Here is a 106551-nt window from a genome sequence, read left to right on the forward strand (position 1 = left end):
CGAGTAGCCGAGCATGACCTCGAGCCGACGGCCGGTCGCGGCGAGGCGTCGCTGGAAGGCCTCGGTGCGGACGGCCTCGTCGAGGATGTCGACGCTGGCGTGCAGGTCGGCGAAGGTCTCGAACAGCGGGATGACGTCGAGCACCGGCGCGGCCTCGGCCGACCCGAGCGCGGCGACCGCGAGTTCGTGCACGTTCGCCAGGTCCGCCGGGGACTGCGTGAACGACACGATGTACCGGTTCGCCGCGCGGACGCCGTAGCGGGACTGCAGCCCGGCTATCGTGCGGAACACGGCGAGGACCTCTTCGGTGGTCTCGCTCAGTTCGCCACCGGCGCGGATCTCGGCCAGGGCCGTGCGGTGGACCTGGGAGTGCTGGCGGACCTCGAGCTCGGCCAGGTGGAACCCGAAGGTCTCGACCTGCCAGATCAGGTTCTGCAGCTCGCCGTTGGCCGGGCGGATCGCGCCGGCGGCGACGAGCGACGCCTGGATCGTGCGGAGGTCGGCCAGCAGCGCCTCGGGACCGTCGTAGGCCAGTGGGGTGGTGCCGGTCCGGGTGGCGTCGATGCGTGCTGCGACGAACAGGAGCGCGCGACGGTGGGTCTCGTTCGGTGCGCGGACGCCGATGCGCTCGGCGATGCCCGGGTCCAGGGACTCCTGCGCGGCGACGAGGGCGGTGAGGCCGGCGTCGGCGGGGGTGTCGCTCGCGTCGAGCGTCAGGGCGCTGCCGATGCGGGTGGTCGCGCGGGCGAGGCCGAGCAGGATGTGCTCCGCCGCGATCTCGGCGGCCTGGCGGGTGACGTCGGCCGTGACGTGCGGGTTGCCGTCGCGGTCGCCGCCGATCCAGGTGCCGAACCGCACGAACGCGGGGGCGATCACGGATGCACGGCCGGCGTCGTCGCCCTGCAGCCGGTCGTCGAGCAGGCGGTAGACCTGCGGGACGATCTCGAACAGGGTCTGGTCGAACACGCTCATCGCGGTGCGGACCTCGTCGAGCGGGGTCGGCCGGGTGGTGCGGAGCGGCGAGGTGCGCAGGAGGGTCGTGATCTCCTCGAGCAGGCGGCGCTCGTTCTCGGCGCGGGCCGTCGCGTTGCGGGCACGGTCGCGCTCGTCGATGAGGTCCGTGATGCGGCGGACACCCGTGGTGACCGCGCGGCGGCGGGCCTCGGTCGGGTGGGCCGTCAGCACCGGGTGGAACCGCAGGGTGCGGAGGCGCTCGGCGGCCTCGGCCTCGCCGACCTCGGCGACGAGCTCGGCGTAGGTGGCGGGGAACGAGTCGCCGGCCACGCCACCGTCGTCACCGCGCTGCCGGAGGACCCGCACGCGGTGGTGCTCCTCGGCCAGGTTGGTGAGGTGGAAGTAGGTGGTGAACGCCTGTGCCACGGCCTCGGCGCGTTCTGCCGACATGCCCGAGACGATCGCCTGGGCCCGCGCTGCACCCTCGGCGTGGTCGCCCTCGTAGGCGTCGATCACGGCGGCGCGCAACGACTCCACGTCGTGGAGCAGTTCGTCGCCCCCGTTCTCCCGCAGCACCCGGCCGAGGAGGTTGCCGAGGTACCGGACGTCGGCGCGCAGGTCACTGTCGACCGCACCGCTGACGTCGTCCCGCGCGCGCTCGTGGCGTGCAGATCCGTCGATCGCCGTCATGGAGTCCTTTCCGGGTCGTCCGGGAGGCTGGTCCCGGGTCCCAGCAGCGTATCGGCACCCTGGGGCGCATGACGTCGACCGTCCGGACGGACGCGGGGGAGGGTCCGGGTCCGGACGGACGCGGGGCCGGGTCCGGACGGACGCGGGGCCGGGTCCGAGCTGGCCTGCTCGGCGACCGCCGCTGTGCGGTCAGGCCGTGACGGCGGCGACCGTCGTGTCCCCCGGCTCCTGACGGAACGGCGAACGGCGGGCATCGAGGCCGGCGAGCAGCCCACGGTTCAGCTCGTAGGCGAGCTCGACCTCGGCGATCACCCGCTCCTGTTCCTCTGCCGTCCAGGGCGCGGCGTCGAGCTGGGCCCGGTAGGTGTGCTCGAAGTCGCTCGGGTCGGCGACCTGGTCGAAGATGTAGAAGAGGACACCGTTCGTGTCGAACCCGAACCGCTCGGCCAGCACCTGCCCGATCACGTGCCCGCCGGACACGTCGCCGAGGTACCGCGTGTAGTGGTGTGCGACGAAGCCGCCGGGCCACTCCGCCGCGACCTCGTTGAGGCGTCGCACGTACGCGGTCGTCGCGGGCAGCGGGCACACCAGTTCGGACCAGTCCGGGCCGATCAGGTACTCGAGGTCGGCACGGATTGCCGGCATCCGGGTGAGTTGCGCGGTGACGAACGGCGCCGCAACGGGGTGGTCGGCCATGCGTTCCGCCGCCCGCTCGAGCGCGTCGTACACGAAGGCGTACTGTCCGAGCAGGTCCGCGTAGTCGGCGACGTCGCAGTCGCCACCGAGGAGGTCCTGCATGAAGCCGCTCGTGGCCGAGGCACCGTGCGAGCGCCGCGTGCGTCGGCGCAGCAGCTCGGAGAACGGGATGACGGTCGAGTCCATGAGGTAAGGCTAACCTTAGTGATGCGCGCGTCAAGCAGGGATCACCCAGGTGGCGCCGAACCCGCGAGAGGAAGCTCCCCCACGATGAGCTCGAAACCCAAACGCCCCCAGCACGTCTTCGTCGTCGACCGCACCGAACGGCTCTCGCCCCACATGGTGCGCGTGCACCTGGGCGGCTCGGCCTTCGAGGACTTCGTCGCCCAGGCCGACCCCGACAGACTCGGCTCGACCGACAAGTACGTCAAGCTCCTGCTCGCGAAGCCGTCGCTCGGACTCGTGCCGCCGTACGACCTCGAGGCCCTGCGCGAGACCCTGCCGAAGCACGACCGCCCGGCCCGCCGCACCTACACGGTGCGGGCGGTCGACCACACCACGCGGACCATCGCGATCGACTTCGTCGTGCACGGCGACGAGGGCCTCGCCGGGCCCTGGGCAGCGTCCGCGCAGCCGGGTGATCGGCTCGCCCTGTCCGGGCCCGGTGGTGGCTACGCGCCGAGTACCGACCCGGCGGTCACGCACGTGCTGCTCGGTGACGACAGCGCCCTGCCCGCGATCGGCGCCGCACTCGAGTCGATGCCAGACTCCGCCACCGGGGTCGCCCTGGTCGAGGTGGCCGGGCCCGCCGACGAGCAGGACATCCGGCACCCGGCCGGGGTCGACCTGCGGTGGCTGCACCGGGACGCCACCGGCGCCCAGCCGGGCACGCTCCTGCTGGAGACGGCCCGCGGGCTGCCGCGTGCCTCCAGGCCGGTCCAGGTCTTCGCGCACGGCGAGCGGACCGCGATGAAGGCGATCCGTCGGCTGTTGCAGGACGACTGGGGGCTGGAGAAGCGCGAGATGTCGTTGTCGGCGTACTGGGCGCTCGGTCGTGGTGAGGACGAGTTCCAGGAGGAGAAGCGCGAGCCCGTCGGGGTGATCTTCACCGACTGACTGCGGCCTGCGTGCCCGATCCTTCCCATGGCGGGCGCGATGGCTGGTGGAAACGGGCGTACCTGGTCGGAAGAACGGACCAGGTACGCCCGATTCGGCCCAGTACGCGCGCTATTGGTCGGTACGCCCGGTTCCCGCAGGTACGCCCGTTCTTTCCCAGAACAGTCGCGATGGCTGATGGGAACGGGCGTACCTGGTCGGAAGAACGGACCAGGTACGCCCGATTCGACCCAGTACGCCTGTTCTTGGTCGGTACGCCCGGATCGGCGAACGTCCGGGGTGCCCGGTTCCCGCAGGTACGCCCGTTCCTTCCCATGGCGGGCGCGATGGCTGGTGGGAACGGGCATGCCTGGTCGGAAGAACGGACCAGGTACGCCCGATCCGACCAGGCACGCCCGGCACGCCCGTTCTCGGTCGGTATGCCCGGACCGGCGGACGTTCGGGGCGCCGAGTTCCCGCAGGTACGCCCGATCTTTCCCAGAACGGGCGCGATGGCTGGTGGGAACGGGCATGCCTGGTCAGAAGGACCGACCAGGGACGCCCGATTCGACCAGGGACGCCCGGTACGTCCGGCGCGCGCAGCGGCCGGGAGGCCCGGGGCACGTCGGTGGGTCGGGCTAGCGTTCCGCGCATGGTCACCTCCTCGTGCTGCGTGCCGGGTTGCGCAGGCGTGCTCGCGGACGGACTCGCGGGCGTCCCCCTGTGCGGCGCGCACATCGCGTTCGTCGCCGACCTCGCGGCCGAACACCCCGGCATCGAGGACGCCCTGCCCGGCCCATGCCAGGCGTGCGGGTCACGGATCGGGGTGCGGTACCCCTCGGGTGCGGTGTGCGCCCGGTGCGAGTGGCGGTGGGGCGACGTGCCGGACGGCGACCTGGCTCCCCCGCGGGTCGACGTCGTCTACTACCTGCGGATGCGCGACGACTTCGGCGACCGCATCAAGATCGGCACGACGATGAACCCCCGGCACCGGCTCGCGGCGATCCCGCACCAGGACCTGCTGGCGTTCGAACGCGGTGATCGGACCCTCGAACGCCGACGGCACGCCGCCTTCGCCGCCAGCCGGTACCCGGGTACCGAGTGGTTCCGGGTGACGCCGGAACTCCTGGCCCACGTGGACGCCGTCGCCGCCGGGGTCGACGACCCGTGGGACCTGCACGCCCGGTGGACGAGCGAGGCGCTCGCGCTGCGGGGCTGAGCCCCGACCGGGCAGTCGGGGCTCCTGCTCAGGCGGCCTGCAGCATGCGGTCGGCGGTGCGGAGCGAGAGCGCCATGATCGTCAGCGCCGGGTTGGCGATGACCGCGCTCGGGAACACCGAGTTGTCGGCGATCCACAGGTTCGGGACGTCCCACGAGCGGCCGTCCTGGTCGACGACGGAGGTCTCGCGGTCCGTGCCCATCCGCGCGGTGCCGATGGTGTGCGCCGTGCGTTCGAGCACCCGGACGTCGTGCCCACCGGCAGCCTCGACGATGGTCGTCATCGTGCGGACCGCGTGGCGGCGGATCGCTTCCTCGTTCGACCCGGGGGTGAAGGACACCCGAGCACGCGGGACACCGTGCTCGTCGAGTTCGTCGGTCAGCTCGAGGCGGTTGTCGTCGTACGGCAGGCACTCGGCGTTGATGCCGACGCCGGCCGAGAACGGGTAGTCCTGCAGGGCCCGGACGAGCTCGGCACCGCGGAGTCCGCCGCCCCGGACCAGCGAGGTCGCGAAGGTCTGCGGCTGCACGCCCAGGCTCTGGATGAGGTAGCCGCCCGCGAAGTCGGCGTCCGCCGGTCGGACGAAGTCCTCGGTGATGATCGACGACGGGTACCCGCGGTACGAGCGCATCGACTCGTCGAACCGCGCCCACACCTGGGTGGCTCCGTGTGCGGTGAAGTTCCGGCCGACCTGTCCGCTGCCGTTCGCGACACCGGTGTGCAGCAGCAGTCGCGGCGTCTCGACACCGCCCGCGGCGAGGACGAGTGTCCGGCAGCGCTGACGGTGCTCGCGGCCGTCGGCGGTGTACAGGACCGCCTCGACCCGTCCCGCCGCGTCGAGCTCGATGCCGTGCACGAAGGACTCCGGACGGATCTCGGCACCGAACGCCACGGCGGCCGGCAGGTAGGTCGTGTCCATCGACACCTTCGAGCCGTTGCGGCAGCCCTGGTGGCACGAGCCGCAGGACACGCAGGCCTGGCGCAGCCCGTGGTGCTCCTGGTGCCGGTCCTCGGTGGTCAGGCCGACCGGGGCGTCGGTCGCGGTGATCCCGGCGGCCGCGGTGCCGCGCATCATCATGTCCGATGAGGCGTTCCGGGCCGGCGGGCGCATCCGGTACCGGCGGGAGGGGTCCCACGGGTAGTGCTCGGGGCCGGCGACGCCGACGTCGTGCTCGACCTGCTCGATCCAGCCGGTGAGTTCCGCGTGGCTGATCGGCCAGTCCTGCCCCGCGCCGCTCTCGGTCCGCAGCCGCAGGTCGTGCTCGCTCGGCCGCGGGGTGAACGCGCCCCAGTGCAGCGTCGACCCGCCGACGCCCGTGCCGCTGTTGTTGGGGCCGAAGGCCGTGGGGGCTCCGCCGCCGCTCAGCCGCTCGTCCATCCAGTTGATGTCACCGGGGGCGGCGACCTCGTCCGGCACGTGGTCGCCCGGCTCGGTGTTTCGGCCGGCCTCGAGCGCGACGACCGTCAGGCCACGGCGGGCCAGCGATGCGAGGAGCGGTGCTCCCCCGGCCCCGGTGCCGACCACCACCACGTCGACGACGTCGTCCGTGCCGTACGTGCGTTGTCCGTCGAGTCTCATCGTGCAGCTCCGGTCGTCGGTGCGGTGTCGATCGTGGTGGCGGTGCCGGCGGGGGCCTCGGGTTCCCAGGCCTCGCGCTCGCCCGCCGCGAGCAGCTGGAAGCCCTGCTTGCGGACGCCGTCGCCGCCGTTCGCGTAGCCGTCGAAGTCGATGGCGGCCATGGTGGCGGGGTGTGCGAGCCAGTGCTTCACGAGGTCGACGCTGGCGTCCTCGAACCACGCGCGCAGCTGCTCGGCGTCGAGGTCGCCGTCGGCGCGGTACCGCCCGACAGCCACGGACTCGAGGGCTTGGTCGAGCACGCCGTCGCGGGCGGGTGCAGCGAGGACGTCGAGCGCGGCACGGTAGGCCTCGGCGTCCACCGGCAGGCCGTCCGGCCGCCAACCGTCGCCGAGCCCGGCGGCGAGCTGCGCGTCGACCCGCAGTGCCAGGTCGACCTGGTCGGTGCCGGGCTGCGGGACGACGATCCGGGCGACGGCGCGCAGGGTGTCCAACTGTGTCGGCGTCAGCGCGTGGGGTGCGGCGGCCGGGTCGTCGGGCAGGGCGCGCTGGGCCAGCAGGCCCCGGGTGCGGGCGCTGACCCGCGGCGAGGCGATCACGCGGGCGTGCTCCACGGGGACGACCGGCGACCCCGTGACCCGGCGCTGCCAGAAGTCGCGGATGCGCTCGGCCACGGCCTCGGGCTGTTCCCAGGGCAGCAGGTGGGCGGCGCCTTCGACGACGTGGAGCTCGCTGTTCGGCCAGTGCGGCAGGGTCAGGCGGCGCTGGGCGTCGGCATCGAGGTCGCCGTCCTCGGCACCGGCGAGCACCAGGGCCGGCACGGGATTCGGGGCTGCGTCCGACCAGTCCTCGCGGCTGCCGCGGGACAACCAGTCCGTCCAGGCGGCGGGGTCGGTCCGCTCGACGTCCTGCACCGCCGCGATGTGCCGCGCAGGCGCCAGGGGCGACGCGGTGTTGGCGGCGACGAACTCCTCGGCGTCCTCGGCACCGATCGGGCCACCGGCAGCCCACGAGAGCATCGTCCAGCGGCGGTCGTCGTCCATCGGCTCCGGAGCGAGCGGGGACGCGGCGAGGAGCACCACGGCCCGCAGCCCGAACAGGCCGTTCGCGCCGGAGATCGTGCGGTCGGCCACCACCGTGGCGACCTTGCCGCCCATCGAGTGTCCGAGGAGTATCCACTCCGTCGAGCCGCTCGCCCCGATCGCGCGCTCCACCAGGACGGCCATCTCCTCGACGGTGGTGCCGGACGACGCCGGGCTGCGGCCGAAGCCGGGCAGGTCGATGCCGATCAGGTCGAGGTCACCGAGGAGCTCGGCGCGCAGCAGCGCGAACTCCTCGGAACTCGCGCCGAGGGCGTGGAGACAGAAGACGGTGATCACCATGTATACCTACCCGTCGCTCGCGACCGCTCCCAGCCGGGCCGTACCCCGGCGGGTCGTGCGTGTACCCCGATCGTCGGCGTCACCGGGCGTACGCGTCGACGAACAGCGCGCCCCGGAGCTCGCGCAGGGTGTCCGCCAGCCGGTCGACGGTCCGGCCGGAGATCCCCGAGACCTGGAGGTCGTACGGGCCGAGCGCGGGGAGCCGCCCGGTGCGGATGCGGACGACCTCCCACCCCACGGCGCGGACGGCGCGGTCCTTCTTCCGGTCGGTCTCCTGCCGCGGGCCGACGTGCTCGAGGCCGTGCCGACCGGTGGAGTCGTACTCGATGGCGACGCGGAGCTCGGGCAGGATGATGTCCGGCCAGGCCTCGACGTGGTCGAAGAACGGGCGGTCGAGTCGGATGGCGGAGTGGTCGTAGGTGAACGCGAACCGCTCGGACAGCATGCCCCGGAGTTCGGCCTCGACCGCCGAGGCCGTCGCCGGGGCGCAGACGCTCGTGAACGACTCACCCGACGGCAGCCGCGGGGTCTTCGGGCAGATCGTGCGGGGAACGGACTGGGCGCTCCGCCGTGGTGCACCACGGGCCGCCCCTGCCGAGCCGGCCGCGCTGGCGGAGCCGGCGACGGGCCGACGGGACCGGGAACGGCTCGACGCGACGGCTCCGGCCGGGACCCCGCGCACCGGAGCCGCCGGCAGCGTCTGTCGTCCGGCACTCCGGACGACCCGCTGCGGCACCGGCACGGCCTGCGGCCAGTCCGACGGCAGCACCGGCCACCGCTGCGGCTGGGCCTGCACCGCGCACTCGGGGCACCACACGGAGCGGCGGCGTTCACGGCCCGGGCGGGACCGCTGTTCTGACGGGGTCGCGACGAAGACGTGCCCGACGTCGCACTCCCAGGTGAGCAGGACCTCGGCCGCCGGGGGGACCTGGGTCAGGACGACGCCGTGGTTCCAGTCGGGGTGGTACTGCCGGATGAGCACGGGGTACGGCGCCCAGTCGGCGCGGAACTGTCCGACGGCGTACGGCACCGCTTCGCCGCGCGACCACTGTCGGCGGCGCCACCACGCATCGACGGGTTCGGCCACGCCCCCACGCTAGGAACGACCACCGACACCCGCCGCACCACGCGGCGCGACCGACACCGCCGCACCACGCACCGCGACCGACACCGCCGCGGCACCACACCACGCAAAACCGCTCAGGAGGCCAGCGCGTGCTTCACGTAGGCGACCAGGGCGTTCGCGTGCCCGTGCCCGAGGCCGTGCTCGGCCTTGAGCCACCCGACGACCTCCATGTGCGGGTGGTCGTCGAGCCGGTCGGCGACCAGGTCGAGCCACTCCTGCACCGGGCGCCCGTACGTCGCCTCGATGCTCGGGAAGTACGACGCCGGACCCTTCACCTTGGTGCCGTCCGCCGGGGGCACCGGGGCGGTCACACGATGCGCTGTCATGGCGCAACGGTAGCGCTCCGTCAGCCGTCACGGAACCTCACGCAGGACACCGTTTCGTGACGCCGCGTTGCGCCGGATGGCCGGGTGTTGCGTCGCGTGGCGGGGTGTTGCGCGAGGCGTTGTCGGCGTCGGCCGGCCCTCCTACGGTCGCGACATGACCGAGACCACCAGGGCCCCGCAGTGGGAGGCGACCAGCGTCGACGACGCGGGCCGGACGACCGGGGCGAGCCGCGCCTCCAGGCCGGAGACCGCGACCATCGACGCGGCCGGACACGCCGCACTCGACCGTTCCGTCGTGCCGTTGCGGCACCCGCTGCGGTGGATCGCCGCGGCCCTCGTGCTCGTCGTGCTGCTGAACTTCGGCGAGACGCTGTTCACGAACGAGCAGTGGGGTTGGCCGGCCGTCGGCAAGTGGCTGTTCAGTCCGGCGGTCCTGACCGGCTTGCAGCTGACGCTCACCGCCACCGCGCTGAGCGCCGTGATCAGCTTCGCCGGCGGGATCCTGGTGGCCGTCGCCCGGCTGTCGCACAACCCGGTGCTGTCCGGGCTGGCGTGGGGGTACGTGTGGCTGTTCCGGTCGGTGCCGCTCATCCTGGTGCTCGTCTTCCTGTACAACCTCGGGTCGCTGTACCCGACCATCGGCATCGGGATCCCCTTCGGGCCGCAGTTCGAGATGCCGACCGCGAACCTGCTCGGCGACCTGGCGATCGGGGTCATCGGGCTGAGCCTCAGTGAGATCGCCTACGCGTCCGAGATCGTCCGTGCCGGGGTGCTCGCCGTCGACCACGGCCAGCACGAGGCCGCGCAGGCGCTCGGGCTCCCCCGTCGCCGGCAGTTCGTGCGGGTGATCATGCCGCAGGCGCTGCGGTCGATCGTCCCGGCGTTCGTGAACCAGGTCGTCGGCCTGCTGAAGGCCTCGTCGCTGCTGTTCTACGTGTCGCTGCTCGACCTGTTCGGCGTGGTGCAGAACCTGTCGAGCACGTACCCGGGCGACATCATCCCGCTGCTCGTCGTCGCCACCATCTGGTACCTCGTGCTCACCAGCGCGGTCTCGATCGTGCAGTACTACGTCGAGCGCTGGACGGCTCGCGGGTCGGTCCGTGCGCTGCCTCCGACACCGTGGCAGCGGGTGCGGAGCGCGCTGCGGGGCGGCGGGACCGGACGTGGTCCGGGACGGCCTGGAGGCGCGGGTCGCCGCACACAGGCAGCCGCCGCCGAGCGCGCGGTCGCGTCCGGGTCCGCTTCCACCGTCGACGACAGGAGCATCTGATGAGCGCCGCCATCGCGATCCACGGGGCCGTCAAGGCGTTCGGGGACAGCGTCGTCATCGACGGCGTCGACCTGTCGCTGCCGTCCGGCAGCGTGACCGTCGTCCTCGGCCCCTCCGGTTCCGGCAAGTCCACGCTGCTCCGGGCGATCAACCACCTCGAACCGCTCGACCGCGGGGTCGTCACCGTCGGCGACGAGCCCATCGGGGTCCGCCTGCGCACCGGCCGCGACGGGGTCCCCCGCTGGAAGGAGCTGCCCGAGCGGCACATCCTGCGGCAGCGTGCCCGGATCGGGTTCGTGTTCCAGCACTTCAACCTGTTCCCGCACCTCACCGCGCTCGAGAACGTCGCCGAGGGGCCGATCGCCGCCGGGGTCCCCGTCGCCACGGCCCGAGCGCGGGCTCAGACCCTGCTCGATCGGGTCGGACTCGGCGACCGCGGCTCCGCCCGCCCCCGACAGCTGTCCGGCGGGCAGCAGCAGCGCGTCGCGATCGCCCGGGCCCTGGCGCTCGAGCCGTCGGTCGTCCTGCTCGACGAGCCGACCTCGGCGCTCGACCCGGAGCTCGTCGGCGAGGTGCTCGGCGTCATCCGGGGGTTGGCGGACACGGGCACCACGCTCGTGATCGTCACGCACGAGATCGCCTTCGCCCGCGAGGTCGCCGACCACGTCGTGTTCCTCGACCACGGGCGGGTCGTCGAGCAGGGGCCGCCGGCCCAGGTGCTCGACCACCCGCAGCACACCCGCACGCGCGACTTCCTGTCCCGCGTCCGCTGACCCCTGACCCCTGATCCCCGCACGCACCCCAAGGAGAACCATGTCCACGATCACCCCGTCCCGCTGGCGCAACCGCGCCGGTTTCCTCGTCCTCGCAGCCGGCGTCGTCGTCGCCCTCGCCGGGTGCTCCGCGGGCGCTTCCGCCGACACGAGCGGCGCACCCGACGGGTCCGTCACCATCGGCGCCGCCTCGAACGGTGCGGCCAAGGAGACGACCGTCGAGGTCACCGAGGACACGAAGCTGCACGACGCGCTCCCCGCCGCGGTCCGGAAGTCCGGCAAGCTCACGATCGGCGTGGGGGCCCTGCCCGCCGGGTTCCCGCCGCTCGCCTTCACCGGTGACGACCAGAAGACGATCACCGGTTCGGAGCCCGACCTCGGACGGCTCGTCGCCGCGAAGCTCGGGCTGCGCGCGGACGTGCAGAACGCCACGTGGGACAACCTGTTCGTCGGCATCGACAGCGGCAAGTACGACGCCGGCTTCTCGAACGTCACGGTCACCGAGGATCGCAAGGAGAAGTACGACTTCGCCTCGTACCGGGAGGACAACCTGGCGTTCCAGGTGCTGGCGTCGAGCTCGCTGCGCTTCGACGGCGACCCGTCCGTGCTCGCCGGGAAGACCCTGTCCGTCAGCTCCGGCACGAACCAGGAGAACATCCTGCTCGAGTGGCAGAAGGAACTCCGGGCGAAGGGCGAGGACTTCACGATCAAGTACTACCCGGACGGCAACGCGATCAAGCTCGCGCTCGACTCGGGCAAGATCGACTCCTACTTCGGCCCGAACCCGACGATCGCCTACCAGAACACGCAGAGCAAGGGCACCGCGAAGGAGACGACGACCGCGGGCACGTACTCCGGCGCCGGCTCGTCACTGCAGGGGCTCATCGCCGCGACGACGAGGCAGGGCAGCGGCATCGCGAAGCCCGTCGCGGCGGCGATCAACGAGCTGATCGAGGACGGCACCTACGCGAAGTGGCTCGCGGCCTACAACCTGTCGAACGAGGCCGTGAAGACGTCCGAGGTGAACCCCGAGGGTCTGCCGCTCGACAACAGCTGAGGTGTGCCGTGACACCCCCGTGGCCGTCGTGATCGCGGGGGTGTCGTGCGTGCGGGGCACGCACCCGATGCGTGCGCAACGAACGACGTCCCACCCGTCGAACGACAGGTGGGACGTCGGAACATGCGCACGCGGCGAGCTATCGCGCAGCCAGAGCGGACTCCCCCTCGACGACAGGCGCCGCCCACTCCGCAGCGAGCAGCTCGTAGGAGCGCACCCGGGCGTCGTGGTCGTGCGCGATCGTCGTGACGAGCAACTCGTCCGCGCCCGTGACCCGCCGGAGCGTCTCGAGCCGGTCCGCGACGTGTGCCGGGTCGCCGACGAACCTCGTCGCGAGCCGGTCCGCCACCGACGCCTCGGCCTCAGCGGGGAACCGCAGCTCCCGAGCCTGGTCCGGGGTGGGGTACTCGATCGCCCCGACGCCGGAGCGGATCGAGTGCACCCACTGGGCGTACCCGAGCCCGAGCTCGTCCGCCTCGGCCGCGGTCGGCGCAACGAGCACGTCGGCCGACACGATGACGTGCGGCGCGTCGAGCACGCCCGGGCGGAACGCGTCGCGGTAGGCCTGCACCGACGCCAGGACCGTGCCCGGGGACGTGTGGTAGTTCGCGCCGTACGGCAGGCCGAGCGCGCCGGCGATCCGGGCACTCTCGCCGCCGGTGGAGCCGTGGATCCACAGCTCGACGGGTGCGCCGGAGGCCGGGGGCGCCTCGACGACAGCATCGTCCCGCGACCACGTGCCGGCGAACAGCCCGCGGATCAGGTCGAGTTCGCCCTCGAACCGGTCGACGTCCCCGGGCACTCGGCCGAGCAGTTCACCGTGCAGCGCGAACCTGCTGCCCGGCGCGATGCGGAACTCGAACGGCGCGGGGACGAGCAGGCCGTCGACGACCCGGTCGGTCCGCGGGGCGAGCGACGGCGGCTTCGGGGCGCCCGGTGCTGGTGCTCCTGAGCGGCCGAGCCCGAGGTCGATGCGCGGCCCGTACAGCGCGGCGAGCGTGCCGAAGGTCTCGGCGATCTGGAGCCCGCGGGTGTTGCCGACCAGGGTCGCGGCGCTGCCGACCCGGATGTTCAAGGTGGCTGCGGCGACCGCACCGATGACGACGGTCGGTGCGCTGCCGGCAACACCGGGGTTGAGGTGGTGCTCGGCGAGCCAGTAGCGGGCGTACCCGGCACGTTCCGCGGCGACGGCCAGGTCGACCGTGTTCGCCAGGGCCTGGGCCGGTGTCGACCCGCTGCTCACCGGCACGAGGTCGAGGACGGAGAGCGGGACCCGGCTCATGCGAGGATCCGCTGCCGGTCGAGGACCCGTCCGGGCAGGTCGAGCGTCTGGCGGAGCGTGGCGCCCTCGTCGTACGACTGCCGGTAGACGCCGCGCTCCTGCAGCAGCGGGACGACCCGGTCGACGAACTCGTCGAGCCCGTAGGGGTTGGTGTGCGGCACGACGACGAACCCGTCGGTGGCGCGTTCCTGCACGTACCGGTCGATCTCGGCGGCGATGTGTGCGGGCGTCCCGACGAAGCCGCCACGGGTGGAGGCGCGGATGACCAGGTCACGGATCGACAGGTGTTCGGCCGCGGCGAGGTCGCGCCACGACTGCACCAATGCGGGCACGTCGCGGGTGTGGCGGACGCGGCCACGGGTGATGTCGGCGTTCTCGAGGTCCGGCTCGATCGAGGGCAACGGCCCGTCGACGTCGTACGACGACAGGTCGCGGTTCCACACCTGTTCGAGGAACGCGATCGCGGTCGCCGGACTCACCTGGGCGCGGCGGATCGCCCGGGAACGTTCCTCGGCCTCGTCCGCCGTGTCGCCGAGCACGAACGTCGCGCCGGGCAGGATCTGCAGCTCGTCCTTCGACCGGCCGACGCGTTCGAGTCGCTCGGTCACGTCGCGGTAGAACGCTTGCGCGTCGTCGAACTCGGTGTGCAGCGAGAAGACCACCTCGGCGTGCCCGGCGGCGAGGTCGCGGCCCTCGTCGGAGTCGCCGGCCTGCACGATCACCGGGTGGCGCTGGGGGCTGCGCGGGACCGGGAACGTGCCGGTCACGTCGAACTGCGGGCCGTGGTGGTCGATGTCGTGGATGCGGGAGCGGTCGGCGAAGACGCCGGTGGCCAGCGCCCCGGCGGCCAGCGCCCCGGCGGCGCCCGGCCCGGCGGCGCCCGACCCGTTCGCGACGATCGCGTCCGACTCCCACGAGTCCCAGAGCTCACGCGACAGCTCCACGAACTCCGCGGCCCGCGTGTACCGGTCGGCGTGGTCGAGGAACCCGCCGCGGCGGAAGTTCGCGCCGTGGAACGCGTCCGAGCTCGTCACGACGTTCCAGCCGGCGCGGCCGTCGGTCAGGTGGTCGAGCGTGGCGAGCTGCTTCGCGAGTTCGACGGGCTCGTTGAAGGTCGTCTGCAGCGTGCCGACGAGCCCGATGTGGTCGGTGACGCCGGCCAGCGCGGCGAGGATCGCGAGCGTGTTCGGGCGCCCGACGACGTCGAGGTCGTGGATGCGACCCTTCTGCTCGCGGAGCCGCAGCCCCTCGGCGAGGAACAGGAAGTCGAAGCGCCCCCGCTCGGCGTTCCGGGCGAAGTGCTCGAACGACGAGAACGCGATCTGGCTCTCGGCGCGGTCGTCGCTCCAGACGGTGGTGTTGTTGACGCCCGGGAAGTGGGCGGCGAGGTGGACCTGACGCTTAGCGCTCATGCTGAGACCCCCGAGGAGACGGAACCGACACCGGAACCGGTGACGGCAGGACGCGCGTACCGGCTGACCGCCGGCGCGATGCCGAGCCGCGTGCGCAGGTCGGCGGTGTGACGGGACGCCACGTCGGCGCGGAGCCCCGCGGTGACGAGCGCCGGGACGAGCTGCCGCGCGATGGCGGTCGAGTCGATCGGGATGCGCAGCGGACGGAGCCGGACGCCGCGTACCCGAGGGCCCGCAGGTCCGCGATCCGTGCCACCAGGTCCGGCACCGTCGTCGCGAGGACGGACGTGTCCGACCCGGAGCCGACGGCGTACGGAGCGCCCGCTGCCGCGTCGAGCGCGGCGAGCTCGTCGGCGGCGGCTGCCGGCGACGACCCGATGAGCACCGCGAGGTCCGCGAGGACCGGACGACGGACGTCGGACCCGGCCGCCTGCTCGGCGTCACGGACGAGTGCCAGCGTGTCCCGCGCCTCTCCCCACCAGCTCGGCCCGCCCGCCGCTTCGCGACGGTCGGGTACCGGCTGGCGTGGGCCCAGGCCGTCGAAGCCGGGCGTGACCAGCACGACGTCCGCAGCATCAACCGCGAACGCTGCCGCGTCGGAGCGGTGCGCGAGCGCGAAGACCGGCGGTCGCCCCTGCGGCGACCGCGGCACGATCGACGCGCCGTGCACCGACACGAACGAGCCGGAGAACGCCGCGTCGTGGATGCGGTCGCGGTCGATGAAGCGGCCGGTCGTGACGTCGCGGACGATCGCGTCGTCGTCCCAGCTGTCCCAGAGACGGGAGACGACCTCGGCGGCCTCGCGGGCCTCGGCGGACAGCGTGGCCGCGTCGTCGCCGCCGGGTCGGCGGCCGAACAGCGCGGCCTCGCGGGTCGTCGGGCTCACCTGGATACGCCACCCGGCTCGCCCCAGCGAGACGTGGTCGAGGGTCTGGAGGCCCGTGGCGACGTGGAACGGTTCGGTGTGCGTGACCGAGACGGTCGGCACCAGACCGATCGCGCGGGTCGCCGGGGCGACCGCGTTCGCGACCAGGAGGGCATCGAGGCGGCCGACGACGGTCGACGTGTCGAGGTCGCCGTCGGGGTCGGTGGGGCCGGCGGTGAAGGAGTCCTCGAGGGTCACGGCGTCGATTCCGAGCCGGTCCTGCTCGACGACGACGTCGCGCCAGTGCCGGAGGCTCGTGAGCCGGTGCGCTGCCGGGCCGGCGGCGCGCCAGGCGCCGGGGTGCCAGCCGGCGCCCTGCAGCGCGGTGACGAGGGTGATGCGGTCGGGCTCGGTCATGGGGCGACGCTAGGACGGTTCGGCCGGGCGCCGAAGCGGTGTTGCGGAACGTGACCGACGGTGTCGCCGTGTGACGCACCTCGCACCGTGCGAGGATCGCCGGATGGTCTCGTCGTTCCTGACCCACGCTGAAGTGGTCGTCGACCCCGCGGTGCCGATCGAGTCGTGGGGGCTCTCACCCGAGGGTCGCGTCCGGGCCGCCGCCGCACACCGGCTCGCATGGACACCGGTCTCCCGGCGGATCGTCTCGAGCACCGAGCGCAAGGCCGTCGAGACCGCCGACCTGCTCGCCAGCGCCGTCGGACTGCCGGTCGAGCACGACCCCCTGCTGGGCGAGATCGACCGGAGCGCGACCGGCTACCTGCCGCCGTCCGAGTTCGAGGCCGTCGTCGACGCGTTCTTCGCGGAGCCCGAGCAGTCGGTCCGCGGCTGGGAGCGGGCGATCGACGCCCAGGAGCGCATCGTCGCGGCCGTCCGCCGGCACTGCGCCACCGGCGACGTCACGATCGTCTCGCACGGCGCGGTCGGTGCGCTGCTCCTGGCCCACCTGCGCGGCGTCCCGATCACGCGCGCCCTCGACCAGCCCGGCATGGGCAGCGTCTTCCGCTTCGACGCGCCCGCCTGGCGGGCGACCAGCGGCTGGCGACGCGTCCCCGCGACCTGACGGGAGGCGCGGGGCGGGGCCGCCACGGGCCTCCCGTCCGCCGCCTGCGCGGCCCGACCGCCCCGCTCGTCAGACCACGCGCGTCGCGCCCGTCACGAGGCCGGGGGCGGCGTCCTCGTCGTCGGCGTCGTGCAGGGTCCGCTCGGCCTGCCCGAGCAGGTGGTGCACGGCGAGGCCGATCGAGCGGGCACCGACGACCGCGACGAGCACACTCAGCAGCGCCAGCAACGCGGTGGTGGGGATCCAGGCGGACGGCAGCGCGAGTGCCCGGAACCACTCCACCGCGGCGGTGGCGACCGCGGCGGCCGGGAACACGAACGACCAGAACCCGAGCGAGAACGCCAGGCGGACGTACCGCGGCAGCAGGGCCAGCTGCACGAGCACCATCAGGACCCCGAGCCCCACGATGGCCTGCACGGGCAGGGTCACAGCGCCGTCGGTGAGGGCGAACACCGAAAGGGTGGCGACCGCCGGCGGCGCGACCAGGATCGCCATCGTCGGCACGAGCGGCCCCGGCAGCGCCGGTCGGAACGCCAGCCGGATGAGCAGCAGGCCGGTCATGACGCCCCAGAAGAACACGCCGACGCCGAGGGCCGGCCAGGACAACCAGCCGACGCCGACCTCGTGCGTGGCCACCGAGGCGACCAGGGCCGCGGCGACGGTCGGCAGCAGGTAGCCGCCGTGCACGGACTCCAGGGCGAGCCGGCCCTCGAACCAGGTGCTCAGCAGCCAGGCGGCGAACCCGGCCGCGGTGGCCACGGCGGCGAGCACGACGACCTGCCCGGCGACGGGGGCGAACCGCGCGAGGTCGACGCCGAGCAGCATCGCGGTCGCGGGCACGAGCGCGGCGATCGGCCCCTGCGCCGGGTGGCGGAGCTGGTCGACGAGCCGTTCGCTGACGCGTGCGCCCCGGACGGCGTGCGCACCGAGCAGCCACACCCCCGCGACGGCCGCGATCGCCCAGAACACCTGCGGCACCACGGCGGGCAGGTGCAGCACGGGGGCGGCGTACGACCACGTCTCGGCGAAGCCGGCGAGGCCGAACGGGACGGCGAGGGTGTTGAGTGGGATGCGGGAGGTGGGTCGTGGCATGGCTCCCCCATTCTCGTGGACGGGCCGACTGCGCCGGTGCGCGCCCGGGGGCCGTGCGTGCTCGGCGGGACGTGCATGCCCGCGGGCCGTGTGTGCTCGGCGGGCCGTGCGTGCTCCGCGGTCAGGATGCGGGGAGTTGCTCGCCCGCCTCGATCGCCACGTCGAGCCGGTTCTCGGCGGGCGGCAGCGGGCAGGCCGCGTGCGGGGTGTACGCGCACGGCAGGTTCGTCGCCCGGTTGAAGTCGATGCGGGTGGCACCGTCGGCATCAGGTGCGGCGATGTCGAGACTCCGGTTCGCCGCGTACGTCGTGACCCCGCTCGTGCGGTCGGTGAACAGCACGTGCAGGCCGCCGGCGTGCCCGTTGAACGCCAGGAGCGACCGTGGCCCGTCGAGGTCGAACGTCAGGACGCCGGGGGCCTCGTACACGTGCAGCAGGCCGTCGACGACGCTGCCGACGGTGACCTCACGCGGGGTGTCGAACGGCTCGAAGTGCGCGTCCACGACGAAGCGCTCAGCGGGGGCGTACGCCGGGGTGCCGGGGTAGCCGACGCGGGTCGGGTTCGACGGGTGCCGCGGGCGCAGCAGGTCACTGCCGCCGCGCCGGGCGACCTCGATCACCACGGTCTCGTCGCCGTTCTGCCACACCACGTTCGTGCTCGAGCGCTCGGGCAGCGGGCCGAACCGGTGCGTCCCGGTGACCGACTGTCCGTCGACCTCGATCGTCTCGTCGTCGGCCAGTGCGACCACCGGGCCGTCCTCGTCCGTCGACCAGCTGCCCGGGGCGTCGTCGAACCGTTCCGGCGTCGCGGTGAGCCAACGGATGCTCGTGATCGCGAGGAAGCCGTGCTCGCTCGCCCGGGCCTGCTCGTGGTCGTCGTGCCACGTGGTCCACGATTCGTCGAAGGTCGGTGCGGCCGAGGTGGTCGGGGTCGTGGTGGTGTCGCTCGTCGGGGTCGTCGTGCTCATGGTTCGACCGTACGACTCGTGGCCCGGCGGCGCGACGATCGTGTCGCCGTGCGTCGGCGTGCGGGCGGCGGGCGGTGGCCGGACCGATGCGGAACGACACCGTCGACGTCGTCCGACATCGACCCTGTCGTTCCCACGCGCGTGCAACAGTCTGCGCGCGCAACAGGCGACCGAGTCGGTGTCGTACGACATCGACCCTGTCGTTCGGCGTCCGCACGCAGCCACAGTCGCGGAACGTAACGAGCCCGACGCCTCGTGGCAGAGTGGCACTGCAGCGCACCGCGAAGCCTCGCGCGCGGCCCCCGACTCCCGACAGTCCGCACCCATCGAGAGGAAGGCAGCGCATGCCCTTCGAGAACACCGACCGCATCCAGGCCACCACCGCCGGGTCGCTCCCCCGCACCCCGGAGCTCATCGCCGCGAACGCCGCACGGCCCGTGGCCGCCGACGGCTTCACGCTCGAGACCACCGACGAGGTCCGTGCCCTGACGAGCGCGGCCGTCGACGACGTCGTCGCACGGCAGACCGCGCTCGGCATCACGCAGCCCGGCGACGGCGAGTTCGGCAAGGCGATGTCGAACAGCGTCGACTACGGCGCCTGGTGGGGGTACTCGTTCCAGCGCGTCAGCGGGCTGAGCCTGACCGACGAGAACATCTTCACGCAGCAGCCGGTCCGCTCGAGCCCGGGCAACGTGCAGCTGACCAGCTTCCCGGACCGTCGCGACTGGACGATCTTCCACGACGCCTACACCGACCCCGAGTCGGGCATCGGCACCGGCAAGAACGCCACCGCGTTCCCGACCACCACCGGCCCGATCACCTACACCGGCCACGACGCCGCGGCCACCGACGCCGCCAACCTCAAGCACGCGGTCGAGGCCGCCGGCGCCGACAACGGCTTCATCACGGCGCTCTCCCCCGGCTCCGCCGCCCGCATCGCGAACGAGTACTACGCGACCGAGGAAGAACACATCTGGGCGTGGGCGGACGCCCTGCGCGAGGAGTACACGACGATCCTCGACGCCGGCCTCGTGCTGCAGATCGACGACCCATCGATCGCCGAGAACTGGGACCAGATCAACCCCGAGCCGAGCATCGAGGACTACCGTGCCTTCACCCGCATCCGTGTCGAGGCGCTCAACCACGCACTGCGGGGCCTCGACACCAGCCGCGTGCGCTTCCACCTGTGCTGGGGCTCCTGGCACGGTCCGCACACCACCGACATCGAACTCCGCCACATCGTCGACCTGATGCTCGACATCGACGCCGGCGCGTACTCGTTCGAGGCCGCGAACGCCCGCCACGAGCACGAGTGGACCGTCTGGCAGGACGTCACCCTGCCCGAGGGCAAGGTCATCGTCCCGGGTGTCGTCGGCCACGCCACGAACGTCGTCGAGCACCCTGACCTCGTCGCGCAGCGCATCGAGCGGTTCGCCTCGGTGGTCGGGCGCGAGCGCGTGATCGCCGGCACCGACTGTGGCCTCGGTGGCCGCGTGCACCCGCAGATCGCCGCGGCGAAGCTCGAGTCCCTCGGCGAGGGTGCCCGGCGCGCGAGCGCGAAGCTCTTCTAGCCGCCCGTTCCTTCCCAGAACGGCTGCGATACCCGGTGGGATCGGGCGTACCTTCCACGAAGAACACGGCAGGTACGCCCGTTTCGTGGAGGTACGCCCGATTCGGGGAGGTACGCCCGGTTCGGGCAGATACGCCCGGTTTGGGGAGGTACGCCCGATTCGGGGAGGTACGCCCGGATTCGGACGCAGGCACAGACGGACGGGAGGCACGGTGCGGGCTGGCACCGGGCCTCCCGTCCGTCAGCGGGTGCGTCTACCGACGCGAGCGGCCGAGCACGACGGCCGCGCCCGCAGCCGCGACGCCGAGCCAGACGAGGGGGCGCGTGACGCGCCGTCGCTTCGCGACCCAGCCGCCGTCCGTCGCGTTCGCGGCGTCGGCGGGGGCGTAGAGGTTCCCGTCGGTGGGGGCGCCCTTGCCACGGAGCGCGAACGTCTCCACCATCGGCTTCGTGATCTTGTGGAACAGGCCCGGGAACACGTACTGCAGCGGCACGAGCGATGCCTGGATGCGTCCGACGAAGCGGTAGCGCTTGGGGTGCGTTGCGGCCTGCACGACGGCGCGTCCGGCCCGCTCGACGGAGACGGTGGGCGGGAGCGGGTGCGAGGTCTTGCCGGTGTAGTTGGCACCGTTCTGGTAGATCGGGGTGTCGATCGTGGACGGCAGCAGCGCGGTGAACTTGATGCCGGTGCCCGCGAACTCGTCGCCGAGGACGTCGACCAGGCCGAGCGCAGCGTGCTTGCTCGTCACGTACGCCGACTGGTACGGCGCCGAGAGCAGCGACTGGATCGAGCCGACGAGCACGTAGGTGCCCTTCCCGCGCTGCTTCCAGTGCGGCAGCAGGTGGGTGATGGCGTTGAGGTGCCCGTACAGGTTCGTGTCGACGACGCGCTTGAACGCCTCGGTGGGGGTCTGCTCGAACAGGCCGTAGACGAACAGGGCCGCGTTGCCGACGAAGACGTCGATGCGCCCGAAGCGGGTCGTCACCGTGCCGATGAGGTCCTTGACCTGGTGCTCGTCGGCGACGTCCGTCGGGATCGCGATCGCCTCGGCGCCGAGCTTCCGGCACTCGGCGGCTGCGGCCTCGAGCGAGTCGTGCCCGCGTGCGGCGAGCACGAGCGTGGCGCCCTGCCGGGCGAACTCGTGTGCGGCGGCCCTCCCGATGCCGCTCGATGCTCCGGTGATGACGACGATCTTCCCGCGGTACCGATGTCCCATGTGTCCTTGGTACCCGGCCGTGGTCCGTTCCCGCACAGCCGGGTCGTACCCCTGCACGCGGTGCGAAGATGGAGCATGCGCAAGGACGACCTGACCGTCGACGAAGCCGCGGTCATCGCCGAGCACGCCCGCGCCGGTGTCCTCGACGTCGACGACCCCGAGGTGCGGAAGGTCGTCGAGCAGGCGAACCGGGTGCTGGTCCGTGCACAGATGTGGGGCGAGGAGCGGAGCCCGAAGCTGCGGCGTCGCCGACGGCTCATTGCGGTCGGCGCCCTCGTGATGGTGCTCGTCTGGGTCGCAGGCCTGCTCGTGCCGCTGGCGATGCGCTTCGGCTGACCGGTGCGTCCCGCGGACGAAGCGGGATGTGGGCCTGTTCAGCTGCGGTCTGATGGTGCATGATCCGACGACCACACCACCATCGCGCTGCAGGGAGCACGACATGGACCAGCACATCGATCGACGGCGCTTCATGACGCTCGGACTCGCCGGAGCCGCGACGACCGCCCTCGGCGCGACGGCGATCCCGGACGGCTCGGCGCAGGCCGTGACCGGAGCTGCGGCGCCGACCGCTGCGCCCGTGCTGCTCGCCGCCGACGAGTTCGACGGCCCGGCCGGCAGCGCGCCGAACCCCGGGATCTGGCGGTACGACCTGGGCCCCGGCGGCTGGGGCAACGCGGAGCTGCAGACCTACACGGACTCGCGGCGGAACGCGGCGCTCGACGGTGCCGGCAACCTCGTGATCACCGCACACCGCGAGGCCGACGGCTCGTACTCGTCGGCCCGGCTGAAGTCCGAGAGCACCTACACCGCGCAGTACGGCCGCATCGAGGCGCGGATCCGCATCCCCCGCGGCCAGGGCATCTGGCCGGCGTTCTGGATGCTCGGCGCGGACATCGGGCAGGTCGGCTGGCCGGCGTGCGGGGAGATCGACGTCATGGAGAACGTCGGGTACGAGCCGGGGATCGTGCACGGAACGGTGCACGGGCCCGGGTACTCCGGCGCGCAGGGCATCTCGGCGGCGTACACGAACCCGTCCGGAGCAGCGTTCGCCGACGACTTCCACGTGTACGGGGTCGACTGGCGCCCCGGCTCGATCACCTGGACGGTCGACGGCGTCGCGTACCGGACGGTCACCCGGGCCGACGTCGGCTCGGCGACGTGGGTGTTCGACAAGCCGTTCTTCGTGATCCTCAACGTCGCGGTCGGCGGGAACTGGCCGGGTTCGCCCGACGCCTCGACACGGTTCCCGCAGCAGATGACCGTCGACTGGCTGCGGGTCCACCAGAACGGCTAGGCGCGATCGCCGAGGCGGAAGCGCGTCAGGGACGGCGGTTCGCCCGGGCGACGAGCCACAGGTACGTGCTGTGCCCGACCAGGGCGAGTCCGAAGAACACCGCGGCGACCGCGTAGACCCGGTCGAGCTTGCCCTGCCCGATCACGAGCATCACGACGCAGAACGCGACGGCGATCGCGAGGACACCGACCTGCACGGTCGACCAGATCCGTCGGAAGCGCGGCATGCCCGTCTCGTTCACGCCACCCATTCTGCCCGATGCCGTCAGTGCTTCTCCGGGTCGTGGCCCCAGTTCATGAGCGAGTACCGCCACGGGGTGTCGTGCACGTCGCCGTCGGGCCGCTGCTCCGAGTGCCGGGCGACGTAGCCGACGACCTTCCGCATGTGCGCCAGGTCGTCGTCGGTGCGGTCGGCCTTGTGCTTCTCGAGGATGCGGATGATGTGCCGCCCGCTCTCGTGTCCGGTCGACTCGCCGCCGCCCGAGGGTTTCTGCCCGACGGACTTCGACTCGTCGGTGTCGAGCCACTTCCGCAGCTCGGTGGCGGTCATGTTCACCGCGTCGTCGAAGTCTGCTCGGGTCTGCTCGTCGTCGTGCTCGCTCATGCGGTCGAGCAAACCCGGCGGTGCTGGACGACTGCGCAGGACGGATGCCCCTCCGACCGCGCCCAGCCCCTCGCGCGTTTCGTGACCTGCGAACCCCGTACCCGAACAGGAAGAGGCATCACATGCGCGCAGTCGTGTGGCACGGCATCGGCGACATCCGGCTCGACGAGGTCCCGCAGCCGACGATCCAGGACCCGGAGGACGCGATCGTCCGGATCACCCGCAGTGCGATCTGCGGCACCGACCTGCACTTCGTCCGCGGCACCATGGCGCCGATGGTCGAGGGCACGATCCTCGGTCACGAGGCCGTCGGTGTCGTCACGGAGGTCGGGGACGCGGTGCGCGGCTTCAGCCCCGGCGACCGCGTCGTCATCAACTCCACGGTGTCCTGCGGTGCCTGCCGGTACTGCCGGATGGGCAAGACCGCCCAGTGCGACCGCTCGAACAGCAACGGACCGCAGGCGGGCACCGCGTTCTTCGGCGGCCCGGCCTCGACCGGACCGGTCGACGGCATGCAGGCGGAGTACGTCCGCGTCCCGTGGGCCCGCAACACCATGCACCCGCTCCCGGACACCGTCTCCGACGAGCAGGCGATCCTGCTGTCCGACATCTTCCCCACGGGCTGGTTCGGCGCGGAGCTCGCGGGCGTCACGCGCGGTGACGTCGTGGTGGTGTTCGGCGCCGGCATCGTCGGACAGTTCGCGGCGGCCTCGGCGTACAAGCAGGGGGCGGCCCGCGTCATCGTCGTCGACGGCGAGGAGACCCGGCTCGCTGCCGCGCTCGCCCAGCACTGCGAGGTCGTCGACTACAACGTCGAGGACCCGGTCGAGACGATCATGTCGCTGACCGACGGCATCGGCGCGGACTGCGTGATCGACGCAGTCGGCGTGGACGCCGAACGCCCGAAGCGCGGCCCGGCGGCGGTCGACCAGGACCAGGCGGCGGCGTTCGACGCCGAGGTCGCGGCGGTCGCACCCGATGCCGCGCCCGACGGCTTCGGTGCGCAGCAGCAGTGGAAGCCCGGTGACGGTCCCTCGCAGGTGGCTCGCTGGGCGGTGGCGAGCGTGGCGAAGTACGGCCGCATCGGGATCATCGGGGTGTACGGACCGACGGCCGAGCACTACCCGATCGGTGAGGCGATGCTCAAGAACCTCACCGTGCGGATGGGGAACTGCGACCACCACTCCGTCACCCCGCCGCTGATCGACATGGTGGCCGCCGGACAGTTCGACCCGACGGCGCTGATCACCGAGCACGAGCCGATCACCGACGCGATCGGTGCCTACCAGGCGTTCGACCGACGCGAACCCGGCTGGATCAAGGTCGAGCTCGGCACCTCCTGAACCGAACGCGACGACACCGGGTGGGAATGGAACAGCCCCGCCCGGTGTCGAACTCTCCACCGACCACGAAGGAGCCCACCATGAGCCTCGACCTCCACAAGAGCACCGGCGCCGGAACCGTCACCGACGAGCGCGCCTGCCTGCCGAAGCCCGTCCTGCCCAGCCTGCACGACGAGCGCACCCCGTCCTTCGGCCGCTGGCTCGGACAGATCAACCACACCGACTGACCGACCAGCGGAGCGAGTGCGCCCCCGGCCCGGCCCCGTCGCCGCGCACTGCTACCGTGCACCCATGTCCTGGGGCCGGCGGTACTACGCACTGCAAGCCGTCGGCGGAGCAGCCTGGTGGATCGCCGTCGCGACGCTGCCGTGGGTCCGCACGGCGACGCTCGGCTCGCTCGACCCGGTGCTCGTCGCCGTGTTCGACGTCCCGCTGTTCGTCGTCGGCTCGGCGCTCGCCGCCGCCGGTGTCCGAGCCGCCGCCGTGGTCACGACGGTGTGGACCGCCCTGGTGCTCGTCGCCCTGAGCGTCTGGGCGACCGTGACCGGCGAGGCCGGCTGGGGCGTGCTCGTCATGCTCGCCGCCACGATCGGCTCGGCCCTCACGCTCGCCCTCGTCCTGCTCGGACGGGTCCCGACGGAGTGGGTGACGAGCGGTCCGCTGCGGATCCGCACCGCTGACGCCGCGGCCCCGCGTTCCCGGCACGTCACCGCGACCGTGCTGCAGATCGTCGTCTTCTGGGGCCTGTTCCTCGGGGTGTTCCCCCTGCTCATCGCGTTCGCCGAGCACCGCTGGGGCCTCCACCCGCAGCTGCCGGCACCCTTCGTCACCGCCCTCACCGTCGTCGGTGTGGTCGTGCTCCTGCTGGCCTGCGCGCTCGGCATCGCGTCGGCAGCGGCGATGTCGACGAAGGGCGAGGGCACGCCGCTGCCCTCGGCCACCGCGAACCGCCTGGTGGTCGCCGGGCCGTACCGATCGGTGCGGAACCCGATGGCACTGGCCGGCATCACCCAGGGCGTCGCCGTCGGCCTGCTGCTGTCGTCGTGGCTGGTCGTCGTCTACGCGGTCGCCGGTTCCGTGGTCTGGAACTGCATAGTCCGCCCACTCGAGGAATCCGACCTGGCGGCACGGTTCGGCGACGATTTCCGCCGCTACGCCGAACAGGTCCGGTGCTGGGTGCCGCGGTGGCCGGTGCCGGCACGCGTGGGTTCGGTGCCGCTCAGCTCGTCGCGCCGCTGATGTTGACCAGCCACGACACCCCGTGGCCATCGGTCAGCATGCCGAAGGTGTCGCCCCAGGGGGCGGTGGTGAGTGGTTCGACGATCGTCGCGCCCTGGGCGAGGCCGTTCCACCACCGCGTCAGCAGTTCGTGGTCGTCGCCGCTGAGCGAGAGCGAGATGCTGCTCTCCGCGGGTGTCGGCATGCCGGAGGGCGCGTCCGAGGCCATCAGGAGCAGGCCCTGGTCGCCGTCGAGCTGGCCGTGCATCACCTTGTCGGCGTCGGCGGGGTCCTGGCTCATGCCGGCTTCACCGAACGTGCCGATGGTGAGCGTGCCGCCGAAGACCGAGTGGTAGAACTCGAGCGCTTCGCGGGCTCCGCTCCGGAACCCGAGGTAGGGGTTGAGGCGAACGGTCATGACGGTCTCCCTCGTCCTGCGCGGGCGTCGTCGTCCACGTCGTGATCATGCTGGCAGAGTGCGCGTCCCCGCGGAAGGAGACGCCGTCGTCTTCGTTCGGCGCCGCCAGGTCGTCGAGACGCCTCCACATTCGGCGGCGTCTCGACGACGGCACGGCGTCGCAGCAACACACCGGCGTGTTCGAAGCAGCACCGACGCAGGACGGGAGGCGCGTGGCGGCGCCGCCACGGGCCTCCAGGCCGTCACGCGGCGGGGTCTACCACCGGCGGTCGCGCGGACGGGGCGAGCTCACGGATCCGCTTGGCAGGGACGCCGGCGTAGACGCCGTGCGCCGCCAGGCGGCCGACGACCACGGCGCCGGCGGCGACCACGACGTCGTGCTCGATGTGGGCGCCCGGCAGGATCGTGGCGCGGCCGCCGATCCAGACGTGTTCCTCGACGACCACCGGGCGGCCGGTCGCGACGTCGCTCCACCGGCCCTCGGCGTCGATCTCGTGGTGGCTCGTCATGATGAGCACCTGCATCCCGATGGCGGTGTTCGCGCCGATGCTCACGGGGGCCACGGCCTCGACCGTCACGTTCCGGTTGCAGAAGACGCCCCGGCCGATGGTGAGGTGCTTCGGGTCGCCCGTCAGCGAGAACCCCGTGCCGACACCGGACTCGGCGCGTGCCCCGGCGGCGCGGAGCAGCAGCCGACGGACGATCCGGGGCAGCAGCGGGGATCCGAGCAGTGCGGTGAAGACGAAGTGCTCACGGGCGTAGGAGGCGTCCTCGACGAGCCGGCGGCCGAACGTCGACGGATCCGTCGTCGGCGGGACGGGTGGTGCTGCTGAGCCGGCCATGGGGTCTCCAGCCGTCGTGGCTGCGTGTCCGTGCAGCGCAAACGTAGGGCGACGGCCGTCCTCGGTCGGCGCGGACGACGGGCGGTTGCGGGATTCTTGCGGGGCCGCGCGGGTGCTCGCCTAGGCGCGGGCACCGTCGCGCGCGGTGGACGCCGTCTGCCGGGGCAGCTCGCCGAACTCCTCGCGGTAGCTCCCCGCGAACCGGCCGAGGTGTGCGAACCCGGTGGCCCGGGCGATCTCGGCGATGCTCCGCCCGTCGCCCGACTCGAGCTGTTCGCGGGCGAGCAGCAGCCGGATGCGGCGGAGGTACATGGTCGGGGTGATGCCGTGGTGTCGCTGGAACGCGGCCTGCACGCCGCGCACGCTCAGGCCGGCGGCCTCGGCGACGTCGTCGACGGTGATCTGCTCGGTCGCGTGTTCGAGCAGGAAGGTCTCGGCACGGGCGAAGCGGGCGGTGGAGGCCATGACCGGCTCGTGCTGCCCGACCGGCCAGTGCGGGATCGCGGTGAGCAGACCGCCGGCGGCGAACCGGGCGAGCTCCCGCTCGCGTTCGACCGGAACGGCGTCCGGTCCGGCCAGGACTTCTTGTGCGATGGACCGCACCATGAGCCACCAGGCAGCGAGCGGGGCGCCCTCGGGGACGTGCCGCGGACGGAACTCGATGGGCCCCGGGGCCCAGTCGCCGCGCTCCGCCGCGACCTGTTCGACGATCGAGCGGTCGATCCGCAGGACGTCCTTGTTGCAGGCGATCCAGCGGAAGCGCTGGGGGCCCTGGCGGAAGAGCGTCGGACGGCCGATCTTCACGGTGTTCTCGTCGAGCTGGGCGACCCCGGACTTCATCCAGAAGATCATCATCGCGTCGCCGGGCTCGATCGCGCCGCTCAGGACCCCGGTGCAGCGGGTCGACTCGAGGGACAGCAGTGCCGTGCCGCGGACGCGCTCCTCGAACACGAACTCGGCGTCCGTCGGTTCGACCGACAGCCCGTGGGTGATGTGCGTCCGAGCCATCGCCTCGGCCGCGACCGACGGCTCGGCGGTCTGGATCTCCCGCAGCATGCGGTGCATCGTCTCGGGCACGTGATGATCCTGACGACAAGTCGGCGTCCGCGCAACGAGCGGCGCGCCGTGTTCCTGTACGGCGACCAGCAACGGCGCTGTTGGCTGTGCAGATGGAGGCCCGGACATGAAGCAGATCCAGTACGACCGTTCCACGATCTTGACGAGCGACGACGTGGCCGATGCCGTGATCGAGTACGCCGCGGCCCTGGCCGGTGGCAACCGGGCGGACACCGTCGCGATCCCCTCGGTGGCGACGGACGGCACCATGACGACCACCAAGGTCCTCATCGGTCCGTCGAGTCAGCTCGTGGTCGAGGACGCCGAGGAGGACGAACTCGAGCGCGAGGACACGGTGTTCGTTGCACGGCTGCGGGCCGCCGCAATGACGTTCGAGCACGACGAGGTGATCCACGCGGACACCCGGACGGACCTGACCGAGGGGCCGGTGGCGTAGGGGCGCCCCTGCGGAGCGCCAGCGGGGCGTCCGCTCAGCGCCCGAAGTCCGGCGGCGACGCGTTGGTGTCGACGGCGAGCACGGCCTCGGTGCGCCGACCGATCTCGAGCAGGAACGCCTCGCCCTCGGGTTCGAGGTCGTCGTCCGGAGCCGGCTCGAGGGCGACCGGGATCGCCGGGGCCAGGAGCACCTCGACGGTGCTCGCCACCCCGAAGTCGTCCGCCGTCGGGATGGACACGACGTCGCTCAGCCGACTCTGGTGCAGTGCTGCGGCGTACCGGATCACCGCATCGGCGATCGTGTCGCTCGTCAGGACACGGACCGTGCCCGCGTAGTTCACGTACTTCAACGTTGCTCCCTGGTGAAGAGGAGCTTCCGTCGCGGTGACGGTTCCCTGATCCGGTGCCACGGTAGGCCGCCGTCGTGCCGGGTACACATCTTCGAGCACCCAACGGGGTACGCCGTGACCCTGGACAGGCGCTCAGTGGGGGTCGCAGACGATCGGGGACGTCCAGGGAAACCGACCACAGGGAGAGACATGACCGAGCAGCAGCAGCCCCCGGGGAGCGACCAGGAACTCACGCCGAAGGCCGACCACGGCGAGGAGTCGTACCGCGGCTCCGGCAAGCTCACCGGCAAGCGTGCAGTCATCACCGGCGGGGACAGCGGCATCGGGAAGGCCGTCGCGATCGCGTTCGCGCGCGAGGGCGCTGACGTCCTGATCAGCTACCTGCCGGAAGAAGAGGACGACGCGCAGGACACGAAGCGCTGGATCGAACAGGCCGGTCGGAAGGCCGTGCTGTTCCCGGGCGACGTGAGCGGTCCCGCGTACTGCCGATCGGTCATCGACCAGGCGGTCTCGGAGCTCGGCGGGCTCGACGTCCTCGTGAACAACGCCGCCTACCAGATGACCCACGAGACGATCGAGGAGATCAGCGACGAGGAGTGGGACCACACCCTCGCGACGAACCTCAGCGCCTACTTCCACCTCGTCAAGGCGGCCCTACCGCACCTCGGCCCGGGGTCGTCGATCATCGGCTCGAGCTCGGTGAACTCCGACAACCCGAAGCCGAACCTGGCGCCCTACGACGTCACCAAGGCGGGCGTCGCGAACCTGTCCGCCGCGCTCGCGCAGCTGCTCGGGGAACGCGGCATCCGCGTGAACAGCGTCGCACCCGGTCCGATCTGGACCCCGCTGATCCCGTCGACGATGCCGCCTGAGCAGGTCGAGCAGTTCGGCAAGCAGTCGCCGCTCGGCCGTCCCGGCCAGCCGGCCGAGCTCGCACCCGTCTACGTGCTGCTCGCCAGTGACGACGGCAGCTACGTCTCCGGCGCGCGGGTCGCCGTCACCGGCGGCACCCCGATCCTGTGACGGGACGGCGCTCGGCAACGGGACGCCGGTCCGGCAGGTGACCAGGTGACGGACGGGAGGCCCGGGGCACGACGTGCGCCGGGCCTCCCGTCCGTCGTCGGGGGACGCTCCTGGCTGAACCGCCGCCCACCGGGGCCGGCCTACGTTCAGGGCCATGTCCACGCGAGCGAAGACCGTCACGGCGCTGTTCGGCGCCGCCACCGTAGCCCTCCTGCTCACCGCCTGCGACCCCGGCGGAGCGCAGAACATCAACCCCGTCGGCAAGGTCCCCGGCTCCGAGGAGAAGTCCCAGTCGGCCCAGTGCGACGTGGCCGCCAGCGCCGCCGTCGACATGATCGACAAGGCGGTCGGGTCGCACGACACCACCGAGTTCGCGAACATCCAGAAGGGGGACGGCGGCTGGTACCTCGGTGCCGCGATCGTCCCCGCGGACAGCAACGACTCGAACGACGACGAGGTCACCATCTGGGCGACCACCGCCGACCCCACGGCCGACGACTTCGACGGTCCGCTGTACGCCGTGAACGACGTCGCCAAGCAGGCGGTCGCCGACGAGACGACCACCACCTCGGACGCGCCGTCGCCGTTCGCCGACGACTCGAAGGCCGCCGAGCAGGTCGAGAGCTGCGTCGTCGAGGCGTCCGACCGCTAGTCGTCGGACTCCGCGCAGTGGCCGATCAGTCCTTGGGCTGGTCGGCCACTTCCACGTCCACGTGGTAGTCGTCGCCGCCGTCGGTGCTGATCGTGGACACCGAGTCGTAGACCACGTCGTAGCCCGCCGTGTTCACGTCGCAGTGCACCTCGGCGCCGTCCTCGATCGCGATGTCGTCCGCACCGCAGTCGACCTCGGGAGTCGCGTCCGAGACGTCGGCCAACGCGTCGACGACGACGCGTTCGAAGGCGTCCGGTGTGACGGTCCGAGACGACGACGTCGACACGGTGCACCCGCTGAGCGTCACCGCCAGGGCGATCGTCGCGGTGAGCGTCGCGAGTGCGGTGATGGCGCGCTGGTGCTGCATGGTGTCCCCCGTGGTCCCCTGGCCGCTGCTCGCCCCGAGATCGGGGACCGGCGGTTCCTCGACGATAGCGGGAAGGTGCGAGGACGTCTGCCACGAGTTCGGGTCAGGAGCAGACGTCCTCGCGCTACGACGCCGTCGGGTTCGACGCGGTGGTCATGACGAGGCCAGCCCGGGAACGGGGGTCGGGCACCCGCCGGTAGGGTCCGGCGGGGTAGCTTCCGGAGACTGTACGTCGACCACGGCTCAGACGTGTCCATGTTCCGCAGGAACCGGACAGTGCCCGACCGCCCGCCGCGCGCCCGGCTGTGCGTCGGCCCGGGGAGTCGTGAAGGCCCGTTCAGCAGCGTCGCAGTTCACTAGACGATCGTCTTCTGAACGCCTACGGTTCCCAGCACCCCGTTCCGCTCCCGAACCGTGAGAGACCGCATGCGCAGCCCCCGCCAGACCACCGTGCTCGAGACCGGCCGCTGACGTGGTGGCGGCGAAGGCGACGGTCCTGCTCGTGAGCGACTTCCCCCTGTCGGCGATGCGGGGTGAACGCGCCGCGCTGGTCGAGCAGGCGAAGGCCTTCGCCGAGACCGGTCACGTCGTCTGGGTGGCGACTCCGCGCTCGAGCGAGACCGCGGAGCTGCGGAAGCACGGCGTCCGCCTGTTCGAGGTCGAGCCGTCGGTCAGCGCCCCGGAGAGCGACCTGCCGGTGGTCCGCAACTCGGTCCGTGTCCGCCGGTGCCTCGGCACCCTGATGCTCGAGGAACGGATCGACCTCGTCGTCACCCACTCGGACTTCGGCCTCGCCGCGGCGGCGCTGACCACGGCGCGATCTCTCGAGCTGCCGACGATCCACACCGTGCACGGCTCGGCGCCGGTCCGGGGCCGGACCGCGGCGGCGATGGCGCCCCTCGCACGGCACGCGCACCGTGTGGTGACCGGGATCCGGCCCACGCGGCACCGCTTCACGGGGCACCCCATGGACGACGCGCGCCGCAACATGGCCGTGGCCGTCTCCGGGGCGGCCGACGTCGTCGTCACCCCGACGACCCGGCAGGCCCGTGTCCTCCGCGAGGCCGGCGTCGGCCCGGTCCACGTCGTGCCCAACGCACTCGGCCGCCGGCCGGTCGAACCGCCGCCGGCGCCGGAACTCGGCCCGCTCCGGCTCGTCTGGGCATCGCGGTTCACCCCGGACAAGCGCCTCGACGTCCTCCTCAACGCGATCCGGCTGGTGGAGATCCGACTCGGGGCACACGCCGTGCGGGTCGACGTCGCCGGCGGGACCGTCCCCCCGACCCGCACGCCGGTGTCGGTCCGTGTCCACGGCCGCCTGTCGTCGCAGGCCGTCCACGACCTCCTGCTGTGCGGGCACGCGGCGGTGGTCTGCTCGCTCGAGCACGACGGCCAGCCGATGACCGCGCTCGAGGCGTTCCGGGACCACCGTCCGGTCATCGTGTCCGACATCCGCCTGGCGAGCGACTTCGGCTCCGCCGCCGTCCTGACCGACGACGAGACCGCGTTCGGGCTCGCCACGACGATCATTGAACTCGCCTCGGACCGGACGCTGCTGCGGCCGCACACCGCCGCCGCGATCGAGCACGCGCGGCTCGCGACGGCGGAGCGGCACACCGATCAGGTCCTCCGGCTGGTCGCCGGCAGCTGCCGGCCCTGAGTGACGGCGCCCCCGCGAGCGCGCGCCGCCCTGGGCGCACCACGGGACGGACGGGAGGCACGGTGCGGGCCCGCCCCGGGCCTCCAGTCCGCAGGCGGTCGAGCAAGGAGAACGCCCCGATGAGGAGGGGGGATCTCATCGGGGCGTTCCGTTCGTGGGGCCGCGTCAGGCGGCGAGGCGCGCAGCGAGCGCGGTGGCGCGGGACCGGAGGTCCGCGTAGGTGGCCTCGTACGCGTCCGGCGTGCCGACGCGCGAGGGGTTCGGCAGCGACCAGTGCAGGCTGTCGCCGTCGTCGATCGACTCGTGCGCGCGGTCGCAGACCGTGACGACCAGGTCGCCGTCGGCGACGAGGTCGCGGAAGGCTCGCGGGACGTGGCGGCCGAGGTCCAGGCCGTGGCGTTGCCCGACGGCGACCGCCCCGGGGGCGATGGCGGCCGCGGGACGCGTGCCGCCGGACAGCGAGCCGATCTCGCTGACCTGCGCCCAGACGCCCGCGGCCAGCGGGGAGCGCGCGGAGTTGCCGGTGCAGACGAACAGCACGCGGGACACCGGTCCCGGCACCGCCGCCGAACCGTGCGGGACACCGCTCGGTTCGAGGTGCAGGTAGCTGCGGCGCCCGTCGCCGTCGGAGCGGCGTCGCGTGACCAGACCGGCCTGCTCGAGGACGCGCAGGTGGTGCGCCAGGAGCGGCCCGGAGATCCCGAGGGCGACCCGCACCTCGCTCGGGCTGGCGTCGGACGCGGCGAGCAGGTCCACGATCGTCAGGCGGGCGACGTCGCCGAGGGCCGCGTGCTGCGCCGCACGCCGCTCGAGGTCCTGCCGCCTGGTGTTCATCGATTCAATGTTGACTGAACCATCTGCTGTCGTCAAGATGAGCGGGTGACGACGAGCCCCGAGCCACTGCGGTCGTCCGCGGCATCGGTGTTCCTGGTGTTCCTGCGGCTCGGGCTGACCTCGTTCGGCGGGCCGGTTGCACACCTCGGGTACTTCCGTGAAGCCTTCGTGGTGCGTCGCCGTTGGCTGCGGGACGACGCCTACGCCGACCTCGTCGCGCTGTGCCAGTTCCTGCCCGGACCGGCGTCGAGCCAGGTCGGGATGGCGCTCGGGCTGCAGCGCGCCGGACTGCTCGGACTCCTCGCCGCGTGGTGCGGGTTCACCCTGCCGTCCGCGGTGCTGCTCGTCGCGTTCGCCCTGCTCGTGTCCGGAACGCCCGACCTGGCCGGCGCCGGATGGCTGCTCGGGCTGCAGGCCGCCGCAGCCGCGGTGGTGGCGCAGGCGGTGCTCGGCATGGCACGCTCGCTCACACCGGACCGCCGTCGGGCGACCATCGCGGCCGCCGCCACGATCGTGGTGCTGCTCGTCCCCGGCCCGGCGGCGCAGGTCGCGGTCATCGCGGCGTGCGGTGTGGTCGGCGTGCTGTGGCTCGGTCGGGTGGTCGGCCCGGTCGAGGACGTCGGAGACACCGAGGACGCCGGCTCCCAGATCGCCGTGCGCCTCCCCCGCTGGGTCGCCGTGTCGGCGCTCGTCGCGTTCGCCGCCCTGCTCGTCGCGGCACCCGTCGCCGCGAGCGGCACCGGGGCCGTTCGCCTGTTCGGGGTCTTCGCGCAGGCGGGCTCGCTCGTCTTCGGCGGCGGCCACGTCGTCCTGCCACTGCTCGAGTCACAGACCGTGGCCACGCACCTGGTGGGCCACGCGGACTTCCTGGCCGGGTACGGCGCCGCACAGGCCGTGCCCGGGCCGCTCTTCACCTTCGCCGCCTACCTCGGCGCCGTCGCCGACGGCAGTCCGAGCGGGCTCCTCGGCGCGGCGGTGGCACTCGTCGCGATCTTCCTGCCGGCGGCACTCCTGGTCATCGGCGCGCTGCCGTTCTGGCACGTGCTCCGTGCCCTGCCGTGGGCCCGGCGCGTGCTGGCCGGCGTGAACGCGGGGGTCGTCGGGCTCCTCGCCGCGGCGCTCTGGGACCCGGTCATCACCGAGGGGGTCCGCTCGGCACCCGCACTGGCGCTGGCCGTGGCCGCCTTCACCGCCCTCACCCGCTGGTCCGCTCCCCCGTGGGCCGTCGTCATCGGAGCCGGCCTGCTCGGCGCCGTCGTCCTCTGATCGGAGCACTCCGCATGCCCACCGTCCTGTTCGTCTGCGTCCACAACGCCGGCCGTTCCCAGATGGCCGCCGGCTTCCTGCAGCAACTGGCGGGTGGCCGCGTCGACGTCCGGAGCGCCGGCTCCGAACCGGCCGACCAGCTCAACCCCGTGGTCGTCGCGGCGATGCTCGAGGAGGGCATCGACATCCGGAACGAGCAGCCCGCGCTGCTCAGCACCGACGCCGTCCGCGCCGCGGACGTCGTCATCACGATGGGGTGCGGGGACGCCTGCCCGGTGTTCCCGGGCAAGCGCTACGAGGACTGGGAGCTCACCGACCCCGCCGGGCTCGACCTGGACGCCGTCCGGCCGATCCGCGAGGACGTGCGCGCGCGGGTGCAGGACCTGCTCGCCGGGCTTGCGATCGCCTGAGCGGCGACGTGAGCCGTCCCACAGGTCCGGCCCGTCGATCACCAGCGGGAACGGGTCACCCTGGCAGCGTGCGCACAGGCCACCCTGGAGGCGCGCACCGCGACTGAGAAGCCGGTCACGGTCGCGGCGCGTGGCGGCTCCAGGGCGCCCGTGGGCTTCCAGGGTCCGGTTCCATCGTTCTGCCGTGCAGACGACATCACTTCTCCCCATCATCGCCAAGGCGTGTGCGGTGGCAGCTCCGGTCGCCATCGCCGTGTCGCTCGTGGCCGGTCCGGCCGTGGCGGCACCCCTCCACACCTCCACCTCCGCCTCCGCGCACCACACGGTGGACCGTGCGGCGCGGACGACCTCGGGTGGCACGGCGGTCTCACGGCTCGACCGTCGCGCCGAGCAGCGCAACGAGGCCACCGTCCGGCACCTGTTCCGGTGCGCGTTCCGGTCCCCGGCGTCCGCGAAGGCCCGTGCGGCTGCACGGTCCGCCGTCGCGACCGGTGCCGTCGCGCACGGTGCGACGAGCGCCTCGGGTCCGTCCGCGTTGCTCGCTGAGTTCACCGCCGACCGCTCCCGGGTGCCCGGCGCCCACGCCGTGATCAAGCACATCGCCGGTGACGCGGACCTGGTGGCCGTGCACTGGCAGATCACCGCGAAGCCGAAGGACGAACGCACCGGTGACGCCGCCGTCGACCTGTTCCGCATGCGCGACGGGCGCATCAGCGAGTGGTGGGCACTCCGCCAGACGGTGCCGACGGGGACCCCGGCCAGCGGCAACACGAACAGCATGTTCAGCGACCTGTACCCGGCCGAGAAGCGTGACCGTCACCTGACCGAGCGGCAGGAGGAGCACAACCGGGTGCTCGCCGTGACCGCGTACGACCGGCTGTTCCGCGACCACGACGTGTCCGTCCTCGACGAGAAGTTCGACCCGGCGTACCTGCAGCACAACTCGGTCGCCGCGAACGGCACGGCCGCGCTCAAGCAGTTCTTCGCCGGCAGCGCCGCACAGAGCCTGCCGAAGCAGGAGTCCGTCATCTCGCTCGCCGACGGCGACCTGGTGTGGACGTTCTCGAAGCCGGTCGGAGCGAAGGCCGACGCCCCGTTCGGCGCGGCCGACCTGTTCCGGGTCGACGACAACCTGATCCGCGAGCACTGGGACGTCGTCCCGACGAGCTGAGGCTCGGCCGACGGAGCCGCGCGTCTCAGGACGCGCGGCTCCGTCGCGCCCGCTCCTTGATCGCGGTGATGACGGCCGTCTTCGCCTCGGCGTAGGCGTTCATGTCGTCCCAGCTCCGGTCGAGCAGCTCCCGCTTCGTCCGTTCGTACAGCGCCCGGTCGTCGGCGTCGGCGCGCAGGTGGTCACGGAGGAGCAGGTACTCGTCGACCGCCGTCGCACCCCGCTCGTAGACGTGCACGTGGACGTCGCGGGCCGGCGTCCGGACCAGGCGGTGGCCCGGCTCGCGGACGCGCAGCTCGTACCCGGCGGCGAGGAGCTGGTCGAGGTACGTGGCCTCGGCGGTGACGTCGGCGACGACGACCACGATGTCGACGATGGGTTTCGCTGCCAGGCCGGGGACGGCCGTGGAGCCGATGTGCTCGACGACCGGGGCGTCCGCGCCGGAGCCGGGGAGGGCCTCCAGGATGCGTCGCCGGTGGTCGGCGAAGACCGCAGCCCACGCGGTGTCGGCGGGGTGCAGGGTCACGGTGACCGGTTCCGGGCCGCCGATGATCTCGACGGTCGTGACGTCCGGGCGGCTGTGGTCGTCGTCGTGGTGCACCCGGACATGATCGCAGTCCGTGGTCGTGGTCGCGGTCGCGGTCGCCGTCGCGGTCGCCGTCGTCGATCGCGTCAGAGCTTCGCGGGGAACGCCGATCCGCGGCCGATGACGGTGAGGAGCGCCGCGACCGCCCCGAACACGATCATCACCACGGCGAGCACCAGCCCGTCGAAGGCCGTCAGCAGGGCGGCACCGAACAGGCCGGCCGCGAAGATCGCGATGTTGAACGCGACCGGCAGGAACGCGCTCGCGACGTCGGCGTCCTCGCCGCCGGCGGTCGTCAGGGCGGCCTGCAGCTGCGTGGAGGACCCTCCGAAGCCGATGCCCCACAGGCCCGCGGCCACCAGGACCGCGACCGGCGACGTGTGCCCGACGAGCAGCACCACGCCCGCCAGGACGAACAGGCCGACGCTGCCGTGCAGCAGGGGTCGGGGGTGCCGGTCGAGCAGCGCGCCGGTCACGACGACGCCGAGGATCGCGGCGATCCCGTAGACGAGCAGCACCAGCCCGGCGCTCAGGTCGGTGCCGGTCGCCCGCAGGTACGGCGAGATGTACGTGTAGATCGTGTTGTGCGCCACCATCCACGTCGCGATCACGGCGAGGATGACCGCGATGCCGCGGATCCGGAACACCCGCACGACGGACAGCTTCGCGCCGCTCGTCTACCCCGGGGCATCCGGCACGAACAGCGCGATCAGCGCCAGGACCACCACGCCGACCAGGCTCAGCCCGATGAACGACGACCGCCAGCCCAGGGCGTTGCCGATGAAGGACCCGAGCGGGGTGCCCAGCGCGAACCCCACCGGCGCGCCCGTCGACACGATCGCGAGCGACACCCCGGCGAAGCGGGCCGGGCTGATCCGCCGGGCGTAGGTGGCGAACATGCCCCAGATCGTCCCCGACATCGCGCCGGCGACGAACCGGGTGACCAGCGCGACCGCGACGTTCGGCGCGAACGCGGTCAGGGTGTTCGCGACGAGGAGCACGGCGATGGCGGCGACGATGAGCGGCTTGCGGCGGAACCTGCGGGTCAGGGCGATCGCCGGGACCGTGGCGATGACCGTCCCCATCGCGTACGCGCTGACGAACAGACCGACCGTGCCCTCGCTCGTGCCCATCCCGTCGGCGATCGCCGGCAGCAGCCCGGCCGGCATCGTCTCCATGGCGACCAGGAGGAACCCGATCGCGGCGAGCAGGGCGAGCGGGAACCAGGGCAGTCGGCCGTCGGTCGCCCGGTCGCTCGTGGGGAGGTCGGAGGTCGTCGTGGTCACGGACCGACGGTAGGGGCTTGGTCCGGCGGACAGGGAGGTTCGGCTGGACCCCGTTTCGCCGGAGCCTCACTGGGCGGGTGGTGGTGGGGCTTCGATGGTGGTGTCCACGAACGAAGGGAGCCCCGATGCACGTCCGCACCAGACGCCGTCCCCCCGCGGGTCCGCACCTCGCACTGGGCCCGCTCGCGCTGGCTCCGGTCGTCGCGCTGGTGGTGGGGGCGCTCGCCGGGTGCAGCGGCGTCGACCGCGCGGAGCCGCCGGCGTCGGCGCCGGCGTCGGCGGCAGCGACTGCAGCTCCCACGATCACCACCCCGACGGAGGCCGACCCCGTGCACATCACCATCGAGCTCGACGGCGAGACCCTGACCGGCCGGTTGACCGACAGTGCGACGGCGCGCGCGCTGGCCGCCCGGCTGCCGGCGACGCTGACCTTCGCCGACTACGGCGGGCAGGAGCAGATCGCCCGGCTCCCCGCGCCGCTCGACACCACCGGCGCCCCGAGTACGAGCGATGCGCCGGCGGGCACCATCGCGTATTACGTGCCGGACCAGTCGATCGTCCTGTACTACACGGACGTCGGCAGCTTCTCGGGGATCGTGCCGATCGGCACCGTCGACGACTTCGGAGCGGTGCGCGACCTGCCGTCCGGCGCCGCCACCATCCGATTGCGCGGCTGACGGGCGTCCGCCCCCTTCCCCGCGTCCCTGCCTCGCCTCGCGTCCCTGCCTCGCCTCGCGTCCCTTCCACCGAACAGGAACCACACCCCATGACCGGAACCAGCACCTTCCTCATCACCGGCACGAGCCGCGGGATGGGCACCGACTTCGCCCGGACCGCCCTCGACGCCGGGCACCGGGTCGTGGCGACCGGACGCGACCCCGAGCGGGTCCGCGCCGTCCTCGGCGACCACGAGCGCCTGCTCGCCGTCGCGCTCGACGTGACCGACCCGGAGTCGGTCCGAGCCGCAGTCGACGCCGCGACCCACCGCTTCGGCGGCGTCGACGTCCTGGTGAACAACGCCGGGAGCTTCCAGGCCGGGTACTTCGAGGAGATCTCGGCCGAGCAGTTCCGCGCGCAGATGGAGACGAACTTCTTCGGGGCGCTCGCGGTGACGCGTGCCGTGCTCCCGGTCATGCGACGGCAGCGCTCCGGGCACGTCATCAGCATCAGCTCCACCGCGGGCATCGTCGCCGGCGCCGGTGGGAGCGCCTACTCGGCGTCGAAGTTCGCGCTCGAGGGCTGGATGGAGGCCCTGCACGACGAGGTGGCGCCCTTCGGCATCCACACCACCGTGGTCGAGCCCGGCTTCTTCCGCACCGACCTGCTGGCCGAGGGCGACTCGACCTTCTGGGGCGACGTCGCGATCGACGACTACGCCCCGCTCTCGGCCGGGTCGAAGGAGTTCTTCCGCGGCATGCGGGGCAACCAGTCCGGCGACCCCGCGAAGCTCGCGCAGGTGCTGCTGACGCTGATCGCGATGCCCGAGCCGCCGCTGCGGTTCGCCGCCGGCGCGGACAGCGTGGCGGGGATCGTGCAGAAGGGACAACAGCTCGTCGAGCAGGCGCAGGCGTTCCCCGAGCTGTCGACGACGCTCGACCTGGATGTGTGACGACTACCCCTTGCCACCGTCGGCTACGGGCATTAGCCTCTGAGTTACTACCCGTAGCCGAAGGAGCCACGTCATGCTCGAACACCTGGACACCGAGGGCGGCACGATCGCCTACGACCTCTCCGGAACAGGGCCGCTCGTGGTCCTCGCCCACGGCATGGGCGACAGCCGGCACGCCTACCGTTTCGTCGTACCGGAGCTCGTCGCGGCCGGCTACCGGGTGGCGAACGTCGACCTCCGCGGCTGCGGCGACTCGAGCACCGGGTGGGACGGCTACCAGCGCACCGACATCGCACGTGACCTCGTCGCCGTGGCCCGCCACCTCGGTGGCCCGGCCGTGGTCGTCGGGCAGTCCATCAGCGGGGGCGCGGCGACGATCGCCGCAGCCACCGCACCGGACCTGGTCGCGGGCATCGTCGAGCTGGCGCCGTTCACGCGCAAGCAGTCCGTCGACATGGGCGGACTCCTGCGCAACCGTCGACACCGCGCCGGCACCGTCCAGCTCGCGCGGGTCATGACGAGCGGCAGCCTGCCGGGCTGGCTCGCGTACCTCGACATCGCGGTCCCCGCCAAGCCCGCCGACTGGGCGACGGAGCGCAGCCGGATCGAGACGACCCTGCGGCGACCGGAGCGGATGGCGGTCCTCCGCGCCATGACCCGCACGTCGCCCGCCGACGCCGGCGAGCAGCTGGGTGCCGTCCGGTGCCCCGTGCTGGTCGTCGAGGGCAGCGCCGATCCGGACTGGGCCGTGCCCCGCGCCGAGGGCGAGCGGATCCTCGCCGACCTGCCGGACGGCCTCGGCGAACTCGCCGTGATCGACGGCGCCGGCCATTACCCCCACACCGAGACGCCGGCAGCACTCCTCGCCCTGCTGCTGCCGTTCCTCGCCCGCACGCTGCCCGTCGCAGGTCCCGTTGCCTAGGGCGGGGCTCGACCCGGCGACCGTCACCGAGGCCGCGGCGACGCTGGCCGACGAGATCGGCCTCGCCCAGCTGAGCATGAGCGTCGTCGCCGACCGCCTCGGGGTGAAGGCACCGTCGCTGTACAAGCACGTCGACGGACTCGGCGACCTCACCCGCAGGATCGCGATCCTCGGTGCGAACGAGCTCGGTGACGCACTCCGCGACGCCATGCAGGGCCGCAGCGGTCGGAGTGCACTCGAGGCGGCGGTGCAGACCGTGCGCCGGAGCGTCCAGGAGCACCCGGCGCGGTACCAGGCAGCCGTCGGCGTCCGGCCGACCGGTGCCGATGACCCCCTGGCGGTCGCACTCGGCCGCACCCTGGCGTCCTTCGCCGCGGCGCTCCGCGACTACCCGCTCGACCCGACCGACGAGGTCCACGCGCTCCGGGTGCTCCGCAGCGTCTTGCACGGGTTCGCCACGATCGAGGCGTCCGGCGGGTTCCAGATGGACACGGACGTCGATGCGAGTGCCGCGTGGATGGTCGACTTCCTGGATCGCGGCTTCCGTGCCGCGACGACACGGTGACCGTGTCCACGGCCGCGCGCCCGTCGAGGCCCGTCGGTCACGACCCGCTCCGTGGCGGCCTGCGGTTCCTGGCGGAGCTCGTCGCGTGGGTGGCCGTGCCCTGGGCGGTCTGGCCCCACTCGCCGGTGCTCGCGATCACCGCCGTCCTGGTCCTCGTCGTGCCGCCGGCGGTGTTCGGGACCCCTGGTGACCGCCCCGGCGGTGACCCGCCGGTCGCGGCACCGGGAGCGGTCACCATCGCGTCGGTCCTCGCGCACCTCGTGGGGGCGGTCGCGGCGGCGTGGGTCCTGTGGCCGAAAACGGTCGCGATCGCCGTCACCGCCCTGTGCGTCACCGTCGTCGTCTCGGAACAGCCGCGGTGGCGCGCGCTGGTACGGCGCGAGCGCGAGCGCGAGCGCACAGACGATCGTCTGGCGAACCGGTAGCGTGTGGGTGGCGGCGTCTGCCGCACACCGTCCACGAAGGGGCCGACCATGCCGCGGAGCACCGATCGGGTCCGGGCGTCTCCGATCGTCCTCGCCGTGGGGATCGCTGCGCTCGCCGTCGCCCTCGCCCTGCCCGCGCCGTCACCGACCACGCCGGGTACCGAGACGATCGGCCTCGGCGCATCCGGCGCACTCGGCGCCGCACTCGGGGCACCGCCCGTGACGAGTGGCGCACACCGGTTCGCGATCCGCCCACCACGGACGGTCGGCACCAGCGGAGTCGTCAGGGTGCGGTTCGCCGGACTGGGCACCCCCGGTGCCGTCGTCGTCGTCCACTACGGCAGCTCCGGGAACGAGCGCGTCGCGGAGATCGAGCCGGGCAGCAGCGCCGTCGGCCCGACCGGCCGGTTCGCCTTCACGGCGGCGCTGCCCGAGCTGCCCCGTGGAGCCGACCGGGCCTCCTGGAGCGCCCGGCTGATCGACCCCGCGTCGCTGGCCGTCCTCGGCCGCGTCGAGGGCGTTCACCTCGTCGAGCACACCGAGCGCTGACCACCGATCCACGGCCGGCACGATGAGAGGGCGCGCAGGGTGCTGGCTCCCGTCGCGTCCTGCGGTTACGTTCGCTAGACGAACGTCTGGCCAGCAGTCAGCGGCGAGACCTGACCTCGAGGAGCCCCCGTGTCGACACCCCACCGCACCCCGTCATCCCGACCCGCGTCCATCGCACTCGGGGCCGCGCTGCTCCTGACCCTCGGCCTCGCCGGCTGCTCCACCGCCGGATCCGCAGCACCCTCGCCATCACCGTCCCCCGCTGCGCAGGGCGACGCGCCCGCGACGACCGACTCGTCACCGTCGGTCGACGTGACCGTCGCCGCGACGACACTCGGCAAGGTCGTCGTCGACGGCAAGGGCATGACCGCCTACTACTTCGACGCCGACGTCAAGGACTCCGGGAAGAGCACCTGCACCGGTGGCTGCGCGACCGCGTGGCCCGCGATCGAGGCGACGACCACGACACCGAAGGTGTCCGGCATCACCGGCAAGGTCGGCACCATCACGGGCGTGGACGGTGGACGGCAGATCACGATCGACGGCCGACCGATCTACACCTTCATCGGGGACAAGAAGGCGGGTGACGTGACGGGTCAGGGCGACAAGGGCGTCTGGTACGTCGTGAACCCGGACGGCTCCGAGCAGAAGAAGTAGGCCGGGCACCCCGGCGGGGCGGCAGGGATGCCACGCCCGCCGGGGTCAGTCCTCGGGCTCGGCCGGGTGCCCGCCCACGCGCACGGGCTCCACCTGCTCGAGCAACGCGTGCACGCCCGGCAGTCCGAGCCCGGTGAAGAGCGCCGCCCACAGGTCACGGAGCTGCCCTTCGGTGTCCCGCGTCAGACGAGCACTCGTCCGGGCCCACATCACCCCGAAGGTCGACGTGAGCACGAGGTCCGCCGCACGTGCCCACTCGGGGTCGGTGGCCGGTCCGGTGCCACCGCTCGAAGCCGACAGGTGCCGACGGACGTAGTCGTCCCACGTGAAGACCCGTGGAATCACCTCCCCCGCACCGCGGAGTTCGTGACTCAGGCGGATCGCCCCGGCAGCCACCGGGCACCGTATGGCGTCGGAACAGGCGGACGTCAGCATGACGAGCAGGTGTTCGAGCCCCTCGGGCTGCCGGATCAGCGAGTCGATCGCCGCCCAGCGCGCCTGCTGCCGCTCGATGACCGCGAAGGCGAGCTCGTGCTTGGACGAGAACACGTGGTAGCCGATCGCCGACTTCGGGCGGTCCATCGCGGCGGCGACCCGCGCGAACGAGGTCCCCGCGTAGCCGTGGCTCGCGAACACCGCCGCCGCAGCCTCGATGATCTGCTCGCGGGTCCGGGTCTTCGCCTGCTGCCGCTGGTTCATCGCACTCCTCGGTCGGGTCTTGGTTCATCATACGAACGTCTGACCAGGAGTCGGCAGCGGTCGCACCGGGCGCAATGCCTCTGATCCCCTCAGCTTCAGGATTTGGCTAGACGATCGTCTAGCGCGTTGTTAGCGTTCACGCACACCGGGCCACCCCGGCCCGCACCCCCACGAACCAGAGGAGTCCCCATGCGTTCGACCCCGTCCAGCCACCGCTCCCCGTCGGTCCGCCGACTGACCGTGATCGCGACCTGCGTCACCCTCGGCGGTGCGCTCGCCGCCGGCGTCCTGGTCCCCGCGCAGGCCGGAGCCGCCACGATCTCCCACACGGCGCACGCCACACACACCTCGCCCCGGGCTGCGCCCGTGGCGTTCACCGCGAAGACCCACGGCGGCCCCGACCGGAAGAGCTTCACCGGCATCGCCTTCGCCGGAACCGGGAAGCCCGGCGCCCTGGTCATCGTCTACTACGACGCACCGGGCAAGCCGCGCGGCCTGTTCAACAAGCACATCGCCGAGGTCACCTCGGGGGACGACGTCGTCAGCGCCAGCGGCCACTACCGGTTCACCGCAGCGTTCCCGGACCTGCCGCGCGGCACCACGACGCTGAACTGGCACGCCCGTCTCGGCGACCCTGACACCCTGTCGGTGATCGGACGCGTCAACGGCACCCGCACGCTCGGCTGACCCGTGACCCACCACGCGCAACCGGCGCTCGTCCGCACCCTGGCCGTCGCCGTGTCCCTGGCGGCCGTCGTCGGGGCCACCCTCACCTGGGCTCCGTCAGCATCGGCCACCCCGAGCGACCCCGACCGGGTCGCAGCGCCGATCATCGCCGGCACCGAGGTCGGGGTCCCCGGCGGCACCTGCACGGTCGGTGCCGTGCTGTCCGCCAAGGGGTTCCGGAGCCAGCTCAAGCAGTACCAGCGAGCGACCCGGTGGGTCGTGCTCGCGAAGCACTGCGCGCCGCTGCAGGCTCCCGTGCAGCTCGACGGCGCGACCGTCGGCAACGTGGTCTGGCAGTCCGCGGAGTCGGACCTCGAACTCGCCGTCGTCCCGCCTCTGGCGTGCACCCGGGCCCGGGCGGCGACCGGCTCGTGCGACCCGTCCGTCGCAACGTGGACGCCCCGGGCATCGGGCCGTGTGTTCAACCGGGTGGACGGGGGCCTGGCACGCGCCGCCGTCACCGGCATCGGCAAGCCAGATGCCGATCCCTTCTGCACCAGCGGGGCGGCGAGCGGGCTGCACTGCTCCTGGACGGCCACACGCGTGCAGGCAGGGAGCCGTCCCGGCGTGCAGCACCTCGCCGCCGCGCGCGGCGGCGCCGGAGCCGGCATCGAGCCGGGCGACGCCGGCGGACCGGTGATGAGCGCCGCGAACCGGTTGTACGGGATCGTCTCGGGCAGTTCGACGAGGGCTGCAACGGGCACGACGAGCACGACGGGTTCGACGGTGCTGCTCTACACGCCCGCCCGGCAGGTCCTCACCGAGCTGTTCCGGTACCGGCTGGCCCCGGCGTCCTGAGGCGCTGGCCGCCGGGTGGGCGACTGAGCGCTGCCTCATGACCCGGACACGCCCCGGCAACCTCGACGCCACACCGCCGACGACCCGCGCCGCGATCCTGCGGGGAGCCGGACGCCACCACGTCCGGCTCCCCACGACCCCCGGGTCCTGATCAGATCGAGGTTGCCCCGTGTCCCCGCTCCGCCATTCCCCGCGCACCCGCTCCCCGCGCACCCATTCCCCGCGCACCACCCGCGTCGCCGCGACCGCCCTCGCCGGCCTGGCCGTCGTCGCGTCCGCCGCGTTCTCCGTCACCGCCGCCCACGCCGACGACACCCTGCAGCCGGCGTTCTCCGCCGCCGACCACGCGATCACCGACGTCCCCGGGCTGGTCAACGGCCGTGAGCTCGCCGCGGTCCACGGACGGTCCGGGCAGACCGTGAACGCCCCGCGCCTGATCCGCTCCGAGTCACTCGACAAGGTCACCGCCGCCGGGGCCACGACCCTGGCCGACGAGTACCACGTCGACCTCGTCGTCGACCTGCGCACCCCGTCCCAGATCGCCGCGAAGCCGGACGTCGCGATCCCCGGTGCGCGTCACGTCGACATCTCGATGTTCGGCGCCGACGGCGACTACAGCGACGACACGGCGATGTACCACGACCTGGTCGACAAGGGCCGGGTCGACCAGGCGACACCCGGGTCGATGATCACCGCGTACCGCCGCGTGCTGCGGATCCTCGCCACGCACACCAGCGGCACGGTCCTGATCCACTGCTCCCACGGCATGGACCGCACCGGCACCGTGGTGGACCTGCTCGACCGGGTGCTCGGCGTGGACAGCGCGGACATCCTGCACGACTACCTGCTCTCGAACACGCAGCTCGGCGTGACCTGGGCGACACCGCAGCTGCTGCAGGGCACCTTCGAGCAGGACATCGCGACCGAGTACGGCGGCATGGGCTCGTACCTGACCGACACGATCGGCGTGACCAAGCACGAGGCCGCCGCCCTGCGCGAGCGTTTCCTCGTGTCGAACGACGCCACCGTGTCCTCGATCGCGGTCGCCGGCGTGCGTGTCCACCTGCCCGCCGCTGCCTCGTCGCACGGTGCGACCGTGACCGCCCCGGTCCGGACGCTGCGCGTCGCCGACGTCCACGTGCACACCACGAACCCGAACGCGGTCGCCACAGTGCACGTGTCCGGCCGGACGGCACGCATCACGGTCACCGCCCAGGACGGCACCACGAAGGAGGAGTACCGCCTGACGGTCCGTCGCCCGGCGACGAAGCGCTGACCCGGCACCCACACCGACCGCCCGCGCGCCGCGCCGGGCGGTCGGCGTGACCAACTGTTCACCACCACCGTCGCCCGGTCCGGGCGTCCCTCCGGCTACCGTGACACTCGTGCAGTCCTCCAGACAACGGCGCCCGCGGTGACCGGACACCCCACCGTCCCGACCATCCACGACGTCGCCGCCCTGGCCGGTGTGTCGAAGTCGGTCGTCTCCCGCGCCCTCGCCGGCGCGTACGGCGTGGCTCCGTCGACGACCGAGCGGGTCAAGCGGGCGGCGCTCGACCTCGGCTACGTCGCGAACGCGAACGCCCGTGGCATGTCGGCACACCGCACGCACACGCTCGGGGTGTTCGTCCGCGATGCCTCCACCCCGTTCTACGGGCACCTGCTGACCGCGTTCCAGCTGCAGGCGGCGGCGCGCGGGTACCGCGTCGTCACTGCCACCGGTGCGGGGTCGTTCCCAGTCAGCGAGGAACGCCGGGCGCTCGAGACCTTGGTCTCGCTGCGCGTCGAGGGGCTCATCGTCTGCAGCGGGGCCCTGCCGATCGCCGACGTGCTGCCGTTCGCCCGACGCATCCCGACCGTGGTCTCCGGGCGCCCCGAGACGAACGATGCGGTGAGCAGCGCGTACTGCGACGAGCGCGGTGGCGGACGCGGCCTCGCCGACCACGTCGCCGACCTCGGACACCGTCGCGTCGCGGTGCTGACGGTCACACCGTCCGGGTCGCTGACACAGTCGGCGCGCACCGACGCGATGGTGCGTCGACTCCGTGCGCGCGGCGCCGAGGTGCTCCGGATCCGCTCCGAGGACCACGGCGCAGACCCCGAGGACCTCGACTCGTTCGTCGAGCAGGTCCTGCGGGCAGGCGGTGTGACGGCGATCATGGCACCGAGCGACCGCTGGGCCGTCGGAGTGCTCGAGTCGATGCGCCGCCGCGGCCTCCGTGCGCCGGAGGACCTGTCGGTCACGGGCTACGACGGGGTCGCCCCGCTCGCCACCGAGCTGCTCGGCATCACCTCGTGGCGACAGCCGCTCGGCCTGATCGGTCGTCTGTCCGTCGACGACGTGGTCGACCAGATCGACGGCCGCTCGACGGGCGTCACCCACAACGCGGTCGACGGCACCCTGGTACCGGGTCGGACCGCCGCCCGGGTCTGAGCGCCGAGCGGCACGGACGGACGAGAACGCCCGCCCCACGCCGCCGGCACTCATCGTTCACCGTCCCGTCACGGACCGACGGGTGAGATCCGGGCCCGTCCGGTCGATCATGGGGAACGTTCCCGACGATCGGGAACGTTCCCCAGTGACCAACCACGGACGGACCCATGCCCCAGAACGTCACCGCCAAGCTGCCGCGCGACCCGAGCGACCCGTACCGCCACGGCATCTACCTGCGCCCGGACGCCCGCACCTGCCGGGCCGTCACGGTCGTCACCGACCAGCTCCGCGCGCAGTACGGCCTGCTGTCGGCCGGTGCCTTCCCGCCGCACGCCACACTCGTCGGCAGCCAGCCGTTCGGCAGCCACGAGGACCAGGTCGTCGCGGCCGTCACGGCGCTGCTCGACAGCCGACCGGCCTTCGACGTCCACAACGCCGGCGTCCGTGAACAGGGCATCGGGTTCGTCTACGACGTCGCGACCCGACCGGACGGCTCGCACAACGACGACTTCGTCCGGCTCGCAGCCGACATCGAGGCCGTGGTCGCACCGTTCCGGCAGCCGATGCAGGTCCCGCTGGCGAACGACTACGACCCGGAGCAGTACCGCGCGCACCTCTCCCTCGCCTCGCACGACCTGTACGGCCGACCGGACCTGCACGACGAGGTCGGCGCGTACATCCGCGAGCTCGACGTCGACGTGCCGACCGGGTTCCGCGGCGACACCGTCGTGCTCTACCGCACCGCGAGCCCGGACTGGTCCGGTCGCTGGTGGCAGACGATGACGTGGGAACACGTCCACACCTGGAAGCTCGCCTGACCGTGGCCGCGACCCTCCGCGACGTCGCCGAGCGGTGCGCCATCTCGCGATCGCTCGTGTCACTCGCCCTGCGGGGCGACGACGGAGTGTCCCGGCCACGTCGGGAACTCGCGGTGCGGACGGCGGACGAGCTGGGCCTCCCGGTCGGTTCGCTCGCCAGGCGACGCGCGCAGGGCGCGCCGCTCGTACTCGGGGTGGTCGTCACCGAAGCTGCGAACCCGTTCCACGACGAAGCGCTCCGGAGCGCACGCGCGACCGCGCAGACCCTGGGGTTCGCGCTCCGGGTCGTGGACGGGTTCCGTGACCCTGCCCGGTTGGCCGACGGCCTGGAGGCCCTGCACGCCTCCCACGGATCGGCCGACGGTGTCCTCGGGGTCGCGGTCCTGAGCAGTCGGCTCGCCCCGGCACGGCTCGCTGCGGTCGCGCGCGACCTGCCGGTCGCGGTCCTCGGGTCGAGCGGGTCGGCGCTCGCCGGTCTCGGACTCGACACGGTGCGCGCCGACGAGGAGGCGGGCATGCGCGCGCTGGTGCTCCACCTCGCCGCACTCGGGCATCGACGCACGTGCTTCGTGGCGGAGTCCGACCACCCCTCGACGACCCGTCGTGCCGTCGCGCACGCCGCGGTCACCGCGCAGCTCGGTGCGCCGGGCGACCACCGCGTCGACGACGTCGAGGCCCTGGCGGCCGACCCGGAGCGGATCGCGCGACACCTCGGCGACGGGGTCACGGCGTTCGTCGCGACGAACGACGCGACCGCGGCGCGGCTCGTGGCGATCGCCGACGGCGCGGGCCTCGCGCTCCCCCGGATGGCGGCGGTGACCGGGTTCGACGGCACCGGCCTCGGCGATCGGCTCGACCTGACGAGCGTCGACCAGCCGCGCGTCCGGATGGGCGCGCGGGCGGTCGAGCTCGTGGTCGAGCGGCTCCGGGGCCGTCGCGGCGACCGGCACGAGGTGCTCCCGACACGCCTGCTGCCGCGCGGGTCCACCGCGAGGGCGGTCGCCGGGCACGCGCTCGGCTGACCGCTCGCGACGCCCGCGTCGAACCGGTCGGCGGCCCGGTCGGCGGCTCAGTCGGTGGCGGTCGTGGCCGACAGCTCCTGCACCCGGCGCACCAGTTCGGCGTGCGATCCCCCGGCGCCGGCGGCGACGTAGTCGTCGGCCAGGTGGGCGCGGTCGACGGCTTCGCCCTGACGGAAGCCCCGGAACCATCCGCCGGCGCGCTCGAGCACCAGTGCCCCGGCGGCGACGTCCCACGGGTGCGTGGCGAAGCCCATCGTCACGTCCGACCACCCGGCGGCGACGTGCACCAGGTTGAGGGCGCCGCTGCCGAGGCTGTGGTGGTGGCGGTACCGGAGCGTCAGGTCCCGGAGCAGGTCGAACGCCGCGGCCTCGCCGAGCAGGTCGAGGTCCTGCTGCACCGGGAAGCTCGTCAGGACCGTCGCGGCGTCGTCCGGCCCCGACGACGAGTGCATCGGGGCGCCGTCGAGCCAGGCGCCGTCGTCGTCCGCCGCGAACACGTGGTCGGCGACCGGGTCGAACGCCACACCCGCGACGACCTCGCCGTCGACCTCGGCCGCGATCGAGATGCACCAGTACGCGAGTCCACGGGCGAAGTTCGCGGTGCCGTCGATCGGGTCGACGATCCACCGCACCACGGGGTCCGCGGTGCTGCCGACGCCCCCGGCGGTGCCGGTGGTGTCGGTGCCGCCGGTGGTGCCGCCTTCTTCGCCGAGCACGACGGAACCCGGCACGGCGGCGGTGAGCACCGCCGTGATCGCCTCTTCCGCCGCGCGGTCGTGCAGGGTGACCACGTCGTGCGCATCGCGCTTCGTGCTGATCGTCATCGGGGCGCGGAACACGGCGAGCAGGTCGGGAGCGACGGTGCGCGCGGCCTCCTCGGCGATCGCCCGGAGTGTCTGGGGAGCAGGAACGGTTCGCATGGTCCCCGGTTCTACGACGTCGAGGCCCCTGGACGGCGAACCACGCCGGTCGACGGACCGAACCCGAGGTGAACGCGCGGCGTGCGGCGGTGAACGACGGCGCCCGTTCGGCGGAGGGGTTGAACGCGGCGTGAACGGGTGACGGCGGGTGGCCGACGTGCCTTGACCGGTCTCCGACCCCCGCCGCACAGTGGAGTCGTTCCCGGTTAGGGAACGTTCCCTACTCGGAGGAGTCCGCCCCATGACGGTCCCCGTCAGGTCCGGCCTGGTCGCCGGTCCCCCGCGTACCGCAGGGTCGCCGCGGTCGCCGCAAGCGCGGCGTCCACCCCGGGCGACCCGGACGACGCGGTCCTCGTTGCGCTCGGACCGACGGCTCGGTCTGGTGCTCCTCGCACCGGCGCTGCTCGCGTTCGCGGTCTTCGTCTTCTACCCGCTCGGCCGCGTCCTGGTCCTCAGCACCCAGGGCACCGACATCTTCGGCCAGCCGGCGGGCTCGGTGGGGCTGCAGAACTACGTCCGCACGTTCACCGACCCCGCGTTCGGACGGACGATGCTGACCACCGCGGTCTTCTGCGTCGGCGTGGTCGTCGGCCGCATCGTGTTCGGTCTGCTCGTCGTGATCCCCCTGACCGTGAAGCTCCGCGGCCTGCCGGTCTTCCGCGCACTCCTGACGGCACCCATGGTCGTGTCCGTGTCAGCGGGGTCCGTCGCGTTCGCGGCGATGCTCGCACCCGGCAACGGGCTGCTGAACACGGTGATCACCCAGTTCGGCGGCGCGCCCGTGCCGTTCCTGACGAGCACGCAGTGGGCCCTGGCGAGCGTCATCGTCGTGACGATCTGGGGGTCGCTCGGGTTCACCGTGCTGCTCCTGCTCGGAGCGTTCGGCGCCATCGACCAGGACGTCATCGAGGCGGCGCACCTGGACGGCGCCGGGCCCGTGCGGACACTCTGGTCGATCTCGTTGCCGCTGGTCACGCCGACGCTCTTCTTCGTCGTCGTGACCGGAACCGTCGAGGCACTCACGACCTTCGGGCAGATCCAGATCCTCACGGGCGGCGGTCCGGCCGACTCGTCGAAGACCCTCGTCTACGCGATCTACCAGCAGGCGTTCGGGTCCGGCAGCGCGAACTTCGGCCTCGCCGCCGCGCTCGGGGTCGTGCTGTTCCTGCTGGTCCTCGGGCTGTCGCTGGTGCAGTTCGGCGTGCTCGAGAAGCGGGTGAACTACTGATGCGCCCCGTCACCGCACGCCGGCTCCGGAGCGTCTTCGTCTACGCCTGGCTCGTCATCGCGGTCGTCGTCGTCTGCTTCCCGCTCTACTACGTGTTCGAGGGCGCGCTCACCCCGACCCGGTACCTGGACCAGGGCCTCGCCGGTCTCGTGCCGATCCACCTGACACTCGACAACATCGTCCGCGCCACGCAGGTCGTCCCGCTCGGGCAGCAGTTCCTGAACAGCGTCGTCGTCACCCTCGCCCAGACGGTGCTGCAGGTCGTCATCGGCATCATCACCGCCTACGCCCTGGTGTTCTGTCGGCTCCGGGGCACCCGTGCCCTGTTCCTCGTCCTGCTCGCCAGCATGATGATCCCCGGCGAGACGACCTTGATCGCGAACTACCTGACCGTCTCGTCGTGGCACCTCATCGACACGCTCCTGGTCGTCTTCCTGCCGTTCGTGGCCTCGGCGCTGACGATCTTCCTGTTCCGCCAGGCGTTCCTGAGCTTCCCGGACGAGCTGCGCGAAGCCGCGGTGCTCGACGGCGCCGGACACTTCCGGTTCATCCGGTCCATGCTCCTGCCGCTCACCCGCCCGACGCTCGTCTCGGTCACCCTGGTGAGCGCGACGGCCGCCTGGAACGGGTTCTTCTGGCCGCTCCTCGTCACCAACTCGCCGGAACACCGCACCGTGCAGGTCGGCATCGCCCAGCTGTCCGACGCCGAGGCCGCCGACATCGGCGTGGTCCTCGCCGGCGCCGCCATGGTGACCCTCCCCGTCCTGGTCCTCGTCCTCGTCGCCCAGCGGTTCCTCGCCGGCGGCCTCACCGCCGGGGCGCTCAAGTGACGACACGTTCGATCCCCTCCCCGACCCCCGCCCGCCCCACACCCGAAGGACGCACCATGCCCGCACGTCGTTCCACCGCCCTCACCGCACTCGCCACCGGGGCCGTCGCGGTCCTCGCCCTGACCGGGTGCTCCACGTCGAGCTCCGCATCGGACAGCTCCGGCCCCGTCACCGTCGACTTCTGGCACGCCATGTCCGGGCCGCCCGCGACCGAGCTCGACGCGCTCGTCGCCCGCTTCAACAAGGAGAACGACCAGCACATCACCGTGAAGTCGTCGTTCCAGGGCGACTACGCGGCCGTCCAGACGAAGTACACGGCGGCGGTGCAGTCCGGCTCGACGCCGGACCTGCTCATGATGAACGACGTGTCGACCGGCTTCATGATCGACTCCGGCCAGACGGTGTCCCCCGCGAAGATCAGTGGATCGACGTCGGGCACCGACACGATCGCCCCGGCCGCCGCCACGTACTACAGCGACGGCAAGGCACTCGCGGCGATGCCGTTCTCGGTCTCGATGCCCGTGCTCTACCTGAACAAGGCACTCGTCGCGAAGGCCGGCCTCGACGCCACGAAGCCGCCGAAGACGCTGGCGCAGGTCGCGACCTGGGCCGAGAAGATCCACGCCGCGACCGGTGGCTACGGCATGAGCATGAACATGGGCGACTCGTGGATGCTCGAGGAGCTCAGCGCCTCGGGCGGCCAGCCCTTCTGCACGCCGGACAACGGGCGGAAGGGCAAGCCGGTCACCGGCGTCTCGCTCACCTCGGACACCCAGGTGCAGTTCATGACCACGCTGCAGAAGCTCTACCAGGACGGCGCTGCCCTGAACCCCGGCACCGACTCGACCGTCCAGAACTCGGCGTTCTCGAGCAACAAGGTCGGGATGCTGCTGACCTCGTCCGGTGCCTACACGACGGTCGACCCGGACGGCTCGAAGTCCGTCGTCGCCCGGTTCCCCACCACGTCGGACTCCGACGACGCCGGCCAGGTCATCGGCGGCAACGCGCTGTGGATCTCCGGCAAGGGCCACTCGTCCGCCGAGCAGCAGGCGTCGTACACGTTCGCCAAGTGGCTCCAGACGCCGGACGTGCAGGCCGAGTGGGCGAAGGCGACCGGCTACGTCGCGATGAACACCGACGCCCAGGACACCACCGTGGGCAAGCGCTCCCTGTCCGACCCGAACATCGCCACGATGTACCAGCAGCTCGCCGACGACCCCACGAGCGTCGCCGCGGCCGGCTGCATCACGGGCGCGTTCCCGACGGTGCGAGCCACCGTCATCGGCGCCTTCAACCGGATCGTCGAGGGTGCCGACGTCGAGTCGACGATGCGGGACGCGGAACAGCAGGCCGGCAAGCAGATCGAGTCGTACAACGAGGCCGCCGGCAAGTGAGCACGGTCGGCGCGTGAGCGTCCCGCGAGGCTGACCAAGGGTTCATGGAGCACGACCGTCGTTCGCCATACGGTTGTCTGACGAAGCGGGCAGGCAGCCCGTGCGACGATCGGAGCCCTGTGGTGTCTGCTGCGAACGGCCGGCCCGGCTACGGGGCTCCGAAACCCCTGCGCATCGTGTTCTCGTTCCCACGGGGGCGGGGACACCTCGCGCCGATGCTGCCGCTCGCACGCGCGGCCAGCGCTGCCGGACACCGGACCGCACTGAGCGGCGCGCGCGAGGCCGTCCTCGAACAGACCGGGTTCTCGCACCGGCAGCCGCGGGACGTGGAACTGCCGGCGAGCAGGCCGGGCACCGGCACCCTGACCCCGATCGACCCGAGCACGGTGCTCACCCGCGTCCCCCAGGTGTTCCTGGGGGACGCGGCCGCCGGGGCCGTCGTCGACGTCGGACGGCTGGTCACTCGGTGGACAGCCGACCTCGTGGTCTGCGGGGAGTTCGACTTCGGCGCGATGACCGCCGCCGAACGAGCCGGGGTGCCGTGCGTGGTGGTCCTGGCCTTCGCCTCGGCCGGTGGGACCTGGCGCGACGCGGTGCGAGAGCCGCTCGAGGCGCTCCGCCGACGCGCGGGACTCGGGCCCGACCCGCAGCAGCACATGCTCGGCGGCGCGCTCACCGTCATCCCGTTCCCGGCGTCGATGCGATCCGGGCACGAGCTGCGTGGCCCGGTCATCCGGATGCGCCCGGACACCTGGTCGTCACACTCGTCGGACGCCGCGGCGTGGTTGGCCGCCGGCGACGGACCACGCGTCTACGTCACGCTCGGCACCGAGTTCAACACGAAGTCGGGCGACCTGTTCGCTCGGCTCATCAACGCCCTCGCCGCCCTGCCGGCACGGATCCTCGTGACGACCGGACCCTGGGTCGACCCAATGACCTTCCCGGTGCCGGCGGGGCCGGGAGCGATCCGGATCGAGCAGTACGTCCCGCAGGACTCGGTGCTCGGGCTCGTGGACCTCGTGGTGAACCACGGCGGGTCCGGATCGGTGACCGGGGCACTCGCGCACGGGGTGCCCCTGCTGGTCATGCCGCTCGGTGCGGACCAGTTGCCGAACGGCGGCTGCGTCGAGGCCCTGGGCGCCGGGCTCGTCCTCGACGCCGCGACGGCGACCCCGGCGGACATCCGCACCACCGCGTCGCGACTCCTGACCGAGCCGTCGTTCCGCGTCGCGGCCGGACGGATCCGGACCGAGATCGCGACGGGCGAGCCCCCGGCCGTCGTCCTCGCGGCCGTCGAACGCTTGGTCGGCTGGCCCCCGACCCGTGCTGACGAACGCTGAGCGGCGACCAGGCGACCCGAAGTCACTCAGGTCAGCGCACCAGGCAGATCGTGCTCAAGTCGACGTCCGGACCGGGCCGCGTGTACGACGAGGTGCTCTCGAGCCAGTCTGCGGTCGGCGAGATCTGGTCGGGGACCATGTCCGCCTCCGACCGTGCGTCGATGCCCTCGGACTCCCAGTACGCGCGAACGCGGTCCACGTCGCGGTTCGCACCCTCGATCAACGTGTGGTCCTCGGGCAGGAGTTCCTTGCCGTCGGCGTCCGAGTAGTTGTCCGGGTGGTACCAGTACCGCCACCTGACCCCCTGGTGCGCGTTCGACAGCTGGCACTCCTCGCTGTACGCACCACCGGCTCGCTCGCCATCGCGGTAGGCGGACTTCCGGTCGCCGCCGAGGATCCGCACCGTGCGGTCCCCGATCCGCTCGAGCGTGGCCCGGGCGTCACCGTCGGCGAAGTGCCGCTCGGCGGCGGTCGCCGGCTGCGCCCACCGCCGAGCGTCGGCGGCCACGCTCCGCACCTGCGACGTCAGGACCAAACCGTTCCACGGTACGGCGATGACCAGCACGACGATCGCCGCAACGACGGCGACCAGTGAGTGGCGCGGTTCGCGCCGGCGAGCCCGGACCTGCACGACGAGCACGACCACTGGGATCCCCACGGCGAGCACGGCGCCGATCACCAGCCGTGCCAACACGCCCCCGGCACCGAGCCGGTCGTCCATCGACCCGAAGTCGCGCGCCAAGTACGCCCCGATCTGGACCGCCCAGCTCACGACGAGCAGCACCGGCAGCACGAGTGCGATGGCGATCGCGTTCCCTCGCCCCGTCGTCGGGCCCGTCCCCTGGCCACGCCAGTCCTGCTGTTCCGTGCCCATGCCGGCCCCCGCCCCCGTGGTGTCGGGGACCATCCTGCCAGCAGAACGCGCCCCGGGTCCGCGGGCGACGCCTCCGCCCCACCCCCGAAGCGGTGGTGCCCCAGCGGCGCCTGTTGCTGCCAAGATGACCGACGTGACCACGACCACGCCTCGCGCCGATCCCGACGCCGCTGCCGACGGCTTCGAAGGCGGCTGGTTCCGCATCGACGACGACCTGGAGCACCTGGACGACGTGGTGTGGCGACCCGCCACGGACGCGGACGACACAGCGACCGCCCCTGGCCCTGCCGCCGTCATCGTCGGTGGCGAGCCGCGCGAGCACGTCGGTTCGACGCTGCCGTTGGCGCAGCTGGCGGAGATCGACGTGGCACGTCAACGCACCGTGCGGAAGCTCTGGCTCAGCCCGATCACCATCGTGGTTTGTCTGCTCGTCGTGACCGCGCTCGAGGTCTCGGGTCTGCCGTGGCGGACGGACCTCGGCAGGCAGCTCCTGGTCGGACTCGGCACGGCTCTGCCGGTCGACGCGCTCTGCACCGCGATCTGGTGGCGGATCACGCGTGACCCCTCGGGCGCCGTCGTCCGCAAGATGGGCGGACACCGGACCCGCCAGCAGTACGACCAGCAGCGCGCCGTCCTCGAACGCTGACCGCGCCGCGAGCGCGCCCCGACCCCTCAGCGAACCGGCGCCGACACCGCCGCTGCGGGCGATGGCTCCGACGACGGCCGCACCCCTCGACCAGGCCGGAGCACCGCCTCCACCCGCTCACGGTCGAGCTCGCCCTGCCACCGCGCCACCACGAGCGTCGCGACGCAGTTGCCGAGCAGGTTGACGCTCACCCGCATCGCGTCCATGATCCGGTCGGCACCGAGCAGCAGCGCGACGCCAGCGACCGGGAACAGCCCGAGGCTCGTCGCCGTCGCGGACAGCGCCAGGAACGACGAGCCCGGCACCCCGGCCATGCCCTTCGACGTCAGCAGCAGCACCCCCAGTGCGGCGACCTGCTGCTCGAGCGTCAGCGGCACCCCGAACGCCTGGGTCAGGAACAGCAGCGAGATCGACAGGTAGATCGCCGCCCCGTCGAGGTTGAACGAGTACCCCGTCGGCACGACGAGCCCGGCGACACTGCGGGAGACGCCGACCTCGGTGAGCCGGGTGATCATCCGCGGCAGCACGGCCTCGGTCGACGCGGTGCCCAGGGCCAGCCCGAACTCCGCGCGGGTGTGCCAGACGAACCGCCAGATCGGCACCCCGGACAGCAGCCGTCCGCCCACGAGCAGCGCCACGATGAACACCGCCGCCGCGCCGTAGCAGGCCGCGATCAGCAGCCCGTACGACCCCAGGGTGTCGATGCCGTACTGCCCGACCACGTACGCCATCGCCCCGAACGCGCCGAGCGGCGACAGGCGCATCACCCAGCCCAGGATGCGGTAGACGACCTCGAGGCACAGGTCGAGGCCCCGCACGAGCGGCCGCGCACGGTCACTGCCGATCGCGGCGATCGCCGCGCCGACGAACACCGCGAAGACGAGCACCTGCAGGATGTCGTTGGTCGCGAACGCGTTCACGACGCTCGACGGGATGAGGTCGAGGATGAAGGTCCCCGCGTCCGGAGCCGTGCCGCCCGCGGTCTTCGCCGCCACGGCCGAGGCGTCGAGCGACGACGGGTCGATCCGCAGGCCGGCCCCGGGGCGCACGAGATTGCCCACCAGCAGCCCGAACACGAGCGCGCACGACGACGCGAGCAGGAAGTAGATCATCGCCTTGCCGGCGATCCGGCCCACGGAGCGCAGGTCACCGACGTGCACGATGCCCGTCACCACGACGATGAACACGAGCGGCGCGATGACCATCTCGATCAGCCGGATGAACCCCTGCCCCACCACGTTGAGCACCGGCGCGGCCGCGGGGAGGCAGACCCCGACGGCGATGCCGAGGGCCACCCCGATCGCGATCTGCACGAACAGCGAGTGGTACCAGCGAGCGGGAGCACGATCCGTGGTGGTGACGTCCATGCATCCACCCCACAGGGCGCGTGTTTCGTCGACGTTGCGAGTCTGTTCCCACCTCCCGCACCGCGCGACCGCCGAAACAGGTGGCCGGCCCGCGCACGCCGGCCCGCGTCCTGGGGTGTCACGAGACGGACCGGAGGCCCGGCGCCAGCTGGCACCGGGCATCCTGTCCGTCACCCGCCCACGTCGCGGGCCGCACGCGCGTCACGAGGGTGCCGATGCTCGAGGACTCTCACCCACTCCCAGTCCGTGCCGCGCCACGCGCCTGCTCGCCGCGCCTACGCTCCGAACGTCCGGCCATCCCCCGACGGAAGCGGCACCCGTGTCCTCGTACCTGCTCTGCGCCCCGCCCGTCTACGGCCACCTCGCGCCCCTCGTCGACGTGGGCCGCGACCTCGCCGAACGCGGCCACGAGATCACCGTCCTGACGGGGTCCAAGTACCGCGACCTCGTCGTCGGCGCCGGGCTCCGGTTCGTGGCGCTGCCCGCCGACGTCGACTTCGACGACGCCGATCTGCAGGAGCGGCTCGCCGACGCCAGTGCGGCACGCGGGATCGCCGTCGTCCGCGAGGGCATCATCGCCATGTTCGTCCGCGCGATCCCGTCCCAGTACCGCGCGCTGACGGCCCTGCTGGCAGCGGGGCGCTTCGACGCGGTGCTCGGCGAGGCGTCGTTCACCGGGCTCGCGCCGTACCTGGCCCTGCCGTCCGCGGAGCGTCTGCCCGTGCTCGGGATCGCGACCACCCCGGTGACGCTCACCAGCGTCGACGCGGCACCCTTCGGCACTGCGCTCTCCCCGGGACGCGGGCCGGTGGCTCGCGCGCGCAACCGACTGCTCACCGCCGCGATCCACCCCGTGCTCACCCGGCCGCTGCGTCGAGCGGTGGACGCCGTGCTCGCCGAGGTGGGGGCACCGCCGTCGACGATCGACACCTTCGACTTCGCGTACCGCGCGTTCGACACCCTGTTCCAGCTGAGCGTCGCGGAGCTCGAGTACCCGCGGCGCGAGCTCCCCGACTCGGTCCGGTTCGTCGGTCCGGTCGTGGCCCGCGCGGCACCGACGCCCGGGGCCGACCTGCCCGCGTGGTGGGACGACCTGGACACCGACTCCCCGGTGGTGCTCGTGACCCAGGGCACGATCGACACCGTCGACCTCGGCCGGCTCATCGCGCCGACGCTCCGCGCGCTGGCGGACGAGGACGTCCTCGTCGTCGCGACCACCGGTGGCCGCCCCGTCGGCCAGGTCGACCGCGCGCTCGGCACGGCACTGCCCGCCAACGCCCGGGTGGCGACCTTCCTGCCCTACGACCAGCTGCTGCCGCGGTGCAGCGTCGTCGTCACGAACGGCGGGTTCGGCGGCGTGCAGCGTGCCCTCGCACACGGCGTGCCGCTCGTGGTCGCCGGGTCGACCGAGGACAAGCCGGAGGTCGCCACCCGGGTCGCGTGGGCCGGGTGCGGGCGGAACCTGCGTTCCGGGACGCCACGGCCGGCGGCGATCCGTCGGGCGGTCCGCGAAGTCCTGGCGACGCCGACCCACCGCGCCCGCAGTCGACAGGTCGCGGCGTCGATCGCGGCCCTGCCGGACCCCGTGGACGTCATCGAGGCCGGGTTGGCGGCGGCCGCCGCCGCGGACGGCGCACAGCGACGCTGATCCCGCCTGCCGACCCACGTCGTGGGGTCGCGTAGAGACGGACGGGAGGCCCGGTGCCAGCTGGCACCGGGCCTCCCGTCCGGCTCATCCGGCGTCGTCGTGCCCGGTGCCGGTCCGCGGTGCCGGTGCCGTTGCCGTTGCCGTTGCGGACGCCGTCCGGATCCGGAGCGGCACCGTCCCGGCGACGTACCGGTCGTCGCCCGCCTCGAGCGGGCGGCCGTCCTCGGCGGTGCTGGACCGACGTACCTGCAGGAGGGCCGCGCCGGGCCGGACCCCGAGGAGCGCGGCGTCGGCGTCGTCGGCCAGCAGCGGGTCCACGGTGGTGACGGCGGCACCGACCCGGATGCCGAACCGGTCCTCCAGGGTCGCCGACACCGACGTCTGCCCGCCCGGGATCGTCCGGATGACGGCGGCGACCCACGGCGCGTAGGCGGTGCGCTCGAGCATGACGTCCACACCGTCGAGGGAGCGCACCCGCACGACGTGCAGGACGGGCTCGTCGTGCGCGGCGCGGAACAGGCGCCGCTCGCGCACGGTGGCCGGCCGTTCCTCGACCGCCACGACCCGCCCGCCGGGCTCGTGCCCCCGGGCCCTGGCCAGTTGACCAAAGGACTCGAGCGCGCCCGCGTCGTGACCGAGCGTCGTGGTGCGCACACGCCAGCGGGAGCCGGCACGTGCTGTCAGGACCTGCCGGTCGCGGAGCATCTCGAGCGCGTTCCGCACGGTGCCGCGCGCGACGGCGTAGTCGGCCGCCAGGTCGTGCTCGGCCGGCAGGACACCCGTGGCGTCGAACTCACCGCGGAGCACCCGGTCGGCGAGGTCCTCGGCGATGTCCCGGAACAGTGGTCGCACCCGGTGATCCTCCCCCGCCGCGGCCGAGCTGTCCAGGTGCGTCGGAGTCCTCGTGGGATCGACACCGGAACCACAGGGCCCAGCCTCGGTGCACCTGGACAGGTCGATCCTGACTCCACCGGACGCGTTCACCCCGCCGCCACGGCCGGGCAAGGCACGGTTCAGCGCACCTCGTTGTCATGCTGACGGGTGCTCCTCCCCCGCAGCGCCCGCACTCCCACGACCTGGAAGGCCTGCGATGAGCACGAGGAAGCCCGAACACGGCGCACCCGACGTCAGCCTGGACGCCGCACCACCGCTGACCCCGGACGCGGCGTACACCGCAGCGGTCCGCCCCGGCCTGAGCCGCCGGACGGTCCTGGTCGGCGGCGCAGCAGCGATCATGGCCGGCGTCGCGGCAGGGTCCGCGTTCGGACCGGGCGCGGCCGACCGCGCCAGCGCCGCGACCGCCCGTGCCGTCCCCACCGGCACGATCGCCGATGTCGAGCACGTCGTCGTGCTCATGCAGGAGAACCGGTCGTTCGACCACTACTACGGCACGATGCCCGGGGTCCGCGGGTTCTCGGACAAGCAGGCGCTCGAGCTGCCGACCGGACACGACGTCTTCCACCAGCCGGCGGCGGCCCGCACCGACGGAGGCGCGATGCTGCCGTTCCGGCTCGACACCACCCGGTTCAACGCGCAGAACGCCGACGGCCTCGACCACTCCTGGGGCGGTGGGCACACCGCGTGGAACGGCGGTGCCTGGAACCGGTGGGTCGATGCGAAGAGCGCCCAGACGATGGGCTACTTCACCAGCGAGGACATCCCCTACCAGCGCGCACTCGCCGGGGCCTTCACGGTCTGTGACGACTACCACTGCTCGCTCAACGGGCCGACGACGCCGAACCGCCTGTACCAGTGGTCCGGCACCATCGACCCCCGCGGCACCCAGGGCGGACCGGCGACCGACAACCCGGCGGACTACGAACCGGTGTTCGCCTGGACCACCTACGCCGAACGGCTGCAGGCGGCCGGCGTCACCTGGAAGACCTACGCCAACGACGAGGTCGGCGACAGCTCTGCCGACCCGTACGTCGGCGACTACGGCGACAACCCGCTCTGGCTGTTCGAGCAGTACCACCGCGCGCTCGCGTCATCCGACCCTGCTCAGCAGGAGCTCGCCGCACGTGCCGGGCTGCACGACGGGTGGAAGCCGAACTCCGGCAAGGGCCTCGACGTCACCCACCTGCTCAGCCAGTTCGGGCAGGACTGCGCGACCAACAGCCTGCCGACCGTGTCGTACGTCGTCGCCCCCTACGGCTGGAGCGAGCACCCGGCCGCCAGCCCGGACTACGGCGCCCACTACACGAACGCCGTCGTGCAGGCCCTCTTCAGCAACCCGGACACCTGGGCCTCGACCGTCCTGCTCGTCAACTACGACGAGAACGACGGGTACTTCGACCACGTCGTGCCCCCGTTCGCCGAGCCCGGCACCCCCGACGAGTACGTCGACGGCCTGCCCATCGGCATGGGCGCCCGCGTGCCGATGACCGTGGTGTCCCCGTGGAGCCGTGGCGGGTGGGTCAACTCGCAGGTGGCGGACCACACGTCCGTGATCCAGTTCCTCGAACACGTCACGGGCGTCCGCGAGCCGAACATCTCCGACTGGCGGCGGACCGTCTCCGGGGACCTGACGAGCTGCTTCGACTTCAGCGCCCCCGACGCGAGCATCCCCGGCGCCGACGAGGTCCCCGGCATCGAGCAGACCCGCGCGCTGGTCGCGGCCGCCGACGCCGACCAGGCGAAGCCGCCCATCGAGGAACCGGCGATCGGTGCGCAGACCGTGCCCGTCCAGGAGCCCGGCACCGTCCGCCGTCGGAGCCTGCCCTACCGACAGCACGCGGACGCGACCGTCGACCACCGGACCGGTCGGGTCACCGTGACGCTCGCGAACGACGGTCGCCAGGGGGTCAACTTGCTGGTGTACCCGAACACCGCGATGCCGTTCGCCGCCCACCCGAAGACCGTCCCCGTGGGCGCCACCGCCGACTGGGAGTGGGACACCACGACGACCGCCGGCGCGTACGACGTCAGCGTCTACGGACCCGACCGGTTCCTCCGGCGCTTCGCCGGCACCGTCGCCGTCGGTGGTCGGGCGACCGGCGGCGTCCCGCACGTCTCCGTCGTCCGGGACACCCGCGGTCGGCGCACCCTGCAGCTCCTGCTCGAGAACACCGGCCGGGCCGAGCTCCGCTTCGTGCTCGTGGCCAACGACTTCGTGGAGCACCGCGAGACCGCGCACGTCCGCGGCTCCGGGCACAAGACGATGCACTGGCCGCTCGACGAGTGGGGGTACTACGACGTGGTCGTCACCGCCGACGGTGTGCCCGGGTTCCGGTACCGCTTCGCCGGGCGCGCGGAGCGCTGAGGCGGGCCGACCCGCGTGGGTCGGCAGGGGCGGTCAGGCCGCGTCCACGACGGACGGGAGGCCCGGTGCCAGCTGGCACCGGGCCTCCCGTCCCGTCTCGTGACCGTCTCACGTCCGTCCCGCGTGCCGTCTCACGCGTCGGCGGCGGTCCCGGCGGATGCCACCGGTGTGACCGGGCTCGCGGCGTCGGCGTCGGCTCGCGCAGCCTGCCGGGCCAGCGCCGCGTCCAGGAGGCGTTCGACGAACGGCAACGCCACCACGATCGCACCGACGACGGCCGCGACGGGGACGTTCACCGTCCAGCCGCGCAGGATCGAGTAGATGGTGGCGCCGAGGACGACCCACACCACGACCGTGAGCGGCCGCACCGGACCGGCGTCGGCGAGCAGGTTGATCGCGTCGACGGCCGCGGGCAGCCCTCGCCGTCCGAGCAGTGTCAGCATGACCCCGATGACGATGAACCCCATCGCCCGGACGATGCCGACCCAGGCGACGTCGCTTGCCGGATCCGCCAGCACCCGCTGGATGAAGACCACCGCTGCCAGGACCCCGACGGCGAACAGGGCGACGATCACGAGGACGGTCAGGAGACGGACGGAGCGGCGCACGAGGACTCAGCATAGGGACACGTCGGGGCGCCCGTCGCGGCGCCCCGACGCACCGGCTCGACTCGCTAGGCGACGACCACCTTCGCGTTGACCAGGATCGCGTGCAGGTCGGGACGGAGCGCATCCTGCGAGGTCGTCCGGACCTTCACGATGAGCGCGGCCCCGGGCTTCGCGAAGGCACGCGCGACCGTCGCCGACCAGGACCCGTCCGTGTTGTGCCCGGCGATCGACAGGAACTGCGCGGTGCCGCCGGTGATCGTCGGCAGCAGCTGCTCCTCGAGCCGGTCGGCCGGGAGACCCGCCGCGGTGAACAACTGCTCGGTGGCGGCGCGGTCCCCGATCGTCGGGTCGAGGTCGGTGAGCCGCTGCTGCGTGATCGTCGCCACGGAGCCGTCGGTGTTCGTGTACTCCCGCGACCCGGTGGTCGGGTCCTCGCCGGTCTGCTCCCAGCCGTCGAGTGCCGAGACCTCGAGCCCGAAGGCGGGCAGGGTGCTCGCCGAGAGCGCGTCGCCGTCCTCGAACGACAGGTCCTTCGTGGCCGAGTCGACGGTGGTCGGCGCGGTCGGCGTCTCCGTCGGTGCCTGGGTCGGCGCTTGTGTCGGTGTCGACGACTGCGTTGCCGCTCGCTCCGTCCCCGGTGCGGTGGTGCCGGTGCCGGCGCAGCCCGAGAGTGCGAGCACGACGATCACGGTCGCCGTCCCCGCGGTGGTGATCCTGGATGTGATGGACATGTGGTTCCCCCTCGGATCCCGCCGTGCGCCCCGTGCACCGGTGGGTCCGACTCGGAGCCTACGGGTCCCGGCAGCGGCGCGCCGCCCGGTCACACGTCCGGGGTCTGTCCGGACCCGCCGAGCGATCTCCGGAGCACGACGAAGTGCAGTCCCGCGACGTGAGCGACGTGTGCCGGGAACGGTCGGGTCTCGCCCGTCGCGATGAACCCGCTTCGCTCGTACACGCGTCGCAGTCCCTCGTGCACGCTGAGCACCTCGAGCTCGACGGAATCGCACGCCAAGGCTTCCTCGGCGTGCGCGATCGCCGCGGTCCGGAGCCGCCGGGAGATGCCTCGGGACTGCCACGCCGGGTCCACAGCGAGCATGCCGAGGTGCGCGGTCGCCCGGTCGGAGGCCCGCAGGTGACAGGTCGCGACGATGGTGGCGTCGTGGACCGCGACGAGCACCACCGACCGCGGGGCACGGATCATCGCACGCACCTGGTCCGGGCTCGTCCGCTCCCCGGTGACCAGCTCGGCGTCGCTCACCCAACCCTGTTCGTTGGCGTACGAACGGACGACGACCGCAGCGACGGACGCCGCGTCGGTCTCGGACGCCGACCGGATCTCGAGCAGGGGTTCGTCTGTCACGACCGCATGCTCTCACGCAGCGCACAGGCATCTCGCCGAGCTCTGCGCACGCTCATGCACTGGGCGGGCGCGGGCGTGCTCTGGGCGCCTGCGTCGGGTCGGCTACGAGTCGTCGCCTGCGTTCCGAGCACGCTTCCGGCTGTGGCCCCTCGGCGACTGACGGATCGCTGGCCGGTCCCGGTGGGAGACCGGCCAGCGATGGCTCGGTGGGCCCTGCCGGGATCGAACCGACGACATCCACGGTGTAAACGTGGCGCTCTACCAGCTGAGCTAAAGGCCCTCACCACGATCCTAGGGCGTCAGCGCTCGATCGTCGTCGAACCAGGCGGGCACGTCACGACACCCCGCACCGGGGTCGATCGCAGCGGATCACGAGTCCCTGCGCGTCCTCGTCCCGGTCCTCCGACACGCCACCGGACAGCACGATCGGGGTGTCGTCGGCGCTGAGACCGATCGCCAGCGTGCTGGTGCTCGACCGTTCGTCCTGCACCGGCGGGAACCGGGCGATCGTCGTCTGCTCGGAACTGGTGCACCGTGCGTCACGGCACGAGAGCAGTCCCAGAGTGCCGCGTTCCTCGTCACGGAGCGCGACGAGTGGCCGCCCCGATCGGTCGATGACGAACGCCGGAAGCAGGTTCGTCGGCCCGTTCGGCGTGATGTCCGTGTGTGACGAAGACGAGCACGACGCATCCGCGCAGAAGGTCAGCCGTTGGGTCGCGATCCCGTTCGACCGCGCGAGCACGACCGGGTTCCCGTCGCCGCCGATCGCCACCCGGGCGTCGTACGCCTCGTCCCACGCCCGGACCGGCTCCCCCGGCGGGATCGCGTGCGACAGGTCGCGGACGACGGGCTGGCCGCCGTCCGGGCTGAACGACACGAGCCGAAGGGCGGTGAAGGTCGGCGAACGAGCGTCGGTCTCCGACACCAGCGAGACCACCGCGGTGCCGTCCGGCGCGACGGCGACGTCCACACCCTGGTGGTCCAGCGGCGGGATCCACGGCAGCGCCACCTGCCGAACCGTGTGTTCGACGCAGGACACGTCCTCGCAGAACACGGCGACCAGGTGGGAGCGCCCTTCCGGTTCACCGCCGCGGGCGATCCCGGCCACCACCGGCCGATCGCCGGAACTCGCGATGGCGACGTCCGTCATCCAGTAGCTGACGCGCCCCTGATCGGTCTCCACGATGTCGACGGCGGCGACCGTGGTGCGGCGCCCCTCCGGGCGATCGACGGCCGGTGCCTCGTCGGCGGAGTCACGCTGCTCCGCCCGTCTCCCCGCGGGCCAGGCGGCATCGTCCGACTTCGGTGCCACATCGAGTTGGTCCGCACGTGAGTGCACGACTTCGAGCTCGTACTGCTGCGCGACCTCGTCCTCGAACCGCACCTTCCACTGGGCGGCGAGCAGCCCACCGTCACCCGCGCTGCCGACCGCGGATCCGAGTGTCCGGCTGGGCATCCCCGTGGCCTCGTCGCACGATGCGTGCCGACACATCCGCAGGCTGCTCGGCGGCGTGTACGGCGCGTTCACGACAGTGGTCTTCCCTGAGACATCGGCGACGTCTCCACCGGAGATGGAGCGCGCATCGATCGACGCGGCGTCGTACTGCACGACCCCGAGCGGGTTGCTCGACACGATCACAGCGAACATCACCGCCGGCGCGAGCAACACGCCCGCTCCGATGGGACCGGGCCACGTCCGTCGTCCCCCGGCCACCGGGTCCCCCGTCAGCGGTGACCGGAGCGAACCACCCTCGCTCCGCGTGGCGGCGCCGCGCACCGCGATCGCGACGACCAACAGCACCAGACCGGTCACGGCGATGCAACACCAGGCAACGACGACGCTGCTCCGGAGCGCGGAGGGCGGCAACAGGCGCAGCAGCAGCAGGACGCCGACCCCGAGCACCGTCATCAGTGTCGCTCCGCCGACGAGCGCACGGCGCGGCGTCGCCGTCGCCTCGTGCCCACCACGGACGACGACCCGACCAGATCCCCAGGCACGACGGAAGGCCGATCGATGGGGCACACCGGCCACGAGCAACGCCCAGCCGAGCAGCAGCGGCGCCGCGATGACGGCACCGACCGCCAGCAGCACGACGATCACGACGGCGCCCCACCCACCTGCCCGCGTCGACACAGTGATGGCTGTCCCCGCCGCCGCCCCCACCAACGCGACGAGAGCGGCCTCGACGACGAGCCGCCAGTGGTGGACCGACCACCGCCAGGAGTCGCGCGGCCCCGCCACCGCGTCGTCTGCGGCTGCGAGCATGACCGCGGTGGATGCGGTCACCCCGAAACCGACCCCGAGCGCCGCGATGACCGCGCCCACAGCGAACAGGGCCGCGGGCACCCCGGAGCCGTCGAGCGCCGCGAACGCACCGTTCACCAGGGCAACGCGACCACCCGGCACGCCGAGCAGGAGCACCAGCCCGGCCAGCAGCAACCCGGCAGCGAACGGCACGACGAGGGCGAGCACCGCGCGGCCCCCGCTCGACGCGATCGACGGCACGGGTGGTGGACCGTCCTGCCGCCGCACCGCGGTCTCGGCCGAACCCGCCCTGGCGACTCCCGTCCCCGGTCGTGCACCATCCATCTGCTCGTCCCCCTCCGACAGCGTCCGCCCATGCTGTCAGGTTCGACGCCGGAGGTCCAGAAGGTGACATTTCAGGCGCGGACCCGCGCACTGGCGAGGACGGCCGACCCGAATGGTTTAGCCCAAGGCTTACTTTCGCCGATATGAAGCTCTACGCTTAACCCATGCAGTCCGAGCCCGTGATCGCCGTGATCGTCGACCTGGTCGACTCCCGCACGCTCGACGACCGCCCCGCAGCCCAGCAGGACGTCGAGCACGCCTTCGACAGTACCGCGGACGTCACCGCACTCGATCCCCTGCGCGCCACCGTCGGCGACGAGTTCCAGGTCATCTACGCCACGCTCACCGACGCGCTGCTGGCCACGACGGCCGCGACCCTCGCACTCCCCCCGACCGTGCAGATCCGCCTCGGCATCGGCCGTGGGCAGGTCCGGACGATCGGCACCGGCGGCGCCGGACCGTTGCAGGACGGCCCGGGCTGGTGGTCGGCGCGGGACGCCATCAACGAGACCCACCGGCGCGAGGACGGCCGGACCGCGTTCCTGCGGTCCTGGTACCACGACGCCGACGACCGCCACGGAACGACGGAGCGACTCGTGAACGCTTACTTCCTCAGCCGCGACCACGTCGTCTCGCGGCTCGCACCCCGTGCACGCCGGATCGCACTCGGTCTGGTGCAGGGTCGGACGCAGGCGCAGATCGCCGCCGACGAGGGCATCACCCCGTCGGCGGTGTCCCAGTCCGTGCAGAAGTCGGGCGTCGCCGCCCTGGTCGAGGGCCTGCGTGTCCTCGGGGACGGGGGCCGCTGATGCTCGCCGGAGTCCTCCTGACCCTCGTCGGGCTCGCCGACGTCGTCCGCGCGCGGACCGGGACCGACGCGGCACCACGGCGCGTGCTGACCAGCACGGTGATCGTCCTGCTCTGGGCCGCAGTGACGACCGTGACGGTCCTCGGCCTCGGTCTCGCAGTCTGGTCGGTGCTGGTCGCGGTCGTCCTCGCAGCCCTGTGGGTCGCGACCACGATCCCGGTGCGGTCCGCTGGCGCACCCGGCGGTCGCGATCGGGCACTCCCCTGGCTCCGTCGCTCGGGGTCCTGGCCGGCCGTCCTGCTCGCGGTCGCCGTCGCCGTGCTGCTGCTCTGGGCGCCGGCTGCCGAAGCCTCCGGCTTCGTGGTCGACTGGCACCGTGACGCCGGCACGGCGTTCGTCGGAGCGGTGCCGCTCGCGGCGCTCGTCGCCGGCATCGGGTCCGCACTGTTCCTGGTCGACTCGGCCAACGTGGTCGTCGCCCAGGCGCTGCCACCGGGACTGTCGCCCGACGCACGGCCCGGTGCAGTGGCGGCCGAGCCGGCTCGCCGGAAGCGCTTCGACCGGCGCCGCACCGCCCGGGCGAGCGCCACCGACGGGACCGCAGACGCAAATGCAGACGCCGAAACGGACGGCACGGTCACCCTCAAAGGCGGACGCATGATCGGCCCGATCGAGCGCCTGCTGCTGGCCGGGTTCTCGTTGGCCGGCGCCTTCCCCGTCGTCGCCGCGCTGATCGCCGCGAAGGGGATCGTCCGGTTCCCCGAGATCCGCCGCGAGACGACCGGCTACCAGGCCGAGTACTTCCTGATCGGCAGCCTGGTGAGCTGGGCGATGGCCTTCGCCGCCGCCGGCATGTGCTGGTTGCTGGCACTGGGCTGACGAACACCCCCGGCCCCCGATCACCGCAGGTACGCTCTCCCCGTGAACGGTGTCGGAGTCGGTGTCCTCGACGAAGCCGGGCGGCTCCGCCTGCTCGGCGCCGGTGTGACGGGCGCGGCCTTCGCCGTCGTCCTGGTCATGTTGGTCCTGTCCTCGTGGACCGAGGCGACCACCACCGTCCTGGTCTCGGCCGGCATCCCGACCGCCGTGGCCGGTGCCGCGATCGCCGTCGTCCTGCAGCGCCGCGCCTGGCGCTCCGAGGGCGGCTACGAACGGTCGATCGTCGTGCGCGAGTGGATCGCCGACGGGCAGGTACCCGCGGGTGTGCCGGCGGACCAGTGGATCCCGCTCGTGCAGGCCCAGGCCGACCGCGAGGGCGCCGGCTGGGGCAAGGTCGTCCTGGGCGTGCTGTGGATCGCGATGACGTGGTCGATGCGCGACCAGCACGGCACGCTCATCACGACGATGCTCATCCTGCTCTGGAGCGCGATGGCCCTGTGGGCAGCCGTCTGGGTCATCCCCCGCGCGCGGGCAGCGCGAGCGCTCCTGCGCCGCGGCGTCTCGACGATCGGCTGAACCCCGCCCACGCACGTCTGACTACGCTCGGACCCATGCAGAGTCGCACCCTCGGCCGCACCGGCCGCTCCGTCTCCCCCATCGGCCTCGGCACCTGGCAGTTCGGCGGTGACTGGGGTCCCGTCTCCGAAGCCGACGCGAACGCCGTCATGGACGCCTCCGTCGAGTCGGGCGTCACCCTGTTCGACACCGCCGATGTCTACGGCGACGGCCGGAGCGAGCAGCTCATCGGCGCGTGGCGTGCCGCGAACCCCGACGTGCCGCTGACGATCACCACGAAGATGGGCCGTCGCGCCGACCAGGTCCCCGAGAACTACGTCGCCGTGAACTTCCGCGAGTGGGTGGACCGCTCCCGGAAGAACCTCGGGCAGGACACCCTCGACCTCGTGCAGCTGCACTGCCCGCCGACCCCGGTCTACGAGGACGACGCCGTCTACGACGCCCTCGACGCGCTGGTCGCCGACGGCTCGATCGCAGCCTACGGCGTCAGCGTCGAGACCGCCGACCAGGCCCTCACCGCGATCGCCCGGCCCGGCGTCGCGAGCGTCCAGATCATCCTCAACGCGTTCCGTCTCAAGCCGCTCGACCGCGTGCTGCCGGCGGCCCGGGAGGCAGGGGTCGGCATCCTGGCGCGCGTCCCGTTGGCCTCGGGGCTGCTCTCGGGCAAGTACACGACGGACACGTCGTTCGCCGAGGGCGACCACCGTAACTACAACCGTCACGGCGAGGCCTTCGACCAGGGCGAGACCTTCAGCGGCGTCGACTACGACGACGGCGTGCGCGCGGCGCAGACCTTCGCGGCGTCCCTGCCGGACGCCGTCTCGGTCCCGCAGGCGGCGCTCGCATGGATCATCGCGCAGGACGGCGTCACCGCGGCGATCCCCGGCGCGCGCAACCCGGAGCAGGCGCGCTCGAACGCCGCAGCGGGCGACCTGCCGCCGATCGAGGGCCTCGACGCCACCGTGCACGACCTGTACGACACGTGGTTCCGCGCGAGCGTCCACGACCGCTGGTGAACCTGCGGAGCGTCGCGGTCGCGGTGGCCGCACTCCTGCTGCTGTCCGGGTGCGCCGCACCCGGAGCGGTCACCACCCGCGACGCTCCACCCTGGCCACGGCCGTCCGACCTGACGGCCCGCGCCGAGTCCGCCGGGCTCCGGAACGTCTGGGGCGAGCGGCTGGCCGAGCACGTGCACACGCACCTGACGATCCTGGACGGCGACGAGCCGGTGACCGTCCCGGCGAACATCGGGCACTCCGACGAGCGGAAGTTCGCCGCGGAGATCCACACGCACGACACGTCGGGCATCGTGCACGTCGAGTCCCCGACGGAGCAGACGTTCACGCTCGGGCAGTTCTTCGACGAGTGGGGCGTCTCGCTCGGTCCGGAGCACGTCGGTGGTCTGCGCGGCGAACTGACGGTGTGGGTCGACGGGCACCGGAGGATCGGCAACCCGCGCTCGATCGAGCTCACGGACCTGCGCCAGGTCGTCCTCGTCGTCACGACCGTCGGCGAGGTCCCGCACCTGCCGGCCCCCTTCGACTGGCCCCCGCAGTACGACTAGCGCCGGAACCGGCTCGGCTCAGGCCTCCTTCGCCGCGACCCACGACAGGTCGAGGCCCCACTGCTCGACCGACCCGGCCGGCAGCTGCCACACGTACTCGTTCTTGAGCTTCTTGCCGTCCTCGCGGAACGGCCCCGTCCGGTACGGGTAGAACGCGACGGTCGGCAGCGTGCCGGGTGGCGCCGTGCGGATCGCGTTCGAGAAGTCCTTGTTCAACCGCCGCAGCTCGGCGATCACGTCGCCCCGGGCGGTATCCGCGTCGAACCCGCCGGCACCCGAGGCGAGCTGGAACGCGATGTGCAGCTGCCGGTCACCGTGGTCGTCCTCGTAGCTGATCAGCCGGTGGTTCTCGACGGCCTCGAGCAGCTCCGGGTCGCCGTACACGACGTCCCGCACCACGTCGGGTGCGACGACTGCCCCGTTGTAGTCGACGGACAGGTCGGACCGGCCGTAGTGGAACAGCAGCGGCAGGTCGAGCTCGGCCTCGGCGGCGAGCGCCGCGTGCCCCGTCGCCCGCAGCACGGAGCGGAGGTCCTTCATCCGCACCACGTGTCCGCGGTCGTGGATGTTGTACCGGATGCGGGGGCTGATGTTCTCGGAGCGGGCGATGGTGACGACGAGTTCGCCGAGGTCGTTCGTCTCGATCAGGTAGCCGAACGGGTTGAACTGGAACACCATCGGGAGCACCCCGTACTCGCTCTGCTTGGTCAGGGCGGCGGAGAGTTCCGGTGAGGCGGCGATCGCCCGGCGGAGCTGCACGCTGAACGGTGTCTCGATGCCGAGGTTGATCTCGAGGTCGCTCGCCCCGTAGGAGCCGAGGACGGCCTGCGCGTACTGCTCGATGTGGGCGCGCATGTTCTCGCTGATGCCCTCGCCCCCGAACGCGGCGACGATCGTGTACTGGCTCCAGTCGAGCCGGTCGTCCTCGAACAGGGCCTTCAGGAACGGTGGGTAGCTGCAGATGATGTAGGTGAAGTCGGTGCCGAACTCGCGCATCGTCTGGACGATCTTGTCGCGGTCCGGGCCGATCGACTTGATCATGGAGGACTCGGTGAGCGAGGCGGTCACGTTCATCCCGGTGGCCCAGGCCCCGAGCGAGAAGGCGTTGAGCACGAACGGCTGCTTGGACAGGTCCTTCGCGGTGCGGGAGAACCCGAGCTGCAGGAGCTGTCGGGTGGCCTGGCGTTCGTCGGGGCCGCGCACCCAGCTGGTCGGGGTGCCGCTCGAGCCGCTGGACTCGTCGACGACGACGCCGCGTCGGGGCAGGCGTCCGTCGATGCAGCGCTCCGGGATGCTCCAGCGCTTGACGTAGGAGTCCTTGTCCATCTCGGGGAGGCCCGAGATCGCCGCGGCGATCCCGCCACGGGTGTCGAGCCTGGAGGCCCGTCCCGACTCCGCCAGGAACGCCCGGTACGCGGGGACCCGCTTCGCAGCCCGTTCCGCGGTCCGCCAGGCGCGCCAGCGTCCGAGGGTCCAGCGGAGCGGCTCGATGCCGGGCGTGAGCAGGAGCTTGTGGGTGCCGACGCGGGGCATGAACAGTGCGACGAAGGTCTCGACCACCCACACCACCGAGAACACCGCTGCGCGCTTCACCGGGTCCCCCCGACGGTCATCGCTGCTGCGGGTCGGCGGTGTGCCAGGGGTGGTGGGTCGCTGTGTCCGAAGCGGAACAGCATCCAGGCCATCCGCCCGTCGGACTCGTCGACGCCCGCGCGTTCGACGAACGCGGCGTGAGACCGCGGGTTGGTGATCACGGTGCCGAACGGGTGCATGGCGATGCCGCGGGCGGAGAACTCCAGCCAGATGCGCATGAAGACCCGTCCGGCCTCGACGTACTCGGCCGGGGTGCTGAACGGTCCCTCGAGCCAGGCGAGCTGTCGGACGCCCCGCATGGTGGACAGGTAGACCCTGCGGAAGACCCCGCCGATGCCCGGGGCCTGCCAGAGTCCGCGGTGCTCCATGGCGAACCGGAACACCGGACCGGGCATGAGCATCGTCTCGGCGGACAGCCCGTCGCCGGTGGCCGCTGCCTGTCGCTTCGAGAACCGCAGCCAGTGCAGGATCTCGTCGTGCACGGCGTCGTGCTGCAGGTCGTCGAACAGGGTCTCCTGGTTGACGCGCACGATCTCGTCGACCGTGGCCCGGTCGTCGGTGGTGCGGAAGCGCTGCCCGGCCGCCGACGCGATGGCGGACGCGGCCTCGATCGCGGAGGCGTCGACGAGCGTTGCGTCGTAGGGCCTGCGTGAGGTGCGCCGTGCGAGGAAGCCGGCCAGGGCCTCCCGGTCGTCCGCGGTGACCACGTGCGGACGCAACGTCACCGTGCCCAGCCGGTGCAGGTGGTCGTCCGCCGTCGCGTCGTGCCCCGGACCAGCGTCGAGCCGACCGAAGTCCATCTCGGCGTGGTCGAGCCGTTCCTGCACGGTGAACCCGTGCGCCCGTGCCACCACGTCGAGCCCGGCCAGGAACACCCCGGCGCAGACGTGCCCGAACGGGATGCCGAACGACTCCGCCGGCAACCCCCGTCGCAGGTCGTAGAACACGGTCGCGGTGCGGTCGTCCTCGACGCGCACGACGATCGGTTGCGAGTTGTGCGGCGACGGGTAGTGCCGCGCGTCCTCGATGATGCCCGTCCACGGTGATGCCATCGTTCCCCCTCGGTGGTCCCTGGCGACGATCATACGAACCCCCGGTGTCCCCCATGCCGGTCAGGGCATGCACTGTGGACAACCGGTGCGTAGCCTGCTCCTCGTGATGACCATCCGCACCGGCACCGACCTCGCCGCGGTCGAGGACGTCGTCGACGCCGTGACGGCGCACGGCGAACGGTACCTGGACCGGGTGTTCACCCTGCGGGAACGCACCGACACCGGCGACGACCCGGAGCGCCTCGCTGCCCGGTTCGCGGGCAAGGAGGCCGTCGTGAAGCTGCTCCGGCCGGCTCCGGACCAGGCGATCCCGCTGCGGGACGTCGCCGTCGTGCTCGATGCCGACGGGGCCCCCACGGTCGAGCTGTCCGGGGCGGCCGCGGCGCTGGCGGAGTCGATCGGGTGCGGCCCGATCGCGGTCTCGTTGGCACACGAACGGGGGCTCGCGGTGGCGACGGCGGTGGCCCTCTCGGAGCGCTGACCCGGCGCTCCGGACAGGGGTGCGGTTTCCCGCACCTGCACGGCGGTTTCCCGAGGGCCGTTCCTCTTTACGGTTGCAGTCATGGAACAGGACCCGAACCCCTCCAGCAGCACCACGACGATCGCCGACCCGGCCACCGACCGGGCCGTCCGTCGCGCCCTCGCCGAGCACGGCCGGCTGACGGTCGACGCGTGGGATGTCGCGTCGATCGCCGACCTCTACGCCCTCGGCCTGACCTCGCACGCCACCGTGAACGTGATGCTCGCGGTGGAGTCGGACCTCGACGTCGAGTTCCCCGACTCCGTGCTGAACCGTTCCACCTTCGCGAGCGTCGAGTCGATCACCGCCGCGGCGGAGCTCGCCGCGGAGCTCGCCTCGTGACCCTGGTCCTGCCGGCACCGTCGGTCGTCGACCGCTTCGCCGAGCGTGCGAGCGCGGTGGCCGAGGTCGCCGCACAGTTCGCCGACGAGGTCGACCGCGACGCCCGGCCCCCGCGCGAGGCCATCGCCGCGATGCGGGAGTACGGCCTGCTCGCGGCCGCGGTGCCGACCGAGCACGGTGGCGAGGGCGCCTCCGTGGCCGAGCTCTCCGCGATCGCGACCGAACTCGGCCGGGCCTGCGCCGCGACCGGCATGGTGTTCGCGATGCACCAGGGTCAGGTCATGGCGCTCTGGCGGCACGGCGGCGACGGTGCCGGCGTGCTCGAGACCATCGAGGCCGTCCGCGGCGGAGCCCTCGTCGCGTCGGCCACCACCGAGCGCGGCGTCGGCGGCGACGCCCGGCGGTCCACGTGTTCCATCGAGCCGACCGACGACGGCCGGATCCGCCTGCGCAAGGACGCGCCGGTGATCTCGTACGCCACCGAGGCCGACGCGGTGTTCGTCACCGCCCGCCGCGACCCGGACGCCCCGGCGTCGGACCAGCGGCTGCTCATCTGCCGCACCGACGCGATGGTCCTGTCGCAGACGTCCACGTGGGACACCATGGGCCTCCGCGGCACGTGCAGCAACGGGTGGATCCTCGACACCGAGACGACGACCGACCGGGTGTTCCGCGACGACTACGCCGCGATCTCCGCCCAGACCGTCCTGCCGGTGTCGCACGTGCTCTGGGCCTCGGTCTGGCTCGGCATCGCGGTCTCCTCCGCCGAACGTGCCCGCAGCGCCGTCCGGAAGCAGGCCCGCGCCGCCGTCGGGACGACCCCGCCCGGTGCGCTCCGGCTCGCCGAGCTCCTGGTCGACCTGCAGGCCCTCGCCGACTCGGTGCGCCACGCCGCCGAACGGTTCGACGCCGCAGCCGACGACCCGGACGTGCTGGCCTCGAGCGCGTACGCCCTCGCCGCGAACGCCCTGAAGATCGGTGCGTCCGAACGCGTCACCGACATCGTCACGAAGGCGCTGCGCATCGTCGGGATCGCCGGCTACGCCGCCTCGGGTCCGATGAGCATCGCCCGACACCTCCGAGACGCCCACGGGGCCGCCGTCATGGTGAGCAACGACCGTCTCCTCAAGAACGACGCCGACCTGGCCATCATGACGGGAGTGATCCTGTGACGATCACGGACACCACCACGCACAGCACCGACACCACCACCGCGGACACCGCCGGTGCGGACGCCACCGCCGCGCTCGACGCCGCCCGCGCCGCCCTCCGCGCCCGGCTGCTCACCGACGGCGTGCTCCTCGACCTCGGCACGCCCGGCCTCTACGGCCGCACCGGGGTCTTCGAGCGCGTGTACGCCGCAGTCGACGCCGCAGCGGTCCGCAGCCAGCAGCACCTCGGCGCCGAGGTCCTGCGCTTCCCGCCGGTCGAGCCGCTCGCGTCCTTCGAGCGCACCGACTACATCGCGTCGTTCCCGGACCTCGCCGCGTCGATCTCCGGGTTCACCGGCGACGACCGCACCCACCGCGCACTGCTCGCCGCCCGCGAGCGCGGTGAGCGCTGGGAGGGGTTCCTCGAGCCGGCCGACCTCATGCTCACCCCCGCGGTCTGCCACCCGGTCTACGGCCTGATCGGCGACACCGTGCCGCAGCAGGGCCGGTTCTTCGACGTCCTCGGCGACTCCTTCCGCCGGGAGCCCTCGCTCGACCCGATGCGCCTGCAGGCGTTCCACATGCACGAGTTCGTGCACGTCGGCACCCCCGCGTCCGCAGCGGCCCACCGCGACGGCAGCATCCCGGTGATGCGCGCGCTGCTCGAGTCGTTCGGGCTCGAGATCGACGTCGTCCCCGCCAACGACCCCTTCTTCGGCCGCGTCGGGCAGATGCTCGCCCGCAACCAGGTCGAGCAGGCGCTCAAGTTCGAGTTCGTGACGAAGGTCTACGGCCCCGACCACGACGCCACCGCGATCAGCTCCGCGAACCTGCACGAGGACCACTTCGGCACCTCGTTCGGCCTCCGCACCGAGGACGGAGAGGTCGCGCACAGCGCCTGCATCGCGTTCGGCCTGGAGCGCATCACCATCGCCCTGTTCGCCGCCCACGGCACGGACCTCGACGCCTGGCCGGCGTCCGCCCGCGCCGCCCTCGCCCTGTGACCACGCTGCACGGCTGGTCCGGATCGCCGGCGATCCGCGCCGCGGTCCAGCTCCCCGCCGCCGCGCGCGCCGGCGTCGTCATCTGCCCGCCGCTCGGGCAGGAGGGCGTCATCGCGTACCGCACGCTCCGTCTGCTGGCCGACCGCCTGGAGGCCCGTGGCATCGCTTCGGTGCGCTACGACCCGTCCGGACGTGGTGACGGCGCACCCGACACCGCGCCCGACGCGCAGGTACGGTCCGCACGCCACGCCGCCGCCGTGCTCCGCACGACGGGGGTGCAGCACGTCGCCTTCGTCGGGCTGGCCTCGGCGGCCCTCGTCGCGGCGAACGCGGCCGCGGACACCGACGGCCTCGTCGTCTGGGACGCCCCGGCATCGGGCAAGGGGTGGCTCCGTCGGCAACGCGCCCTCGCGACCATCACGATCGGTGCCGACCGCGTGGTCGACGGCGTCGAGAGCCTGATCGGGTTCGACGTCGAGCCCGACGAAGCCGCCGCGCTCGCGGACCTCGCCTTCACCCCGCGCACCGGGCCCACCGTCGCGCTCGTCCGCCCGGGTGCCCGGCCGCCGAAGCCCCTCGGTGGCGTCGACGTGACCGAGGTCACCGGCAGCGCCGAGCTCCTCGACGGCACGAGCATCCACGCCCGCATCCCCGGAGCGGCCGTCGACACCGTCGTCGCCTGGCTCGACACCTGGGCGCCCGAGACGGCGGTGACCGTCCGCACGCCCGTCCTCGACGAGGTCCTCGACGTCGACGGTCGCGTGTCGGAGCGCATCGTCCACCTCGGTGAACAGGGCCTGTTCGGGATCGAGACCGTCTCGTCCGCCCAGCACCACGACGCTCCCGTCGTCGTGCTCCACAGCGGCGGCGCCGAACACCGCGTGGGGGCCACCGACTACCAGGTCGAACTCGCCCGCGCCCTCGCCCGCGACGGCGCCCGGGTCGTCCGCGTCGACCGCCGTGCCACCGGCGAGAGCACCGGCGTGCACGAGGACGAGCGGAGCTTCCTGTTCGCGCAGGAGTGGGTGGAGGACCAGTCCGCCGTCGTCACCGCACTCGCCACCCCCTCGGACCGGCTCGTGCTCGTCGGCATGTGCGCCGGCGCCTGGGTCGCGGGCCGCGCCGTCGAGGAGGCCCCGCGCCTGGTCGTCGAGATCAGCCCGAACGACTACCGTCGCGTCCCGGCCGAGCCCGGCTCGTACGCCGACGGAGTCCGGGCGATCGACGCCCCGTCGCCCGCCCGGGTGTGGGTGCGCGAGCGGTACAACCGCTTCGTGCCGAAGGCCGTCCGCGACCGGATCGCCCGTCGCGACCGGATGGGCGGGGTCGTCGGCCACGTCCGCCCGCTCGTCGAGCACGGCACCGACGTCGTCGTGATCGTCGCTCCCGAGGACGCCGCCCTGTTCGACCGACTCGGTGGGCAGAAGGCCGTCCGGCGCTGGCCCGGCGACGACCGCCGCGGGTCGGTGTCCGTCGTCCGCGTCGAGGACGGCGACCACGCGCTGTTCTCCCCGACGATGCGCGGGGCCGTCGTCGCCGAGGTGCGCTCCCGCGTCGCGGCGACGTTCCCCGTCCACACCTGACGCGGCCCGCCCGGCTCAGCGCAGGCCGAGCTCCCGCGCGACCGCGTCGGGACGCTCGACGTGGGCGAAGTGCCCGCAGTCGTCGAGCAGCACCGTCCGGACCTGCGGCACGAGCACCCGCAGCGCCTCGAGGTCCGAGACGCGGGCGAACACGTCGTCCTGTCCGGCGATCGCCGTCACCGGGCAGGTGATCGCACGCCACCGGTCGACGTCGTACGCAGCCGCCGACCGTGCCGCCTCGGTGAACTGCTCCGGCCGGAGCTCCTCGACGAAGGCCTCGAGCACGCTCGGGTCCAGGCGTCGCACGTGCGTGAACACCGGCGCCGCGACGAGCGGCAGCAGACCGATCCGCGCGATCCCCCGGAGCAGCGGACGAGCGGTGCCACCGGTCACCGTGAGGCCCGCACGCAGCAGGGTGAACGCCGGCAGGGTGCCGAGCGCCCGCACCGGGTGCCGAGCCGCGCCGGCGGTCGCGACCGTGGTACCGGACACCAGGGCGAGCGACCGCACCCGCTCGGGCGCCACCACCGCCAGGTGCAACCCGACGAACGCTCCCATGGAGTGCCCGACCACGTCGACCGCGCCGAGGCCCAGCGCACCGAGGACCGCCGACACGGCACCCGTGACGGCGTCGAGCCCGAGCGGACCGTCGGGAGCCGGCGAGGACCCCCAGCCGGGCAGGTCGACGAGCACCAGCCCGCGGTCCCCGATCCCGTCAGCGGCGCGCAGCAACGGCGTCCACGTCGACCAGGAACCGGCGACGCCGTGCAGCAGCAGGAGCGGGTCCGGGCCGGCGCGGTGGTGCACCACGACTGGCCCGGTCGGGGCCTCCACGACCGTGCGGGTCAGCCCCCAGGCGCCGGGCGTGACGCGCACCGGGTACGGGGCGTACGCATCAGCGGTGACCCCGCGACCACGTGGGTCGGTGTCGATGGCGTGCACCGGGCCTCCTGTCCGACCGCCGACGCGGACGCGTCGTTCAGGAGGGATTCGGAACGCTAGCCGACGGGGACGGGTGCCGAGCAGGCGGCGAGCCGGTCGAGGGCCGCCTTGTACTCGGCGACGTCGCGCTGCAGGCCAGGCTCGGTGATGATCGAGGCCTTGATGCGGCCCTGCACGTCGATGACGAAGGTCGCGCGGGTGGCGAAGCCCTTGTTCTCGAGGAACACGCCGTACTCCTTCGAGACGGCGCCGTGCGGCCAGAAGTCGGCGAGCAGCTCGAAGTCGTAGCCGTTCGTCTCGGCGAACGACCGGAGCGTCGCCTTCGAGTCGACCGAGATGCCGAGCAGCTCGATGCGCTGGTCCTGGAACATCGTGATGTTGTCCTGCAGGGTGCAGAGCTCGTTCGTGCACCCGGACGAGAACGCCAGCGGGAAGAAGACGAGTGCGACCGGGCGGTTGCCACGGAAGTCGCTGAGTCGGACGTGCTCACCGAACTGGTTCGGGAGCTCGAAGTCCGGCGCGAGTGAGCCGATCTCCAGTGCCATCGCTACGTGTGCTTCTTCCTCGGGCGTGGGGTGTGCCCGTCGGGTCCGTGCGCCGCGGATCGCGTGTGCACGATCGGCCATGCTACGCCGACGACACGCGAATGCAAGCACCCGTCCACCTGCACGTCACCATCAGCATGAGCGTCGGTCCTGGGGCCTAGAGTGGACGGGGCCCCAGCCGGTCGCGACCCGACCACCGGAGCCACCATGTCCACCACCACGAGAACGAACGAGGTCAAGGGTGACGGTGAACGACCAGGACCCGTACAGCGCCGGGGCGAACGACCAGGATCCGCAGGAGACCGCCGAATGGCGTGAGTCCCTCGACGGGCTGGTCCAGACCCACGGACACCAGCGCGGTCGCGAGATCATGCTGAGCCTGCTCAAGCGGTCCAAGGAACTGCACCTCGGTGTGCCGATGGTCCCGACGACGGACTACGTGAACACCATCGCGCCGGAGAACGAGCCGGAGTTCCCCGGCGACGAAGAGCTGGAGCGCCGGTACCGCCGCTGGATCCGCTGGAACGCGGCCATCACGGTGCACCGCGCACAGCGTCCCGGCATCGGGGTCGGCGGCCACATCTCGACGTACGCGTCGAGCGCCGCGATGTACGAGGTCGGCTACAACCACTTCTTCCGCGCGCAGGACCACCCCTCCGGTGGTGACCAGGTCTTCTTCCAGGGCCACGCCTCCCCCGGCATGTACGCCCGCGCGTACATGGAAGGTCGCCTCTCCGAGGACCAGCTCGACGGGTTCCGGCAGGAGAAGTCGCACGCCGGCGGCGGTCTGTCGTCGTACCCGCACCCGCGCCTCATGCCGCACTTCTGGCAGTTCCCGACCGTGTCGATGGGCATCGGCCCGATCAACGCGATCTACCAGGCGCAGCAGGCCAAGTACCTGTCGAACCGCGGCATCAAGGACGCCATGGACCAGCAGGTCTGGGCGTTCCTGGGCGACGGCGAGATGGACGAGGTCGAGTCCCGCGGGCAGCTCCAGGTCGCCGCGAACGACGGCCTCGACAACCTGAACTTCGTCATCAACTGCAACTTGCAGCGACTCGACGGTCCGGTCCGTGGCAACGGCAAGATCATCCAGGAGCTCGAGGCGTTCTTCCGCGGTGCCGGCTGGAACGTCATCAAGGTCGTCTGGGGCCGCGAGTGGGACGACCTGCTCGCCCGTGACACCGAGGGCGCGCTCCTCAACCTGATGAACCAGACGCCGGACGGCGACTACCAGACGTACAAGGCCGAGAACGGTGCCTACGTGCGCGAGAACTTCTTCGGGCGCGACCCGAAGGCGCTCGAGCTCGTCAAGGACTACACCGACGACCAGATCTGGAACCTCAAGCGCGGTGGCCACGACTACCGCAAGGTCTACGCCGCGTTCAAGGCCGCGACCGAGCACAAGGGCCAGCCGACCGTCATCCTGGCGAAGACGGTCAAGGGCTACGGCCTCGGCCCGAGCTTCGAGGGCCGCAACGCGACCCACCAGATGAAGAAGCTCACGCTCGACAACCTCAAGCAGTTCCGCGACGAGATGCGCATCCCGATCTCCGACGCGCAGCTGGAGGAAAACCCGTACACGCCGCCGTACTACCACCCGGGCAACGACGACGAGGCGATCCAGTACATGCACGAGCGTCGTCGCGCGCTCGGTGGCTACGTGCCGGAACGTCGCACGAAGTACACGCAGTTCACGCTGCCGGACGACTCGAAGTACCAGGTCGTCAAGAAGGGCTCCGGCAAGCAGGAGGTCGCCACCACCATGGCGTTCGCACGCCTGCTGAAGGACCTGCTGCGCTCGCCCGACTTCGGTGACCGCGTGGTCCCGATCATCCCGGACGAAGCACGCACGTTCGGCATGGACGCCTACTTCCCGTCGGCGAAGATCTACAACCCGAACGGCCAGCACTACACGTCGGTCGACCGCGAACTCCTCTTGGCCTACAAGGAGAGCCCGCAGGGCCAGATCATCCACGTCGGCATCAACGAGGCGGGCGCCCTCGCGGCGTTCACCGCGGTCGGCACCTCGTACTCGACGCAGGGCGAGCCGCTCATCCCGGTCTACGTCTTCTACTCGATGTTCGGGTTCCAGCGCACCGGCGACGCCATCTGGGCCGCCGGCGACCAGATGACCCGTGGCTTCATGATCGGCGCGACCGCCGGCCGCACCACGCTGACGGGTGAAGGCCTGCAGCACGCGGACGGCCACTCGCCGCTCCTCGCCACGACGAACCCGGCCGTCGTCTCGTACGACCCGGCGTACGGCTACGAGATCGGCCACATCGTCAAGGCCGGCCTCGACCGCATGTACGGCACGAACGAGGACGGCTCGCCGAAGCACGCCGACCCGAACGTCATGTACTACCTGACGGTCTACAACGAGCCGCTGGTGCAGCCGGCCGAGCCCGAGGGCGTCGACGTCGAGGGCATCCTCAAGGGGATGTACCTGCTCAAGGCGAGCGAGCACGACGGTCCGAAGGCCCAGCTGCTCGCGTCCGGTGTCGCCGTGCCGTGGATCCTCGAGGCGCAGCAGCTCCTCGCCGAGGACTGGGGCGTGTCGGCCGACGTCTGGAGCGTCACGAGCTGGGGTGAGCTGTACCGCGACGGTGTGGCCGCCGAGCAGCAGGCGTTCCTCAACCCGAACGAGCCAGCCCGCACGCCGTTCGTCACCGAGCGGCTGCTCGGCACCGAGGGGCCGGTCGTCGCCGTGAGCGACTTCATGCACCTGGTGCAGGAGCAGATCCGCCCGTTCGTGCCGACCGACTACGCCACGCTCGGCGCCGACGGCTTCGGCTTCTCGGACACCCGTCCGGCCGCTCGCCGCTTCTTCCACATCGACGGCCCCTCGGTCGTCGTGCGGACGCTGCAGCAGCTCGCCCGCCAGGGCAAGGTCGACGGCGCGCTCGTCCAGCAGGCGATCGACAAGTACCGCCTGCACGACGTGACCGCCGGCACCACCGGCAGCGCGGGCGGCGAGAGCTGATCAACCCGTGACGACGGTCCGCCCGGACCACGAGAGCCAGGAGAGCGCGCGCGAGCGTGCGCTCTCCTGGCTCCGTCAGGTGTCCGGAGAACTCTCCACCGCCACGATCAAGCGGCTCGAGGACACGCTCCCCTGGTACAGCGAGATGCCACCGGGGCGCCGCTCCGCCGTGGGCCTCGTCGCCCAGGCCGGCATCACCTCGTTCATCAGCTGGCTCGAGGGCACCGCGTCGACGCCGTGGATCGCCGCGGCCGACGTCTTCGGGTCCGCCCCGCGGGAACTCCTGCGCTCCGTGAGCCTGCAGCAGACCCTGCAGCTCATCCGCGTCGTGGTGACCGTGGTCGAGGAACGCGCCGCCGACGACGAGATGCTGCAGGAGGCGATCCTCAAGTACTCCCGCGACATCGCGTTCGCCGCAGCCGACGTCTACGCCCGCGCGGCCGAGGCCCGCGGCCTGTGGGACGCCCGGCTCGAAGCGCTCGTGGTCGACTCGATCCTCTCCGGCGAGTACGACGACGAACTGCCCTCCCGCATCGCCGCCCTCGGGTGGCACGGCCACGGCGAGGTCGCGGTGCTCGTCGGCACCGCACCGAAGCAGCTCGAGGTCGACCAGGTCCGCCGCACCGCACGGCACATGGACGCCGACGTGCTCGTCGGGGTCCAGGGATCGCGGCTCGTCGTGGTGATCGGCCGCGCCACCCCGCGCGACGACGTCCCCGAGGGCGAGGAGCCCGTCTCCTTCACGACCATCGCGCAGGCCCTCGAGCCGCTGTTCGGCGAGGGGCACCTGGTGCTCGGCAACGAGGTCCCCGGGGTCGTCGACGCCTCGACCAGCGCGAAGGCCGCCCTCGCCGGGTTCGCCGTCGCGCGTGCCTGGCGCGGCGTGCCCCGCCCGGCCCTGGCCGACGACCTGCTGCCCGAACGTGCCCTGGCCGGCGACCCGCTCGCCCGGTCGGCCCTGGTGCAGCGCATCTACGTCCCGCTCAAGGACCAGTCCACCGAGCTCCTGCAGACGCTGTGGTGCTACCTGGACACCGGCCGGTCGCTCGAGGCCACGGCGCGCGAGCTCTTCGTGCACCCGAACACCGTGCGCTACCGCCTGCGCCGGGTCGCCGACATCATCGGGTGGGACGCCACGCACGCCCGGGACGCCCTGATCGTGCAGTCGGCGCTCATCCTCGGCGCGATGTCCGAGTCCGCGACCGGCCGTCGCCGCATCACGCCCCGACGCTAGAGCGCTCCGGACGGTAGAGAACCGACAATGTCCCGCGGGGATTCGTGTGGGAAGTCCACACGGGCCCCGCGGGGCGAGAACGCGAGGATTGTCCGGTGATCGTCGTCGTCGCGCCCGGACAGGGCTCCCAGACCCCCGGCTTCCTCGCCCCCTGGCTCGAGGACGCCACCGTTCGTGAACGAGTCGGGCAGTGGTCGGAGTCGATCGGCGTCGACCTCGCCGAGCACGGCACGAACTCCGACGCGGACACCATCAAGGACACCGCGCTCGCACAGCCCCTCATCGTGGCCGCCGGCCTGGTGACCGCCGACGCACTGCTCGCCGAGGGCCGTCGTGCCCTGGTGGGCGGGGTCGCCGGACACTCGGTGGGCGAGTTCACCGCCGCCGCGGTCGCCGGGATCCTCGAGCCGACCGACGCCGTCGCCCTGGTCGCCGAGCGCGGCCGGGCCATGGCGGACGCCGCCGCGCTCGAGCCGACCTCGATGGCCGCCGTCCTCGGTGGCGACGCCGATGCGGTGGCCGCAGCCCTCGCCGAGCACGGCCTGGTGCCCGCGAACCACAACGGCGGCGGCCAGACCGTCGTCGCCGGTGCTGCAGACGCCATCGCCGCCCTCGCCGCCGACCCGCCCGCCAAGGCCCGGGTGATCCCGCTCGCCGTGGCCGGTGCGTTCCACACCCGGTACATGGCCCCCGCCGTCGAACGGGTCGCCCCGGTCGCGGCTGCCGCCACCGTGCAGGACCCGACCCTGCCGATCTGGACGAACGCCGACGGCTCCCGGGTCGACGACGGGCGCCGCTTCGTCGACCTCATGGTCCAGCAGATCGCGAACCCCGTGCACTGGGACGCGGTCATGGAGTCCTTCTCCACCGCTGGCGTGACCGGCATCATCGAGCTCGCACCCGCCGGTGCCCTCGTCGGCCTGGCGAAGCGCGGCCTCCGCGGCACGCCGACCGTCGCCATCAAGACCCCCGACGACCTGCCTGCAGCGATCGACCTGCTGCAGCGCGCGGGCCAGGAAGCAGACGCAACCGCATGACCGACCCGACCACCCCGACGGACGCCCCCACGGGCCTCCCGACCGGATCCGCGCGCCCGCTGCTCCAGCAGCGCCGCGGCCACGAGTTCACCCGGATCCTGGCGTTCGGCGCCGCCCGCGGCGAGAACGTCGTGCCGAACGACGACCTCGTCGGCCCGATCGACTCGTCCGACGAGTGGATCCGCCAGCGCACCGGCATCATCACCCGCAAGCGCGCGGGCAAGGACGTCGAGGCCGTCGACCTCGCCGAGGCAGCCGCACGCGAGGCCATCGAGAAGGCCGGCCTGTCCCCCGACCAGATCGGCGTCGTGCTCGTGAGCACCGTCACGCACACCGTGGCGACCCCGTCGATGGCGTCGCTGCTCGCCGAGCGCATCGGCGCCACCCCGGCCGCCGCGTACGACATCAGCGCCGCCTGTGCCGGGTACGCCTACGGCATCGCCCAGGCCGACTCGTTCATCAAGTCCGGGCTCGCCGACCACGTGCTGGTCGTCGGCGCCGAGAAGCTCAGCGACGTCGTCGACCCGACCGACCGGTCCATCTCGTTCCTGCTCGGGGACGGTGCCGGCGCCGCCGTGATCGGCCCGAGCGACTTCCCGGGCATCGCCCCCACCATCTGGGGCTCCGACGGCTCGAAGTGGGACGCCATCGGCATGACCGCGACCTACAACGAGTGGGAGGCCGGGGCACCGCGTCCGACCATGCGCCAGGCCGGGCAGACGGTGTTCCGCTGGGCCGTCTGGGAGATGGTCAAGGTCGCCCGCCAGGCGCTCGAGACCGCCGGCGTCCGCCCCGAGGACCTCGCCGCGTTCGTGCCGCACCAGGCGAACATCCGCATCATCGACGAGTTCGCCAAGCAGCTCCGCCTGCCCGAGACGGTGACGATCGCCCGCGACATCACCACCACCGGCAACACCTCTGCCGCGAGCATCCCGCTCGCAACGCACCGCCTGCTCGAGGAGCACCCGGACCTGTCGGGCGGCCTCGCCCTGCAGATCGGCTTCGGCGCCGGACTCGTGTTCGGCGCCCAGGTGGTCGTCCTCCCCTGATCCCCGTCCGGTCGCGCACCCGCGCGCCCGGTCCCCATCCCGACGAGCCTCCGCGCACCCGGACCCCGCGTGCCCTAGGCTGGTCAACGGTCAAACGACACCCCCCTTCAAGGAGAACACTCATGGCCCTGTCCAACGAAGAAGTCCTCGCCGGCCTGGCCGAGCTGATCAACGACGAGACCGGTATCGCCACCGACACCGTCGCCGCCGACAAGTCCTTCACGGACGACCTCGACATCGACTCCATCTCGATGATGACCATCGTGGTCAACGCCGAGGAGAAGTTCGACGTGAAGATCCCGGACGAAGAGGTCAAGAACCTCAAGACCGTGGGCAACGCGGTCGACTACATCGTCAAGGCCCAGGCCTGACACGAGCTTCCTGAGCGCCGCGGCCCGCGGACCCCTGCGGGCCGCGGCGCTCATCTTGTTCACCCCAACGAAAGAGCACGTCGTCCCATGACCAAGAAGACCGTCGTCGTCACCGGGATCGGTGCGATCTCACCCCTCGCCGCGACCGCCCCGGACACCTGGGACGCGCTGCTCGCCGGCAAGTCCGGCATCACCCGCATCGAGGACCCCCGCTACGCCGAGCTCGAACTCCCCGTGGAGTTCGCCGGCCAGGCGCGCCGGTTCCTCACCGACCAGCTCACCCGCCCCGAGTCGAAGCGCCTCGACCCCTCGTCGCAGCTGTCGCTCGTCGCGGCGCGCGAGGCCTGGGCCGACGCCGGCATCGACGACGAGTCGGTCGTGCCCGAGCGCCTCATCGTCGACTGGGCGACCGGCATCGGCGGCGTGAACACGCTGCTCGACGCGTGGGACACCCTGCGCGAGAAGGGTCCGCGTCGCGTCCTGCCGATGACGGTCCCGATGCTCATGGCGAACGGCCCCGCCGCCGCCATCGAGATGGAGTTCGGCGCCCGTGGTGGCGCCCGCACCTACCTGTCCGCCTGCGCGTCCTCGACCGAGTCGCTGGCCGAGGCGTACCGGCACATCGCCGACGGCGACGCCGACATCGTCATCACCGGTGGCGCCGAGGCCGCGCTGCACCCGCTCCCGCTGGCCGCGTTCGCCGCGATGCAGGCCCTGTCGCGCCGGAACGACTCCCCCGAGACCGCATCGCGTCCGTACGACGTCACGCGTGACGGCTTCGTGCTCGGTGACGGCGCAGCGGCGCTCATCCTCGAGTCGAAGGAGCACGCGGAAGCCCGCGGCGCGACCATCTACGCCGAGGTCGCCGGCTCCGGCATCACCTCGGACGCCTTCCACATCACCGCGCCGGACCCCGAGGGCAGCGCCGCCGCCCGTGCGGTCCTGCAGGCCCTCGAGCACGCCGACGCGAGCATCGAGGACGTCGTGCACGTCAACGCGCACGCCACCTCGACCCCCGTCGGTGACGTCGCCGAGTACCACGCGATGCGTCGGGTCTTCGGCGACCACCTGGACGACGTCGTGGTGTCCGCGACCAAGGCCTCGACGGGCCACCTGCTCGGTGGTGCCGGTGCGATCGAGGCGGTCTTCACCGTCCTCGCGCTGCACAACCGCGTCGCCCCGCCGACGATCAACCTGCACGACCAGGACCCGGAGATCGTCATGGACGTCGCCCGCGAGCCGCGAGCGCTGCCCGAGGGCGACCTGCTCGCGGTCAGCAACTCGTTCGGCTTCGGCGGCCACAACGCCGTGGTCGCGTTCCGCAGCGTCTGATCCGGAACACCCTGCCAGGAGGCCCGTCCCGCGTCGTCGGGGCGGGCTTCCGTCGTTCCGGTGGCCGGTCCGGTGGTCGGCTCAGCCGACGCGGTGCAGCCAGACGACCGGGTTGCCCTCGGCCGCGTGGCGGAAGGGCTCGAGCTCGTCGTCCCAGGCCTGCCCGAGTGCGAGCCGGAGCTCACGGTGCAGCTCGAGGGCGTTGCTGCCCGCGACCTCCATCGCGTAGCGCACCCGGTCCTCGGGGATGACCATGTTGCCCGTGACGTCGGTCTGCGCGTAGAACACCCCGAGGTCGGGCGTGTGCATCCAGCGACCGCCGTCCGAGGCGCTCGTCGGCTCCTCGGTGACCTCGTACCGCAGGTGTTCCCACCCGCGCAGGGCCGACGCGATCGCAGCACCGGCGCCCACCGCACCGGTCCACGTGTACTCGGTCCGGCGCGCACCGTCCTGCGCGGGCTGGTCGAGCCACGAGAAGTTCACGGCGCGGTTCATCGCGCGACCTGCTGCCCATTCGACGTGCGGGCAGAGCGCGCGGGGTGAGGAGTGCACGTAGAGCACTCCTGTCGTCGTTCCGTTCACGGTTCCTCCGATACGTCAGGTGCGACTTCCCCATCGACCTGGTGCGGAGGATCCTGACCCGAGGGGCCACGGAACCATCGGTATGCGATTGTGATGTCCCGACGGGACACGCCCATTATGCAGCGCTGCGGCTGGGAACGGCAAGGAACCGACCCCGATCAGTGCAGGACGGCACCGTTCGCGTCGACCGGGTGTCGCTCCCCCGCGGTGATCGGCACCGGGACACGGTTGTCCTCCGGTGGGATCGGGCACGCGTACTGGTACGAGAACGCGCACGGCGGCAGGACCAGCAGGTTCCAGTCGAGCTCGACCGTCGCCTGCATGCCGGGGTCGTCGAGGTACAGGAACCGACCCATCGAGTAGGTGCTGCCCGGGTCGTCCTCGGGCAGGGCGCTCGTGGCGTCCTGCACGATGAGCTGCAGCCGCGGGGCTCCGCGGTGGGCAGCCGACCGGACGGCGACGAACCGCACCGTTGCACCACCCACGACGGTCTCGACGTGTCCGGCGACCGGCAGGGCGTCGCCGGCGGCGTCGCGGACGCTGCCACGGGCCTCCAGGGCGTCTCCCACCAGCGGGACGTACGTGCCGGACGTCACCCAGTCTCCGGACCACGCGAAGCGGGCGATCTGCGCGAACCGGGCGATCGCCTCGGACGACGGGTCCCAGACGCGCAGCGTGCCGCCGCTGACGGTGCCGGCGAAGCCGTCCGGCAGCGCGACGGTCGACGGCACGACGGCGGTGTCCCCGGCCACCAGGACCGTACCGTCGACCGGGACGCCGTCGACGACGACACCGTCGGCGGCCTCGGCCGTCACGGTGAGTCCGCCGACCGCCGGGGCCCACGTCCCGGGGACCGGCCAGACCGGCTGCGGGTGGTCGACGTGCTGGGCGTTCACCAGGGCGAGCGGCCCACGGGCACTGCGCGCCCAGCGGTCACGGTCGTGGACGTGCTCGGCGAAGGCGGCGACGACCGCGTCGTCGGCTGCGCCGGTGCCGCTCGTCACGCCTGCTCCTGGCGGGGGTAGATGACCTTCTGCACGATGATGATGACCGACGCCGCGACGGGCAGCGCCACGAGCGCGCCGAGCACGCCGCCGATCGTGCCGCCCGCGACCGCCGCGATGACCACGAGGGCGCCGGGCACCTGGACGGCTCGCGACATGATGCGCGGGGAGATCAGGTAGGCCTCGACCTGCATGTAGACGAGGTAGTAGATGGCAGCGGCGAGGGCGGTGGCCGGCGACGCGAAGAAGCAGAGCAGCGAGATGACGATCGCGGCGGCGAGCGTGCCGACGAGCGGGATGAGCGAACCGAGGAACGCGAACGACGCGAGCAGCACCGGCAGCGGCGCGCCGATGATGAGCAGGAAGAAGAAGCTCAGGATGCCGTTGATCAGTGCCTGCGAGACCTGCCCGACGACGTAGCGGCCGACAGCCTGCGTGATCTGCTCGCTCACGTCGATGAAGTTCTGGCGGCGCGACGCGGGCACGAACCGGTACGTCGCACGCTTCATGCCCCGCATCGACGCGAGGAAGTAGAGCATCAGGATGATGACGATGAGCGCCCCGGTGACCCCGGACAGGATGCCGCTGCCGACCGCCAGGATCCCGCCGCCGACGCTGAGCAGGTTGCCCGGCTTCTCGACGAACGACTGCAGCGACTGCAGGGCGTGGTCGATGTCGAACGACCCGGCGAACTGCTTCGACAGGTCCTGCACCCACTGCTGCTGCGAGATGTCCTGCACGATGTCGGGGAAGTTCTGGATCAGGTTCGACGCCTGCTCCACCAGGATCGGCATCACGGCGAAGACGATGCCGGCGAAGGCCCCGAGCACCGCGACCACGACGATCGTGATGGCGGACCAGCGCGGGATGATGCGCTCCAGGAACGACACGAGCGGGTCGATGCCGAGTGCCAGGAACAGTGCGACCCCGATGTAGACCAGCACCGTGCTGAGCTCGTTGATGATCGCACCGGCGAGCAGCGCGACGAGCACCCCGATGGCGCCCATGAACCCGAGGCGGAAGGCGTTCACGCGCACACCGGTACCGCCACGGGTCACCTCGAAGGTGACGTTCGGTGTCGGTGCGTGGTCGTCCTGCGACGTGTCGCGCTTCCTTGGCATGTGCACGTAGGGCGGGCGGGACTCGAACCCGCGGATCGTTCGGTTATGAGCCGACTGCCTTGACCAGCTTGGCTACCGCCCCTCGCCGGAGACCCTCAGGCCACCGGCTCACCACGATACAGCGACTCGAACGTCGACAGCGTGCGGTTGATGTCGTGTGCCTCGATCATGGCCAGACTGCGATCCCGCATCGCCACGTACTCCGACTCGGGCGCGGTGAGCACCGTCGTGAGCTTCGCCGCCAGGTCGTCCACGTCACCCGGGGTGAACAGGTACCCGTTGCCGTCGATCAGGTGCGGCAGCGCCATCGAGTCGGCGGCGACGACGGGCAGCCCCGAGGCCATGCCCTCGAGCGAGGAGATGCTCTGCAGTTCCGCCGTGGACGGCATCGCGAACACCGTCGCGTTGGTCAGGGCTTCCTGCTTGCGCTCGTCGGAGACGAAGCCCAGGAACCGCACGCGGTCCTCGAGCCCGAGCTCCTTCGCCAAGGCGGTCAGCTTCGGGATCATCTCGCCGTCGCCGACGATGGTCAGCGTCGCGGACAGCTCGGCGGGCAGCAGCGCCACCGCGCGGACCAGCACGTCGAGGTTCTTCTCGGGGGCCACACGACCCACGAAGACGATGTCGTTGTTGACCGGGCGTCCGTCGCGTGCCACGTACCGCGACGCGTCGATACCGCACGAGATCGCGAGGACCTGCTGGCCGGCGATGGCCTTCCGCAGGTAGTCGGCGGCCAGGTTCGTCGGCGTCGTGATGGTGTCCGCCAGCCGGTAGGTCTTGGCGGCGTCGCTCCACGCGATCTTCAGGGCGAGGGGCAGCGTCCACTTGCCGAACGGCGTGTACTCGAGCAGGTTCTCCGGCATGAAGTGGTTCGTCGCGATGACCCGGATGCCCCGGTCGTTCGCCTCGTGCACGATGCCGCGGCCGATGACCACGTGCGACTGGATGTGCAGCACGTCGGGCTTGACGGCGTCGAGGATCGGGCCGGTCCACTTCCGGACGCTCCACGGCCAGACGAAGCGCAGCCACGGGTGCAGCGGCCACTTGTACGACTTCAGACGGTGCACGACGAGCGTGACGCCGCGGTGCTCTTCGTCGAAGGTGCCGTAGTGGCGGCTCGAGGCCGGGGCCACGACGTGCACCTCGTGGCCGCGCTCGGCCAGGCCGACGGCGAGTTGCTCGGCGAAGGTGGCGGCGCCGTTGACGTCGGGGGCGAAGGTGTCCGCTGCGATCAGCACGCGCAACGGTCGGTGACCGCCCGTCGCTTCCGTCGGTCCGGCGGTGGCGGTGGTGGCGTCTCCTGACACGGCTGAGTTCGTCCTCTCGTGGGCGATGGCTGGTCGGCAGTGACGCTATCGCACCAGGATCGACGGTCGCGTCAGCCGCGCGGATGAGGGCGGCGAGCACCTGGTGCGCTGCGTCAGGCGCGGGTCTGCGGGTGGTGCTTGGCGAGCAGGAACACCCCGGTGATGGCGATGCCGGCTGCGACCACGAACCCCGCGACCGCGAACCACGGCGCCCCCGAGGCCTCGCCGAGCACGATCACGCCGATGCCGACCGCGACGATCGGGTCGATCACCGTCAACCCCGCGATCACGAGGTCGGCCGAGCCGCTCGAGTACGCGTTCTGCACGAAGTACCCACCGAGCGACGCCGCGACGACCACCCCGACGATGGCGAGCACGGTCAACCAGTCGAAAGTGCCGTTCACGAACCGGTTCAGCACCACCTTGGCCAGCGTCGCCACGAACCCGTAGAGCACCCCCGCCCCGACGATGTAGTACAGCGCACTGCGGTGCTTGGCCACCAGACGGAACGACACCAGCACGAGCACCAGCACGACGGCCAGGATCACCAGCACGGTGACGAGCTGCTGACGGGTGATCGCGCTCTCGTGCCCGACGAACGCCGCGATCCCGACGAAGATGCCAACGCCGATGATGCACGTCCACACCGCTCGCCGCGCACGGCGACCCAGCGGCACACCCGACGACCGCGACGAGAACCACGTCGTGATGACGAGGGCGACGGCACCCAGGGGCTGCACGACGATCAGGGGCGCGAACGTGATGCTGATCAGCTGGAGCACCACCGCGATGCCGAGCATGAGCGTGCCGAGCACCCAGTAGCCGCTCGAGACGAGCCCGACGACGTGCCGGACGCTCAGCCCCTTCGACTGCCGACCGAGACGCGCTTCGACGCGCTGCACCCCGCGGCTCTGGAACTGCGCCCCGAGCGACAGGAACACCGCACCGATCAGCGCCACCGGGATCATCAGCGCCTGGAACGGCGTGAGGTTGCTCACGGCGTCGGGCAGCTGGAGGTCCGTCGTCACGCGTCGAGGCTACCGTCCCCCGCCGGATAACCTGGGTGAATGGCCGTTCTCCCGATCCGCATCACCGGCGAACCCGTCCTGCACGAGCGTGCAGCCGAGGTCACCGCGTTCGATGACGACCTCCGCACCCTCGTCGCCGACATGCTCGAGACCATGGACCTGGCCCCGGGCGTCGGCCTGGCCGGTCCGCAGGTGGGCGTCGGCAAGCGCCTGTTCGTGTACTCCTACACCGACGACGACGACGTGCTGCACCGGGGCGCCGCCGTGAACCCCGTCCTGTGGATCACGCCCCCGGTCCCCGAGTCCGTCGAGGAGCTCGACGAAGACGAGGAGTCCGAGGGCTGCCTGTCGATCCCGGGCGAGCGGTTCCCGCTCCGCCGCTCCGAGGGCGCCCTGATGCGGGCCTTCGACGAGCACGGCAGCCCGTTCGAGGTCGAGGCGCACGGCTGGCTGGCCCGGATCTTCCAGCACGAGTACGACCACCTGGACGGCTGGCTCTACGCCGACCGCCTGGTGCACCCCTACGGCAAGCAGGTCGCCAAGGCGATCCGCAAGAGCAGCTGGGGCGGCCCCGGCCAGTCCTGGTTGCCGGGTCGCGACCACCCCGAGGGCTGACGCCCGTCGGCGTCGGCACCCGGTGCCGTCCAGCCCGTCGATGGTCCGGCGGTCGGCCTGGAGGCCCGTCTCAGCCCCGGTAGGCAGCCAGTGCGTCCCGCAGGCGGTCGGTCTCCGGGTGCCCGGGGCAGTACCGCAGGAGCCCGGCGGCCACGTGCGCTCCACGCGCGTCGGCGACCGCCGACGTCCACGGCGCCGAGCCGCGGACCGCGCACGTGCTCGCGAGCTCGACCAGGGTCGCGTCACCGCGCGCCGCCGCCACCGCGGCCTGCTGCTGGCTCGACGGCACCGACCCGGTCAGGCGCTTCGCCGAGCAGTCGGCGCGCTCGGCCTCCCACACCGCCGAGTAGGTGGTGTAGGTCTCGCTGTCCGATCCGTCGGCGGCGCAGACGAACGCGAAGACCACGGGCGACGCGCCCGAGCCCAGGCCGGTGTCCGAGCTCGTCGGGTCCTCGGACGCGTCGGTGTCCGGGCCGACGCTGCTGCAGCCGGTGACCACCGCCGTCACGGCGACGACGACGCCGAGGAGCGTGAGTCGAGGCGAACGGGAACGGTGCACCTGTGAACGCTAACAGCAAGCGCTGCGGATGACCCGTACGGCGGCTCCTGCGATGATGGTCCGGCATCGCCCTGTCCTGGAGGTCCTCATCCCCCGCCTGCACTCCCGCCCCGTCCGTGCGACGGCCCTCGTGGTCGTCGCCCTGGCTGCTGTGTTCGTCGCCTACTGGCACCTCGGCCGTCCGACCATCGTGAACGACGAGTTCGTGTACCTCCGCGCGAGCTGGGCCTACGTGCACGGGAACTTCTCGCTCAACCTCGAGCACCCGCCGCTCGCGAAGTACGTGTACGGCGTGGCGCAGCTCCTGGTGGGACAGGGGCCGCTCGGACCGAGGCTGGTGGCTGCGACCGCGATGCTCGGCACGGGTGTCGTCCTGTTCCTCTGGCTGCGACGCGAGGTCGGCTTCTGGACCGGCCTGACCGCGGCGGCGATGTGGTGGCTGACGCCGCGTGGCTCGGGCTCGTCCTGGGCGGAAGCCGGGTCGGTCATCGGTGTCCGCATCGACCGGTTCGCGATGCTCGAACCCCTCATGGTCTTCTTCGCCGTCGCCTCGCTCGCCGCGGCCTGGCGCTGGATGCGGACCGGCAACCGGTGGTGGGTGGCCGCAGCCGGTGCGCTGCTCGCACTGTCCGTGACCTCGAAGGTGTCGACGGCGGTGCTCGTCCTCGCCGTGGGAGCACTCCCCCTGCTGTTCCGACGGTGGCGCGACCTGGGGGTCGGTGCGCTGTACGGCGGCGTCGCGTTCGTGGTCGTGTTCGTGGTCGTCTACCTGCCGGTCGGGCTCTTCGCGGCCATCGGGCAGATGCTCCGGTTCCAGGCGCAGCAGAACGCCCACGGGCACCCGACGACCATCCTCGGGACGATCTACCCGGCGGCACCGTGGTGGGCGAACTTCGCGTTCCTCGCCGACGGCACGGGCTGGTTGCTGCTCACCGTCCTGACCATCGGTGTGGTCGCCGCGCTCGTCGTCCGACCGGACCGCCTGGTCGCGTACCTCGGCATCGCCCTCGGTGTCTTCCTCGTCTTCTACGTCATCGTCGCCAACGTCTCGCTGCCGTACTACTACGACGCGTGGATGCCGTTCATCATCGCGTTGGCGGCGATCGGGTACGGGCGACTGGCGACCGTCCGGCCGCCCCTCGGACGCATCACGGCCGCAGTGCTCGTCGCCGCGCTGCTCATCCCCGTCGCACGGCTGGGCGTCGCCGTCGTGCAGACCCGTCCGAGCGGGATCGCTCTGCTCTCGGATGCTCTGAAGGTCCGCGGACACGACTCCGAAGGCGTCCTCTTCAGCCAGTTCAGCGCCAACACCTGGCGCATCTACTTCGGGGACCGTGGCTCCATGCGCCCGGAGAACGGACCGTTCGACGCCGTCGTCGTCGGCTCGGACACCCGGCGGACCATGCCCGAGCAGGTCCGGACGTTCCTCGACGAACACGCTGCAGAACTCCAGCACTTCCGGCTCGACTACCTCGACGTCTACGTGCCCCGACAGGGCATCATCGAGGACAACAACCGGGACGGCACACTCAGGGTCGAGCCCGACGCTCGCTGACCGCGATCGACGTTCAGCTGTCCTGTCCGGCGACGACGACGTCCACCGGCGCCTCGAGACGACCGCCGTGTCGTGCGTCCGTGCGGACCTGGCACCGGACGGTCGTCGTGCCGACCGGCGCGGTGACCACACGGTCACTGCAGTTCGGAGAAGTCAGTCCGAGTGGCAGTTCCAGTCGGAGCACGACGCGGACTGCTGTGCCGTCGGTACTCCGGACCGAGAGCGCTCCGGGTTCCAGTGCTGTGCCCCGGACGCTCATCTGCTCGATCCGAGCGCCCGACAGGTCGGCACCGGAGACGTCTGCACCGTCGATCCGGGCGGAGGAGAGATCAGCGTCCGCGAGCCGGGCTCCGCGCAGATCAGCACCGCGCAGATCGGCGGCGTGCAGATCAGCCTCCCGGAGGTCCGCGCCGCGCAGGTCGGTCGAGCGCAGGTCGGCTCCGAAGAACACGGTCTCGGAGAGGTCTGCGTCACGCAGGTCAGCACCACGCAGGTCTGCGAGCCGGAGGTCGGCCGTCGAGAGATCGACCGATGACAGGTCGGCTCCGGGGCACGCCGTCGCCGTGGCCGGCCCCGGCTCGGACACCACCGCACAACCGTCGACATCGTGACTCGTACCCCCGTCGTCGCCCGGCCTGAGGAAGGCTGCGACACCGATCACCACGACGAAGGCAGCTGAGGCGACTCCGACGCTCACCTCACGGGCGCGACGGGACGCGCTCACGACTCGACCCCGGTCAGCCATCTCGGCAGGACGTCGAGCCCCCAATCGGAGTACCACGCGGCGGAGTGTGCGTAGGGGAAGAACGCGCTCAGCGGGTTGTACAACACGAAGAGCGCGGCGAGCACCACGCCGACCACGGCCGTCGCGACGGAACGCGTTCGCGGTCGGAGACGTCGGAGCCACGTCCGGACACCGACCAGGACGACGACCACGGCCAACGGCATCGCTGGCAACAGGTAGCGACCGGAGAACGCGTACGACTCCCCCAAGTTGACCATCGTGGCGGCGTTGAAGCAGAGGACGGCGAACGTGTAGGTCGCCGCGACCGCGGCGCACCAGGTGAGCGCCGCATCGTGCAGGATCCGTCGGGCCTGCGTCAGCGCGATCCCGATGCCGACGACGGCGCTCGAGGCTCCGAACACGACGACCGACGGGTTCGGACGCCACGGGAACGAGGCGCCCCAGAAGAAGAACAGTGACTGGAAGTAGATCGTCACCCATGACCACAGGAAGGACAGCGGCGCGAATGCCGGCAGCGTTCCGTTCACCTCGGCCAGGTCGTGGGCGCGGGAAGCGGCGTAGTTCCGGCGGAAGATCGCGTAGTCCATGCAATCGGCACGACTGTGCAGGGCAGTACAGGCGGGGTTCACCGCGTGGAACTGCAACAGGTTCAGACCGAAGCGCTCGATCGCGAGAGCGGTCAGCACACCGCCGATCACGAGCAGCACGATCGACTGCCCGGGTCGCGCGCGGAGTCCCCCGACGGATCGCTGCACCGGGTGCCGCAACCACGACCAGCCGGCGGCGCGGTACCGCAGCAGGATGGCGAAGAACCCTCCCGCGAGCACGAACGGCGCCTGCGAGTACTTCATCAGGAGGGCGAACAGCGCTGCGACGGCCATCCAGGCCAGCGTGCGCAGTCCCCCACCGCGGACGAAACGGACCGCGACGGCGGCGAACACGAAGAGCGCTGCCATGGCCGGGGCGTCGTAGCTCACCGACGCGGCCTGCCAGGTGAACCGCCCCGTGAACGCCGTCGCCACGATCGCGAGCAGCCCGATCGACGCGGGGACGCGAGCGTGCTGGAACAGCGACCGGAGCGCGATGAGCCCCGAAGCTGCCCACAGCACGTCCACGGCACGGAGAACGAAGACGACTTCCTCGTAGTCGAGCCCGATCGCGAGTGCTCCGCGCGCGGGAAACGACATCAGGTAGTGGTACAGGTACAGCGGCGACCGGACGAGCTCGCCCATCCAGAGCTGCGACGGGTCGACCTGCTGCAGGTAGGGGCCCGCGAGCACGGGGCGCTCGGCGTAGAGCAGGATGTTCCAGACGTGCCCTCGCTCGTCCGGGGCCGCGGCCACGTGGACGTGGAACCACCCGGCGAAGGCGAACCCCATGACGACGAAGACCGTCAGCACCACCACGAACGACGCTCGTGACGACAGTGCGACGTCCACCGCCTGCACGACGGACCGCCGCTCCGTTCGCTCCGAACGTCCGCGGCGGGACTCCCGAGTGTTCGTCATGACGGAACGATCGTACAGGGAGCACCGAACGCGCACGACGACAGCAACGCAAAAGATCCCCACCCCGAAGGGATGAGGACCTGTCGCTCCCCGAGTTGGACTCGAACCAACAACCTGCCGGTTAACAGCCGGCTGCTCTGCCAATTGAGCTATCGAGGATCACTGTCCGCTGGCGAATGACGTGCGAACAACGGGTAACAGCATAGCAGGACGCCGAGGCCCTCCACCGCATCGGACACGCCGCCCGGGCGCGCCGCGCTTCGAGGCCCCCGTGTCAGTAGCCGGCGACCGGGTCGACGACGCCGACGAAGCCCCCGCCGTCGCCCCCGAGGAACGCCGCGGCGTTGAGCCGGACGCGCTCGGCGAGCAGGGGTGCGACCATCTCCGGGGTGTCGGCCTGGTGCGGGGTGATGACCGCACCGGGCTCCGACCAGAGCGGGTGCCCGTCGGGCAGCGGCTCGGGCTCGGTGACGTCGAGGCCGACCGCGGCGATCTCCCCCGTCCGCAGGGCGGCGACCAGCGCGTCGGTGTCGACGAGTCCGCCGCGGGCGATGTTCACGAGCCGGGCGGACGGCTTCATGATCCGGAACTGCTCCTCACCGAAGAGCTTCGCGGTGCCCGAGGTCATCGCCGCTGCGATCATCACGACGTCGGCGTCGGGCAGGACCCGGTCGAGCTCGTCGGTGGTGACGGTCCGCGCGGCTCCGGGCACGGGCTCGGGCGAGCGGCGCACGACCGTGACGTCGACGTCGAACGGCGCGAGCAGCCGGAGGTACTCGAGGGCGATCCCGCCGGCACCGATCACGACGACGTTCCGCCCGTACAGCGAGACACCCTCGGGCTCGGTCGCCCACGACGACGCACGAGCGCGCTTCTGCAGGACCCGGAGCGTGCCGAGGGTCAACGCGAGCGCGTGTTCGGCGACCGGCTCCGCGTAGGCACCCTTGGCCGAGGTGAACAGCACGCGGTCGCCGTGTTCCTGGATCAGGTGCGCGAAGGCGTCGACGCCGGCGAACGGCAGCTGCACCCAGCCCACCCCCGGCGCCGAGGACAGCGCGTCGGCGAGGCCGGCCGGGTCGCGGGGGTCGAGCCAGACGATCCCGCGGGTGTCGGCGTCGAGCGGCGCGACGGTGCCGCCGGCCTCGGTCACGGCGTCCACGTGCAGGTCCGTCGGCTCCGGCAGCACGGCGACCGGCCCGGGCTCCGGGGCGTCGATCGGCAGCGGTGCACCTGACGTGGGGACGACGGCGCGGTGGCCGCGGGGGCCCTGGTCGGTGGTGCTCACGCGTTCTCCTGACGGTCGGTGCGCGGGCCGGTGCCGGCGGCGAGCGGACGACGCGGCGCGGACGAACGGCGGGCCGTCGTCGATGCCGGCCGACGCTTCACGCCGCGGGCCGCGGTCGAGGCGAGGGTCTTCACGTAGGGGTCGACGGGGTTGTCGAGGACCTCGTCGAAGGTGCCGAGCCCGACGAGCCGGGCATCGGCCATCACGGCGACGCGGTCGGCGAGGGCGCGGGCCTCGCGCAGGTCGCTGGACACGACGACGGCAGAGAACTGCCGGCCGCGCTGCAGGGTCGCCAGGGCCTCGAGCACGGACTGCCGCACGAGCACGTCGACGCCGCGTGCTGGTTCGTCCGCGACCAGGAGCTGGGGCTCGAGCACGAGCGCCTTCGCCAGGGCGACACGCTGGCGCTGACCACTCGAGAGCTCCCACGTGTTCAGCCGCATCGCCCCGAGCGGCAGGTGCACGGCGTCGAGCAGTCGGGCCACGATGAGCCCGGCCTCGCGCCGGTCGAACCGGCGGTCGCGGGCGTAGATCGGTTCGGCGACGGCCTCGCCGACGGTCAGGTCCGGGCTGAGCCGGTCGGCGCCGTCCTGCGGCAGGTACCCGATCCGGCCGCTCAGCCGTTCGAGCTTGCGCGACGAGGGACGGAGGCCCCGGGTCTTCTGGCCGAGCACGGTCAGCTCGCCGCCGACGATGTGCCGACGGAGGGCGCCCTCGCCCTCGCCGTGGGATCCGAGCTGGCCGGCGATGGCGGCGGCGAAGGTCGACTTGCCCGATCCCGACTCACCGAGCAGGGCGAGGATCTCCCCCTGCCGGACCGTGAGGCTCACGCCGTCGACGGCCCGGATGGGCTCGCCCCCGCGTCCGCCCCGGTACTCGATCGACACGTCGTCCGCGACGACCGCCGGTCCGTTGACCGCGATCATGGGTCCCCTTCCACGCCGCCCCCTGGCGGCGGTTCGCGACGGGCCGCCCTGGCAGGTCCGTCGTGCGTGCAGCAGTGGAGACGACCGCCCTGGAGGCCCGGCGTGCGTCGACGACGCTGGCCGGGCCTCCAGGGCGGGTCACGTCGGGTCAGGACCCGACGTTCTCCAGTCGCTCCAGCGTACGCCGTCGCTCCGCCTGCTCGGCTGGGTCCGGCACCGGCAGCGACGCGAGGAGCCGCTGCGTGTAGGGGTGCTGCGGCGCGCCGAGGACCTGCGCCGTCGTGCCTGTTTCGACCAGGTCGCCGCGGTACAGCACCGCGATCCGGTCGGACAGCGCGCCGACGACCGCGAGGTCGTGGCTGATGAACAGCGAGGCGAAGCCGAGGTCCTGCTGCAGCTCGAGGAAGAGCTCGAGCACGCGGGCCTGCACGGAGACGTCCAACGCACTCGTCGGCTCGTCGGCGATGAGCAGCTTCGGCCGGAGCGCGAGCGACCGGGCGAGCGATGCGCGCTGGCGCTGCCCGCCGGAGAGCTCGTGCGGGTAGCGGTCGCCGTAGGCGGCCGGCAGCTGCACGGCCTCGAGCAGCTCGTCCACCCGCTTGCGCGCGGCACGGGGGCTCGAGACCTCCTTGTGCACGACCAGCGGCTCGGCGACGCACTCGGCGATCGTCAGCAGCGGGTTGAACGAGGTCGCCGGGTCCTGGAACACGAACCCGATGTCCTTGCGCAGGTGCTTGAAGTCGCGTTCGCGGTACCCGAGCATCTCGGCGCCGAGCACCTTGAGCGAGCCGCCGGTGACCTTCGTCAGGCCCGCCATGGCCCGGCCGATGGTGGTCTTGCCCGAGCCGGACTCCCCCACCAGGCCGAGGACCTCGCCCGGACGGATCGCCAGGTCGACGCCCTTGACCGCCTTGAACGCGGGCGAGCCGAGCCGGCCGGGGTACTCGATCTCGAGCCCCTTCGCCTCCACCAGCGGGGTGACGTCCTCGGAGATCGCGGCGCGCCGGGCCACCCCGGTGGACGCCTCGAGCCGGGGCACCGCCGCGAGCAGCCGCTTGGTGTAGTCGGCCTGCGGCGTCGCGAACAGTGCCGTCGCCGTGGCCTCTTCGACGATCTCGCCCTGGTACATCACGGCGACGCGGTCGGCCAGGTCGGCGACGACGCCCATGTTGTGCGTGATGACGACGATCGCGGTGCCGAACTCGTCGCGGCAGCGGCGTAGCAGGTCGAGGATCTCGGCCTGCACCGTGACGTCGAGTGCCGTCGTCGGCTCGTCCGCGATGATGACGCTCGGCTCGAGGGCCAGTGCGCTCGCGATGACCACGCGCTGCTTCTGCCCGCCGGAGAACTGGTGCGGGTAGTGGTCGACGCGGGTCTCGGGGTCCGGGATGCCGACGCGACCGAGGTAGTCGATGGCCTTCGCCCGTGCTTCCTTCTTGGACACACCGCCGTGGGCGCGGAGCCCCTCGGCGATCTGCCACCCGACGGTGAAGACCGGGTTGAGCGCGGTCGACGGCTCCTGGAACACCATCGCCCCGGCCGTCCCACGGAGCTCGCGGAGCTTCTGCGAGCCGACCGACACGACGTCGGTGCCGTCGAGCAGCACCGCACCGCCGAGTGTCGCCGTCTCCGGCATGAGCCGCAGCATGCTGCGGGCCGTGACGGACTTGCCCGAGCCGGACTCGCCGACCAGGGCGAGGACCTCGCCGGGGCGGACGTCGAGGCTGACGCCCTTGACCGCGTCGACGGCGCCGCCGTCGGTCGCGAAGGTGACGGTCAGGTCGTCGACGACGACGACCGGCTCGGTGGTGGTGTCGCCCGGTTGCAGGCGGGTGGTCGGCGTCATGCGCCCGTCCCTTCCGTGTCGTTCCCGGCGGTGCGCGGTGCCTCGGGGTTGCGCGAGTCGCGCGTCGACACGAGCTGCTTCAGGCGTCGGCGTGCACGCAGGCGGGGATCGGAGATGTCGTTCAGGCTCTCGCCGATGAAGGTCACGCCGAGCACGAGCACCACGATCGCGACACCCGGGTAGACACCGGTCCACCAGACGCCGCTCGCGACGTCCGAGAGCGCACGGCTCAGGTCGTAGCCCCACTCGGCTCCGGACGTCGGGCCGATGCCGAACCCGAGGAATCCGAGACCGGCCAGGGTCAGGATCGCGTCGCTGGCGTTCAGCGTCAGGATGAGCGGCAGGGAGCGCGTCGAGTTCCGCAGGACGTGCCGCGTCATGATGCGCCACGGGTTCGTGCCCATCACGCGCGCTGACTCGACGAACGCGTCGTTCTTCAGCCGGACGGCCTCGGCACGGACCACGCGGAAGTACTGCGGCACGTAGACGACGGTGATCGAGATCGCCGCCGCGATGATGCCACCCGAGTAGCTCGAGTTGCCGCCGGAGATGACGATCGACACGATGATCGCGAGCAGCAGCGACGGGAACGCGTAGACGGCGTCGGCCACGACCACCAGGAGACGGTCGAGCCAGCCGCCGAGGTAGCCCGAGACCATGCCGAGCAGGACGCCGACGGTGATCGAGACGATCACCGCGACGATCACGACGAGCACGGCCGTGCGGGCGCCGTAGAGCACGCGGCTGAAGACGTCGAAGCCGCCGACCGTCGTGCCCCAGATGTGTTCGGCACTCGGGGCGCCGGTGCGCGGGAAGCTCTCGCCGTCCGCGCCCTGCAGCTGGCCGAAGCCGTACGGGGCGAGGAGCGGGGCGAACACCGCGATCAGCAGGTAGAGGGCGCAGATGACCACGCCGACGATGAGCATGGCGCGCTGCCAGCCGGTGCTCTTGCGGAGCTGGACCACCACGGGGAGCCGCTTCCACAGCGGCTCGTGGCGGTCGACGAGGGTGGTGTCGGCCATCGTCAGAACCTCACTCTCGGGTCGATCAGTGCGGCGACGACGTCGACGACGAAGTTGGTCACCGCTACGATCACCGCCAGCATCGCGACGATGCCCTGCACCGCGACGAAGTCTCGGGCCGACAGGTACTGGTTGAGTTCGAAGCCGAGGCCACGCCACCCGAACGTCGTCTCGGTGAGCACCGAGCCGCCCAGGAGCATCGCGATCTGCAGCCCCATCACGGTGATGATCGGGACGAGCGCCGGACGGAACGCGTGGGTCCGCACCAACCGCGACTCGCGCACGCCGCGCGACCGGGCGGCGTCGACGTACTCGGAGCCGAGCGAGCCGATCATGTTCGCGCGCACCAGGCGCAGGAAGATGCCGGCGGTCAGCAGACCGAGCGTCAGCGCGGGCAGGACGGCGTGCTGGAGCACGTCTCCGATGACCTGGGCGTTGCCGGTGCGGAGCGCGTCGACGATGTAGATGCCGCTCGCCCCCGGGATGTTGTCGAGGATCAACGAGACCCGCGTCGAGGCTCGGTCGCCGAGCGGCAGCCAGTCGAGCCACACCGAGAACACGAGCTTGAGCAGCAGCCCGCCGAAGAACACCGGCGTCGCGTAGGTGAGGATCGCCAGCGCACGGAAGAGCACGTCCGGCCACTTGTCGCGCACGTAGGCGGCGATCATGCCGAGCGGGATGCCGATCACCAGCGCGACGATGAGCGCGTAGAACACGAGCTCCGCGGTCGCGCCGCCGTACGTGACGATGACCTCGGTGATCGGCCGGTTGTCGGTCGACGTCGTGCCGAAGTCGCCGCGCAGGATGTTGCCGAGGTACTCGAAGTACTGCACGAGCACCGGGCGGTCGTACCCGGCGGCGGCGAGGCGTTCCTGGAGCTGGTCCGGGGTGAGCCGTCCGCCGACGGACGCGGTGATCGGGTTCCCGATCACGCGCATCAGGAAGAACACGAGCGTCACCAGGATGAAGACGGTCGGGATGATGAGGAGGAATCTGACGAGGATGTACCGGCCGAGTCCGCCGCCACCGCCGCCGGCACGTCGCTGTGCCTGGGGCTTGGTGGGTTCGGTCTCGATCGCCTCGGGGGTGCTGAGGGTCACGGGGTGGGTGCCTTTCGTCGCCGTTGCACAGGCACGCGGGCGTTCCTCGTGGGAACGCCCGCGGCCGGCACGTGGGGCTTGGTGTTACTTGCTGAGCGTGGCGTAACGGAACTTGTACGAGGAGTCGAGGGTCAGGCCCTTGACGTCCTTCGATGCGACCGCCACCGACTTGCCCTGCAGCAGCGGGAGCGTCGAGATCTGGGTGGCCTCACGCTCCTGCACCTGCTCGATGAGGTCGGCGCGCTTGTCCGCGTCGGACTCCTGCTGCTCGGCGGCGATGAGGTCCTGGATCTCGGCGTCGTCGTAGTGGTTCTGGACGAAGTTGTCCTTCGAGAAGAACGGCGACAGGTAGTTGTCGGCGTCCGAGAAGTCCGGGAACCAGCCGAGCTGGTACACCGGGTAGGCGTCGTTCACGCGCTCCTCGGAGTAGGTCGTCCAGACCGTGGACTGCAGGTTCACGGTGAACAGGCCCGAGTTCTCGAGCTGGGTCTTCAGGGCCGCGTACTCGTCGTCCGAGGTGGAGCCGTAGTGGTCGGGCGAGTACTGCAGGTCGATCGAGACCTTCCCCGTGACACCGGCGTCGGACAGGGTCTTCTTCGCCTTGTCGACGTCCGGGCCGCCGTCGCCGTCCCCGTACATCTCCTCGAACGGCTTCGCCGCACCCGTGAGGCCGTCCGGCACCATCGAGTAGAGCGGCGAGTAGGTGTCGTTGTAGACCTCTTCGGCGATCGCCGAGCGGTCGACGACGTCGGCCACGGCCTGACGGACCGCGAGGGCCTTGGCCTCGTCGGCGTCGTCCGTCTTCGCGCCGAAGGGCTGCGTGTCGAGGTTGAACACCACGTAGCGGATCTCGCCACCGGGGCCGTCGGTGACCTTCAGCGAGTCGTCCTTGCGGAGGTCCGCGATGTCGGTCGGGGTCAGCGAGCGGTACGCCACGTCGACGTCGCCCTTCTGCACGGCGAGCTTGAGGTCGGTCTCCTTGGTGTAGTAGCTGGCGGTGACCTCGTCGGTCTTCGCCTTGCCGAGGAGGCCGTCGTACGCCTTGTTCGCCTTGTACTGGATCGTCTCGTTCTCCTTGTACGAGGTGATCTCGTACTGCCCGGCGAACGCCTTGCCCTTGACGATGTCGTCGGCGCTGGTGAGCTCGGTGGCCGAGAACACGTCCTCGTCGACGATCGGGCCGGCGGGGCTCGAGAGCACCTGCGGCCAGGTCTGGTCGGCGTGGTCGAGGTTGAACACCACGGTCGTGTCGTCCGGGGTGTCGATGCTCTTGAGGTTGGCCAGCAGCGACTGCGGGCCGTTCTCGTTGTTGATCTTCAGTTCACGGTCGAACGAGAACTTCACGTCACTCGACGTGAGCTCGTTGCCGTTCGCGAACTCGAGCCCGTCCTTGAGGGTGACCTCGTAAGTGGTCGGGTCGGTGAACTCCGCCTTCGTGGCGATGTCCGGCTCGACGTCCGGGCTGCCCACGGGCGTGTTCATCAGGAACGGGAACACCTGGTTCTGCACGGCGAAGGAGCCGTTGTCGTAGGAACCGGCGGGGTCGAGCGACGTCACCTTGTCCGTCGTCCCGATGCTCATGCCGTTCAGTTCGGTGTCGCTCACGCTGCTGCTCGCGCAGCCGGTCAGCACCAGCGCCGTCGCTGCTGCTCCGGCGCCGAGCGCGATGCCGCGCCTGCCCCACGTGCCTGTGTGCTTCTTGAACACGGATGCCATGTTCGATGCCTCTCTTGAAGATGAATGCAAGGGCCCTGAGCCGGAGGTGGAACGTCTGTGTGCCCGGTCAGGAACGCTCATTGGTACCACCCTGTCACGGAACCCAACGAGCCGAGGGCGATTTGTTTACACCGCTGTAATGCACGAGCCCGCCGCGTGATGCATGATTCCGCCGGAGCCGAGCGGCGCGTCACGCACGAAAGTTGCGTGGTGCAACCGGGGCGGTCTGGCGCTCGCGAGCGCCTGTCGAGCGACGGTTCGTGCGATCACGCCCGCCCGGCCGGGAGG

At 72.0% G+C, this 106551-nt stretch carries 107 protein-coding genes and 3 tRNA genes (1 of these 110 cut by a window edge); 57 read left to right on the plus strand and 53 right to left on the minus strand.

What is annotated here, in order from left to right:
* Positions 1 to 1644: the 5' portion of a phosphoenolpyruvate carboxylase gene (locus tag DEJ21_RS10220; protein WP_111224499.1), read on the minus strand. 1014 nt of this gene lie to the left of the window's left edge; the window shows 1644 of its 2658 coding nt (coding positions 1-1644); the start codon lies at positions 1642 to 1644; its stop codon lies off the left edge, out of view.
* 189 nt (positions 1645 to 1833) lie between these two features.
* Positions 1834 to 2526 carry a heme oxygenase (biliverdin-producing) gene (locus DEJ21_RS10225; RefSeq protein WP_111224500.1) on the minus strand — a complete coding sequence of 231 codons (693 nt, stop codon included), beginning with the start codon at positions 2524 to 2526 and terminating at the stop codon, positions 1834 to 1836.
* An 84-nt stretch (positions 2527 to 2610) separates the two neighbouring features.
* Here DEJ21_RS10225 and DEJ21_RS10230 point away from each other — a divergent pair, with 84 nt between their 5' ends.
* Positions 2611 to 3456 carry a siderophore-interacting protein gene (locus DEJ21_RS10230; RefSeq protein ID WP_111046882.1) on the plus strand — a complete coding sequence of 282 codons (846 nt, stop codon included), beginning with the start codon at positions 2611 to 2613 and terminating at the stop codon, positions 3454 to 3456.
* 631 nt (positions 3457 to 4087) lie between these two features.
* Positions 4088 to 4654, plus strand: coding sequence for a GIY-YIG nuclease family protein (locus DEJ21_RS10235; protein ID WP_111224501.1), 567 nt, complete (start codon positions 4088 to 4090; stop codon positions 4652 to 4654).
* A 28-nt stretch (positions 4655 to 4682) separates the two neighbouring features.
* On the opposite strand, the gene DEJ21_RS10240 is transcribed toward DEJ21_RS10235, so the two are convergent.
* From DEJ21_RS10240 to DEJ21_RS10255, 4 genes are all read right to left on the minus strand, one after another.
* Entirely contained in the window at positions 4683 to 6233 is a 1551-nt protein-coding gene (locus tag DEJ21_RS10240) for a GMC family oxidoreductase (protein WP_111224502.1), read from the minus strand.
* Complete coding sequence (locus DEJ21_RS10245) at positions 6230 to 7612, minus strand: alpha/beta fold hydrolase (protein WP_111224503.1); 1383 nt, start codon at positions 7610 to 7612, stop codon at positions 6230 to 6232. Before DEJ21_RS10245 ends, DEJ21_RS10240 begins: the two co-directional genes overlap by 4 nt.
* A gap of 79 nt (positions 7613 to 7691) precedes the next feature.
* Positions 7692 to 8699 carry a hypothetical protein gene (locus DEJ21_RS10250; protein ID WP_111224504.1) on the minus strand — a complete coding sequence of 336 codons (1008 nt, stop codon included), beginning with the start codon at positions 8697 to 8699 and terminating at the stop codon, positions 7692 to 7694.
* Positions 8700 to 8812: 113 nt separating this feature from the next.
* The gene (locus tag DEJ21_RS10255) at positions 8813 to 9064 is read right to left on the minus strand and encodes a DUF4287 domain-containing protein (protein ID WP_111224505.1); all 252 of its coding nucleotides are present in this window, start codon (positions 9062 to 9064) and stop codon (positions 8813 to 8815) included.
* A gap of 154 nt (positions 9065 to 9218) precedes the next feature.
* Here DEJ21_RS10255 and DEJ21_RS10260 point away from each other — a divergent pair, with 154 nt between their 5' ends.
* From DEJ21_RS10260 to DEJ21_RS10270, 3 genes are read left to right on the plus strand one after another with little or no spacing between them, the layout of a single operon-like run.
* On the plus strand, positions 9219 to 10334 hold the full coding sequence (locus tag DEJ21_RS10260; RefSeq protein ID WP_111224506.1) for an amino acid ABC transporter permease: 1116 nt from the start codon (positions 9219 to 9221) through the stop codon (positions 10332 to 10334).
* On the plus strand, positions 10334 to 11107 hold the full coding sequence (locus DEJ21_RS10265) for an amino acid ABC transporter ATP-binding protein (RefSeq protein WP_111046889.1): 774 nt from the start codon (positions 10334 to 10336) through the stop codon (positions 11105 to 11107). The genes DEJ21_RS10260 and DEJ21_RS10265 overlap by 1 nt, the downstream gene beginning before the upstream one ends.
* A 40-nt stretch (positions 11108 to 11147) precedes the next feature.
* Entirely contained in the window at positions 11148 to 12164 is a 1017-nt protein-coding gene (locus DEJ21_RS10270; protein ID WP_111224507.1) for a transporter substrate-binding domain-containing protein, read from the plus strand.
* A 139-nt stretch (positions 12165 to 12303) separates the two neighbouring features.
* On the opposite strand, the gene DEJ21_RS10275 is transcribed toward DEJ21_RS10270, so the two are convergent.
* Genes DEJ21_RS10275 through DEJ21_RS10285 form a run of 3 tightly spaced genes read right to left on the minus strand, consistent with a single transcriptional unit; the run spans position 12304 to position 16140 of the window.
* Positions 12304 to 13446 carry an LLM class flavin-dependent oxidoreductase gene (locus DEJ21_RS10275; protein ID WP_111224508.1) on the minus strand — a complete coding sequence of 381 codons (1143 nt, stop codon included), beginning with the start codon at positions 13444 to 13446 and terminating at the stop codon, positions 12304 to 12306.
* Positions 13443 to 14858, minus strand: a complete 1416-nt coding sequence (locus tag DEJ21_RS10280) for an NtaA/DmoA family FMN-dependent monooxygenase (RefSeq protein ID WP_111224509.1) — start codon at positions 14856 to 14858, stop codon at positions 13443 to 13445. The genes DEJ21_RS10275 and DEJ21_RS10280 overlap by 4 nt, the downstream gene beginning before the upstream one ends.
* Positions 14848 to 16140 (minus strand): LLM class flavin-dependent oxidoreductase, encoded by a 1293-nt coding sequence (locus DEJ21_RS10285; RefSeq protein WP_220036570.1) that lies wholly within the window; start codon positions 16138 to 16140, stop codon positions 14848 to 14850. The genes DEJ21_RS10280 and DEJ21_RS10285 overlap by 11 nt, the downstream gene beginning before the upstream one ends.
* A 103-nt stretch (positions 16141 to 16243) precedes the next feature.
* Here DEJ21_RS10285 and DEJ21_RS10290 point away from each other — a divergent pair, with 103 nt between their 5' ends.
* Positions 16244 to 16804, plus strand: coding sequence for a histidine phosphatase family protein (locus tag DEJ21_RS10290; protein ID WP_111224510.1), 561 nt, complete (start codon positions 16244 to 16246; stop codon positions 16802 to 16804).
* A gap of 69 nt (positions 16805 to 16873) precedes the next feature.
* Here DEJ21_RS10290 and DEJ21_RS10295 read toward each other — a convergent pair whose 3' ends face one another.
* Positions 16874 to 17896, minus strand: coding sequence for a transporter (locus DEJ21_RS10295; RefSeq protein WP_111224511.1), 1023 nt, complete (start codon positions 17894 to 17896; stop codon positions 16874 to 16876).
* 121 nt (positions 17897 to 18017) lie between these two features.
* Entirely contained in the window at positions 18018 to 18863 is an 846-nt protein-coding gene (locus DEJ21_RS10300) for a DUF1684 domain-containing protein (RefSeq protein WP_111224512.1), read from the minus strand.
* Between the two features lie 344 nt (positions 18864 to 19207).
* Between DEJ21_RS10300 and DEJ21_RS10305 the strand changes: the two genes are divergently transcribed.
* Complete coding sequence (locus DEJ21_RS10305) at positions 19208 to 20434, plus strand: cobalamin-independent methionine synthase II family protein (RefSeq protein WP_111224513.1); 1227 nt, start codon at positions 19208 to 19210, stop codon at positions 20432 to 20434.
* Between the two features lie 253 nt (positions 20435 to 20687).
* On the opposite strand, the gene DEJ21_RS10310 is transcribed toward DEJ21_RS10305, so the two are convergent.
* On the minus strand, positions 20688 to 21650 hold the full coding sequence (locus DEJ21_RS10310) for an SDR family oxidoreductase (protein WP_071405276.1): 963 nt from the start codon (positions 21648 to 21650) through the stop codon (positions 20688 to 20690).
* Positions 21651 to 21725: 75 nt separating this feature from the next.
* Between DEJ21_RS10310 and DEJ21_RS18235 the strand changes: the two genes are divergently transcribed.
* Both DEJ21_RS18235 and DEJ21_RS10315 read left to right on the plus strand, forming a co-directional pair.
* Entirely contained in the window at positions 21726 to 21986 is a 261-nt protein-coding gene (locus DEJ21_RS18235; protein WP_071405277.1) for a hypothetical protein, read from the plus strand.
* 103 nt (positions 21987 to 22089) lie between these two features.
* Positions 22090 to 22944, plus strand: a complete 855-nt coding sequence (locus DEJ21_RS10315) for a family 16 glycosylhydrolase (protein ID WP_111224581.1) — start codon at positions 22090 to 22092, stop codon at positions 22942 to 22944.
* Positions 22945 to 22969: 25 nt separating this feature from the next.
* Here DEJ21_RS10315 and DEJ21_RS10320 read toward each other — a convergent pair whose 3' ends face one another.
* Positions 22970 to 23185: a hypothetical protein gene (locus DEJ21_RS10320; RefSeq protein ID WP_138803199.1), complete on the minus strand. Its 216-nt coding sequence runs from the start codon at positions 23183 to 23185 to the stop codon at positions 22970 to 22972.
* Between the two features lie 23 nt (positions 23186 to 23208).
* Positions 23209 to 23547, minus strand: a complete 339-nt coding sequence (locus DEJ21_RS10325) for a DUF3140 domain-containing protein (RefSeq protein WP_071244508.1) — start codon at positions 23545 to 23547, stop codon at positions 23209 to 23211.
* Positions 23548 to 23669: 122 nt separating this feature from the next.
* On the opposite strand from DEJ21_RS10325, the gene DEJ21_RS10330 reads away from it, so the two are divergent.
* The 3 genes from DEJ21_RS10330 to DEJ21_RS10340 all read left to right on the plus strand — a co-directional run bounded on the left by DEJ21_RS10330 (position 23670) and on the right by DEJ21_RS10340 (position 26129).
* Complete coding sequence (locus tag DEJ21_RS10330) at positions 23670 to 24890, plus strand: alcohol dehydrogenase catalytic domain-containing protein (protein WP_111224515.1); 1221 nt, start codon at positions 23670 to 23672, stop codon at positions 24888 to 24890.
* 80 nt (positions 24891 to 24970) lie between these two features.
* Positions 24971 to 25117: a hypothetical protein gene (locus DEJ21_RS18240; RefSeq protein WP_181420139.1), complete on the plus strand. Its 147-nt coding sequence runs from the start codon at positions 24971 to 24973 to the stop codon at positions 25115 to 25117.
* A gap of 64 nt (positions 25118 to 25181) precedes the next feature.
* Entirely contained in the window at positions 25182 to 26129 is a 948-nt protein-coding gene (locus tag DEJ21_RS10340) for an isoprenylcysteine carboxylmethyltransferase family protein (RefSeq protein WP_111224517.1), read from the plus strand.
* Here the strand turns inward: DEJ21_RS10340 and DEJ21_RS10345 are convergent.
* From DEJ21_RS10345 to DEJ21_RS10355, 3 genes are all read right to left on the minus strand, one after another.
* On the minus strand, positions 26110 to 26526 hold the full coding sequence (locus DEJ21_RS10345) for a VOC family protein (RefSeq protein ID WP_111224518.1): 417 nt from the start codon (positions 26524 to 26526) through the stop codon (positions 26110 to 26112). The genes DEJ21_RS10340 and DEJ21_RS10345 overlap by 20 nt on opposite strands.
* Before the next feature lie 242 nt (positions 26527 to 26768).
* Entirely contained in the window at positions 26769 to 27368 is a 600-nt protein-coding gene (locus DEJ21_RS10350) for a DapH/DapD/GlmU-related protein (RefSeq protein ID WP_111224519.1), read from the minus strand.
* Positions 27369 to 27488: 120 nt separating this feature from the next.
* Entirely contained in the window at positions 27489 to 28445 is a 957-nt protein-coding gene (locus DEJ21_RS10355; protein ID WP_146247739.1) for an AraC family transcriptional regulator, read from the minus strand.
* Positions 28446 to 28551: 106 nt separating this feature from the next.
* Between DEJ21_RS10355 and DEJ21_RS10360 the strand changes: the two genes are divergently transcribed.
* Entirely contained in the window at positions 28552 to 28881 is a 330-nt protein-coding gene (locus DEJ21_RS10360) for a hypothetical protein (protein ID WP_111224521.1), read from the plus strand.
* 34 nt (positions 28882 to 28915) lie between these two features.
* Here DEJ21_RS10360 and DEJ21_RS10365 read toward each other — a convergent pair whose 3' ends face one another.
* Entirely contained in the window at positions 28916 to 29230 is a 315-nt protein-coding gene (locus DEJ21_RS10365) for a hypothetical protein (protein ID WP_146247740.1), read from the minus strand.
* Positions 29231 to 29419: 189 nt separating this feature from the next.
* Here DEJ21_RS10365 and DEJ21_RS10370 point away from each other — a divergent pair, with 189 nt between their 5' ends.
* Together DEJ21_RS10370 and DEJ21_RS10375 are read left to right on the plus strand one after the other, a co-directional pair.
* Positions 29420 to 30253, plus strand: a complete 834-nt coding sequence (locus DEJ21_RS10370) for an SDR family oxidoreductase (protein WP_111224523.1) — start codon at positions 29420 to 29422, stop codon at positions 30251 to 30253.
* Positions 30254 to 30407: 154 nt separating this feature from the next.
* Complete coding sequence (locus tag DEJ21_RS10375) at positions 30408 to 30905, plus strand: hypothetical protein (protein ID WP_111224524.1); 498 nt, start codon at positions 30408 to 30410, stop codon at positions 30903 to 30905.
* 25 nt (positions 30906 to 30930) lie between these two features.
* On the opposite strand, the gene DEJ21_RS10380 is transcribed toward DEJ21_RS10375, so the two are convergent.
* Positions 30931 to 31272: a DUF4333 domain-containing protein gene (locus DEJ21_RS10380; protein WP_111093250.1), complete on the minus strand. Its 342-nt coding sequence runs from the start codon at positions 31270 to 31272 to the stop codon at positions 30931 to 30933.
* Between the two features lie 502 nt (positions 31273 to 31774).
* Here DEJ21_RS10380 and DEJ21_RS10385 point away from each other — a divergent pair.
* Positions 31775 to 32932: a glycosyltransferase family 4 protein gene (locus DEJ21_RS10385; RefSeq protein ID WP_146247741.1), complete on the plus strand. Its 1158-nt coding sequence runs from the start codon at positions 31775 to 31777 to the stop codon at positions 32930 to 32932.
* A 165-nt stretch (positions 32933 to 33097) separates the two neighbouring features.
* Here the strand turns inward: DEJ21_RS10385 and DEJ21_RS10390 are convergent, their stop codons facing one another.
* Positions 33098 to 33766, minus strand: coding sequence for a MarR family transcriptional regulator (locus DEJ21_RS10390; RefSeq protein ID WP_111224526.1), 669 nt, complete (start codon positions 33764 to 33766; stop codon positions 33098 to 33100).
* Positions 33767 to 33811: 45 nt separating this feature from the next.
* On the opposite strand from DEJ21_RS10390, the gene chrA reads away from it, so the two are divergent.
* The 3 genes from chrA to DEJ21_RS10405 all read left to right on the plus strand — a co-directional run bounded on the left by chrA (position 33812) and on the right by DEJ21_RS10405 (position 36613).
* Entirely contained in the window at positions 33812 to 35032 is a 1221-nt protein-coding gene (gene chrA, locus DEJ21_RS10395) for a chromate efflux transporter (protein ID WP_111224527.1), read from the plus strand.
* A gap of 14 nt (positions 35033 to 35046) precedes the next feature.
* Positions 35047 to 35442 (plus strand): arsenate reductase ArsC, encoded by a 396-nt coding sequence (locus tag DEJ21_RS10400; protein WP_111224528.1) that lies wholly within the window; start codon positions 35047 to 35049, stop codon positions 35440 to 35442.
* A gap of 229 nt (positions 35443 to 35671) precedes the next feature.
* Positions 35672 to 36613, plus strand: a complete 942-nt coding sequence (locus DEJ21_RS10405) for a nuclear transport factor 2 family protein (protein ID WP_111224529.1) — start codon at positions 35672 to 35674, stop codon at positions 36611 to 36613.
* Between the two features lie 25 nt (positions 36614 to 36638).
* Here the strand turns inward: DEJ21_RS10405 and DEJ21_RS10410 are convergent, their stop codons facing one another.
* The 3 genes from DEJ21_RS10410 to DEJ21_RS18590 form a co-directional block, all read right to left on the minus strand.
* The gene (locus tag DEJ21_RS10410; protein ID WP_111224530.1) at positions 36639 to 37214 is read right to left on the minus strand and encodes a GrpB family protein; all 576 of its coding nucleotides are present in this window, start codon (positions 37212 to 37214) and stop codon (positions 36639 to 36641) included.
* A 71-nt stretch (positions 37215 to 37285) separates the two neighbouring features.
* Positions 37286 to 37852 carry an MFS transporter gene (locus tag DEJ21_RS18585; protein WP_258375000.1) on the minus strand — a complete coding sequence of 189 codons (567 nt, stop codon included), beginning with the start codon at positions 37850 to 37852 and terminating at the stop codon, positions 37286 to 37288.
* A gap of 24 nt (positions 37853 to 37876) precedes the next feature.
* Positions 37877 to 38485 carry an MFS transporter gene (locus tag DEJ21_RS18590; RefSeq protein ID WP_258375001.1) on the minus strand — a complete coding sequence of 203 codons (609 nt, stop codon included), beginning with the start codon at positions 38483 to 38485 and terminating at the stop codon, positions 37877 to 37879.
* Between the two features lie 125 nt (positions 38486 to 38610).
* On the opposite strand from DEJ21_RS18590, the gene DEJ21_RS10420 reads away from it, so the two are divergent.
* The 7 genes from DEJ21_RS10420 (at position 38611) to DEJ21_RS10450 (ending at position 43212) form a co-directional block, all read left to right on the plus strand.
* Positions 38611 to 39162, plus strand: a complete 552-nt coding sequence (locus tag DEJ21_RS10420) for a cyclophilin-like fold protein (protein ID WP_111224531.1) — start codon at positions 38611 to 38613, stop codon at positions 39160 to 39162.
* An 89-nt stretch (positions 39163 to 39251) separates the two neighbouring features.
* On the plus strand, positions 39252 to 40094 hold the full coding sequence (locus DEJ21_RS10425; RefSeq protein ID WP_111224532.1) for an SDR family NAD(P)-dependent oxidoreductase: 843 nt from the start codon (positions 39252 to 39254) through the stop codon (positions 40092 to 40094).
* Between the two features lie 73 nt (positions 40095 to 40167).
* The gene (locus DEJ21_RS10430; protein WP_111224533.1) at positions 40168 to 41016 is read left to right on the plus strand and encodes an alpha/beta fold hydrolase; all 849 of its coding nucleotides are present in this window, start codon (positions 40168 to 40170) and stop codon (positions 41014 to 41016) included.
* Complete coding sequence (locus tag DEJ21_RS10435; protein ID WP_111224534.1) at positions 41009 to 41581, plus strand: TetR/AcrR family transcriptional regulator; 573 nt, start codon at positions 41009 to 41011, stop codon at positions 41579 to 41581. Before DEJ21_RS10430 ends, DEJ21_RS10435 begins: the two co-directional genes overlap by 8 nt.
* Positions 41582 to 41583: 2 nt before the next feature.
* Positions 41584 to 42006, plus strand: coding sequence for a hypothetical protein (locus DEJ21_RS10440; protein WP_258375002.1), 423 nt, complete (start codon positions 41584 to 41586; stop codon positions 42004 to 42006).
* A gap of 48 nt (positions 42007 to 42054) precedes the next feature.
* A complete protein-coding gene (locus tag DEJ21_RS10445; RefSeq protein WP_111224536.1) occupies positions 42055 to 42555 on the plus strand; it encodes a hypothetical protein in 501 nt (166 codons plus the stop codon).
* 129 nt (positions 42556 to 42684) lie between these two features.
* On the plus strand, positions 42685 to 43212 hold the full coding sequence (locus DEJ21_RS10450; protein WP_111046918.1) for a hypothetical protein: 528 nt from the start codon (positions 42685 to 42687) through the stop codon (positions 43210 to 43212).
* A 45-nt stretch (positions 43213 to 43257) separates the two neighbouring features.
* Here DEJ21_RS10450 and DEJ21_RS10455 read toward each other — a convergent pair whose 3' ends face one another.
* Positions 43258 to 43911: a helix-turn-helix domain-containing protein gene (locus tag DEJ21_RS10455; RefSeq protein ID WP_111030210.1), complete on the minus strand. Its 654-nt coding sequence runs from the start codon at positions 43909 to 43911 to the stop codon at positions 43258 to 43260.
* Between the two features lie 189 nt (positions 43912 to 44100).
* On the opposite strand from DEJ21_RS10455, the gene DEJ21_RS10460 reads away from it, so the two are divergent.
* The 6 genes from DEJ21_RS10460 (at position 44101) to DEJ21_RS10485 (ending at position 49709) form a co-directional block, all read left to right on the plus strand.
* On the plus strand, positions 44101 to 44598 hold the full coding sequence (locus DEJ21_RS10460) for a hypothetical protein (RefSeq protein WP_111224537.1): 498 nt from the start codon (positions 44101 to 44103) through the stop codon (positions 44596 to 44598).
* Positions 44599 to 44601: 3 nt separating this feature from the next.
* Positions 44602 to 45435 carry a trypsin-like serine protease gene (locus DEJ21_RS10465; protein ID WP_111224538.1) on the plus strand — a complete coding sequence of 278 codons (834 nt, stop codon included), beginning with the start codon at positions 44602 to 44604 and terminating at the stop codon, positions 45433 to 45435.
* Positions 45436 to 45604: 169 nt separating this feature from the next.
* A complete protein-coding gene (locus DEJ21_RS10470; RefSeq protein ID WP_111224539.1) occupies positions 45605 to 46711 on the plus strand; it encodes a tyrosine-protein phosphatase in 1107 nt (368 codons plus the stop codon).
* Between the two features lie 138 nt (positions 46712 to 46849).
* Positions 46850 to 47869: a LacI family DNA-binding transcriptional regulator gene (locus tag DEJ21_RS10475; RefSeq protein ID WP_111224540.1), complete on the plus strand. Its 1020-nt coding sequence runs from the start codon at positions 46850 to 46852 to the stop codon at positions 47867 to 47869.
* Positions 47870 to 48036: 167 nt separating this feature from the next.
* The gene (locus DEJ21_RS10480) at positions 48037 to 48687 is read left to right on the plus strand and encodes a 2'-5' RNA ligase family protein (RefSeq protein WP_111224541.1); all 651 of its coding nucleotides are present in this window, start codon (positions 48037 to 48039) and stop codon (positions 48685 to 48687) included.
* Positions 48688 to 48689: 2 nt separating this feature from the next.
* Positions 48690 to 49709 carry a LacI family DNA-binding transcriptional regulator gene (locus DEJ21_RS10485; RefSeq protein ID WP_146247742.1) on the plus strand — a complete coding sequence of 340 codons (1020 nt, stop codon included), beginning with the start codon at positions 48690 to 48692 and terminating at the stop codon, positions 49707 to 49709.
* 47 nt (positions 49710 to 49756) lie between these two features.
* Here DEJ21_RS10485 and DEJ21_RS10490 read toward each other — a convergent pair whose 3' ends face one another.
* Complete coding sequence (locus DEJ21_RS10490) at positions 49757 to 50629, minus strand: inositol monophosphatase (RefSeq protein ID WP_111224542.1); 873 nt, start codon at positions 50627 to 50629, stop codon at positions 49757 to 49759.
* A gap of 382 nt (positions 50630 to 51011) precedes the next feature.
* Here DEJ21_RS10490 and DEJ21_RS10495 point away from each other — a divergent pair, with 382 nt between their 5' ends.
* The 4 genes from DEJ21_RS10495 to DEJ21_RS10510 all read left to right on the plus strand — a co-directional run bounded on the left by DEJ21_RS10495 (position 51012) and on the right by DEJ21_RS10510 (position 55421).
* Entirely contained in the window at positions 51012 to 51857 is an 846-nt protein-coding gene (locus DEJ21_RS10495; protein ID WP_231495659.1) for a carbohydrate ABC transporter permease, read from the plus strand.
* Positions 51857 to 52687, plus strand: a complete 831-nt coding sequence (locus tag DEJ21_RS10500; protein ID WP_111224544.1) for a carbohydrate ABC transporter permease — start codon at positions 51857 to 51859, stop codon at positions 52685 to 52687. Before DEJ21_RS10495 ends, DEJ21_RS10500 begins: the two co-directional genes overlap by 1 nt.
* Positions 52688 to 52743: 56 nt before the next feature.
* Positions 52744 to 54081 carry an ABC transporter substrate-binding protein gene (locus tag DEJ21_RS10505; RefSeq protein ID WP_111224545.1) on the plus strand — a complete coding sequence of 446 codons (1338 nt, stop codon included), beginning with the start codon at positions 52744 to 52746 and terminating at the stop codon, positions 54079 to 54081.
* Positions 54082 to 54203: 122 nt separating this feature from the next.
* Positions 54204 to 55421: a glycosyltransferase gene (locus DEJ21_RS10510; RefSeq protein WP_258375003.1), complete on the plus strand. Its 1218-nt coding sequence runs from the start codon at positions 54204 to 54206 to the stop codon at positions 55419 to 55421.
* A 31-nt stretch (positions 55422 to 55452) separates the two neighbouring features.
* Here the strand turns inward: DEJ21_RS10510 and DEJ21_RS18245 are convergent, their stop codons facing one another.
* Entirely contained in the window at positions 55453 to 56328 is an 876-nt protein-coding gene (locus tag DEJ21_RS18245; protein ID WP_181435847.1) for a hypothetical protein, read from the minus strand.
* Between the two features lie 100 nt (positions 56329 to 56428).
* Between DEJ21_RS18245 and DEJ21_RS10520 the strand changes: the two genes are divergently transcribed.
* Positions 56429 to 56941 carry a hypothetical protein gene (locus DEJ21_RS10520; protein WP_146247743.1) on the plus strand — a complete coding sequence of 171 codons (513 nt, stop codon included), beginning with the start codon at positions 56429 to 56431 and terminating at the stop codon, positions 56939 to 56941.
* A gap of 26 nt (positions 56942 to 56967) precedes the next feature.
* On the opposite strand, the gene DEJ21_RS10525 is transcribed toward DEJ21_RS10520, so the two are convergent.
* On the minus strand, positions 56968 to 58308 hold the full coding sequence (locus tag DEJ21_RS10525; RefSeq protein ID WP_111224548.1) for a cation:dicarboxylate symporter family transporter: 1341 nt from the start codon (positions 58306 to 58308) through the stop codon (positions 56968 to 56970).
* 319 nt (positions 58309 to 58627) lie between these two features.
* Here DEJ21_RS10525 and DEJ21_RS10530 point away from each other — a divergent pair, with 319 nt between their 5' ends.
* A complete protein-coding gene (locus DEJ21_RS10530) occupies positions 58628 to 59956 on the plus strand; it encodes a glycosyltransferase (protein WP_111224549.1) in 1329 nt (442 codons plus the stop codon).
* Between the two features lie 84 nt (positions 59957 to 60040).
* On the opposite strand, the gene DEJ21_RS10535 is transcribed toward DEJ21_RS10530, so the two are convergent.
* Positions 60041 to 60808, minus strand: a complete 768-nt coding sequence (locus DEJ21_RS10535; protein ID WP_146247744.1) for a GntR family transcriptional regulator — start codon at positions 60806 to 60808, stop codon at positions 60041 to 60043.
* A gap of 238 nt (positions 60809 to 61046) precedes the next feature.
* Between DEJ21_RS10535 and DEJ21_RS10540 the strand changes: the two genes are divergently transcribed.
* Positions 61047 to 63218, plus strand: a complete 2172-nt coding sequence (locus DEJ21_RS10540; RefSeq protein WP_111224551.1) for a phosphocholine-specific phospholipase C — start codon at positions 61047 to 61049, stop codon at positions 63216 to 63218.
* Between the two features lie 131 nt (positions 63219 to 63349).
* On the opposite strand, the gene DEJ21_RS10545 is transcribed toward DEJ21_RS10540, so the two are convergent.
* The 5 genes from DEJ21_RS10545 to DEJ21_RS10565 form a co-directional block, all read right to left on the minus strand.
* On the minus strand, positions 63350 to 63826 hold the full coding sequence (locus tag DEJ21_RS10545) for a hypothetical protein (protein WP_111224552.1): 477 nt from the start codon (positions 63824 to 63826) through the stop codon (positions 63350 to 63352).
* 65 nt (positions 63827 to 63891) lie between these two features.
* A complete protein-coding gene (locus DEJ21_RS10550; RefSeq protein ID WP_146247745.1) occupies positions 63892 to 64557 on the minus strand; it encodes a hypothetical protein in 666 nt (221 codons plus the stop codon).
* Positions 64558 to 64646: 89 nt separating this feature from the next.
* Complete coding sequence (locus DEJ21_RS10555; RefSeq protein ID WP_111224554.1) at positions 64647 to 65186, minus strand: GNAT family N-acetyltransferase; 540 nt, start codon at positions 65184 to 65186, stop codon at positions 64647 to 64649.
* 207 nt (positions 65187 to 65393) lie between these two features.
* Positions 65394 to 65466, minus strand: a tRNA-Val gene (locus DEJ21_RS10560).
* Between the two features lie 54 nt (positions 65467 to 65520).
* Entirely contained in the window at positions 65521 to 67692 is a 2172-nt protein-coding gene (locus DEJ21_RS10565; RefSeq protein WP_111224555.1) for a hypothetical protein, read from the minus strand.
* 248 nt (positions 67693 to 67940) lie between these two features.
* Between DEJ21_RS10565 and DEJ21_RS10570 the strand changes: the two genes are divergently transcribed.
* From DEJ21_RS10570 to DEJ21_RS10590, 5 genes are read left to right on the plus strand one after another with little or no spacing between them, the layout of a single operon-like run.
* On the plus strand, positions 67941 to 68585 hold the full coding sequence (locus tag DEJ21_RS10570; protein ID WP_111224556.1) for a SatD family protein: 645 nt from the start codon (positions 67941 to 67943) through the stop codon (positions 68583 to 68585).
* Complete coding sequence (locus tag DEJ21_RS10575; protein ID WP_111224557.1) at positions 68585 to 69463, plus strand: hypothetical protein; 879 nt, start codon at positions 68585 to 68587, stop codon at positions 69461 to 69463. The genes DEJ21_RS10570 and DEJ21_RS10575 overlap by 1 nt, the downstream gene beginning before the upstream one ends.
* A 42-nt stretch (positions 69464 to 69505) precedes the next feature.
* The gene (locus DEJ21_RS10580) at positions 69506 to 70039 is read left to right on the plus strand and encodes a hypothetical protein (protein ID WP_111224558.1); all 534 of its coding nucleotides are present in this window, start codon (positions 69506 to 69508) and stop codon (positions 70037 to 70039) included.
* 35 nt (positions 70040 to 70074) lie between these two features.
* Positions 70075 to 71055 carry an aldo/keto reductase gene (locus tag DEJ21_RS10585; RefSeq protein ID WP_111224559.1) on the plus strand — a complete coding sequence of 327 codons (981 nt, stop codon included), beginning with the start codon at positions 70075 to 70077 and terminating at the stop codon, positions 71053 to 71055.
* On the plus strand, positions 71052 to 71603 hold the full coding sequence (locus DEJ21_RS10590) for a hypothetical protein (protein WP_111224560.1): 552 nt from the start codon (positions 71052 to 71054) through the stop codon (positions 71601 to 71603). The genes DEJ21_RS10585 and DEJ21_RS10590 overlap by 4 nt, the downstream gene beginning before the upstream one ends.
* Before the next feature lie 18 nt (positions 71604 to 71621).
* On the opposite strand, the gene DEJ21_RS10595 is transcribed toward DEJ21_RS10590, so the two are convergent.
* Complete coding sequence (locus DEJ21_RS10595; protein ID WP_258375004.1) at positions 71622 to 73196, minus strand: CoF synthetase; 1575 nt, start codon at positions 73194 to 73196, stop codon at positions 71622 to 71624.
* Positions 73193 to 74248 (minus strand): hypothetical protein, encoded by a 1056-nt coding sequence (locus tag DEJ21_RS10600; protein WP_111224561.1) that lies wholly within the window; start codon positions 74246 to 74248, stop codon positions 73193 to 73195. The genes DEJ21_RS10595 and DEJ21_RS10600 overlap by 4 nt, the downstream gene beginning before the upstream one ends.
* A gap of 106 nt (positions 74249 to 74354) precedes the next feature.
* Here DEJ21_RS10600 and DEJ21_RS10605 point away from each other — a divergent pair, with 106 nt between their 5' ends.
* The 5 genes from DEJ21_RS10605 to DEJ21_RS10625 all read left to right on the plus strand — a co-directional run bounded on the left by DEJ21_RS10605 (position 74355) and on the right by DEJ21_RS10625 (position 78848).
* Positions 74355 to 74729: a holo-ACP synthase gene (locus DEJ21_RS10605; protein ID WP_035808449.1), complete on the plus strand. Its 375-nt coding sequence runs from the start codon at positions 74355 to 74357 to the stop codon at positions 74727 to 74729.
* An 81-nt stretch (positions 74730 to 74810) separates the two neighbouring features.
* Positions 74811 to 75110 carry an acyl carrier protein gene (locus DEJ21_RS10610; RefSeq protein ID WP_111224562.1) on the plus strand — a complete coding sequence of 100 codons (300 nt, stop codon included), beginning with the start codon at positions 74811 to 74813 and terminating at the stop codon, positions 75108 to 75110.
* The gene (locus DEJ21_RS10615) at positions 75107 to 76282 is read left to right on the plus strand and encodes an acyl-CoA dehydrogenase family protein (protein WP_111224563.1); all 1176 of its coding nucleotides are present in this window, start codon (positions 75107 to 75109) and stop codon (positions 76280 to 76282) included. The genes DEJ21_RS10610 and DEJ21_RS10615 overlap by 4 nt, the downstream gene beginning before the upstream one ends.
* Positions 76279 to 77265, plus strand: coding sequence for an amino acid--[acyl-carrier-protein] ligase (locus tag DEJ21_RS10620; protein ID WP_220036571.1), 987 nt, complete (start codon positions 76279 to 76281; stop codon positions 77263 to 77265). The genes DEJ21_RS10615 and DEJ21_RS10620 overlap by 4 nt, the downstream gene beginning before the upstream one ends.
* Positions 77262 to 78848, plus strand: coding sequence for an alpha/beta fold hydrolase (locus DEJ21_RS10625; RefSeq protein ID WP_111224564.1), 1587 nt, complete (start codon positions 77262 to 77264; stop codon positions 78846 to 78848). The genes DEJ21_RS10620 and DEJ21_RS10625 overlap by 4 nt, the downstream gene beginning before the upstream one ends.
* 15 nt (positions 78849 to 78863) lie before the next feature.
* Here the strand turns inward: DEJ21_RS10625 and DEJ21_RS10630 are convergent, their stop codons facing one another.
* Together DEJ21_RS10630 and DEJ21_RS10635 are read right to left on the minus strand one after the other, a co-directional pair.
* Positions 78864 to 79790 (minus strand): alpha/beta fold hydrolase, encoded by a 927-nt coding sequence (locus DEJ21_RS10630; protein ID WP_181435848.1) that lies wholly within the window; start codon positions 79788 to 79790, stop codon positions 78864 to 78866.
* A gap of 56 nt (positions 79791 to 79846) precedes the next feature.
* Positions 79847 to 80335 carry a peroxiredoxin gene (locus tag DEJ21_RS10635; RefSeq protein WP_071248033.1) on the minus strand — a complete coding sequence of 163 codons (489 nt, stop codon included), beginning with the start codon at positions 80333 to 80335 and terminating at the stop codon, positions 79847 to 79849.
* Positions 80336 to 80576: 241 nt separating this feature from the next.
* Here DEJ21_RS10635 and aceE point away from each other — a divergent pair, with 241 nt between their 5' ends.
* The 6 genes from aceE to DEJ21_RS10665 all read left to right on the plus strand — a co-directional run bounded on the left by aceE (position 80577) and on the right by DEJ21_RS10665 (position 88344).
* Positions 80577 to 83321, plus strand: a complete 2745-nt coding sequence (aceE, locus tag DEJ21_RS10640; protein WP_071405343.1) for a pyruvate dehydrogenase (acetyl-transferring), homodimeric type — start codon at positions 80577 to 80579, stop codon at positions 83319 to 83321.
* Between the two features lie 7 nt (positions 83322 to 83328).
* The gene (locus tag DEJ21_RS10645; RefSeq protein ID WP_027465341.1) at positions 83329 to 84555 is read left to right on the plus strand and encodes a CdaR family transcriptional regulator; all 1227 of its coding nucleotides are present in this window, start codon (positions 83329 to 83331) and stop codon (positions 84553 to 84555) included.
* Positions 84556 to 84650: 95 nt separating this feature from the next.
* On the plus strand, positions 84651 to 85592 hold the full coding sequence (locus DEJ21_RS10650) for an ACP S-malonyltransferase (RefSeq protein WP_111039661.1): 942 nt from the start codon (positions 84651 to 84653) through the stop codon (positions 85590 to 85592).
* Positions 85589 to 86641, plus strand: coding sequence for a beta-ketoacyl-ACP synthase III (locus DEJ21_RS10655; RefSeq protein WP_258375005.1), 1053 nt, complete (start codon positions 85589 to 85591; stop codon positions 86639 to 86641). Before DEJ21_RS10650 ends, DEJ21_RS10655 begins: the two co-directional genes overlap by 4 nt.
* A gap of 122 nt (positions 86642 to 86763) precedes the next feature.
* Positions 86764 to 87012 carry an acyl carrier protein gene (locus DEJ21_RS10660; RefSeq protein ID WP_017886710.1) on the plus strand — a complete coding sequence of 83 codons (249 nt, stop codon included), beginning with the start codon at positions 86764 to 86766 and terminating at the stop codon, positions 87010 to 87012.
* Between the two features lie 87 nt (positions 87013 to 87099).
* Positions 87100 to 88344 carry a beta-ketoacyl synthase gene (locus DEJ21_RS10665; protein ID WP_027465338.1) on the plus strand — a complete coding sequence of 415 codons (1245 nt, stop codon included), beginning with the start codon at positions 87100 to 87102 and terminating at the stop codon, positions 88342 to 88344.
* Between the two features lie 81 nt (positions 88345 to 88425).
* Here the strand turns inward: DEJ21_RS10665 and DEJ21_RS10670 are convergent, their stop codons facing one another.
* The 6 genes from DEJ21_RS10670 to DEJ21_RS10695 form a co-directional block, all read right to left on the minus strand.
* Positions 88426 to 88926: a DUF3145 domain-containing protein gene (locus DEJ21_RS10670; RefSeq protein WP_027465337.1), complete on the minus strand. Its 501-nt coding sequence runs from the start codon at positions 88924 to 88926 to the stop codon at positions 88426 to 88428.
* A 158-nt stretch (positions 88927 to 89084) separates the two neighbouring features.
* The gene (locus tag DEJ21_RS10675; RefSeq protein ID WP_111224565.1) at positions 89085 to 89930 is read right to left on the minus strand and encodes a DUF1684 domain-containing protein; all 846 of its coding nucleotides are present in this window, start codon (positions 89928 to 89930) and stop codon (positions 89085 to 89087) included.
* Entirely contained in the window at positions 89927 to 90961 is a 1035-nt protein-coding gene (locus DEJ21_RS10680; RefSeq protein WP_309146989.1) for an AI-2E family transporter, read from the minus strand. The genes DEJ21_RS10675 and DEJ21_RS10680 overlap by 4 nt, the downstream gene beginning before the upstream one ends.
* Positions 90962 to 91058: 97 nt before the next feature.
* Positions 91059 to 91133, minus strand: a tRNA-Ile gene (locus DEJ21_RS10685).
* Positions 91134 to 91146: 13 nt separating this feature from the next.
* On the minus strand, positions 91147 to 92358 hold the full coding sequence (locus DEJ21_RS10690) for a glycosyltransferase (RefSeq protein WP_111224567.1): 1212 nt from the start codon (positions 92356 to 92358) through the stop codon (positions 91147 to 91149).
* A 113-nt stretch (positions 92359 to 92471) separates the two neighbouring features.
* Positions 92472 to 93386 (minus strand): DMT family transporter, encoded by a 915-nt coding sequence (locus tag DEJ21_RS10695; protein ID WP_171907811.1) that lies wholly within the window; start codon positions 93384 to 93386, stop codon positions 92472 to 92474.
* A 39-nt stretch (positions 93387 to 93425) separates the two neighbouring features.
* Between DEJ21_RS10695 and def the strand changes: the two genes are divergently transcribed.
* A complete protein-coding gene (gene def / locus DEJ21_RS10700) occupies positions 93426 to 94001 on the plus strand; it encodes a peptide deformylase (RefSeq protein ID WP_111224568.1) in 576 nt (191 codons plus the stop codon).
* A 70-nt stretch (positions 94002 to 94071) separates the two neighbouring features.
* Here def and DEJ21_RS10705 read toward each other — a convergent pair whose 3' ends face one another.
* Entirely contained in the window at positions 94072 to 94560 is a 489-nt protein-coding gene (locus DEJ21_RS10705; protein ID WP_111224569.1) for a hypothetical protein, read from the minus strand.
* Positions 94561 to 94612: 52 nt separating this feature from the next.
* On the opposite strand from DEJ21_RS10705, the gene DEJ21_RS10710 reads away from it, so the two are divergent.
* Positions 94613 to 96115 (plus strand): glycosyltransferase family 39 protein, encoded by a 1503-nt coding sequence (locus DEJ21_RS10710; protein ID WP_181435849.1) that lies wholly within the window; start codon positions 94613 to 94615, stop codon positions 96113 to 96115.
* A 13-nt stretch (positions 96116 to 96128) separates the two neighbouring features.
* Here the strand turns inward: DEJ21_RS10710 and DEJ21_RS10715 are convergent, their stop codons facing one another.
* The 9 genes from DEJ21_RS10715 to DEJ21_RS10755 all read right to left on the minus strand — a co-directional run bounded on the left by DEJ21_RS10715 (position 96129) and on the right by DEJ21_RS10755 (position 106263).
* A complete protein-coding gene (locus tag DEJ21_RS10715; RefSeq protein WP_220036572.1) occupies positions 96129 to 96701 on the minus strand; it encodes a pentapeptide repeat-containing protein in 573 nt (190 codons plus the stop codon).
* A 134-nt stretch (positions 96702 to 96835) separates the two neighbouring features.
* A complete protein-coding gene (locus tag DEJ21_RS10720) occupies positions 96836 to 98368 on the minus strand; it encodes a hypothetical protein (protein WP_111224572.1) in 1533 nt (510 codons plus the stop codon).
* An 86-nt stretch (positions 98369 to 98454) separates the two neighbouring features.
* Positions 98455 to 98527, minus strand: a tRNA-Asn gene (locus DEJ21_RS10725).
* 115 nt (positions 98528 to 98642) lie between these two features.
* A complete protein-coding gene (locus tag DEJ21_RS10730) occupies positions 98643 to 99653 on the minus strand; it encodes a D-isomer specific 2-hydroxyacid dehydrogenase family protein (RefSeq protein WP_258375006.1) in 1011 nt (336 codons plus the stop codon).
* Positions 99650 to 100579 carry an ATP-binding cassette domain-containing protein gene (locus DEJ21_RS10735; protein WP_111224573.1) on the minus strand — a complete coding sequence of 310 codons (930 nt, stop codon included), beginning with the start codon at positions 100577 to 100579 and terminating at the stop codon, positions 99650 to 99652. The genes DEJ21_RS10730 and DEJ21_RS10735 overlap by 4 nt, the downstream gene beginning before the upstream one ends.
* Positions 100580 to 100727: 148 nt before the next feature.
* A complete protein-coding gene (locus tag DEJ21_RS10740; RefSeq protein ID WP_110864663.1) occupies positions 100728 to 102425 on the minus strand; it encodes an ABC transporter ATP-binding protein in 1698 nt (565 codons plus the stop codon).
* Complete coding sequence (locus DEJ21_RS10745) at positions 102422 to 103447, minus strand: ABC transporter permease (RefSeq protein ID WP_111224574.1); 1026 nt, start codon at positions 103445 to 103447, stop codon at positions 102422 to 102424. Before DEJ21_RS10745 ends, DEJ21_RS10740 begins: the two co-directional genes overlap by 4 nt.
* A 2-nt stretch (positions 103448 to 103449) precedes the next feature.
* The gene (locus tag DEJ21_RS10750) at positions 103450 to 104547 is read right to left on the minus strand and encodes an ABC transporter permease (protein WP_111224575.1); all 1098 of its coding nucleotides are present in this window, start codon (positions 104545 to 104547) and stop codon (positions 103450 to 103452) included.
* Between the two features lie 84 nt (positions 104548 to 104631).
* On the minus strand, positions 104632 to 106263 hold the full coding sequence (locus tag DEJ21_RS10755; RefSeq protein WP_111224576.1) for an ABC transporter substrate-binding protein: 1632 nt from the start codon (positions 106261 to 106263) through the stop codon (positions 104632 to 104634).
* Between the last annotated feature and the right edge of the window lie 288 nt (positions 106264 to 106551).

The organism is Curtobacterium sp. MCSS17_006, from assembly GCF_003234215.1.
In the GTDB taxonomy this organism is placed as follows: Bacteria; Actinomycetota; Actinomycetes; order Actinomycetales; family Microbacteriaceae; genus Curtobacterium; species Curtobacterium flaccumfaciens.

Excerpts from the sequence above, each read along its gene's own strand:
- DEJ21_RS10255 (WP_111224505.1), bottom strand. The coding sequence starts at position 9,064 with ATGACAGCGCATCGTGTGACCGCCCCGGTGCCCCCGGCGGACGGCACC.
- DEJ21_RS10235 (WP_111224501.1), top strand. The coding sequence starts at position 4,088 with ATGGTCACCTCCTCGTGCTGCGTGCCGGGTTGCGCAGGCGTGCTCGCG.
- DEJ21_RS10370 (WP_111224523.1), top strand. The coding sequence starts at position 29,420 with ATGACCGAGCAGCAGCAGCCCCCGGGGAGCGACCAGGAACTCACGCCG.
- DEJ21_RS10635 (WP_071248033.1), bottom strand. The coding sequence starts at position 80,335 with ATGGCACTGGAGATCGGCTCACTCGCGCCGGACTTCGAGCTCCCGAAC.
- DEJ21_RS10500 (WP_111224544.1), top strand. The coding sequence starts at position 51,857 with ATGCGCCCCGTCACCGCACGCCGGCTCCGGAGCGTCTTCGTCTACGCC.
- DEJ21_RS10660 (WP_017886710.1), top strand. The coding sequence starts at position 86,764 with ATGGCCCTGTCCAACGAAGAAGTCCTCGCCGGCCTGGCCGAGCTGATC.
- DEJ21_RS10710 (WP_181435849.1), top strand. The coding sequence starts at position 94,613 with ATGATGGTCCGGCATCGCCCTGTCCTGGAGGTCCTCATCCCCCGCCTG.
- DEJ21_RS10230 (WP_111046882.1), top strand. The coding sequence starts at position 2,611 with ATGAGCTCGAAACCCAAACGCCCCCAGCACGTCTTCGTCGTCGACCGC.
- DEJ21_RS10550 (WP_146247745.1), bottom strand. The coding sequence starts at position 64,557 with ATGTCCATCACATCCAGGATCACCACCGCGGGGACGGCGACCGTGATC.
- DEJ21_RS10570 (WP_111224556.1), top strand. The coding sequence starts at position 67,941 with ATGCAGTCCGAGCCCGTGATCGCCGTGATCGTCGACCTGGTCGACTCC.
- DEJ21_RS10445 (WP_111224536.1), top strand. The coding sequence starts at position 42,055 with ATGCCGCGGAGCACCGATCGGGTCCGGGCGTCTCCGATCGTCCTCGCC.
- DEJ21_RS10265 (WP_111046889.1), top strand. The coding sequence starts at position 10,334 with ATGAGCGCCGCCATCGCGATCCACGGGGCCGTCAAGGCGTTCGGGGAC.
- DEJ21_RS10655 (WP_258375005.1), top strand. The coding sequence starts at position 85,589 with ATGACCGACCCGACCACCCCGACGGACGCCCCCACGGGCCTCCCGACC.
- DEJ21_RS10600 (WP_111224561.1), bottom strand. The coding sequence starts at position 74,248 with ATGGCATCACCGTGGACGGGCATCATCGAGGACGCGCGGCACTACCCG.
- DEJ21_RS10275 (WP_111224508.1), bottom strand. The coding sequence starts at position 13,446 with ATGAGCCGGGTCCCGCTCTCCGTCCTCGACCTCGTGCCGGTGAGCAGC.
- DEJ21_RS10345 (WP_111224518.1), bottom strand. The coding sequence starts at position 26,526 with ATGACCGTTCGCCTCAACCCCTACCTCGGGTTCCGGAGCGGAGCCCGC.
- DEJ21_RS10745 (WP_111224574.1), bottom strand. The coding sequence starts at position 103,447 with ATGGCCGACACCACCCTCGTCGACCGCCACGAGCCGCTGTGGAAGCGG.
- def (WP_111224568.1), top strand. The coding sequence starts at position 93,426 with ATGGCCGTTCTCCCGATCCGCATCACCGGCGAACCCGTCCTGCACGAG.
- DEJ21_RS10315 (WP_111224581.1), top strand. The coding sequence starts at position 22,090 with ATGGACCAGCACATCGATCGACGGCGCTTCATGACGCTCGGACTCGCC.
- DEJ21_RS10360 (WP_111224521.1), top strand. The coding sequence starts at position 28,552 with ATGAAGCAGATCCAGTACGACCGTTCCACGATCTTGACGAGCGACGAC.
- DEJ21_RS10325 (WP_071244508.1), bottom strand. The coding sequence starts at position 23,547 with ATGAGCGAGCACGACGACGAGCAGACCCGAGCAGACTTCGACGACGCG.
- DEJ21_RS10720 (WP_111224572.1), bottom strand. The coding sequence starts at position 98,368 with ATGACGAACACTCGGGAGTCCCGCCGCGGACGTTCGGAGCGAACGGAG.
- DEJ21_RS10430 (WP_111224533.1), top strand. The coding sequence starts at position 40,168 with ATGCTCGAACACCTGGACACCGAGGGCGGCACGATCGCCTACGACCTC.
- DEJ21_RS18240 (WP_181420139.1), top strand. The coding sequence starts at position 24,971 with ATGAGCCTCGACCTCCACAAGAGCACCGGCGCCGGAACCGTCACCGAC.
- DEJ21_RS10575 (WP_111224557.1), top strand. The coding sequence starts at position 68,585 with ATGCTCGCCGGAGTCCTCCTGACCCTCGTCGGGCTCGCCGACGTCGTC.
- DEJ21_RS10400 (WP_111224528.1), top strand. The coding sequence starts at position 35,047 with ATGCCCACCGTCCTGTTCGTCTGCGTCCACAACGCCGGCCGTTCCCAG.
- DEJ21_RS10270 (WP_111224507.1), top strand. The coding sequence starts at position 11,148 with ATGTCCACGATCACCCCGTCCCGCTGGCGCAACCGCGCCGGTTTCCTC.
- DEJ21_RS10755 (WP_111224576.1), bottom strand. The coding sequence starts at position 106,263 with ATGGCATCCGTGTTCAAGAAGCACACAGGCACGTGGGGCAGGCGCGGC.
- DEJ21_RS18245 (WP_181435847.1), bottom strand. The coding sequence starts at position 56,328 with ATGGTCCCCGACACCACGGGGGCGGGGGCCGGCATGGGCACGGAACAG.
- DEJ21_RS10610 (WP_111224562.1), top strand. The coding sequence starts at position 74,811 with ATGGAACAGGACCCGAACCCCTCCAGCAGCACCACGACGATCGCCGAC.
- DEJ21_RS10330 (WP_111224515.1), top strand. The coding sequence starts at position 23,670 with ATGCGCGCAGTCGTGTGGCACGGCATCGGCGACATCCGGCTCGACGAG.
- DEJ21_RS10305 (WP_111224513.1), top strand. The coding sequence starts at position 19,208 with ATGCCCTTCGAGAACACCGACCGCATCCAGGCCACCACCGCCGGGTCG.
- DEJ21_RS10665 (WP_027465338.1), top strand. The coding sequence starts at position 87,100 with ATGACCAAGAAGACCGTCGTCGTCACCGGGATCGGTGCGATCTCACCC.
- DEJ21_RS10585 (WP_111224559.1), top strand. The coding sequence starts at position 70,075 with ATGCAGAGTCGCACCCTCGGCCGCACCGGCCGCTCCGTCTCCCCCATC.
- DEJ21_RS10290 (WP_111224510.1), top strand. The coding sequence starts at position 16,244 with ATGGTCTCGTCGTTCCTGACCCACGCTGAAGTGGTCGTCGACCCCGCG.
- DEJ21_RS10480 (WP_111224541.1), top strand. The coding sequence starts at position 48,037 with ATGCCCCAGAACGTCACCGCCAAGCTGCCGCGCGACCCGAGCGACCCG.
- DEJ21_RS10540 (WP_111224551.1), top strand. The coding sequence starts at position 61,047 with ATGAGCACGAGGAAGCCCGAACACGGCGCACCCGACGTCAGCCTGGAC.
- DEJ21_RS10350 (WP_111224519.1), bottom strand. The coding sequence starts at position 27,368 with ATGGCCGGCTCAGCAGCACCACCCGTCCCGCCGACGACGGATCCGTCG.
- DEJ21_RS10390 (WP_111224526.1), bottom strand. The coding sequence starts at position 33,766 with ATGAACACCAGGCGGCAGGACCTCGAGCGGCGTGCGGCGCAGCACGCG.
- DEJ21_RS10735 (WP_111224573.1), bottom strand. The coding sequence starts at position 100,579 with ATGATCGCGGTCAACGGACCGGCGGTCGTCGCGGACGACGTGTCGATC.
- DEJ21_RS18235 (WP_071405277.1), top strand. The coding sequence starts at position 21,726 with ATGCGCAAGGACGACCTGACCGTCGACGAAGCCGCGGTCATCGCCGAG.
- DEJ21_RS10280 (WP_111224509.1), bottom strand. The coding sequence starts at position 14,858 with ATGAGCGCTAAGCGTCAGGTCCACCTCGCCGCCCACTTCCCGGGCGTC.
- DEJ21_RS10295 (WP_111224511.1), bottom strand. The coding sequence starts at position 17,896 with ATGCCACGACCCACCTCCCGCATCCCACTCAACACCCTCGCCGTCCCG.
- DEJ21_RS10505 (WP_111224545.1), top strand. The coding sequence starts at position 52,744 with ATGCCCGCACGTCGTTCCACCGCCCTCACCGCACTCGCCACCGGGGCC.
- DEJ21_RS10490 (WP_111224542.1), bottom strand. The coding sequence starts at position 50,629 with ATGCGAACCGTTCCTGCTCCCCAGACACTCCGGGCGATCGCCGAGGAG.
- DEJ21_RS10225 (WP_111224500.1), bottom strand. The coding sequence starts at position 2,526 with ATGGACTCGACCGTCATCCCGTTCTCCGAGCTGCTGCGCCGACGCACG.
- DEJ21_RS10340 (WP_111224517.1), top strand. The coding sequence starts at position 25,182 with ATGTCCTGGGGCCGGCGGTACTACGCACTGCAAGCCGTCGGCGGAGCA.
- DEJ21_RS10375 (WP_111224524.1), top strand. The coding sequence starts at position 30,408 with ATGTCCACGCGAGCGAAGACCGTCACGGCGCTGTTCGGCGCCGCCACC.
- DEJ21_RS10245 (WP_111224503.1), bottom strand. The coding sequence starts at position 7,612 with ATGGTGATCACCGTCTTCTGTCTCCACGCCCTCGGCGCGAGTTCCGAG.
- DEJ21_RS10240 (WP_111224502.1), bottom strand. The coding sequence starts at position 6,233 with ATGAGACTCGACGGACAACGCACGTACGGCACGGACGACGTCGTCGAC.
- DEJ21_RS10525 (WP_111224548.1), bottom strand. The coding sequence starts at position 58,308 with ATGGACGTCACCACCACGGATCGTGCTCCCGCTCGCTGGTACCACTCG.
- DEJ21_RS10605 (WP_035808449.1), top strand. The coding sequence starts at position 74,355 with ATGACCATCCGCACCGGCACCGACCTCGCCGCGGTCGAGGACGTCGTC.
- DEJ21_RS10310 (WP_071405276.1), bottom strand. The coding sequence starts at position 21,650 with ATGGGACATCGGTACCGCGGGAAGATCGTCGTCATCACCGGAGCATCG.
- DEJ21_RS10300 (WP_111224512.1), bottom strand. The coding sequence starts at position 18,863 with ATGAGCACGACGACCCCGACGAGCGACACCACCACGACCCCGACCACC.
- DEJ21_RS10455 (WP_111030210.1), bottom strand. The coding sequence starts at position 43,911 with ATGAACCAGCGGCAGCAGGCGAAGACCCGGACCCGCGAGCAGATCATC.
- DEJ21_RS10380 (WP_111093250.1), bottom strand. The coding sequence starts at position 31,272 with ATGCAGCACCAGCGCGCCATCACCGCACTCGCGACGCTCACCGCGACG.
- DEJ21_RS10260 (WP_111224506.1), top strand. The coding sequence starts at position 9,219 with ATGACCGAGACCACCAGGGCCCCGCAGTGGGAGGCGACCAGCGTCGAC.
- DEJ21_RS10425 (WP_111224532.1), top strand. The coding sequence starts at position 39,252 with ATGACCGGAACCAGCACCTTCCTCATCACCGGCACGAGCCGCGGGATG.
- DEJ21_RS10285 (WP_220036570.1), bottom strand. The coding sequence starts at position 16,140 with ATGACCGAGCCCGACCGCATCACCCTCGTCACCGCGCTGCAGGGCGCC.
- DEJ21_RS10420 (WP_111224531.1), top strand. The coding sequence starts at position 38,611 with ATGCACGTCCGCACCAGACGCCGTCCCCCCGCGGGTCCGCACCTCGCA.
- DEJ21_RS10460 (WP_111224537.1), top strand. The coding sequence starts at position 44,101 with ATGCGTTCGACCCCGTCCAGCCACCGCTCCCCGTCGGTCCGCCGACTG.
- DEJ21_RS10740 (WP_110864663.1), bottom strand. The coding sequence starts at position 102,425 with ATGACGCCGACCACCCGCCTGCAACCGGGCGACACCACCACCGAGCCG.